Annotated in this window: 100 protein-coding genes and 1 pseudogene (1 of these 101 running past the window's edge); 52 read left to right on the top strand and 49 right to left on the bottom strand. The window is 56.0% G+C overall.

The features are described 5' to 3' along the window. The 21 genes from RTN40_RS00005 to RTN40_RS00105 form a co-directional block, all read left to right on the top strand. Window positions 1–699, top strand: a 699-nt coding sequence (locus RTN40_RS00005) for a glycosyl hydrolase 108 family protein (protein ID WP_312226626.1), incomplete at its 5' end; no start/stop codon positions are given. Further along, a complete protein-coding gene (locus RTN40_RS00010) occupies window positions 696–1,082 on the top strand; it encodes a hypothetical protein (RefSeq protein WP_312226627.1) in 387 nt (128 codons plus the stop codon). The genes RTN40_RS00005 and RTN40_RS00010, both read left to right, overlap by 4 nt. 220 nt (window positions 1,083–1,302) lie before the next feature. Then, a complete protein-coding gene (locus RTN40_RS00015; RefSeq protein ID WP_312226628.1) occupies window positions 1,303–1,773 on the top strand; it encodes a hypothetical protein in 471 nt (156 codons plus the stop codon). Window positions 1,774–1,837: 64 nt separating this feature from the next. Continuing rightward, entirely contained in the window at window positions 1,838–2,842 is a 1,005-nt protein-coding gene (locus RTN40_RS00020) for a hypothetical protein (protein ID WP_312226629.1), read from the top strand. Window positions 2,843–2,871: 29 nt separating this feature from the next. Further along, window positions 2,872–3,345, top strand: a complete 474-nt coding sequence (locus RTN40_RS00025; RefSeq protein ID WP_312226630.1) for a hypothetical protein — start codon at window positions 2,872–2,874, stop codon at window positions 3,343–3,345. Beyond that, window positions 3,335–3,808 carry a hypothetical protein gene (locus RTN40_RS00030; protein WP_312226631.1) on the top strand — a complete coding sequence of 158 codons (474 nt, stop codon included), beginning with the start codon at window positions 3,335–3,337 and terminating at the stop codon, window positions 3,806–3,808. Before RTN40_RS00025 ends, RTN40_RS00030 begins: the two co-directional genes overlap by 11 nt. A gap of 177 nt (window positions 3,809–3,985) precedes the next feature. Next, on the top strand, window positions 3,986–4,243 hold the full coding sequence (locus RTN40_RS00035; protein WP_312226632.1) for a PAAR domain-containing protein: 258 nt from the start codon (window positions 3,986–3,988) through the stop codon (window positions 4,241–4,243). 2 nt (window positions 4,244–4,245) lie between these two features. After that, window positions 4,246–5,406: a hypothetical protein gene (locus RTN40_RS00040; RefSeq protein ID WP_312226633.1), complete on the top strand. Its 1,161-nt coding sequence runs from the start codon at window positions 4,246–4,248 to the stop codon at window positions 5,404–5,406. A 25-nt stretch (window positions 5,407–5,431) separates the two neighbouring features. Then, the gene (locus RTN40_RS00045) at window positions 5,432–8,815 is read left to right on the top strand and encodes an ImcF-related family protein (protein WP_312226634.1); all 3,384 of its coding nucleotides are present in this window, start codon (window positions 5,432–5,434) and stop codon (window positions 8,813–8,815) included. Between the two features lies 1 nt (window position 8,816). After that, entirely contained in the window at window positions 8,817–10,427 is a 1,611-nt protein-coding gene (tssA, locus tag RTN40_RS00050) for a type VI secretion system protein TssA (RefSeq protein ID WP_312226635.1), read from the top strand. A 49-nt stretch (window positions 10,428–10,476) separates the two neighbouring features. Beyond that, entirely contained in the window at window positions 10,477–12,246 is a 1,770-nt protein-coding gene (gene tssF / locus RTN40_RS00055; RefSeq protein WP_312226636.1) for a type VI secretion system baseplate subunit TssF, read from the top strand. Further along, on the top strand, window positions 12,210–13,289 hold the full coding sequence (gene tssG, locus RTN40_RS00060; protein ID WP_312226637.1) for a type VI secretion system baseplate subunit TssG: 1,080 nt from the start codon (window positions 12,210–12,212) through the stop codon (window positions 13,287–13,289). The genes tssF and tssG overlap by 37 nt, the downstream gene beginning before the upstream one ends. A 20-nt stretch (window positions 13,290–13,309) precedes the next feature. Then, complete coding sequence (gene tssJ, locus RTN40_RS00065; protein WP_312226638.1) at window positions 13,310–13,834, top strand: type VI secretion system lipoprotein TssJ; 525 nt, start codon at window positions 13,310–13,312, stop codon at window positions 13,832–13,834. Window positions 13,835–13,844: 10 nt separating this feature from the next. Continuing rightward, window positions 13,845–16,166, top strand: coding sequence for a type VI secretion system tip protein VgrG (locus tag RTN40_RS00070; RefSeq protein ID WP_312227189.1), 2,322 nt, complete (start codon window positions 13,845–13,847; stop codon window positions 16,164–16,166). Next, window positions 16,163–16,663, top strand: coding sequence for a DUF4123 domain-containing protein (locus RTN40_RS00075; protein WP_312226639.1), 501 nt, complete (start codon window positions 16,163–16,165; stop codon window positions 16,661–16,663). The genes RTN40_RS00070 and RTN40_RS00075 overlap by 4 nt, the downstream gene beginning before the upstream one ends. After that, window positions 16,657–17,001, top strand: coding sequence for a hypothetical protein (locus tag RTN40_RS00080; protein WP_312226640.1), 345 nt, complete (start codon window positions 16,657–16,659; stop codon window positions 16,999–17,001). Before RTN40_RS00075 ends, RTN40_RS00080 begins: the two co-directional genes overlap by 7 nt. Next, complete coding sequence (locus tag RTN40_RS00085) at window positions 17,001–17,768, top strand: Tox-REase-5 domain-containing protein (RefSeq protein WP_312226641.1); 768 nt, start codon at window positions 17,001–17,003, stop codon at window positions 17,766–17,768. The genes RTN40_RS00080 and RTN40_RS00085 overlap by 1 nt, the downstream gene beginning before the upstream one ends. Window positions 17,769–17,770: 2 nt before the next feature. Then, window positions 17,771–18,493, top strand: coding sequence for an Imm52 family immunity protein (locus RTN40_RS00090; RefSeq protein ID WP_312226642.1), 723 nt, complete (start codon window positions 17,771–17,773; stop codon window positions 18,491–18,493). Window positions 18,494–18,584: 91 nt separating this feature from the next. Continuing rightward, entirely contained in the window at window positions 18,585–19,112 is a 528-nt protein-coding gene (locus RTN40_RS00095) for a hypothetical protein (protein WP_312226643.1), read from the top strand. Between the two features lie 69 nt (window positions 19,113–19,181). Next, window positions 19,182–19,613 (top strand): type VI secretion system baseplate subunit TssE, encoded by a 432-nt coding sequence (tssE, locus tag RTN40_RS00100; protein ID WP_312226644.1) that lies wholly within the window; start codon window positions 19,182–19,184, stop codon window positions 19,611–19,613. A 38-nt stretch (window positions 19,614–19,651) separates the two neighbouring features. After that, entirely contained in the window at window positions 19,652–21,004 is a 1,353-nt protein-coding gene (locus tag RTN40_RS00105; protein ID WP_312226645.1) for a VasL domain-containing protein, read from the top strand. On the opposite strand, the gene RTN40_RS00110 is transcribed toward RTN40_RS00105, so the two are convergent. Beyond that, window positions 20,973–22,199 carry an MFS transporter gene (locus RTN40_RS00110; RefSeq protein WP_312226646.1) on the bottom strand — a complete coding sequence of 409 codons (1,227 nt, stop codon included), beginning with the start codon at window positions 22,197–22,199 and terminating at the stop codon, window positions 20,973–20,975. The genes RTN40_RS00105 and RTN40_RS00110 overlap by 32 nt on opposite strands. A gap of 428 nt (window positions 22,200–22,627) precedes the next feature. Here RTN40_RS00110 and RTN40_RS00115 point away from each other — a divergent pair, with 428 nt between their 5' ends. Continuing rightward, window positions 22,628–23,386, top strand: a complete 759-nt coding sequence (locus tag RTN40_RS00115) for a carbon-nitrogen hydrolase family protein (protein WP_312226647.1) — start codon at window positions 22,628–22,630, stop codon at window positions 23,384–23,386. Here the strand turns inward: RTN40_RS00115 and RTN40_RS00120 are convergent. Next, window positions 23,339–23,536, bottom strand: coding sequence for a hypothetical protein (locus RTN40_RS00120; RefSeq protein WP_312226648.1), 198 nt, complete (start codon window positions 23,534–23,536; stop codon window positions 23,339–23,341). The two genes, RTN40_RS00115 and RTN40_RS00120, sit on opposite strands and share 48 nt — an antisense overlap. Window positions 23,537–23,837: 301 nt before the next feature. On the opposite strand from RTN40_RS00120, the gene RTN40_RS00125 reads away from it, so the two are divergent. After that, the gene (locus RTN40_RS00125; RefSeq protein ID WP_312226649.1) at window positions 23,838–24,461 is read left to right on the top strand and encodes an NUDIX hydrolase; all 624 of its coding nucleotides are present in this window, start codon (window positions 23,838–23,840) and stop codon (window positions 24,459–24,461) included. 7 nt (window positions 24,462–24,468) lie between these two features. Here the strand turns inward: RTN40_RS00125 and RTN40_RS00130 are convergent, their stop codons facing one another. From RTN40_RS00130 to RTN40_RS00160, 7 genes are all read right to left on the bottom strand, one after another. Continuing rightward, the gene (locus RTN40_RS00130; protein ID WP_312226650.1) at window positions 24,469–25,218 is read right to left on the bottom strand and encodes a YoaK family protein; all 750 of its coding nucleotides are present in this window, start codon (window positions 25,216–25,218) and stop codon (window positions 24,469–24,471) included. Between the two features lie 64 nt (window positions 25,219–25,282). Next, window positions 25,283–27,937 carry a nitrate reductase gene (locus tag RTN40_RS00135; RefSeq protein WP_312226651.1) on the bottom strand — a complete coding sequence of 885 codons (2,655 nt, stop codon included), beginning with the start codon at window positions 27,935–27,937 and terminating at the stop codon, window positions 25,283–25,285. Beyond that, complete coding sequence (gene nirB / locus RTN40_RS00140; protein ID WP_312226652.1) at window positions 27,934–32,010, bottom strand: nitrite reductase large subunit NirB; 4,077 nt, start codon at window positions 32,008–32,010, stop codon at window positions 27,934–27,936. The genes RTN40_RS00135 and nirB overlap by 4 nt, the downstream gene beginning before the upstream one ends. A gap of 22 nt (window positions 32,011–32,032) precedes the next feature. Continuing rightward, window positions 32,033–32,830, bottom strand: coding sequence for an ABC transporter ATP-binding protein (locus RTN40_RS00145; protein WP_312226653.1), 798 nt, complete (start codon window positions 32,828–32,830; stop codon window positions 32,033–32,035). 25 nt (window positions 32,831–32,855) lie between these two features. Next, on the bottom strand, window positions 32,856–33,776 hold the full coding sequence (ntrB, locus tag RTN40_RS00150) for a nitrate ABC transporter permease (protein WP_312226654.1): 921 nt from the start codon (window positions 33,774–33,776) through the stop codon (window positions 32,856–32,858). A gap of 14 nt (window positions 33,777–33,790) precedes the next feature. Continuing rightward, complete coding sequence (locus tag RTN40_RS00155; protein WP_312226655.1) at window positions 33,791–35,053, bottom strand: CmpA/NrtA family ABC transporter substrate-binding protein; 1,263 nt, start codon at window positions 35,051–35,053, stop codon at window positions 33,791–33,793. 270 nt (window positions 35,054–35,323) lie between these two features. Next, on the bottom strand, window positions 35,324–36,541 hold the full coding sequence (locus RTN40_RS00160) for a nitrate- and nitrite sensing domain-containing protein (RefSeq protein WP_312226656.1): 1,218 nt from the start codon (window positions 36,539–36,541) through the stop codon (window positions 35,324–35,326). Window positions 36,542–36,661: 120 nt separating this feature from the next. Here RTN40_RS00160 and RTN40_RS00165 point away from each other — a divergent pair, with 120 nt between their 5' ends. Together RTN40_RS00165 and RTN40_RS00170 are read left to right on the top strand one after the other, a co-directional pair. Then, window positions 36,662–36,964 carry a VF530 family protein gene (locus tag RTN40_RS00165; protein ID WP_312226657.1) on the top strand — a complete coding sequence of 101 codons (303 nt, stop codon included), beginning with the start codon at window positions 36,662–36,664 and terminating at the stop codon, window positions 36,962–36,964. A gap of 7 nt (window positions 36,965–36,971) precedes the next feature. Beyond that, entirely contained in the window at window positions 36,972–38,276 is a 1,305-nt protein-coding gene (locus RTN40_RS00170; RefSeq protein WP_312226658.1) for a glycoside hydrolase family 10 protein, read from the top strand. Between the two features lie 14 nt (window positions 38,277–38,290). On the opposite strand, the gene RTN40_RS00175 is transcribed toward RTN40_RS00170, so the two are convergent. From RTN40_RS00175 to RTN40_RS00185, 3 genes are all read right to left on the bottom strand, one after another. Beyond that, window positions 38,291–40,612 carry an FdhF/YdeP family oxidoreductase gene (locus RTN40_RS00175; RefSeq protein ID WP_312226659.1) on the bottom strand — a complete coding sequence of 774 codons (2,322 nt, stop codon included), beginning with the start codon at window positions 40,610–40,612 and terminating at the stop codon, window positions 38,291–38,293. Window positions 40,613–40,706: 94 nt separating this feature from the next. Next, window positions 40,707–41,438 (bottom strand): MerR family transcriptional regulator, encoded by a 732-nt coding sequence (locus RTN40_RS00180; protein WP_312226660.1) that lies wholly within the window; start codon window positions 41,436–41,438, stop codon window positions 40,707–40,709. 53 nt (window positions 41,439–41,491) lie between these two features. Next, window positions 41,492–42,712: a diguanylate phosphodiesterase gene (locus RTN40_RS00185; RefSeq protein ID WP_312226661.1), complete on the bottom strand. Its 1,221-nt coding sequence runs from the start codon at window positions 42,710–42,712 to the stop codon at window positions 41,492–41,494. Between the two features lie 323 nt (window positions 42,713–43,035). On the opposite strand from RTN40_RS00185, the gene ycgZ reads away from it, so the two are divergent. The 3 genes from ycgZ (at window position 43,036) to RTN40_RS00200 (ending at window position 44,049) form a co-directional block, all read left to right on the top strand. After that, window positions 43,036–43,275, top strand: coding sequence for a regulatory protein YcgZ (ycgZ, locus tag RTN40_RS00190; protein WP_312226662.1), 240 nt, complete (start codon window positions 43,036–43,038; stop codon window positions 43,273–43,275). A 261-nt stretch (window positions 43,276–43,536) separates the two neighbouring features. Beyond that, window positions 43,537–43,731, top strand: coding sequence for a hypothetical protein (locus RTN40_RS20965; protein ID WP_409418490.1), 195 nt, complete (start codon window positions 43,537–43,539; stop codon window positions 43,729–43,731). 36 nt (window positions 43,732–43,767) lie between these two features. After that, the gene (locus RTN40_RS00200; RefSeq protein ID WP_312226664.1) at window positions 43,768–44,049 is read left to right on the top strand and encodes a biofilm development regulator YmgB/AriR family protein; all 282 of its coding nucleotides are present in this window, start codon (window positions 43,768–43,770) and stop codon (window positions 44,047–44,049) included. A 55-nt stretch (window positions 44,050–44,104) separates the two neighbouring features. On the opposite strand, the gene RTN40_RS00205 is transcribed toward RTN40_RS00200, so the two are convergent. Continuing rightward, the gene (locus tag RTN40_RS00205; RefSeq protein WP_312226665.1) at window positions 44,105–44,236 is read right to left on the bottom strand and encodes a DUF29 family protein; all 132 of its coding nucleotides are present in this window, start codon (window positions 44,234–44,236) and stop codon (window positions 44,105–44,107) included. A 5-nt stretch (window positions 44,237–44,241) separates the two neighbouring features. Next, the gene (locus tag RTN40_RS00210; protein WP_312226666.1) at window positions 44,242–45,309 is read right to left on the bottom strand and encodes a hypothetical protein; all 1,068 of its coding nucleotides are present in this window, start codon (window positions 45,307–45,309) and stop codon (window positions 44,242–44,244) included. Window positions 45,310–45,539: 230 nt separating this feature from the next. Between RTN40_RS00210 and RTN40_RS00215 the strand changes: the two genes are divergently transcribed. Further along, window positions 45,540–47,429: a beta-glucoside-specific PTS transporter subunit IIABC gene (locus RTN40_RS00215; protein WP_312226667.1), complete on the top strand. Its 1,890-nt coding sequence runs from the start codon at window positions 45,540–45,542 to the stop codon at window positions 47,427–47,429. Window positions 47,430–47,456: 27 nt separating this feature from the next. Next, window positions 47,457–48,455 (top strand): LacI family DNA-binding transcriptional regulator, encoded by a 999-nt coding sequence (locus RTN40_RS00220; RefSeq protein WP_312226668.1) that lies wholly within the window; start codon window positions 47,457–47,459, stop codon window positions 48,453–48,455. Between the two features lie 35 nt (window positions 48,456–48,490). On the opposite strand, the gene RTN40_RS00225 is transcribed toward RTN40_RS00220, so the two are convergent. Both RTN40_RS00225 and RTN40_RS00230 read right to left on the bottom strand, forming a co-directional pair. Then, complete coding sequence (locus RTN40_RS00225) at window positions 48,491–49,792, bottom strand: sorbosone dehydrogenase family protein (protein ID WP_312226669.1); 1,302 nt, start codon at window positions 49,790–49,792, stop codon at window positions 48,491–48,493. Then, window positions 49,789–50,235, bottom strand: coding sequence for a DUF2231 domain-containing protein (locus RTN40_RS00230; RefSeq protein WP_409418491.1), 447 nt, complete (start codon window positions 50,233–50,235; stop codon window positions 49,789–49,791). Before RTN40_RS00230 ends, RTN40_RS00225 begins: the two co-directional genes overlap by 4 nt. A 295-nt stretch (window positions 50,236–50,530) precedes the next feature. Here RTN40_RS00230 and RTN40_RS00235 point away from each other — a divergent pair, with 295 nt between their 5' ends. The 6 genes from RTN40_RS00235 to RTN40_RS00260 all read left to right on the top strand — a co-directional run bounded on the left by RTN40_RS00235 (window position 50,531) and on the right by RTN40_RS00260 (window position 56,433). After that, window positions 50,531–52,072, top strand: a complete 1,542-nt coding sequence (locus tag RTN40_RS00235; RefSeq protein WP_312226671.1) for a PAS domain-containing methyl-accepting chemotaxis protein — start codon at window positions 50,531–50,533, stop codon at window positions 52,070–52,072. Window positions 52,073–52,202: 130 nt separating this feature from the next. Then, entirely contained in the window at window positions 52,203–52,340 is a 138-nt protein-coding gene (sra, locus tag RTN40_RS00240) for a stationary-phase-induced ribosome-associated protein (RefSeq protein WP_312226672.1), read from the top strand. A 192-nt stretch (window positions 52,341–52,532) separates the two neighbouring features. Next, window positions 52,533–54,230: an NAD-dependent malic enzyme gene (locus RTN40_RS00245; protein ID WP_312226673.1), complete on the top strand. Its 1,698-nt coding sequence runs from the start codon at window positions 52,533–52,535 to the stop codon at window positions 54,228–54,230. Window positions 54,231–54,426: 196 nt separating this feature from the next. Further along, window positions 54,427–55,437, top strand: coding sequence for an alcohol dehydrogenase AdhP (gene adhP / locus RTN40_RS00250; RefSeq protein WP_312226674.1), 1,011 nt, complete (start codon window positions 54,427–54,429; stop codon window positions 55,435–55,437). A 67-nt stretch (window positions 55,438–55,504) separates the two neighbouring features. Further along, entirely contained in the window at window positions 55,505–55,957 is a 453-nt protein-coding gene (locus RTN40_RS00255; RefSeq protein WP_312226675.1) for an antitoxin Xre/MbcA/ParS toxin-binding domain-containing protein, read from the top strand. After that, window positions 55,957–56,433, top strand: a complete 477-nt coding sequence (locus RTN40_RS00260) for an RES family NAD+ phosphorylase (protein ID WP_312226676.1) — start codon at window positions 55,957–55,959, stop codon at window positions 56,431–56,433. Before RTN40_RS00255 ends, RTN40_RS00260 begins: the two co-directional genes overlap by 1 nt. A 6-nt stretch (window positions 56,434–56,439) precedes the next feature. Here the strand turns inward: RTN40_RS00260 and glgX are convergent, their stop codons facing one another. From glgX to treZ, 3 genes are all read right to left on the bottom strand, one after another. Beyond that, window positions 56,440–58,515: a glycogen debranching protein GlgX gene (gene glgX, locus RTN40_RS00265; RefSeq protein WP_312226677.1), complete on the bottom strand. Its 2,076-nt coding sequence runs from the start codon at window positions 58,513–58,515 to the stop codon at window positions 56,440–56,442. 97 nt (window positions 58,516–58,612) lie between these two features. Continuing rightward, window positions 58,613–61,147 carry a malto-oligosyltrehalose synthase gene (gene treY / locus RTN40_RS00270; protein WP_312226678.1) on the bottom strand — a complete coding sequence of 845 codons (2,535 nt, stop codon included), beginning with the start codon at window positions 61,145–61,147 and terminating at the stop codon, window positions 58,613–58,615. Next, entirely contained in the window at window positions 61,144–62,931 is a 1,788-nt protein-coding gene (gene treZ / locus RTN40_RS00275) for a malto-oligosyltrehalose trehalohydrolase (RefSeq protein ID WP_312226679.1), read from the bottom strand. Before treZ ends, treY begins: the two co-directional genes overlap by 4 nt. Before the next feature lie 696 nt (window positions 62,932–63,627). On the opposite strand from treZ, the gene RTN40_RS00280 reads away from it, so the two are divergent. Then, window positions 63,628–63,915, top strand: coding sequence for a hypothetical protein (locus tag RTN40_RS00280; RefSeq protein ID WP_312226680.1), 288 nt, complete (start codon window positions 63,628–63,630; stop codon window positions 63,913–63,915). A gap of 425 nt (window positions 63,916–64,340) precedes the next feature. Here the strand turns inward: RTN40_RS00280 and RTN40_RS00285 are convergent, their stop codons facing one another. From RTN40_RS00285 to RTN40_RS00300, 4 genes are all read right to left on the bottom strand, one after another. Further along, complete coding sequence (locus RTN40_RS00285; protein ID WP_312226681.1) at window positions 64,341–64,589, bottom strand: biofilm development regulator YmgB/AriR family protein; 249 nt, start codon at window positions 64,587–64,589, stop codon at window positions 64,341–64,343. Between the two features lie 146 nt (window positions 64,590–64,735). Further along, window positions 64,736–66,391 carry an iron ABC transporter permease gene (locus RTN40_RS00290; protein WP_312226682.1) on the bottom strand — a complete coding sequence of 552 codons (1,656 nt, stop codon included), beginning with the start codon at window positions 66,389–66,391 and terminating at the stop codon, window positions 64,736–64,738. 39 nt (window positions 66,392–66,430) lie between these two features. Then, complete coding sequence (locus RTN40_RS00295) at window positions 66,431–67,399, bottom strand: ABC transporter substrate-binding protein (protein ID WP_312226683.1); 969 nt, start codon at window positions 67,397–67,399, stop codon at window positions 66,431–66,433. Continuing rightward, on the bottom strand, window positions 67,396–68,112 hold the full coding sequence (locus RTN40_RS00300) for an ABC transporter ATP-binding protein (protein WP_312226684.1): 717 nt from the start codon (window positions 68,110–68,112) through the stop codon (window positions 67,396–67,398). The genes RTN40_RS00295 and RTN40_RS00300 overlap by 4 nt, the downstream gene beginning before the upstream one ends. A 227-nt stretch (window positions 68,113–68,339) precedes the next feature. Between RTN40_RS00300 and RTN40_RS00305 the strand changes: the two genes are divergently transcribed. Then, window positions 68,340–68,915: a flavin reductase family protein gene (locus RTN40_RS00305; RefSeq protein WP_312226685.1), complete on the top strand. Its 576-nt coding sequence runs from the start codon at window positions 68,340–68,342 to the stop codon at window positions 68,913–68,915. A 38-nt stretch (window positions 68,916–68,953) separates the two neighbouring features. Here RTN40_RS00305 and pptA read toward each other — a convergent pair whose 3' ends face one another. The 8 genes and pseudogenes from pptA to RTN40_RS00345 form a co-directional block, all read right to left on the bottom strand. Further along, window positions 68,954–69,184: a tautomerase PptA gene (gene pptA, locus RTN40_RS00310; protein ID WP_312226686.1), complete on the bottom strand. Its 231-nt coding sequence runs from the start codon at window positions 69,182–69,184 to the stop codon at window positions 68,954–68,956. Between the two features lie 37 nt (window positions 69,185–69,221). Beyond that, the gene (locus tag RTN40_RS00315; protein WP_312226687.1) at window positions 69,222–69,701 is read right to left on the bottom strand and encodes a GNAT family N-acetyltransferase; all 480 of its coding nucleotides are present in this window, start codon (window positions 69,699–69,701) and stop codon (window positions 69,222–69,224) included. Between the two features lie 110 nt (window positions 69,702–69,811). Further along, complete coding sequence (locus tag RTN40_RS00320; RefSeq protein WP_312226688.1) at window positions 69,812–70,585, bottom strand: amino acid ABC transporter ATP-binding protein; 774 nt, start codon at window positions 70,583–70,585, stop codon at window positions 69,812–69,814. Beyond that, window positions 70,569–71,498, bottom strand: a complete 930-nt coding sequence (locus tag RTN40_RS00325; RefSeq protein WP_312226689.1) for an amino acid ABC transporter permease — start codon at window positions 71,496–71,498, stop codon at window positions 70,569–70,571. The genes RTN40_RS00320 and RTN40_RS00325 overlap by 17 nt, the downstream gene beginning before the upstream one ends. Window positions 71,499–71,507: 9 nt before the next feature. Next, window positions 71,508–72,014, bottom strand: coding sequence for a GNAT family N-acetyltransferase (locus RTN40_RS00330; protein ID WP_312226690.1), 507 nt, complete (start codon window positions 72,012–72,014; stop codon window positions 71,508–71,510). 10 nt (window positions 72,015–72,024) lie between these two features. Then, a pseudogene (locus tag RTN40_RS00335) lies at window positions 72,025–74,308 on the bottom strand (NtaA/DmoA family FMN-dependent monooxygenase). Window positions 74,309–74,319: 11 nt separating this feature from the next. Next, the gene (locus RTN40_RS00340; protein ID WP_312226691.1) at window positions 74,320–75,441 is read right to left on the bottom strand and encodes an amidohydrolase; all 1,122 of its coding nucleotides are present in this window, start codon (window positions 75,439–75,441) and stop codon (window positions 74,320–74,322) included. After that, window positions 75,420–76,454, bottom strand: a complete 1,035-nt coding sequence (locus RTN40_RS00345; protein ID WP_312226692.1) for an LLM class flavin-dependent oxidoreductase — start codon at window positions 76,452–76,454, stop codon at window positions 75,420–75,422. Before RTN40_RS00345 ends, RTN40_RS00340 begins: the two co-directional genes overlap by 22 nt. A gap of 386 nt (window positions 76,455–76,840) precedes the next feature. Between RTN40_RS00345 and ansP the strand changes: the two genes are divergently transcribed. After that, a complete protein-coding gene (gene ansP, locus RTN40_RS00350; RefSeq protein ID WP_312226693.1) occupies window positions 76,841–78,337 on the top strand; it encodes an L-asparagine permease in 1,497 nt (498 codons plus the stop codon). A gap of 62 nt (window positions 78,338–78,399) precedes the next feature. Here the strand turns inward: ansP and RTN40_RS00355 are convergent, their stop codons facing one another. Next, window positions 78,400–79,461, bottom strand: coding sequence for a YncE family protein (locus RTN40_RS00355; RefSeq protein WP_312226694.1), 1,062 nt, complete (start codon window positions 79,459–79,461; stop codon window positions 78,400–78,402). A 237-nt stretch (window positions 79,462–79,698) separates the two neighbouring features. Here RTN40_RS00355 and pqqU point away from each other — a divergent pair, with 237 nt between their 5' ends. After that, window positions 79,699–81,807 carry a TonB-dependent receptor PqqU gene (gene pqqU / locus RTN40_RS00360; protein WP_312226695.1) on the top strand — a complete coding sequence of 703 codons (2,109 nt, stop codon included), beginning with the start codon at window positions 79,699–79,701 and terminating at the stop codon, window positions 81,805–81,807. Window positions 81,808–81,860: 53 nt separating this feature from the next. On the opposite strand, the gene RTN40_RS00365 is transcribed toward pqqU, so the two are convergent. The 3 genes from RTN40_RS00365 to RTN40_RS00375 form a co-directional block, all read right to left on the bottom strand. Further along, window positions 81,861–83,411 (bottom strand): methyl-accepting chemotaxis protein, encoded by a 1,551-nt coding sequence (locus tag RTN40_RS00365; protein WP_312226696.1) that lies wholly within the window; start codon window positions 83,409–83,411, stop codon window positions 81,861–81,863. 173 nt (window positions 83,412–83,584) lie between these two features. Beyond that, window positions 83,585–84,250, bottom strand: a complete 666-nt coding sequence (locus RTN40_RS00370) for a GntR family transcriptional regulator (RefSeq protein WP_312226697.1) — start codon at window positions 84,248–84,250, stop codon at window positions 83,585–83,587. Between the two features lie 254 nt (window positions 84,251–84,504). Beyond that, window positions 84,505–85,542: an NADP-dependent oxidoreductase gene (locus RTN40_RS00375; RefSeq protein WP_312226698.1), complete on the bottom strand. Its 1,038-nt coding sequence runs from the start codon at window positions 85,540–85,542 to the stop codon at window positions 84,505–84,507. A gap of 129 nt (window positions 85,543–85,671) precedes the next feature. On the opposite strand from RTN40_RS00375, the gene RTN40_RS00380 reads away from it, so the two are divergent. Further along, on the top strand, window positions 85,672–86,190 hold the full coding sequence (locus RTN40_RS00380) for an N-acetyltransferase family protein (protein ID WP_312226699.1): 519 nt from the start codon (window positions 85,672–85,674) through the stop codon (window positions 86,188–86,190). Continuing rightward, entirely contained in the window at window positions 86,187–86,636 is a 450-nt protein-coding gene (locus RTN40_RS00385; RefSeq protein WP_312209881.1) for a DMT family transporter, read from the top strand. The genes RTN40_RS00380 and RTN40_RS00385 overlap by 4 nt, the downstream gene beginning before the upstream one ends. A 43-nt stretch (window positions 86,637–86,679) precedes the next feature. On the opposite strand, the gene RTN40_RS00390 is transcribed toward RTN40_RS00385, so the two are convergent. Together RTN40_RS00390 and RTN40_RS00395 are read right to left on the bottom strand one after the other, a co-directional pair. Next, window positions 86,680–86,913: a DUF2526 family protein gene (locus RTN40_RS00390; protein ID WP_312226700.1), complete on the bottom strand. Its 234-nt coding sequence runs from the start codon at window positions 86,911–86,913 to the stop codon at window positions 86,680–86,682. 17 nt (window positions 86,914–86,930) lie between these two features. After that, window positions 86,931–88,529, bottom strand: a complete 1,599-nt coding sequence (locus tag RTN40_RS00395; RefSeq protein WP_312227190.1) for an ABC transporter substrate-binding protein — start codon at window positions 88,527–88,529, stop codon at window positions 86,931–86,933. Window positions 88,530–88,821: 292 nt separating this feature from the next. On the opposite strand from RTN40_RS00395, the gene RTN40_RS00400 reads away from it, so the two are divergent. Genes RTN40_RS00400 through RTN40_RS00410 form a run of 3 tightly spaced genes read left to right on the top strand, consistent with a single transcriptional unit; the run spans window position 88,822 to window position 95,331 of the window. Beyond that, window positions 88,822–90,174 (top strand): SrfA family protein, encoded by a 1,353-nt coding sequence (locus RTN40_RS00400; RefSeq protein ID WP_312226701.1) that lies wholly within the window; start codon window positions 88,822–88,824, stop codon window positions 90,172–90,174. A gap of 4 nt (window positions 90,175–90,178) precedes the next feature. After that, entirely contained in the window at window positions 90,179–93,160 is a 2,982-nt protein-coding gene (locus tag RTN40_RS00405; protein WP_312226702.1) for a virulence factor SrfB, read from the top strand. Continuing rightward, window positions 93,157–95,331 (top strand): virulence factor SrfC family protein, encoded by a 2,175-nt coding sequence (locus RTN40_RS00410; RefSeq protein WP_312226703.1) that lies wholly within the window; start codon window positions 93,157–93,159, stop codon window positions 95,329–95,331. Before RTN40_RS00405 ends, RTN40_RS00410 begins: the two co-directional genes overlap by 4 nt. Before the next feature lie 57 nt (window positions 95,332–95,388). On the opposite strand, the gene RTN40_RS00415 is transcribed toward RTN40_RS00410, so the two are convergent. After that, window positions 95,389–95,562: a GhoT/OrtT family toxin gene (locus RTN40_RS00415; protein WP_072015224.1), complete on the bottom strand. Its 174-nt coding sequence runs from the start codon at window positions 95,560–95,562 to the stop codon at window positions 95,389–95,391. Window positions 95,563–95,945: 383 nt separating this feature from the next. Here RTN40_RS00415 and RTN40_RS00420 point away from each other — a divergent pair, with 383 nt between their 5' ends. Then, complete coding sequence (locus tag RTN40_RS00420; RefSeq protein WP_312226704.1) at window positions 95,946–96,836, top strand: SDH family Clp fold serine proteinase; 891 nt, start codon at window positions 95,946–95,948, stop codon at window positions 96,834–96,836. A gap of 255 nt (window positions 96,837–97,091) precedes the next feature. Here the strand turns inward: RTN40_RS00420 and patD are convergent, their stop codons facing one another. The 6 genes from patD to RTN40_RS00450 form a co-directional block, all read right to left on the bottom strand. After that, window positions 97,092–98,516: an aminobutyraldehyde dehydrogenase gene (patD, locus tag RTN40_RS00425; RefSeq protein WP_312226705.1), complete on the bottom strand. Its 1,425-nt coding sequence runs from the start codon at window positions 98,514–98,516 to the stop codon at window positions 97,092–97,094. A gap of 24 nt (window positions 98,517–98,540) precedes the next feature. Continuing rightward, window positions 98,541–99,347: an ABC transporter permease gene (locus tag RTN40_RS00430; protein ID WP_312226706.1), complete on the bottom strand. Its 807-nt coding sequence runs from the start codon at window positions 99,345–99,347 to the stop codon at window positions 98,541–98,543. Further along, window positions 99,337–100,272 carry an ABC transporter permease gene (locus RTN40_RS00435; RefSeq protein WP_409418492.1) on the bottom strand — a complete coding sequence of 312 codons (936 nt, stop codon included), beginning with the start codon at window positions 100,270–100,272 and terminating at the stop codon, window positions 99,337–99,339. The genes RTN40_RS00430 and RTN40_RS00435 overlap by 11 nt, the downstream gene beginning before the upstream one ends. A gap of 6 nt (window positions 100,273–100,278) precedes the next feature. Then, window positions 100,279–101,289, bottom strand: a complete 1,011-nt coding sequence (locus tag RTN40_RS00440) for an ABC transporter ATP-binding protein (protein WP_312226708.1) — start codon at window positions 101,287–101,289, stop codon at window positions 100,279–100,281. A gap of 16 nt (window positions 101,290–101,305) precedes the next feature. After that, window positions 101,306–102,448: a putative ABC transporter substrate-binding protein YdcS gene (gene ydcS / locus RTN40_RS00445; protein ID WP_312226709.1), complete on the bottom strand. Its 1,143-nt coding sequence runs from the start codon at window positions 102,446–102,448 to the stop codon at window positions 101,306–101,308. A 180-nt stretch (window positions 102,449–102,628) separates the two neighbouring features. Further along, entirely contained in the window at window positions 102,629–104,038 is a 1,410-nt protein-coding gene (locus RTN40_RS00450) for a PLP-dependent aminotransferase family protein (protein WP_312226710.1), read from the bottom strand. Window positions 104,039–104,215: 177 nt separating this feature from the next. On the opposite strand from RTN40_RS00450, the gene RTN40_RS00455 reads away from it, so the two are divergent. From RTN40_RS00455 to RTN40_RS00465, 3 genes are read left to right on the top strand one after another with little or no spacing between them, the layout of a single operon-like run. Next, window positions 104,216–105,616, top strand: coding sequence for a cytochrome ubiquinol oxidase subunit I (locus RTN40_RS00455; RefSeq protein WP_312226711.1), 1,401 nt, complete (start codon window positions 104,216–104,218; stop codon window positions 105,614–105,616). Continuing rightward, on the top strand, window positions 105,616–106,626 hold the full coding sequence (gene cydB / locus RTN40_RS00460; protein WP_312226712.1) for a cytochrome d ubiquinol oxidase subunit II: 1,011 nt from the start codon (window positions 105,616–105,618) through the stop codon (window positions 106,624–106,626). Before RTN40_RS00455 ends, cydB begins: the two co-directional genes overlap by 1 nt. Then, a complete protein-coding gene (locus tag RTN40_RS00465; protein ID WP_312226713.1) occupies window positions 106,626–106,757 on the top strand; it encodes a DUF2474 domain-containing protein in 132 nt (43 codons plus the stop codon). Before cydB ends, RTN40_RS00465 begins: the two co-directional genes overlap by 1 nt. A gap of 46 nt (window positions 106,758–106,803) precedes the next feature. Here RTN40_RS00465 and RTN40_RS00470 read toward each other — a convergent pair whose 3' ends face one another. Beyond that, on the bottom strand, window positions 106,804–108,765 hold the full coding sequence (locus tag RTN40_RS00470; RefSeq protein WP_312226714.1) for a U32 family peptidase: 1,962 nt from the start codon (window positions 108,763–108,765) through the stop codon (window positions 106,804–106,806). A 202-nt stretch (window positions 108,766–108,967) separates the two neighbouring features. Beyond that, a complete protein-coding gene (locus RTN40_RS00475; protein ID WP_312226715.1) occupies window positions 108,968–109,540 on the bottom strand; it encodes an XRE family transcriptional regulator in 573 nt (190 codons plus the stop codon). A 90-nt stretch (window positions 109,541–109,630) separates the two neighbouring features. Between RTN40_RS00475 and RTN40_RS00480 the strand changes: the two genes are divergently transcribed. Next, window positions 109,631–110,803 (top strand): benzoate/H(+) symporter BenE family transporter, encoded by a 1,173-nt coding sequence (locus RTN40_RS00480; protein ID WP_312226716.1) that lies wholly within the window; start codon window positions 109,631–109,633, stop codon window positions 110,801–110,803. On the opposite strand, the gene RTN40_RS00485 is transcribed toward RTN40_RS00480, so the two are convergent. After that, on the bottom strand, window positions 110,777–111,649 hold the full coding sequence (locus tag RTN40_RS00485) for an AraC family transcriptional regulator (RefSeq protein ID WP_312226717.1): 873 nt from the start codon (window positions 111,647–111,649) through the stop codon (window positions 110,777–110,779). The two genes, RTN40_RS00480 and RTN40_RS00485, sit on opposite strands and share 27 nt — an antisense overlap. 182 nt (window positions 111,650–111,831) lie before the next feature. Between RTN40_RS00485 and RTN40_RS00490 the strand changes: the two genes are divergently transcribed. Next, entirely contained in the window at window positions 111,832–112,740 is a 909-nt protein-coding gene (locus tag RTN40_RS00490; RefSeq protein WP_312226718.1) for a DMT family transporter, read from the top strand. A gap of 39 nt (window positions 112,741–112,779) precedes the next feature. Here the strand turns inward: RTN40_RS00490 and RTN40_RS00495 are convergent, their stop codons facing one another. Both RTN40_RS00495 and RTN40_RS00500 read right to left on the bottom strand, forming a co-directional pair. Further along, entirely contained in the window at window positions 112,780–113,448 is a 669-nt protein-coding gene (locus RTN40_RS00495; RefSeq protein ID WP_312226719.1) for a DUF3313 domain-containing protein, read from the bottom strand. A 134-nt stretch (window positions 113,449–113,582) separates the two neighbouring features. Beyond that, a complete protein-coding gene (locus RTN40_RS00500) occupies window positions 113,583–115,178 on the bottom strand; it encodes an ABC transporter substrate-binding protein (protein WP_312226720.1) in 1,596 nt (531 codons plus the stop codon). 115 nt (window positions 115,179–115,293) lie between these two features. Between RTN40_RS00500 and pepT the strand changes: the two genes are divergently transcribed. Next, a protein-coding gene (gene pepT, locus RTN40_RS00505) for a peptidase T (protein ID WP_312226721.1) crosses the window boundary here: on the top strand, window positions 115,294–115,343 show its beginning. It continues 1,180 nt past the right edge of the window; 50 of the gene's 1,230 nt are visible here — the first part of the coding sequence; the start codon lies at window positions 115,294–115,296; the stop codon falls past the right edge of the window.

A 115,343-nucleotide genomic window follows, 5' to 3' on the forward strand; every position in this document is an offset into this window, starting at 1 on the left:
GACACCCTGCGGATAGATTTTGCGAAGAAGTGGCTGGATGACATGGAGTGGATGACCCAGGTGGCACCGTTCACGGCGGGTCAGGCGGTGTGGCATATGCATCCGGTGGTGTTCTTAGAATCCCTTACGCAATCTGAAAGTGATCGTTGTAAAGCGCTGTTTTCTAAAGTAGCAGACATAATTCTTCGTCATGAGGGGGGATATGTAAATGATCCAGATGACAAGGGTGGTGAGACAAATATGGGAATAACTATGGATACATGGAAAAGATTCTCAATGGAAGATTTGGGGATAACGGCTTCATCTCTTACATTAAAAAATATGACAAAAGAACAAGCTGAGACAATTTACTACAATCATTTTTGGAAAACTCAAGGGTTCTGTAAACTAGAGAACACGAAAGTTGCTTTAATGATTTATGATTGGACAATCACTTCACGTTGGGCCATTAGAGAAGTAAGAGCCTTGGTAAATAAAGAGTTCGATAATAAATTATCTATCACTAACCTAATGGATGAGTCAATGATTCACTCTATTAATGCTATTGATGATCAAAATTCCTTTCTTCAAAGATTAGCTGAATCCAGAAAAAATTATTATAAATCCCTTGCCATTGCAAATGGCAAGGAAAATGACCAAATAAAATTTCTTAAAGGCTGGCAAAAAAGAGTCGATGATTGTATGAGGATTGTGTTATGAAGTATGTTGTTATTGTATTATCATTAATTGCATTCGATACTTTTGCAGTCGGTTTTACCGGGTGCTGGAGTTCATCTAACAATACATCTTCATACGTAATCAAGCTTGCTGAAAAGGGTAAGGACGTCAGGGGTTCTTATTGCTTCATTAACTCCAATGGGAATAAAACTGATTGTGATAAAAATCTCTCGATAATAGAAGGTGTTATTTCTAATAATAGATTATCTGTAACCTTTGGTGGGGCAGGTAAGGGATTGATTACAAAAAACAACAACGCCATTATGCTAAGCATGGTAGATAAAAAACCATTTGATGATTTCAACATGCATATACCGGATAAGTTGAACTTGAACCAAACTAAAAATTGCAACATTCCAAATTGATTAAAGTTATGATTAATGAAATTCTTACGCGATTATCATTGCGTGATGGTTATAACGAAATGAAAACATTAAGTGATCACATTTTGACTGGAATGAGTCATATCCACTTCTCGGTTGCAACGCCAGAATAATGGGTGATTATGAACGCTATAAGTAAGTCATTAATTCTGATGGGATTGGTTTCTTTGACTCCCTTATCACTATGTGAAAAGGTTTTCTTATGAAAAAATTTTTATTTCTTGCAATGATTTCAGCTTCTTTTTATTCATATGCTAATGAATGTAAACATGGTGAAACTCTCATAGCATCATGTGAAATTTCAGGCAAAGAAAGCCATATCGCTACTTTTTGTGCAAATGAAAAAAACGATACAATAAGGTATGATTTTATAAAAGGCACTACCTCTGAGTTAACTATAAGTTTTGACATCAAAAATAAACTTAAAAGATGGGTTGATCTTGGGACATATACTACTTACCTTGGATTTAGTCGAGGCAATTACTCTTATATCTTAAAAGTCCCAGAAGAAAAACCGGGAGCTGTTGCTCTTTTGGATGTCAAAAAAAATGATTCCGTAATTAGCTCAAAGCGATGTGATTCGAATTCTTTTGGAGAGGAAAATATAAAAATGAATAGTATTGAGGATGTCTCAGATAGTAGTGTTAGGAATAATGGGTTTAGTTTCCCTTAGATTTAACTTTTAAAAGATTTTATAAGCGAGAAGGTGTGAGCAGCATGCCCGGCTGCCGGTGTGGATGCAGCAGGCGGTGGCGACGGGTGTCCTGGATGCGGTGGTAAAACCGGATGCGCCCCTGACAATCAGTGCCGGAGATGCCATCGGTTTTTTGGGTGAGGACATTGCCCCGGCGGGGATGGCAAAAATCAGTCCCAGCGCGTATGCCCATCTTGAGGTGCTCAGCACGGACAGCCGGATGCCGGGTTTTCTGGCGAATCCCGGCGGGGTTAAAACCGGTCGGAAATATATCCGCATTCACCCGGACGCCGTGCTGTATATCGACAGTGGGGAGACGTTCATCAGAACAACCACCACGGTGAACAAGGACAAACATCTCATCCTGCCGGTGGATAAGTGCAACCCGCGGGAGTGGGAAGGCCGGACGTACTACCAGGCCGGGAAGAACTGCTGGCTGCGTCAGGACGGTGTGGACGTGCTTAACCAGTACGACCTGAACGGGCTGGGCTTCACGGCGCTTGTGGAAGAGAGTACGCCGGATATGTCTGCCTCGATTAAGGAGGGATGGGTGACCTCCACCTGCCGGTGGCTGGCAGAGCAGGTGATGCCGGAGCGCGGTGTCCGGGAGACGCTGACGTCGCACTTTTATAAGGGAGTAGCGGATAAGCTCGACAGCGACAGGAGCGGAGACCTGTCAGGCCGGGAGGTGTATGCCGCGCTGCACCATCCGGACATGGGCGTGCGGGACATCGTCTCCCGGATGGTGGTGAAACATGAGAGCGAGTGGTTTGGCGGCAGCGGCCACCAGAAATGGACGGCGTTTTTCCAGGACTATGACACCCTGCGGATTGATTTTGCGAAGAAGTGGCTGGATGACATGGAGTGGATGAGCCAGGTGGAGCCGTTCACGTCGGGCCAGGCGGTGTGGCATATGCATCCGGTGGTGTTTTTGGAGGCGTTACGGAAGAAAAAAATGGATGGGCTCATAGTACGTTTGCCAATCTGTTGGCCTCCGTTGAATCAAGGGATGATTATACAGCATATAATAAAACACATCCAAAATTAGCTGCATATTTTAAAACGAACTTAACGGAAATGACTATCTCCGAGGTTATAGATAAGCAAGAGGCACGAGATATGTTTGCTGTAGGCCGATACCAGTTAATTCCCGGCACTCTGAAAAACGCAGTGAATACGTTAAATTTAAATCCAAAGCTGAACTTTGACGAGGATGTTCAAGATAGGATTTTTAATGATTACTTAATAAAGGTAAAAAGGTCGGCATTTATAAACTATCTTGAGGGAAATGGCAGTGTAGAAGATGCAATTTATGATTGGGCAAAAGAATTTGCTTCAGCAGGGGTCAGAAAAGGAAAACGTATCAGCTCAACGATTAAGCGTGATGAATACGGCAATAAAATTAAAGATAGTAATGGGAAAACTATTAAAATTGATCGCATTGCTGCATTTGAAGGGGAATCTTATTATGCAGATGACGGACTTAATACGGCGCACCTGATGCCCTTGCAAATGATAAAAGCATTAGAGGAATCTAAAAATGAAAATTAAAATCATCTTTCTTGCTATTGTACTGCAATTTTCGGCGGCAGCTTTCGCTAATCAATATCTATTTGATAGCTACCATGTTGATAGTATCTATAAAGGTAAAAACCACAGTTTTAGCGAATCTCCAAGTGGTAATAATCTCGTTGATAGCATAAGAATCAAAATCTCTAAAATGCCCCCTAATTTTGCTGGTCATTATACAATATATACATTCGGTTGCGGCGGAGGTGCGAGATGTGGAGAGATATATGATGTTAATACAGGAAAGGTTATAAGTGGGTTGCCAAACGCTTATCTTGTTAATGATTTCGATTTATCTTTTAAAAAAGACAGTTCTTTGATAATTATTTCTGGTACTTCAGCCGATGCAGAGTATGACAAGGACAATAAAAAAACAAACCCCACCTATAGAGAAAGGTATTATAACTTTAAAGATGGGGTGTTGGTATTGCTATCTGAAAAATAAATAGTCATGCTATTTAAGCTCTGCTATCAGGCCTGCCGCAATCACTGTTTTTACAACCCACACAATCCTTGTCATTGAGATCGTATATTACAAAAATTTGAGCAAGAAAGATATTGCAGCCCCATTAAAAGCTTGACTTTTACATAACGACTATCAATTTAAAATTATGAGGAAAATATGAAAGGCATTATTCGAATCGGCGACAAAACCACGCATGGCGGGGCAGTCCAGTCAGGCTCTTCAACCATGATTTTCGCGGGCAAAGGTGTTGCCCGTAAAGGCGACAGCGTGTCCTGTCCGCAGCACGGGCCAACCACCATATCAGAAGGTAACCCGGACTACCTGGACAACGGGATCCCGGTGGCGTTTCAGGATCATAAATGCGGCTGCGGCTGCTTGCTCATCAGCTCACTGCCTGATGCTGTGGTGGGCTGATCATGCCTGTGGTTCTGGAAAGGATCCCGGAAAAGAGAGCCAGACCGCCGCGACCTGTGACCCGGCGCTGGCTTATCTCTGGCGCTGCCGCCTTAATCACGGGGATGGGGTTAACGCTGCTGTTCTGGCAGGGCGAGCGCGCCGGTCCCGTGTTCTGGCTGTTTGCGATCGTGCTTCCGGTGTGTCTCTGGGGAGCCATGTTCTCGGCGCGGCGGGCGGGCTATAAATTTCAGCGCGTGGGGCAGTACAGCGCCAACAGAACCATCGATACGCGTCATGCCTGCGCCAGGGGGCGTGGGCAGCGGTTTGCCTGGTTTGCTGGCGAATACCTGCTCAATGCCCTGGAGCAGCAGCATATGGCCACACAAAAAGCGGCCATTGATAAAAAACCCGTCCTTCAGCCGGTCAAACCTCGCGGAGTGCAAAAACCTGTGAGGCATTCCCGGCTGTCTGGCTGGGAAAATGCCGGGGATGTGCTGGCCTCCCTGCAGGAGGAGATAACAGGACACATCAACCAGCTGCTGGACTCACTGCCTCCGGCAATGACCTGCTACCTGGCACTGGACTTGGCAAAAGGCCTGCCGGACCTTTCCCTGAGCTGGTTGCCGGAGATCCGCCGTCCGTTTGTACGTATCCGAGATCTGTCAGGGCTGGCAATCCTCGATTACTGGCTTGATTACCATTATGAAAAACCCGCTGCGCTGTTGGTGATTAGCGTACAGCTGAATGATGTGCCCCAAAATGACACCGGAGAGGCCGTCTCGGTTGTGCTGATGACCAACTGTCGTCTTAAAGGCACACCAGCGGAGTCAACGCGTATCCACCGTCCGCAAATCGATAATACGGGTGATCCGGAGCATGCTCTGCGCCATGCGGTGTTATGGGCCGGACTTGAAAAGCACACACCGCTGCGCGGCTGGATAACCGGTGGCACCCTTGCTTCCGCTGGGGCAATGAACGTTGCCTGCGAAGTTCATGCCCCGGCACTGACTGCCGACCGCTTCATCAATATTGACACCGTAGCCGGTTTCGCCGGTGTGGCAGCGCCGTGGCAGGCCCTGATCCTCTCCACCCGCCAGTGCCTTGCAGACCGTGAAGCACAGATGGTGGTGACCGAATCGTCACCAGACTACCGGCAGCTCTGCGCTGTCACTTCAGAATAATCAGCAGGGATGGTTACCGCTCGTTATGAAAAGACCTTCAGCACTTGCATCTGTTTTTTTCTTTGCGCTCTGTATCACCGGCCTGGTCGGCTATTTTCTCTGGTTCTGCCCGGAAGAGACGGCCCGTGCGGTGCATATAGGACCCTTCAGCCACCCGGGCGTGCTCGTTTTTTGCCTGACGCTTGGCATTATCATCCTGATTGCAGGATGGTTTGCTGAGATATTAATGGCGGCGGCGGGTGAACGCGGTGGCAGTCAGGCCCTAGGGGCAGAAAACAGCGCCGTGCCTTCACTCCAGCCTGATGCCCCTTATACTGATGAAGACACCACGCGTTTTACCTCCGGCCCCCTTATCGATCACCTCCGCCTGCGTTATAACCGCCGCTGGAAATCGAGAGTACGCCTGCTTCTGGTCCAGGGTACGGATGAGCATATCGAAAAGGTCGTTCCGGGGCTGAAGCGCGACCACTGGCAGGAGAGCGATGGCATTGTCCTGATCCATGCCGGGCTTCCTCATGCCACACCGGAGCCGGAATTTATTGCGGTGCTGAACCAGGTGCGCCGGCAGCGCCCCGTGGACGGCATTGTACAGGTGCTGGACTGCGCCACGCTGCCGAATGCCGCCGCAGTGGATACGCTCGTGCGCAGCCGCCAGAAAGGAGACGTCATACTGGGCTGGAAGGCACCGGTCTGGCTGTGGTTCATTAATGAAGACACCTGGAGCCAGGAGGGCGAGGGCGTACCGCCAGCCGGTTTGTTATTCGGCCCGGGGGCAGCACCGGACGCAGCCATTGCATCGCTGGCTCCCCTCTCATCACGCCTGCGCCGGGCCGGTATGCCGCGCCTGCTGGGCGATACCCGCCACGGCTGGCTGATGCGCTTGTCCGGTGAGCTGCGTGGCCACCTTAAGCTGAAACTGATCCCGCTACTGACCAGCCTGATGACCGGACCCGCCCCGTATACGCTGCGCGGTGTAATGTTCAGTCCCGCGCTACCTGCACCTGCAACCGACACGCTGCCACATGCGCGCCTGAGCCATCCTGCATGGCAGGCGCTTGAGGAGGACTGTCTGCATGTGCATCCGCGTAAAATCGGCTTTCACTGGCAGTGCGTGCTGCGCCTAGTGCTGCTGACGCTAATTCTGCTGTGGGGCGCAGGTACACTCTTGTCGCTGGTAGTCAACCGCACCCAGATTTATCAGGCCCAGGCAACCGCCAGGCTGGCGGCCGATACCCGACAGCCCCTCACAGAGCGTCTGCGTAACCAGCTGGTATTGCAGCAGGCGATTGCCCGCCTGCAGGACCGCGAGGCACACGGTGCGCCGTGGTATACCCGCTTTGGCCTGAATCAGGACCACGATACCCTGAATGCTCTCTGGCCGCTGTATGTCCGCAGTAATCAGACGCTGATGCGTGATGCGCTGGCAGAGGAGCTTCACCGCCAGCTGACTGCCTTCGTGCAGCTGCCGCCGGCCAGCGAGGCGCGAACTGCGGCGACGCAGAAGACCTATAACCTGCTGAAAGGGTATCTGATGCTGGCCCGCCCGGCTAAAGCGGATGCGGCATGGTTTGCTGCCAGTATGCCGAAGGCCTGGCCGGAGCGTGCCGGTGTGCCTGCCAGCGCCTGGCAGACCCTGGCACCCAAACTGCTGGGCTTCTTTGCCGCCAATCTGCCTGCGCATCCGCAGTGGCAGATCACACCCGATGCGGAACTGGTCAGCACTGTTCGCCAGATATTGCTTAAACAGATCGGCCAGCGTAATGCCGAGTCGGGTCTCTACCAGGAGATGCTGCAGCGCATTGCCCGTAACTGGCCCGATTTGACGCTGGCAGATATCACCGGCGATACCGATGCCTCAACCCTGTTCAGCACCAGTGAGGTGGTGCCGGGTATGTTCACCCGCCAGGCATGGGACGAGCAGGTTAAGGACGCCATTGATGAGGTGGTGAAAACCCGGCGGGATGAAATTGACTGGGTACTGACCGACAAAACCCACCAGGCAGGCAGCGATATCTCACCGGACGCCCTCAGACAGCGCCTAACCGAACGTTATTTTACGGATTTTGGCAATGCCTGGCTGAACATGGCCAACAGCATCCAGTGGCATGAGGCCGGCTCGCTCTCGGAAGCGATCGCCCAGCTGAACCTGCTGGCAGACGTGCGCCAGTCGCCACTGGTGGCGCTGATGAATACCCTGGCCTGGCAGGGTCAGACCGGGGCCAAAGGCGAAGCCCTGGCCGATTCGCTGGTGGAGTCGGCGAAAAAACTGGTGGGACGTAACAAAAATGCGCAGCAGTTTGTGGCAGAGGCGCAGGGACCGAAAGGGCCGCTGGACGGGGTATTTGGGCCACTGAATGGCCTGATGGCAGGCAAAGACGGAGCGGGCAGTAACGGTAACCTGAGCTTCCAGTCCTGGCTGGCCCGCGTGACTCAGGTCCGGCTTAAGCTGCAACAGGTGACCAGCGCGCCCGATCCGCAGGCAATGGCGCAGAGGTTGGCGCAGACCGTTTTTCAGGGTAAAGCCATCGATCTGACTGACACCCGGGATTACGGCAGCCTTGTCGCCGCCAGCCTCGGGCAGGAGTGGAACGGATTTGGCCAGGCGCTGTTTGTTCAGCCGCTGGATCTGGCCTGGCGTCAGGTGTTGGCCCCTGCGGCGGGTAGCCTGAATGCGCGCTGGCAGAGCACCATCGTCTCGCAGTGGAACACGGCTTTTGCCGGGCGTTACCCGTTTAAAGCCACAGGCAGCGATGCCTCCCTCCCGCTGCTTGCGCAGTTCCTGCGCAGTGACTCAGGCCGTATTGCCACCTTCCTGAAAACGAATCTCGGCGGGATCCTGCACCAGGAGGGCAGCCACTGGATGGTGGATCCGGCCGCCAGCCAGGGCATGACGGTCAGCCCGGCTTTCCTGAAGGCCATCAACCAGCTGGCGGATATCTCAGACATTATCTTTGCACAGGGAGATGCCGGGGTTCGCTTCGAGCTGATGGCCCGGCCATCGCGGGATGTGGCGCGGGTGCAGCTGGCGGTGGACGGGCAGAGCCTGGATTACTTCAACCAGATGGCGGGCTGGCAAAGCTTCACCTGGCCGGGGAATACCTACTATCCCGGCGTGGATCTGAGCTGGCGCACGGTGAACACCGAAATGCGGCTGTATGAACACACGCAGGGGAACTGGGGCTTTATTCGCCTGCTGGATGAAGCGCTGATCACCCCGCTCGACAGCAGCCGCACCCAGCTGGTGTGGATCACCCCGGACGGCAACCCGCTGAAATTCATCATGCGCAGCGAGCTGGGGGACGGGCCGCTGGCGCTGCTGAAACTCCGGGGGTTCAGTCTGCCGGATGCTGTCTTCACCGTCGGCCCTGACGCCGCCCATAGCGCCCTGACACCTGCGGAGGGGCAATAAGATGGCTACTGCAAAAACCCTGCTGGCACTGTGTGTGCCTGACGAAGCGCAGCAGTCCGGGCTGCTTGCACAGCAACAGAATACGCTGCCTCAGTGGGATAACTGGCTGCAGCCGCTGGCTGATGGTGACGGGGCGGGAACAGAACCCACCTACGATGACGACTTCCAGCTGATGCGTGAGGAGATCAATAAACTCTCCGGTACCGATCCGGAAAAACTCAGCCAGCTGGCTGAGAAGATCCTCTGCCATACCGCCCGGGACGTGCGGGTCGTGACCTGGTATATCTTTGCCCGTCTGCAGCGGGAAGGTGAACCTGGATTATGTGAAGGGCTTCAGCTGCTGGCCGCGATGCTGACCCGCTACGGTGAGCGCTGCCATCCCCGCCGTCCGAATGCCCGCAAATCCGCGCTGGAGTGGCTGAACAGTACGAAGGTGCAGGACACGCTCTCCCTCTGGCCGGAGGCCAGCCGCGAACAGACCGCGCAAACTGCAGCAGTACTGTGCCTGCTGGATACGCTGCTGGAGAGCTGGCCGGAAAGCGATCGTCCTGCACTCGATGGATTATCCCGTGCGCTGGAGATCCGGCTGGCAGGATCCGGCGGCCTGGACGGGTTCGCGCCGCAGGGTACCGGCAATACTGAAACCAGCCCTGCCTCTGCTGTCAGAACATCAACCCCGAATGGGGTGGTGAAATCAGAAGGTGAGTTTGTGAGTCAGGCGAAAGTGCTGTCAGGCTGGCTCGCCGATCAGCCCGAGGGCTGGCTGGCAGCACATCGCCTGATGAAAGCCGTGCGCTGGGATACGGTAGGGCAGTTGCCTGCCCTGGATGCCAGCGCACGAACCCGTCTTTTGCCGCCGAAAGCGGAACAGCGCGCACAGCTTAAGCGTCTGTACATGCAACAGAGCTGGACAGAACTGGTGGAGCTGGCGGGTACCCTGTTCAGCGATGGCGGCAACCGCTTCTGGCTCGATCTGCAGTGGTATCTCTGGCAGGGCCTGATCCGTGCAGGTCAGCCCTGGGAGGGCTGGGCCGCTTACATCATAAGCGATCTGAAACTGCTGCTGGCGCGTCTGCCCGGCCTTGAGCAGCTCGCCTGGAGTGACGGCACGTCCTTTGCCGATGACGTCACGCTCAGCTGGATAGCAGAAAAGGTGAACAACGAGATGCCGGGGTTCGGTGATGACTTCGCGATCGTTGCCGGAAGCGGGCAAACGGATGACCTCCCTGCGCTGGAAGCGGAAGCGATGCTGAAAGGCGACAGTGAAGGACCGGAGGCCGCGCTGGGCTGGCTTCAGACCCGTCCGGGGATGGATTCTCCCCGCAGCCGCTGGCTGCAGCGGTTGGTAATGGCCAGAGTCGCCGAACAGTTCGGGCGCAATGAGATGGCACTCCACCTGCTTGGCGAGCTGACCACCAGCGCACCACAGCTGACGCTTGAACAGTGGGAGCCTGCGCTGCTGTTTGAAGTGCAGGCCCGCCGCCTGAAACTGCTTCGCCTCAGGGCAGGGCGCAGCGAAACGGATAAAGCCCGGTTTGCCCCGGAGATGGATGCACTGCTGGCTGGGCTGATTGCCATCGACCCTGCACGGGCGATGGTGCTCTGCGGTTGATCGGGCTGCACCTCTTTTTTGATTCCCATGACATTCAGGATCCCCGTACATGGATGATTTAACCTTACGTTACTACGAAGCAGAGATGCGCTATCTGCGCGAAGCCGGTAAAGAGTTTGCCCGCGCCCATCCCGACCGGGCCGCCATGCTTAATCTTGACCGCACCGGTGCCCGCGACCCGTATGTGGAGCGGCTGTTTGAAGGGTTTGCCTTCCTGATGGGCCGTCTGCGCGAAAAACTCGATGATGATCTGCCGGAGCTGACCGAAGGCCTGGTAAGCCTGCTGTGGCCGCATTACATGCGCACCATTCCATCCCTGGCGGTGGTGGCATTCTCCCCGGAGTGGCAACAGCTGAAGCAGGCCGAAGTCCTGCCCGGCGCGTTTCCGGTGCTCTCCAGCCCGGTCGGGCCGGATAAAACCGTCTGCCAGTACCGCACCACCCGGGATGTAACCCTGCAGCCCGTTCATCTGGCTGATGCGCGCCTTCAGACCGAGCCGGACGGCCGGGCTGCCATCCGCCTGCGTTTTGAGTGCGCCAGTAAGGTGGACTGGGCGAAAAGCGGCATTGATAAAGTCGCCATCTATCTGGACGCTGACAGCCCTGTCGCGTCGGCCCTGCATCTGGCGCTGACCCGCCGCGTACAGGCGATGTATGCCCGCCATGCCGCAACCCGTACCGAACGGGTGCGTTTTGACGGCTGGTGCAAGCCGATGGGCTTTGACGATTATGAGCGTCTGTGGCCAAAAGGTGATTCGGCGTTCAGCGGCTACCAGCTGCTGCTGGAGTACTTCAGCTTCCGCCCGAAGTTTATGTTCGTGGAGCTGCACGGACTGGAGCAGACGGGTCTCAACCAGGACACCACCTGGTTTGAAACCGATATTGTGCTTGATGGCGGCTGGCCAGCCGATATGCCGTTTGAAACCGAAAACTTCCGTCTGCACTGTGTCCCGGTGATCAACCTGTTCACTCTGGAAGCCGACCCGCTGACCATCGATCCGCTGGAAAATGAGTACCTGCTGCGACCGCTGCGCGTCCAGGACGGACACACGGAAATTTACAGCGTCGATAACATTCACGGTGCGGTCAAAAACGGTAAGCATCCCTACGTGCCGTTTACCAGCTTTCGGCACCGTGGCGGCATGATGCGCCACGATGCCCCTGAGCGTTACTTCCACACCCGCGTGAAGCGCGGGCCATCCGGCCTGTATGACACCTGGCTTATTCTTGGCGGCCGTTCGTTCGAGATAGCGCAGCTGGCGGAGAAACCGGAGTCCCTGTCGATGCGCATCACCGGCACTAACGGGCAGATCCCGCGCAAGGCGCTGGAAAGTACGCTGCTCGACCGGGTGGTGAAAGCCGGGAAAGTACCGGTAAAAGTTCTGAACCTGACTGCACCGACGCTGCCACTCTATCCGCCCGCCAGCGATCGCTTCCACTGGCGGGTAATGAGCCATCTCGGCTCCAGCTTCCTGAGCATGATGGATAACCCGGAGGTGCTGCGCGGCACGCTGGCGCTCTACGACTGGACCGACGATGAGATGAACCGCCGCCGTCTGGAGGCCATCGTCGCCGTAAAGCATACGCTGATACGCCGCTTTGAACGGGGCTTCATGCTGCGCGGCGTGGATATTGAAGTGACGCTCAATGCGGACAACTTCGCCGGTGAGGGGGATGTGAATCTGTTTGGTGAAATGCTGCACCGCTTCTTTGCGCTGTATGCCGATGTCCACCTCTTCAACCAGCTGACGCTGGTACTGCAACCGACAGGGAAACGACTGCGATGGAAAGAGAATCACAGCCAGCACGTACCGGGCTGACCGGCGCACTCGAAAAAGATATCTGGCGGGTTAATTTTTACCGTTTCTGCCAGCTGCTTGAACAGGAGAGTCCCGACCGGCCGCTGCTGGGCACCGGCGATAAGCCGTCTGCCGATCCTGTCCGTTTTCGCCCCTGGCCGGGGATGGGCTTTCCGGCAACTGAACTGCGGGCAGTGGAAACAGACGACGATCGCCCGGCACTGCCGCCGACCGTACGGACCACGTTTCTGGGGATGTACGGCGTGGATTCACCGCTGCCGACCGCCTATCTGGATGACATCGCCCAGCATCGGGAGGGGTATGAGGCCACCTCAGCCTTTCTCGATATCTTCAGCCACCGGATCACCACCCAGTACTACCGTATCTGGCGCAAATACGCCTATCCGGCCACGTTTGAACCCGGTGCGACGGATGCCACCTCGCAGTGTCTGCTGGGGCTGGTCGGGCTGGGCATTCCCGGCACGGCGGAAAACGTGGCCACCCCGGTCTCCCGATTTCTTGCCCTGCTGGGCACCATGCGCCTGCCGACCCGTAATGCCGAGGGTATTCGCCAGCTGGTGAGCCTGCTGGCACCGGAGACCAGCGCGACGGTTGTCAGCCCCGACCCGGTAAAGGTACAGGTGTCACAGCGCGCCGGGCTGGGAAAGGCCAGCCGCGTTGCCCTGGCACAGCGGGCGACGCTGGGCAAAACCGGGAAAGAGGCCTGCAGTCGCATTCTGCTGATGCTCTCCACCAGTAACCTGCAGGAAGCCGAAGGCTGGCTGCCAGGCGGTCAGCTGCACACGGATCTAATGGTGCTGCTGCGGGTCTACCTGGGCTATCGCTCGGACGTCCGGCTGCGGCTGACCGTTCCGGTAAGTGCGCTGCCTGAACCCAGGCTGGGAAAAAAACACCGCGTTCAGCTTGGCCGAACCGGCGTGCTGGGACTGAAAAAGGCCAGGCCCGGCAAACGTACCCATCTGACCGTTAGCCTCGGTTGCTACGCGGGGCTGGACTGCAAACCGCTTTCCCCGGCACGGGATGGCGGTTACCGCTTCGATTAATGCTGAAAAGGAACCTCTGAATGAGATCTGTTTCTCTGCGGCAGTTCGCGCTGCTCGCACTGTGTGGTCTGCTTGCCGGTTGCGGCCTGACCCAGACCGTCACTGATGACACTGCCAGCATCACTAAATCCATTTTTTATAAAAAGATAAAGGTGCTGCACCTCGACCTGGCGCCGCGCTCTGCGGCCAATGCGGATGAAGCCCAGACGCCGCTGGCCACCATGGTCCGGGTGTATCAGCTCAGGGATCGGCAGAAGGTGGATGCCGTCGACTATCAGGCGTTACTGCGCGATGCCGACATCGTGTTAAAGGAGGACATCGTCGCCAGCAAATCCCTGCTGGTGATGCCGGAGGGCAGCGTCACGCTCAACATGCCGATGGATGAGGGGGCGAAATATGTCGCGGTGGTCGGGCTGTTTAACCGCCCTGATTTGAAAAATAACACATGGCGGCTGGTGCTGAGCCGGGACGATCTCGACCCGGACACCCCCCGCACCATCGAGCTGGGTAACGGTTTTCTGACCCTGGTGCCCGTGAAGGAGTGAAATAATGGCAATGGACAACTGGCTTGCCCTGTTTGACGGGCAGACCCGCTACACCCTTGAGGTAAATGACAGCCGGGTAACACCGGACGTGCTGAACTTTCACGGATACGAGGCGTTGAGCGCACCGTCGCAGTGGCGGATTGAGTTCACCACCGCGCAGGACGATATCGCCGGTGAAGAGATACTGCTGAAGTACGCCACCCTCAGCATGCGCAGTGGCCGGGTGGTGCAGGGGATCATCACCGCCTTTGCCTGGCTGGGCGTAACGGCCGATCAGACGCACTACCGCGTGACGCTCTCGTCCCGTCTGGCGCTGCTGGGCCTGACCCGGCGCTGTGCGGTATACCAGAACCTCTCAGTGCCGGAGCTGGTGGAGCAGGTGCTGCGTGCACATGGTATGGAGGGGGCTGACTTTACGTTCAGCCTTGAACGCAGCTATCCGCAGCGCGAGCTGATAACCCAGTGGCGCGAAACCGACCTGGAATTCATTCAGCGCATCCTGGCGGAAACCGGGATCTGGTTTCGCACCGGGGTCAATGATGTGACCGGGCTGGATACGCTGACCTTTGCGGACAGCCAGCTGTTTTACCAGTTTGATGTCCATCTGCCGTACCAGGAGCCTTCCGCGCTGTATGATGGAGCAGCCGAGTCGGTATGGGGGCTGCGCACCTGGCACAACACGGTGACGGGTCTGGTGCGGACCCGGGACTATAACTACCGCACGGCCACCACGCCGATGGACTCCGCCGTCACCGCCAGAAACAGCGCCACAACCACCGGTGAGCACTACCGCTACGCTGAACCGTTTCTGGAGGCCGGGGACGACAGCACCTCAGAGCCGGAAACGGAGAGCGGGGCGTTTTACGCGAGACTTCATCATGAGCGTGAGCTGAATCAGTCCGCCCGCCTGCACCTGTTCAGCAACGCGGCGCATCTGACGCCGGGCATGGTGCTGGAAGCGGACGGCAGCACCCTGAACGACCTGAACGAGGGGATGCTGATCACGCTCACCACCTTCCGCGCCGCACGCGATACGCGCCTGCATGTATCCGTGTGGGGGATGCCCTACAGCGAACAGGTCTGCTTCCGCCCCGCGGAGCGCCTCCGTCCGAAGATCCACGGCACTCTGACGGCGCGCATCGAGAGCCGGGAGCTGCACGACATCTACGCGCATCTGGATAACCAGGGCCGCTACCGGGTGAAACTGGACTTCAGCCGTGAGGATGCGGAGCCGGGGTATCACTACCTGTGGATACGCCAGGCAAAGCCGTACTCCGGCGACACGTACGGCTGGCATATGCCGCTGACGGACGGCACGGAAGTGGGTATCGGGTATGACGACGGGGATATCGACCGGCCGTACATCGCCCACGCGTTTCACGATTCAGAACATCAGGACGTCGTTAACCGGGACAACCGCAGCCAGAACATCCTGCGCACCGCTGCGGATAACGAGCTGCGCATGGAGGACCAGCGCGGCGAAGAGCATATCGCGCTGACCACGCCTTACGGCGCAACGCAGCTGAACGAGGGGCATATTACCGACACGCAGAACAAACCGCGGGGCCACGGCTTTGAGCTGCGCACCGATGAGTATGGCGTTATCCGGGTAGCGAAGGGGCTGTTCATCACCGCTGACGGCCAGACCAAAGCCGAGGGGGAGGTGCTGGATATGGCGACCGCGCTGCGGGAGATCGAGATTTGCCAGCAGCAGATCAAGGCCCTGGCCGCAGCGGCAGAGGCGGCGCAGGCGCTGGAGGCGGATATCGCCAGCCAGCAGGCGATGTTCAGCCAACGCCTGAAGCCGCTGAACGCGCTGATCCACTTTCACGGCCCGGAGGGCGTGGCCTTTACCAGCGGGGAGCATACGCAGCTGACCGCCAGCCAGAACGTGGCGGTGAACGCGGGAGGGGACGTCAGCAGCGGGGCGACGGGTAATACAGCGATCCTGGCGGGGGAAAGCGTGGGGCTGTTTGCACGGACGGGGAGCCTGACGCTGAACGCCAGCGAAGGGCCGGTGCAGATCCAGGCGCAGACCGGGGCGATGCACATCAGTGCGGAGCAGAGGCTGAGCCTGCTGTCAGCCAGCGACATGCTGTTTGCGGGTAAAAAGCGGGTGACGCTGATCGGCGGCGGCAGCTACCTGATTATTGATGCCGGAAAGATCGAGTACGGCACGGACACGACCTATACGCGGAAGATCAGGCGGACGCATCTGACGGGGGCTGCCACGTTACCTTTTCAGGCTGTAGCGGGTGGCGGAATTTGCCTGAGCTGTCTGATGAAAGCTGCTATGAATGGCAATACATTTGTTATCCGGGGGGAAGCATGACAACGGCGTTTACTCTTGCTGCCGGGCAATTGCTGGTAACAACGACGATTTCCCTGTTTGCTCTGGTCGACGGTCTCCAGTTTGAGCGGTATTTCGGCAGGGAGCTTGAAATGAGAGAGGATATCGTTCTTCCTTTGTTTGATACATATCCGGATTCCCGAATTGCGTTTGCGGGACCCTGGCTGATTGATATGCACAAGGCTATGGCATTCAGGCAAAAAGTGGTGGAACTTGAACAACATCTCCCCGCCGTATCATGGCTTTTATCTGCATCAACGCTTTCTGAGTTATTGGCACATTTGCAACAGTGTATAAATGTGGAAATGCCGGATGGGCGGGTGGCTTTATTACGGCTGCAGGATCCCAGAGTTCAGGTGCGGCTTGGGGAGCAGCTGGATGAGGGGCAGCACTGGGTTATAACCCGGGAGATTGCTGAATGGTATTCCAGTGTAAGTGATCGAGTTTATTCCCTGAAGCGGAAGGAATTTATATGCTGAAGCTGACGAACGAGCAGTGTAGCGAAGTCAATAAAATGGAAGATAATGATTTTGTCCAGGATGCTGCTCAAAAGCTGAAAAACAAATATCCGTGGATTAACGAACCGGATGACATTTTCTTTGTTCGGTTGAAGAGCGCATTAAACTATGCAAATACATTGCCACTGAATGATATGAATGCAAGGCGGGACTTTTTGAGGCTGGAAATTTTTTATCCCGGTTTTTATCAGAAGCCGGAAGTGGATAAATGGCTGAGAACCCCAAACGGGTATTCGGCAGATCAGCGGCTTGAAGATTATAAACATGTCATGCTCAACAGGGAAAGGAGGAAGCACTGATGCTAATGATCTCATCAGCAGTAGCCGGAGGAATGGGCGGCGCAGCGGCAGGAAGCGTTGGTCTGGCTGGCGGGGCGACCGGGGTATCGATATTCCCCGGGGCGGGAAGTCATGAGAGCTGGGACGAGGATGACCTGTCTTATCCTGATTCAGGAAGTACGCAGTCTCAGCGTAACGGAGGTTTTACTTATCAGGGTAAACCTGATGATCCCATACTTAATGAACCGATGATAGTGAGTGCAGAAACGCATGGTGACTTCTGGGAAGATGATATGGATTACTCAGAAACGGTGAGCTATGAGGGCATCGATACCAGAGCGGGAGCACAGACCAGAACAGATGAAAAAAGCTGTGAGCATTGCCCACCAGAAGGGAAGGTTTTACCGATGCTGAGGCGTTGTTCGCGCTGGAGTGAGGTGACTATCGACTACCAGACACGGATTTGTGACACGCGCTATAATCCTGAAACCAAACAGATCCAGGAATACAAATACTGCGGTGTGTCATTTGATGGCTGGAAGGATAAGTTGTGTCAGTTCTGGGAGGCGAAGGCGCGGTATGACCAGTTTTTTAGGGCTGATGGTTCGAAGAAAGATTGGTGGCGGGGAGACTCCAGTGCAATCAATCAGGCCGGGCGTCATCAGGCCGTTGCTACGGTCAATCAGCCATTGAAAGTAGTTTGGATTTTCATGCAACCTATTAGTTATCACTATTTTTCTAAACTATTTTCTAGAATGAAAGATATCATCGTCAGATGGGAGCCATAAACATGGATACTCGGTTTTTAATGAATTTTGAATTTCGAAATGAGAGTGGTGACATTCAGTTCTCAGAAATAATTGAGCATTTTAATTTTATAATATCGACAATTGACACCTTCACGCAAACAAAAAAAACCTGGTATGAAACTGGCTATTCCAGAAAGCAGGCGCTAAGTCAAGTGGCATTTCAGTTCGGAGGCATTACAGATACCACCCGTATAAAATGGCAACGTCGATACAAAAAAAGCAAACCATTATTCGTTGATAGCATATGGGATGCTAATGATGACAATCATAGCTGTGGAATTTCATACAGGAAGATGTTTTATGATGAAAAAAATAGGGCATCTGTAGAGTTAAGTATAGTCCCGCAAAACTTGGAGAATGTATTGAATCAATTCACAGCATTAATCTCACAACTATCATCATATTTCAACTGCGCCTATGTGAATGTTGACTCAAAAGGATACAGTGTGCTGGGAAGGAATGTGTTCCCGGACAGACTGGCTGTTGGCTGGATGTTATATATCCCCCATGTAGTTTTGCCTGAATTAATACCCGAAGCTGCCCGATTTGTCCCTGTGATGGATGGCAAGATGCAAAAAGGAACAATCGTTGTTTCCACTGAGGAAATATTTGATGGGAGCAACAAAGAACACATTGGCAAAGCGAACGACATAGAAATAAGACTTCTGGATCTTGGATTGTTACCGTTGATGACTGAGATTTAATTCTGTCACCCACATAAGATTTATTACTATGAAAGGCTATACAAATCTCAAGGCTAATATGGGGCTTCATAATTAAACTTTAGGAGTGAATATGCCACGTGGTTTAGTATTAATGCTTTTATCTATTATTTTTCCTCCTGTCACTATGGCAAAGCCTTTAAGAATTTCTGATAACAAATTTTTCACTATAAGTGTGGATTGCAACGGCCAGAAAGAGTGTGCATATAATAATCAGGAAGAAATCCCCGTAGTTGTGAGGCTAGATAACATTTCTTCTAATGGTTTTTACATTCCATGGGTTTACATTAAAAAAACAGGCCCCAGCGTCAAATTAATGGATCAATACAGCAGGAAAAACATAATATTAAAACAAAGACTTGTCAGCTGGGATCTAAAGGAAAAAATGCTCTATATTCCTGCCGGAAGCTACGTTTCTTTTTCATGGGATCTATTGCACAGGGACATAGCTCCATTTGTAAAAAACGGAACTATTCATGTTAATGCCATTTTCAAAATAAGAACAAAGATATATGACGCTAAAAATAGCGATGGCGGGGAATTTATTTCAACATCAAAATTATTGATAACAAATAATAACTTAACATTAAATAAGCACTGAGCAACTTGCAAATACAGTTAATTGCCACACTAATCTTATTTAGCACTATCACCATTAAGAAATAATAAAATGTCACAACACCCCTCATTATACGAAACCCTCTTCAGCAATTTCACTGGTGATCTCGCTCTGAACCAGGCCACTGAAGAGAACCAGGTGATCCTGTCTGTGCTGGACAACATGCAGCGCATTTTAAACTGCCGCGCCGGGACACTGGCGCACCTGCCTGATTACGGTCTGCCGGATATGACCAAAATCCTGCAGGGCATGCCGGGCACCGCTCACGAATTGATGAGCACGCTGTCGGCCGTTTTGCTTAAGTATGAGCCGCGGTTGAAAAGCCTCAGTGTTGTTCTTCTTGACCAGACGATCCCCGGCGAGCTGCGCTATGCCATTGATGCCCAACTGAAGGGGGTGGGCCTGGTGCGCTACGGCACCGAATTTATGCCAGAGGGACGGGTGCTTATCCGTCACCTGAAGCAGCAAAATTACGTCGATTAAAACAAATTCCCGTCTGCACATTCACCAATGAGTTCATTATGAAACACACTGAATTTCGTCATATCCGCACGGGCGGCGATCCGCGTCCATTTCCTGACTTCGCTGCGCTTCGCGATGAAATGAGCAAGCAGACACATCCAGCCCGGCCTGACATTTACTGGGATCGGGTAGAGCAGCTGTCATTGGCACTTTTCGAAAAGAATGGCGTGGAGTTGCAGACAGGGGCATGGTATACCCTGGCGCGCAGCCATCTGGCGCGGGTAGGGGGCATGAGCGAAGGGCTGAACATCATTGCGGCGATGCTCAGCCATCAGTGGACACAGTTCTGGCCGCAGGCCAGCCACCCGCGGGCTGAGATCCTTTGCGGGCTGTTTCAGCGTTTACAGAAGGTGTTTCGCACTTTTACCTTGAGCCATGCGGATTACTCTCAGCTACAGCACCTGGAATCGACGCTTGAGTCGCTGAGCGGCATTCTGTTACGGCATGAATTAAAGCAGGTCAGTCAGATAGCGCCGCTGCTTCAACAGGTACGTAGTGCAATGACGCGCTTAGAGAATGCACCAGAACCAGAGGCTTCCACGGCTGCAATTACCCTTCCTGCGGAACCTCAGTTGCAGTATGTGATCGAGCAGGAGCAGGGTACAAATGTGGAAGTGATCTACGCAAAAGCACCTGCATCAAAGCGTATCAGTATCTTCTTGAGCGGGATGCTGGCCGCCTTTGCGCTCAATGCGTTCGGTTATGCAGGCTGGCACTATCTGACCCTGCCGGATGAAGGCCTGCAACTGCTTAATAGCAGCTTACAGCCGTTGCCGCGAATGCCAGATGCGACGGCAATCGAGGCGTTGAAACCCAACTATAAAAAAGATGCGCTGGCCACCGTCTGGCTGAAAGGGGCTTCAGAGAGGCTAAATGCGCTTTCAGCGCTGCCGCCGGACTGGAACCTTCGCTATGGCCAGCAACTGATAAATCAGGCGCAGACACTCTGGCCGGGACTTTCCGGCACTAAACAACTGAGCGATCGATGGCAACACAAACTGGCGCTGAACGCGGCGCAGGATGAGTCGCTGGCAGGCTGGCATCAGGGCATGATAAAGCTTCAGAACCTAAGCGAGCAGCTCAATGCGCTGGATGGGCAGAGGAGGAAATATCTTACCGTCAGTGAGCTGAAATCGCAGGTATTTACGGCGATTCAGACTTTTAACGCCTCGGTTCCGGTGGAAGAACAGCTCCGCCAGCTGGCTGAGCTGCAAGCAAGCGGAACCATCCCGGATGCGCAAAAGCTTCAGGCGACGCAGCATTTACAGCAGCTCATCATACGCTATTCAATGCTAACCAACAGAAACAAGCAGGTGGACGCTATTGGCGTGCGGGATGCCACCGTCTACTGAAGAGCCATACGATGGTCAAAGTCACTAAGGGTATTCCATGAAAAATAATAATAACAATGGCGGGAGCTAACCAGATATAGAAGGGCGCCACAATCAACATACCGATCCCAAAGCCTGTCATCTGTAGAAGAGTCATCAGACTAAATATAGGTAACCGTAAAGACGCATCCTCGCTTTGGATGCGTGATATTAGACTGACATCCGCCAGGCCATCGCCAATACCGGCAATGAAAATAAATACCAGTGCAAGAGGAACGGCTGTTTGCTGGAAGGTGAAAATAAACCCCAAGGACATTAACGACACCCCGTAAAAAAACAAACGCTCAGTACGTATACCACACTTAAGCAAAATGTAATTTGACGCTCTTGCCCCTGCGAATTTCCCACTTGCCCAGACAGCCAGAAGCAGCCCCATCGTTTTTCCTGGCGAGTCTGACGTCAAAAGCTCTGAAAGTATGGGAAAGCCCACGTTATGCGCGGCACTACCGAGTGTATCGGCCATGGTTACCAGCAACATTCCAGCCATTAACGGCGCAACGCGTAAGCCTTTTACAAGGCTACTCCATTCTTTAGGCTGATTCTTAACCTCATTAACAACTGGAATGGTCAGAAAACGTAAAGGCAGAATACATAAACCGGCCAGCAGATAGGTGAGAATATTTGTGACAAACACCAGTTCATAACCGCTTGCAGCCAGCAGGATACCTGACACCATGCTTCCCGTAACGGCGCCTGTCGCAGATGCAGACGTCAACCATGCATTAGTTGCAACCCGGCGGGATTCATCTACCCACTGGAGTAACTGGCTGTTAAGCCCAATTGCGAACATGGAGTTACCGATGCCAATCCCCAGAGCGATAAAAGGTAAGATATAAAGCTGTACCGTTGAAGGGAAAATCAGTAATAGTGCCAGCAGGGCGGCGCGAACAACATCAAAAAGGATCAGAGACAGACGTCCGTTAAAACGCCTGAAGAATGGAACACCAAACAAGCTGGCTAAAATACCTCCAGTAACACGACAGGCTAAAAAAACACTCACGTGCATCACACTTTGGCTAATGACATATACGTAGGTGGATAATGCCACCATGTTTAAAAAGGCACCAAAGTCAGAGATAAAACGGGCGGAAACGAGCAGCCAGCTATTTCTGACTGACCGGTTAAACATCGTTTCATCCTGATGTGCATCAGTCATACAGGTACCCCTTGCGGATAACAGCGACAGGTGACTAACTATTGTTCTCAAATACCGGAGTGAACATTTTATCCTTCAAGCCCAGCCAGAGTAACAGATGCCTTACAGCAAACAATATGATTTTGATTCGGTTAACATTATCCGAGGTAAAAAACTCCGCTGCGTGTGCCGTCATCAGAATCCCTTAATGGTGAACCTACGTGACGGACGTCTTATTAGCCCACAGCGGACACTACAACTTTGCTGCTACTACCTTTGTCAAAGCTCAGTAGAAATGTCTATCAGCTGGCTCGTTAGAAATGTCCTGATGTTGAAAAGTCTGCTTAGTGCCAGGAGCGGACGCTTAACCTTGATACGCTCTTAAGATGACGTATGATGCTTATTTTTGTATATTAACTCATGATTTTCAAAAAATTACGGAAATGACCATGGCCAGTATTCAGAAAAGGTTAAGGATCGCAGCAGGACAGTTTGCTCCGGTTCGCGGCTGTATTGAAGAGAATATGCACTATCACGAATTACTGATTACTTCAGCAGCATCCGCAGGCGTTAACCTCATCATTTTTCCGGAACTCTCCTTAACGGGTTATGAACCAGAAATGGCTGATAGATTGGCTCTCGCCGATGAGACCCGCCTCCTGCCGCTACAGACGTTAGCTGAGAGGTATGATATGACGATTGTTGCGGGTGCACCTTTGCATGTTAAGGATAGTAAACCAGCCATCGGCGCATGTGTCATCTCGTCGAAGCAACCTGTTTTCTTTTACCGAAAAATGTATCTTCATCCTGGAGAGTCTGATTATTTTTCATCCGGCGAAGCGGAGTGTGTTATTACAGCACGCACGTTTAATATTGGCGTGGCTATATGCGCAGATGCCGGGCATCCGATGCATGCAGAACGGACGGTGCAGCGGGGGGCTAAGATTTACATTAATTCAGTTCTGAGCGCAGGTGGCTATGATAAAGATGCAGGTCTGCTGCAAAGTTACGCCAAACGTTACGCAATGCCTACGCTGATGGCTAATTACTGTGGCCCGTCAGGCGGCTGGAAACCGGTCGGGAAAAGCGCTGCATGGAATGAAAAGGGTGAGCTTATTGCTCAGGCTCCAGAGGATCGTGCCGCCCTGGTCATCATGGATTTACAGGATGGTGAATGTTCCGGGCAAGTGATCTGCCTCAGTAAATAACAAGATAGTGAGAAATCTCATATGACGCGGCGTGATACCGAGCATTTCTGCAGCCTGGCCAGGCCGCAGATTGCGATCGATGACATCCTGAAGGATTTTCAGGCGGTTGATTTCTTTCACGGTGAACATTCCGGCGGCATGTACAGACATAGAAAACTCCTCATCAGGAAAAGTGAGTCGTTGTCTAGTCAAGCAGCTTTGAAACTATAACCGGGACATTCCTAATAATGAGCCACAAATAGACATTAGCATTGAGCCCCTACAACCTTAGTGCGCATAATGTATATTATGTTAAATTGCATACTGCATTCTCACATGCTCCTTATCCCATCCCAGTTAATTCTTTAGAATCAGCCTCTTTCCCCTTCTCTTCAGCAACCCAACATGACTATCATCTCCTTTCTGTGTCATTGCCCGGACGAACCATAACGACAACCTTGAGGAAAGATCTATGCCTAACGATTTGAAAGTTATTGATAGCATTGCCCTGGCAAAACAGCTCAATGCTATCGCCCAAACTGGACTCACCTATGCAAAAGATGTTTTCGATCGCGAGCGCTATGAAGCTCTTCAGCAGATGGCCGTCGAGCTGATTGGTTCACGCTTTGACATTAACGCTGAGACGTGGAATCACGTTTCTGAAGTTGGTTACGCAACGCCGAAAACGGATGTTCGTGCGTTCATCCTCCGCGAAGGCAAAGTTCTGATGGTTCGTGAGGCTGACGACGGTCTATGGAGTTTGCCCGGCGGTTGGGCGGACGTTGGCGATACGCCTTCGGTAGCTGTCAGTCGTGAAGTTAAAGAAGAGACCGGGCTCAACGTAAAAGTGACAAAACTGCTGGGCGTTTGGGATCGCAACCTTCATGGCCATCCACCCTACCCCTGGCATGTTTATAAGCTTATCTTCCTGTGTGAGGAAACCGGCGGTAGTCTGGCGTTAAGCCACGAATCTACCGACATCGGCTTTTTTGACATTCATGAGCTACCGGATTTATCGCTAACGCGAATCGTACCGGAACAAATTAAAATGAGTATGGACATCGCAACGTCAGATCGTCCGACGTGGTTCGATTAATTAACGCTTAAGGCATCCCGCGCATCGCCGTCCTGACTTTTCTGACCCGAACGGTAACGCTAACAATCGACAGTGCAGCAATGGCCATCAGTACCACGCCTACTGCTGACATGGCCGTAAAACCGAACCATCTGAACAGAAACAGGCCCGCGATGCCGCCGGTTAAAAAAGAGAAGATCGTCGTGAGATGGGTCTTAAGCTGACTCTTTTGCGCAGCACTGTCTTTTGAGAAATCCCGGCGCAGCATGGCCGCCAGCACCGACGCCAGCGAGATCCCCGCATCGGTTAAAGTACCTGTGATGTGTGTAGATCTCACCCGGCCACCGGACAGCTGCGTTGAGGTCGAGTTATGCAGGCCCATCAGGCCGCATAGAACAACGACGATTTCCCGGTTCGATGAGAACGCATGAAAGTAGATCTCATACAGCGAAATGCCGGTTAGCAAAATGCCCTCAACGAACAGGATCTGACAAAAAATCAGCCGGCAGTTATGCACAATCCCCCACAGCACAATGATGCGGGCCAAAACCGCCCCGCTGACAAAGGCAACGATGATGGCGCTAAAAAACAGCACATCCCGCAGATCCGTATTGGAGACTTCGCTGGAGAGCTGCGAAGTGTTACCGGTCATGTGGGAAGGAAAGAAGCCGAAGGCACCAAGAGCGATGGCATTCAGCAGACCTGCCGCTGTCGCCAACCACAATGCCAGCTTACGGTCCTCATTGTGCGAGCGTGTTCTTTTAAGTTTAATCAGCAAAGATAACCTCCGGTTACCAACATCAGCTAAATCATTAAGCTAGCAGAACAGCAGCGTCTCACTACTAAGACATACCTGAATTCAAAGAGATCTGTTCGTCGATAATCGTTTTCAGCTCTGGAATACAGGAGCCGCAGTTAGTCCCACACTTAAGTTTTGCACCGAGCTGCTGCACGCTGCTACATCCCTGGCGTACGGCGTCAGCTATGGTCAATTCTCCCACCCCGAAGCAGCTGCAGATGGTTGCTCCGGCGGGAGTTTTGCCGTTTTCAGCTCTACCGGCTAGCAGAGCCAGACGCTGCTGCGCAGTCTGCGGGGGCTGGCTGAACGCGGCCACTATCGCCTGGCGCTCCAGTTCGGGACGCTCACGGTGTACGTAAAACGCCAGCTGTAGCTCACCGTCCCTCCACGCCAGCAGGTTGAAACCACCCTCGCCCAGGCGCGCTGACTGGCAAACCCACTGCTCAGTTTTGATGTACTCGTTCAGCCATGTCAGCCACTCCTCCGGCACAGAGGAGTCGGCCAGCACGTAGTGCGTGATGTTCGTCTGTGCGATCCGGCTCCAGTACGCCGTGGCGGGCGGGACCAGATGGCTGCCGCGGATAAACAGTTCGCCCTGCCATGCCGCCTGCCAGCGACGCAGGCTGACCGGCATGTGTTTGCTCTCCGGCTGGCCGGAAAGCGGATCGGTATGCGCCTCAACCAGCGCATCCACCCTCGCCTGCTGGCTAAACTGGCTGTTCCAGTGCATCGGCACGAATACGTTACCGCGCGGTTGCAGGCTATCAGGCTGGGCACGCAGCAGCAGCCAGCCATGGGATGATGAGACGCGCACAAGATCCCCGACGCGAATGTGTGGCGCATCATCGGGATGAAACTGACAATACGGCTCGCTGATATGTTGCATCAGGCGTGCAGATTTGCCGGTGCGGGTCATCGTATGCCACTGATCGCGGATCCTGCCGGTGTTCATGACCAGGGGATAAACATCCGTCGGCTGATTGAGCGGCAGCCGCGGCGTAATAGCGATCAGCCGCGCTTTTCCATCAGCATGGAAGAACCGCCCGTCGGTAAATAGTCGCTCCCTGCCCTGTGGGTTTGCCGCGTTGACCGGCCACTGCACCGGGCACAGCTCATCCCACTGCCGATCGGAGATCTGCGCGAGGCCGCTGATATCAAATGCCCGCGTGCCGTCGTTTTCAAAGCCGGACAGTGCCGCATGCTCGCGAAATATCTCTGCCGGATGTTGATACGCAAACGCCTCGCCAAATCCTAGCCGCTGGGCGACCTGGCTGAGGATCCACCAGTCAGGTTTAGCCTCTCCCGGCGCGGGCAGGAATGCGCGCTGGCGTGATATGCAGCGCTCAGAGTTGGTAACGGTGCCATTTTTCTCTCCCCAGGCCAGCGCTGGCAGGCAGATATGCGCCATGCGCGTTGTATCGGTATCGCGCATGACGTCGGAGACAATGATGAGCGGGCAACGTGCCAGCCCGGCACGTACCCGATCTGCGTCCGGCAACGAGACCAGCGGATTAGTACCCATGATCCATACTGCCTTTATCTGCCCCTGTTCTATAGCATGGAACAGCTCAACGGCGTTTAAGCCAGCGTTTTTTGTGACGTTGTCACTCTTCCAGAAACGCCCTACGCGGTCTATCTCTTCGCAAGTGAAGCCCATATGCGATGCCAGCTGGTTCGCCAGCCCGCCTACCTCCCGACCGCCCATGGCATTTGGTTGACCGGTTATCGAAAATGGACCGCACCCCTCGCGCCCTATTTTACCCGTCGCTAAATGCAGGTTTATGATGGCGTTACACTTATCCACGCCCGAGCTGGATTGATTAATGCCCATCGAATAGAGCGTTACCAGGCGATCGCTATCGGCAACCGTTTGATAAAACGCCCGCAGCTGCGCCAGCGGCAGTCCACAGAACTCAGCGGTTTTCGCCTCCGTCCAGTCACCTGCCGCCGCCAAAGTTTTCTCGACACCCTGAGTGTGGTGCTCCAGAAAGTGACTATCCAGCTTGCCACGCTCTGCCATCGCATTCAGCGCCCCGCAAAACAGCGCCGCGTCGCTGCCTGGACGCAGCTGCAGATGCAAATCGGCGATGTCGCAGGTGGCGGTTTGACGGGGATCGATGACGATAATGCGCATCTCCGGTCGCGTTTTTTTTGCCTGAGCCAGTCGCTGATACACTACCGGGTGCGCCCAGGCGGTGTTCGATCCGGTGAGGATTACGCAGTCGGCCAGCTCCAGATCCCGATAGCTGCACGGCACGGCATCGGCCCCAAAGGCCCGTTTATAGCCCACCACCGCCGAGGCCATACAGAGCCGCGAATTGGTATCCATATTCCCCGCGCCGATAAAGCCCTTCATCAGCTTGTTAGCGACGTAATAGTCCTCCGTCAGCAGCTGGCCGGAGCCGTAAAATGCCACCGCCTGCGGGCCATACTCATGAATGATGTTCTGCAATCCCTGAGCCACTGCATCTAAAGCCTGCGGCCAGCTTACCGGTTGGCGATCGATCTCCGGATGCAGCAGACGCCCTGCCAGATCCAGCGTCTCCCCTAAAGCACTGCCTTTAACACACAGTCGCCCAATATTGGCAGGGTGCGAATCGTCGCCGCAGGCGGTAAAGCCCCCTTGCAGGGACTGCATCCTGACGCCACAGCCTACGCCGCAGTAGGCGCAGGTGGTTGAAACCGGCGCGCTGCTCATAGGCTGACCGTCTCGATTATCTCGGTGGGCCGGGCCGTGTGGCTCGCAGGCTGCTCCTGCACCCAGACGCGTCCGCCCTCCACTTTCACCGGCCAGACGCTGAGCGTGCTCTGCCCATCGTCCACGCTGCGACCATCCCGCAAACGGAACCGCTGCTTATACAGAGGAGAAATCACTACCGGCTCACCCTTCACGTCGCCCAGCATGCCGCGAGCCAGCACGTTGGCGTCGCTGTTCGGCTCATGGTTGCTGAGAGCAAACACCTGCTGAGGATGATCCGGCAGATGGAACAGCGCAATCTGCTGATTGCTTAGCCGGGCCGCCATGCCCGCATTTGGCGGGATCGCACTCAGGTCACAGATCTCCACCCAGCCCTGCGCCGTCCGTACTTGTTCATCACTGTTAACAAAGGCTTTAAACAGTGCGAGCCGATCGGGGGTCGCCAACGTGGTCTGCCATTCGCACTGGTAGGTCTCAACCACGGCATTCATCTCGCTTTCAAGTTCGGCGGCGATGTGCAGGCTATCTTCCAGCACCACCTGACGCAGGTACTCCATGCCGCCCTCAAGATTATCCATCCAGGTGCTGGTACGCTGCAGACGGTCGGCGGTGCGGATATAGAACATCAGGAACCGATCCACGGTGCGGATCAGCGCCTCCGTGCTCAGGTCCTGGGCCAGCAGATCCGCGTGTCGCGGCTTCATGCCGCCGTTGCCGCAGACGTAGAGGTTCCAGCCCTTATCAGTAGCAATCACGCCGACGTCTTTGCTCTGCGCTTCGGCGCACTCACGCGTACAACCCGAGACGGCCATTTTAATTTTGTGCGGCGAGCGCAGGCCCTTATAGCGGTTCTCCAGCCGCAGCGCCAATGTGGTAGAGTCCTGCACGCCGTAGCGGCACCAGTTGGATCCGACGCAGGACTTCACCGTTCTCAATGACTTGCCATAAGCATGCCCGGTTTCAAATCCGGCCTCCACAAGCTGCTGCCAGATCTCCGGCAGCTGCTCTACCCGTGCACCGAAGAGATCGACCCGCTGCCCACCGGTGATTTTGGTATAGAGGTTGTAGCGTTTGGCCACCTGGCCGATGGCGATCAGCCCGTCCGGGGTGATCTCCCCGGCCGGAATGCGTGGCACTATTGAGTAGGTGCCATCTTTCTGGATATTGGCAAAAAAGCGATCGTTGGTATCCTGCAGCGGCAGATGCTGCGGCTTGAGCAGGTAATCATTCCAGCACGACGCCAGCACCGAACCCACCAGCGGCTTACAGATCTCACACCCGTGGCCTTGCCCGTGTTTACTGATAAGTTCATCGAAGCTGCGGATATTACCTACGCGCACCAGGTGGTAGATCTCCTGACGGGAATAAGCAAAATGCTCGCAAATATCCTTTTTCACCTCGACACCCATTTCACTCAGCGCGAACTCCATCACCTGTTTAGTCAGCGCCGCGCAACCGCCGCAGCCGGTGGCCGCTTTGGTGCAGGACTTAATCCCGGCCATGTCATCGCAACCGCTCTTTACGGCATTGCAGATGTCGGCTTTGCTGACGTTATGGCAGGAGCAAATCTGCGCTGCGTCCGGCAGCGCCGCAACGCCAAGCGACTGGCTTGCACCGCCCGCGCTGGCGGGAAGGATCAGCCCTTCCGGACTGGCGGGCAGCGGCATATCGTTGAGCATCATCTGCAACAGGGTGCTGTATTCACTGCTGTCGCCCACCAGCACCGCGCCCAACAGACGCTTGCGATCCGACGACACGACAATCTTTTTGTAGATCTCTGCCGGGCCATCCACCCAGCTATAGCTTTCACTCCCCGGCGTACGGCCATGGGCATCGCCCACTGACGCGACCTCAACGCCGAGCAGCTTCAGCTTGGTACTCATGTCCGCGCCCTTAAAGGCCGCCTCGCTGCCGGCAAGCGTCTCTGCCAGAGTTCGCGCCATCTGGTAACCCGGTGCCACCAGGCCGAAAATCTGCCCACTCCACAGGGCGCACTCCCCGACGGCAAATATGGCGGGATCGGAGGTGCGACATTGGTCATCAATCACAATCCCGCCGCGCGGGCCAACTTCCAGGCCGCACTCCCTGGCGAGCTGGTCGCGCGGGCGGATCCCGGCGGAGAAGAGCACCAGATCGGTCTCAAGATGACTGCCGTCGGCGAAGACCATTCGGTAATGACTGCTCTCCCCTGGAACGATCTCCCGCGTCTCTTTACTGGTATGCACTTGCACGCCAAGGGCTTCAATCTTACGACGCAGCATTGCCGCCCCGCCTTCGTCGAGCTGAACGCCCATCAGCCGTGGCGCGAACTCTACCACATGCGTTTGCAGACCAAGATGCTTCAGCGCGTTAGCCGCTTCCAACCCGAGCAGGCCGCCCCCGACAACCACGCCGACGCGGCCCTTCTCCGCGCAGGCCTGAATCGCCTCAAGGTCGTCGATAGTGCGATAGACCAGGCAGCCCGGCATATCGTTACCAGGAATGGGCGGCACAAACGGATAAGAGCCGGTCGCCAGAATCAGCACGTCATAAGCGGTCTGCCGCCCCTGCTTATCGACCACAAAACGGCGGTTGCGATCGACATGTTCAATGCCGTGCCCGAGACGCAGTTCAATCCCCGTGGACACAAAGAAGTCGCTCTCTACCATCGACAGCGACTCAGCGCTGCGGCCGGAGAAGTATTCCGAGAGATGCACCCGGTCGTAGGCTGGCCTGGTCTCTTCGGCGAAGACAATGATTTGATAGTGAAGATGCAGCTCACGTTCGACCAACTGCTGCAGAAAATGGTGACCTACCATGCCGTGTCCGGCCATCACTAAAACGGGTTTTGACATAACGTTGCTCCTCGCTATCTCCAGGGATAACGGCTCTTTCAGAAAAATGGGGTTGGACGCTTCCGGGGTAAACAGGCTTGACTGCGGATGGCCAAGGCGGGCGAAATACGCCGGTCCATCGTTGATGTCTCCCCACAGCAACACGCCCCGCAGCTGGTTATTCTGGATAAGCAGGCGGCGATAGTGGCCGTCGAAGGGGTCGAAGGTGGTGTGGATCTCAGCGTCATGCGTAGCATGTAGCGTTCCGGCGCAGAAGAGATGAATACCTGTAACCTTAAGGCGCAGCGGTACGTCATGGACGAGCATTGCTGGTGCACTCATCCCTGCCAGCCTGGCCGCCAGGGTTTCTGCCTGCTGCCAGCACGGAGCCACCAGCCCAAACGTCTGCTCACCTAACTGACAGCATTCGCCAATAGCCGAGATATGCGGATCGGAGGTTTGCAGCTGGTCATTTACCAGAATGCCGCGGGCGCAATCCAGCCCGACGGCTTGGGCAAGAGCAATATTGGGGCGCACACCGGCGGCAACGATAACGCGTCGGGCAGGAATTGCATGCCCGTCGCAAAGCTTAACGCTCTGCACCCTTCCCGTTTCGTCCGCCTCATAGGCTACCGTCTCTGCCTCCAGTACCGTCTCTATCCCTCGTGCCATCAGCTCGCCACGCAGTAGCCCTGCTACATGGGGATCCAGATGCTGATCCATCAGATGCGAACCACGATGCAAAAGAGTGACCTGCATACCGCGCAGGGCCAGCGCCGCAGCGGTCTCAATGCCGAGCACCCCGCCACCAATCACTACCGCCGGTTGCCCTGCAACAAGTTCGTGAAGAATGCTCTCTACGTCTTGCTGATTGCGGAAGCCGTGAATGCCCGGTAATTCCCCCCCCGGCAGCGGCGGCATAAAGGGTAGCGATCCGGTTGCCATCACCAGATAATCGTAACTTAGCTGCCGTCCGTTAACGTCCAGGATACGGGCCTCGCGATCAATCATGGTCACCGGGTAGCCGACGATTAACGTGACGTTGTAACGCTCGTACCAGGTGCGGTCGTGGGTAATGATGTCAGTAAAGCCTTTCTCACCCGCCAGCACCGGCGTAAGCATGATGCGGTTATAGGCAGGTTGCGCTTCGTCGCTAATGACTACGATGCGATAACGCGCCGGGGCCAGCTCGCACAGCTTCTCCACCAGCCGTACGCCTGCCATACCATTGCCAATCACCACCAGGACAGGTTTATCCATTCTGCTTACCTCGCCCGCTGTCTCAGGCCACGGCCCGGTGTTTTTCATGCAGGAAATGCAGCACCTGCTGGCGGTAGTGATGGAATCGCGGATCGTTCGCCAGGCTCAGCCGCGAGCGTGGGCGTTCCAGCTCGACATGCAGCACCTCACCGACCTTTGCCGCAGGTCCATTGGTCATCATCATGACTCGATCAGAGAGCAGCACCGCCTCGTCAACGTCATGAGTAATGAGCAGAATGGTGGTATTCAGGCGCGACTGGATCTCCATCACCGCATCCTGCAAATGGGCGCGGGTTAAGGCGTCCAGCGCGCCAAAGGGTTCGTCCATCAGCAGCACCTTCGGCTTCATCGCCAGCGCCCGGGCAATACCTACTCGCTGCTTCATGCCGCCGGAGATCTCCCCGGGACGTTTATGCATCGCATGCCCCATATGCACCAGCTCGAGATTGTGTTCGATCCACGCCTGCATCTCGCTCTTGCTCATCTTGCCTTTGAAGACCTGCTCTACCGCCAGGGCAACGTTGTCAAATGCGGTCAGCCACGGCAGCAGGGAGTGGTTCTGAAACACCACGCCGCGATCCGGGCCGGGGCCGCTGATCTCCTGGTCATCACAGAGTAGAACGCCTTCGGTGGGATGGCTCAGCCCGGCGATCAGGTTCAACAGCGTAGATTTCCCGCAGCCGGAGTGGCCGATCAGGCTGACGGTTTCGCCGCGTGCAAGCTCAAAGCTGACGTTGTCCAGGGCCAGAAACGGCCCTGATGCGGTTTGAAAGCGCTGGGTGACGTTTTCTACGCGGATAATGGCTTTTTCATGTTTCATATCTGGCTCCTGACGGTATTCGTGATTAATTGCCATAGCTAAAACGGCGAGCAATGGCCATCAGCCCCTGCTCGAGCAGCATCCCCACCACGCCAATCAGCAGGATGGCGATGATGATGTTTTCCACGTTGAGGTTGTTCCACTCGTTCCAGATCCAGAAACCAATCCCGACGCCGCCGGTGAGCATCTCTGCTGCGACAATCACCAGCCACGCAATACCAATCGACAGGCGAACCCCGGTCAGAATGTGCGGCAGCACGGCGGGAAAGAGGATTTTGCGCATAACGGTGAACTCGCTCAGCTTGAGCACCCGCGCCACGTTGAGGTAGTCCTGCGGAATACGCATCACCCCCTCGGCGGTGTTGAGGATCATCGGCCAGATTGAACAGATGAAGATGGTCCACGCCGAGGCAGGCTCTGCCCGCTGGAACAGCAGCAGGCCAATCGGCAGCCAGGCCAGCGGGCTGACCGGACGCAGCAAGGCAATGACCGGGTTGAGCATGTTGGCGATAAAGCTGAAACGGCCGATGAGAAACCCGAGAGGAATGCCTACCAGCGCCGCCAGGCCGAAACCCAGCGCCACGCGTTGGAGCGAGGCCAGCACGTTCCAGCCGATGCCCATATCGTTAGGCCCGGCAATATAAAACGGCTCGGCGAAGATGATCTTTGCCGCTTCCCAGGTTTTCAGCGGCGTAGGGAAGCCGTTGCTGCTGAGGGCGGCAATCTGCCAGAGGACAATCAGCACAACTGCCCCCAGCATCCCAGGCACCGCTTTTTTTAATCCGCCGCGTAGCGCTTCGCGAAATTGATTAATAGGCGCAGTTTTAGTTACCTCCGGCTGCGGCGTCGGAGCCGCCGTCTTCAGGGGGAGGATCTCAGCACTCTCCGGCTCGGCGGCCAGCGCAACAATATTCGTGTTTATAACAACGTTAGTTTTTGTGTTCATAGTCTTGGCCTCACTTAGCGTTTCATGGCAAAACTGTTGGCGTATTCAGCGGGGTTGCTGCCGTCCCATACCTTGCCGTCGAACAGGGTGCTGCTACGCATATCGCTGGCGGGCAGGCTGATGCCCCCTGCTGCTGCTGCCTGCTTATAGATGTCGGTGCGGTTGATCTTCTTAGCGATGGCCAGATAGTCCGGGTCGCTATCGATAAGTCCCCAGCGTTTGTGCTGGGTCAGAAACCATATGCCGTCTGAGAGATACGGATAGTTCACTGCGCCCTCGTTGAAGAAGCGCATGCCGTGAGCGTCTTTCCACTTTTTGCCCAGCCCGTTGTCATAGTCGCCGAGCATCCGTCCCTGAATAGTTTCTGGGGAAGTGTTGACGTAGGCGCGCCCTGCTATGGCCTTCGCCGTTTCGATACGGTTAGCGTCTGAGGTATCAATCCAGCGAGACGCTTCCAGCACGGCAGCGGTCAGGGCGCGAGCCGTATTAGGATTGGCGGCAACCCATGCGGAGGTGGTGCCAAGAATTTTCTCCGGGTGATCGGGCCAGATCTCCTGGGTCGTGGCGGCGGTAAAGCCAATCCCGTCGAGGATGGCGCGCTGGTTCCAGGGTTCACCCACGCAGTAGCCGCTCATATTGCCGATCTTCATATTCATCACCATCTGCGGCGGCGGCACCACGACGTTGCGGACGTCGTTAAACGGATGGATCCCGGCGTTAGCCAGCCAGTAGTAGAGCCACATAGCATGGGTGCCGGTGGGAAACGTCTGGGCAAAGGTGTAGGTTCCCTTCGGACTGGCATCGATGGTTTTCTTTAGCGAAGCTGCATCGGTCACGCCCGCCTCTTTCAGCTGGTTCGAGAGGGTGATCGCCTGACCGTTATTGTTGAGGGTCATCAGCATCGCCATATCATGCTGCGGGCCAGAGACGCCGAGCTGCAGTCCGTATACCAACCCGTACAGTACATGAGCAGCATCTAGCTCACCGGAGACCAGCTTGTCGCGCACCGACGCCCAGCTGGACTCTTTGCTGAGGGTGATTTTGATCCCGTATTTCTCATCAAACTTCTTCACCGCCGCCATCACCACCGAGGCACAGTCCGTTAAGGGGATAAAGCCCACGCGGATCTCTTTTTTCTCTGGTGCATCAGAACCCGCCGCCCAGACGCTGTTCATAAAGCCCGGCAACATCATGCTGCCGCCCAGCAACGCACTGTTTGCCAGAAATCGGCGGCGGGAGAGACTCACCAGGGTGTTGTTGTTATCGTCTTGCTTCATTGCGGCTTCCTGTATGGTGAAAAATGCGCAAAAAAAAGCGTCCAGTTAGCGCTCAGTCTCCTGAACGCTAACGGACGCCTTTATCCGAAACGCTGACTAAACCGCCGTTGGCTTAGTCGCTATGTGCTTTGTTGATAATGCAGCTTGTGTGCCAACTTCTGGTCCCCTTTAAAATCAGGGCAATAGGTTAAAATCGACGGTGAGTAGAGATCGCCCTGCACCGCAACGGTTTGCCATTTGCACACCGTCGGTGCAGCTACTCCTTAAGTGTTATGATGCAGATCTGCTCATCACAGCCGCTACAGAGAGCATCGCTTGCGCAATTTCTGTCAGCTTCTTATTCTGCTTCATCGCCATATCGCGCAGCACCTTATGCGCCTGCGGCTCGCTCATCCCATGATGCTGCATCAAAAGGCTTTTGGCGCGCTCTACCAGCTTTCGGTCGGCAAGCGTGGCGCGCAGCGCAGCCAGCTCAGTATCCTGAGCCTGTAGCTGGCGAGACTGCTGCTCAATAAGCTCAAGCACGGAACGGCTGAGCTGGGGTGGGATCAGCGCCGCATAGTGGATATCCTGCTGCGGCAGCTCCGCAATCTCCTGCTGTTGTAGTGCACCAGAGCGTTGTGCCTCGCAGATCCGCTGTTCGCAGCAGACCATTAACCGCGCCTCCAGCCGATCCTCAATGAGTTTCATGCCGTCTATGCGTGCGGTGGTAATGTCAAACCAGCGCAGCGCGAGATCGATGGCTTCGCCGGAAGGGGTTGCGCAGGTGCAGGCGATACGGCGGAAACGCTCCAGCTCGCTGCTTTCCGTGCCCTGCTGCTCCTGCCACAGCGCCAGAGCGTGCTCATCAGCGAACTCCATAAAGGTGTGAAAGCAGCGCTCCTGCCCCTCAATCAGCGCCAGCAGCTGCTGATGGGCATGCTCATCAAAGTGCCGCGAGGTAAAGCCAGCCGCGGCCAGGGCGCGCTCCTGCCCGGCCAGCTCTTTACCCTGCATAAAGCTGAACATGGCCAGCAGCGCGCGTGACACCGTGGGATCCCCGGAGGTGTCGGCGGCTTCGAATACCAGCCCCAGATGGGTGCGGATCACTTCGCTATAGCGGCTCATAGCCTCGGGCTGTTGAATACTTAGCGCCGCAACCTGTTTTCGCAGCGAAGGCAAGCTGCTCAGGCTGTGTAGCGCGGTGGCGATGCGGCTGAACAGCCGCGATGCGTTAGCCATCGGCTGCCCGGCGAGATCAAGTGCCACCAGCTGTTTATCCACCGCCTCAGCGGCCTGCTGGACCTGACGCGCCCGCTCGCTAAGCCGGTCGCCCCAGGTATCACCCTGTGAACAGAGATAGATGTTTGCCGTGCCCCGCTCGCGCTGCAGGACATGGATTAGCTGGCTGACAGCCCCCACCAGTTTGCTCATTTGCAGCAGCTGTTGTAGGCCGATGATTTCACTTCGTCTGGCAGCCAGGACGAAATCGAGGGCAGAAAGAGGCATATCAGTACCTGCGCTGAAGAAACGTACCGGAATGAAGCAAAAAACATGCCGCATTTCCCCCTTTTCTTTTACTCCGCGCCCGCTATTCTAATCACCACATCCCAAACCATCGGACTGGTTATGACTGCACACGTATCTAAAGACCCTTTGCACGGCGTAACGCTTGAAATGCAGGTGAATGCCCTGGTGGCGCGCTATGGCTGGGGCGAACTAAGCAAACTTATTAATATAAACTGCTTTAAAAACGATCCCAGCGTAAAGTCGAGCCTAAAGTTTTTGCGCCGCACGCCCTGGGCGCGCGCGGAGGTGGAAGCACTCTACTTAGATTCACTGGACAGGGATCCACTGGATGATGCCGTCCCGGAGAAACAGGACGAGCCTGCTTTTAACCCATGGGCTAATAGCCGCCTGAATAAGAGCTGAAAAAGAGATGGCGCGACACATTACACGGTTAGGCGCACTGGTTGGCTGCGCGCTTTTACTTGCCAGCTGCTCTTCTAAACCACCGAAATCACTGATTACCCCGCTTCCGCCCGTAACGAAGCAGCCTCTGCCGGATAGCACTGCCCGGAGTAATGAGCCGGTGCGCGGCGTCTGGCTGACGACGGTCTCTCGTCTCGACTGGCCGCCGGCGTCATCGGTTACTGCCAGCCCCGCGCTGCGCATCAGCCAGCAGCAGAAGGCGTTAACGGATAAGCTGGACAATCTGAAACGCCTCGGGGTCAATACCGTCTTTTTCCAGGTGAAGCCTGACGGTACTGCTCTGTGGCCCTCTAAGATCCTGCCGTGGTCAGATATGCTCACCGGCTCTATCGGCACCGATCCCGGCTACGATCCGCTGCAGTTCATGCTGGATGAGGCCCACAAGCGTGGCATGAAGGTGCACGCCTGGTTTAACCCCTACCGCGTCTCCACCAATACCAAACCCGGTACCGTTGCCGAGCTGAACCGCACCCTACCGCTCAATCCCGCCAGCGTGTTTGTGCTGCACCGCGACTGGATCCGCACCTCCAGCGATCGCTACGTGCTTGACCCCGGCATTCCGGAGGCGCGGGACTGGATCACCAGCATCGTGGCGGAGGTGGTGGCTCACTATCCGGTGGACGGCGTGCAGTTTGATGACTACTTCTATACGGAAACGCCCGGCTCTACCCTTAACGATAATCAAACCTTTCAGAAATATGGCAGCGGCTTTGCCTCAAAGGCAGACTGGCGGCGCAACAACACGCAGCAGCTGATCGAGCAGGTGTCACGCACCATTAAGCAGCTGAACCCTAACGTAGAGTTTGGCGTGAGTCCCAGCGGCGTGTGGCGCAACCGCTCTCATGATCCTGCCGGGTCCGATACGCGTGGTGCGGCGGCCTATGATGAGTCCTATGCCGATACGCGTCTGTGGGTACAGAAAGGCCTTGTCGATTACATCGCCCCGCAGATCTACTGGCCCTTCTCACGGGATGCAGCGCGCTATGATGTGCTGGCGAAGTGGTGGGCAAACGTGGTGAAACCCACCCATACGCGGCTCTATATTGGCGTGGCGCTGTATAAGGTAGGTGAACCGTCGAAAACCGAGCCGGACTGGACGGTCAACGGCGGCGTACCAGAGCTGAAAAAGCAGCTCGATCTCAACGATGCCCTGCCAGAAATCGGCGGCACCATTCTGTTCCGCGAGAACAACCTCAATCAGCCCCAGGCCCAGCAGGCGGTAAACTACCTGCGGAGCCGCTGGGGCAGTTGATTAGCTAATGTTGATTAGCGAAGCGCGCCGGAGGTGGTGACCGCCTCCACGCGCTCCATCGCTATCGGGATGCTCTTATAGGCCGGGATACCGCTTTTGGTATCATGGCTGTCTAGCGGCACCATTACGTTAGCTTCCGGGTAATATGCGCCTACGGAACCCGGCGCCATGTCGATCACCACCACGGTCAGGTTGTGCATGCGCCGCTCGGTGGCGTTGCCTTCGCTATCAAGCGCAACGATGTTGACCTGATCCCCTACCCGCAGGTTGCGCTTCTCGGCCTCATCGGCATTAATAAACAGCACGTCCCGCCTGCCGGTCACGCCGCGATAGCGGTCATTCAGGCCATACAGCGTGGTGTTGTACTGATCGTGGCTGCGCAGCGTGGTCAACACCAGGTCGTGGCACTTCAGCGAGTGGGGATCTTCATTGATGCCCTGCATGATTTTAAATTCAGCTTTGCCGGAAGGCGTATTCCAGATCCGCTCCGATGCCGTATTACGCAGGCGGAAACCACCCGGCTTTTTCACCCGCTCATTGAAGTTGTCGAAGCCGGGGATCGTCGCCTCGATGGCATCGCGAATAAAGCTGTAGTCGCCTACCATTCTATCCCAGTTGACCACCGTGTTCGGCAGCGTTGCTTTTGCTAATGCGGCGACCAGCGCCGGTTCGGATTTCAGGTGCGGCGAGGCTGGTTCCAGCGAACCGTGAGAGGCATGCACCATCGACATAGAGTCCTCGACGGTAATGCTCTGCTCGCCGGAGACCTGAACATCCCGTTCTGTACGGCCCAGTACCGGAAGCAGATAGTTGTGTTTGCCCAGCAGCAGGTGGGAACGGTTGAGCTTGGTCGCCATGTGCACGACCAGGTCGAGCTTGCGCATCGCCGGGAAGGTGACCTGCGGATCGGAGATCGCTTCCGCGAGGTTACCTCCCAGACAGAGCAGCGCCTTAACGTGACCGTCGCGCATCGCCTGAATAGCCGCGACGGCACCATGGCCGTGTTTCTGCGGCGGCGTAAAGCCAAAGACCTTTTCGATGCTGTCCAGCAGCGACTGTGGCGGGATCTCGGTAATACCGACGGTACGATCGCCCTGCACGTTGGAGTGGCCGCGCAGCGGACAGATGCCGGCCCCTTTTTTGCCGATATTGCCGCGCATCAGCAGCAGATTGGCGATCTGCTGAACGTTCTGCGTACCGTACTGGTGCTGTGTGATGCCCATGCCGTAGCAGATGATTGTCCGCTCGGCGTTAGCATACAGGCGGGCAACATGCTGGATCTCTTTACGTTCCATGCCGGAGACCTTCAGGATATGCGCCCACTCGGTAGCATCAAGGTCGGCTTTTAGCGCCTCAAATCCCTGGGTATGCTCGCGAATAAACGCCTCGTCTATTACTCCCGGCTCGCCTTTGGCTTTCGCCTCTTCATGCATCGCCAGCAGGATTTTCATCACCCCTTTCAGCATTGCCGCGTCGCCGCCGACCCGCACTTTATAGTAGGTCGATGCAAGCTCAGTGGAGCTGAGAGAGAGCATCTCGATAGGGCTTTGCGGCGAGGTGAATCGCTCCAGACCTCGCTCGCGCAGCGGGTTAATGGCTACGATGGTTGCGCCACGTTTCGAGACCTCCCGCAGGGTGCCGAGCATCCGCGGATGATTAGTCCCTGGGTTATGGCCGATACAGAGCACCAGATCGCAGTGGTCAAAGTCCTCTAGCTCAACGGTTCCTTTGCCTACGCCGATGGATTCAGGCAGGCCGACGCTGGTAGGTTCATGGCACATGTTCGAGCAGTCAGGGAAGTTGTTGGTACCGTACTCGCGGGCGAAGAGCTGCCAGAGAAATGCCGCTTCGTTGGAGGCGCGGCCGGAAGTATAGAACTCAACGCTGTCAGGATCGTCATAGCTATGCAGATGCTCGCCAATCTCTCTGAAGGCGGTCTCCCACTCGATGGGCTGGTAGGTATCGCTGGCGGGATCGTATTTCATCGGATGGGTCAATCTGCCTTCGCCTTCCAATTCAAAGGCGTTACGCTCCCACAGTTCGCTGACGGTATGGGCGGCAAAAAATTCGGGGGTGGTACGTTTGCTGGTGGCTTCCCAGGAGACAGCTTTCGCGCCGTTTTCACAGAACTCAAACGAGGAGGCGTGCTGCGGATCGGGCCAGGCGCAGCCTGGGCAGTCGAAGCCTTGTGGCTGGTTAACCTTGAACAGGGCAATGACGTCCTGCTTTACCGACATCTGGCCGCGTATTGCGTCGGCAACGGCTTTTAATGCTCCCCAACCGCCTGCTGAACCGCCATAGGGTTTGATACCGATAGTACGATTTTGCTCTTTCATAATGCTCCACAATTGCTTTTACCTTTTCTGTAAGCCTGGTACAGGAATTGTGGGTAGGTGAACTAATCGGAACAAAAACTCATTAATGAATCAGTTATGGATCATGAGACGCAACGGCAAATCCTTGCTCTCGCCAGTGTTCAAGCTGCTCCTGCTGACGGCGTGTCAGCACTTTACCAGTCCATAAAAAGATATGCTGGCCAGGGAACAGTTCCGGACGAGGGACCTCCAGCGGCTCCGCAAGCAGGTCGATGTGCCACCCGCGCTGCGACAGACGCCACGCCTCCAGCCACAGCCGGGTGCGATCCTCACTGCCCCAGCCAATCAGCAGCGCTTCCCTGCCCGCTTTTTTACGTGCGTTGATGACGCATGAGACAGCATGCTCGGTAATGACGCCATCCAGCAGGCTGGACATCGCGCGAGCCGTGTATTGATCGAGGGTCAGACGCTGGCGTACTGGAACGAGTATATGGTCGATAAGATCGTCTACGGTATGGTCGCGTCCAAGGGTCGCAATGGCGGCACGTAGCCTGGCAGGACGCGCCTGGCGCAGCACGCCCATCATCTCTTCCTGCAAAGACGCCCAATCATCATGGGCAACCACTTTGTTGCCTTCCAGCAAGGCCTTAACCTTACCGACAGGCACGCCGCTCTCAATCCAGCGTTTAATCTCTTTAATGCGCTGGATATCTTCCTCATCGAACTGACGATGCCCGCCTTCGCTGCGCTGCGGTTTCAGCAAGCCATAACGCCGCTGCCAGGCACGAAGCGTGACCGGGTTGATACCGCATTTTTCAGCTACATCGCCAATACTGTAAAAGGCCATCAACTCCCCTAAACTCAACGCTGCTACGGTCATATTTAAACGCTATTAGTATCTCATATACCCGTTCGTTTTTCTGGCCAGGCCACAGCAGGAATACCAGCAAAATCGGGACGGGCAAACAGGTAGCCCTGGAACTGCGATATGCCTGCCGACTCCAGCCACATCCACTCCTCAGGCTGCTCAACGCCCACGGCAGAAACCAGGATCTCCAGCGAACTACAACACTTAATAATGGCCTGGATAATCGCCTGCCGTGGCCCACTTTTATGTACATCTTTGATCAGGTCGCGGTTAATTTTAATCCTGTCCGGCTGAAACTGCGCCAGCAGCAGCAGACCGGCAAAGCCCGCACCAAAGTGATCGATAGCAACGCGGATGCCCGCTGCCTTTAACTGTCTTACCGCGTCGGTAAACTCCTCAAGGCGAGAGATGACTTCGCTTTCGGTAAACTCGACGATGATCTGCTCCGGCACCAGTCCGTTAGCCTGAATCTCCTGCAGGAGGAAATCGACCGCGCCGGGTACTTTGACCAGCGTCATCGGCAGCAGGTTCACCGCCAGCGTCTGCTCACCAATGTTTAGCCCCGCCGCCATGGCAAAGGCCACTTTTTTGCTGCGCAGATCGGCCTCGTAGACATCGTCTCCCGTCAGCCCTGCAAACCAGGCATCAGGCAGATCCCCGCCCGGCGTACGCAGCAGCGCTTCAATAGAGACCACTTCCCGGGCAAAGGGATCGATCATCGGTTGAAAAGCGAAGCTGCACTCTGCGGTTTCAGCCGCTGCCTGCGACTCTGCGCGGGTAGCGTTGTTATCCGAGATGAAATCCCAGGCATCTGCGGGTGGGATTTCATAGTAATTCTCTTTCTCGCGCTCCTCGACGAAGGTACGGAAGAACTGCAGCGCACGGTCATCGTAGGTAAGCTGGTATTTAGAGGTTCCCTTATCCAGCACGCGCTGGAGGACATCGTCCCGGTCATACTCCCTTAAGTTAAAAAGCTCCATTCCCGATTTGCCAAACCGCCGAGAGGGAGCATAGTCACACAGCAATTCTACGAGGTTGTAGTGACGGGTATCCTTGCAAATATCGCGGTAAATTTTGAACACGCTCTCTTCCGGGCCCTCAAGCAGCTGGAAGAAATGGGTACCGTTAAAAAGCAGAATGCCTGTTACTTCGGCCTGGCCATTCTTTTGATTTGCTGCATCGACCATCTCTTCCAACATTTTAACCGGTACATCGTCGCAGAGATGGCTGCGGTAAATAATGGTTGTAAGCATAGTTATTCCGGGAAGATCAGTGTGTGGAAGGCCACCTTAACAAATGGCAGCACACAGATCTTGTAATGATTGTGCCTGATTTTAAAGGCAATCCTTCCCGTGTATAAGTATGCTGCTCAATACAGGGTACAGCTTTTTGCTATACCTGTACAAGTATTCTGAAATCCTGGTGAATCACCAGCATAACTCATTGAATATAAGCATATATTAAAAATATCTAAAATAAATTACGAAAATTTGTACAGTTTCTATGTACAAGTTTGCCGAGTTTGTATAACTTTGTACTCGTTATCACAACTTACTGAATTTTACAGGAGTGACATATGCAGCAGAACAACCTTGTTCCGAATACAGCTAATGCCATTACCCGGTACTTTAATAAAGCTGCACTGCCAAGCCAGCAGGAAACGCTGGGCCAGATTGTGGTCGAGATCCTAAGCAGTGGTCAGAGCCTGAACCGTAAGGCAATCTGCACCAAGCTGCTCAGCCGCCTTGAAACAGCGTCTGATGCCGACGAAGAGAGCCATTACCATACGCTGATTGGCCTGCTGTTTGACCGCTAAGGACATGCAAATGCACAGCAACGGATAGTTAAGTTTCAAGTCGCTTTTGGTGGGTAGGTTTTCATGGAAGATAACGCCTCCTCCACCGGGCGCAAACTCATGCCTCGTTTCCTGACGGAATAGTTTGGCAGCAGAGACGCAGTTATGAACAGAAGTGAAACTGATAAATTAACAGATGAGCTAATTGGAGAAGCCGTCTTATCCCTCCTCAGTGAAAACGGGCCTGTTAACACCAGGTCGCTCGTCACGAGGTTGCGGGCTATGGAAGCAAAAGAGGCCGACAGCAGACGACGTGAGATACTTGGACGCATTATTGCCGAAATCAATAATACTACACAGGTATCGATGCGCGGGCAGGCCGGACGTGAGCAGAAGGACTCTGGAAGCAAACAAAACGACAACGTGTTTCAACTGTTTGGCAGTAGCCAACAGCAGGGCACCAGTAAAAAACACTGACTGCACACATTTATCTAACTTTAACGGTACAACTTTATGCTTCAGGCCATGCTCCAGCAATCATCAGACCCTTTTGAAGCGCTGCCCGATTCGGCCCTTTCTGCCTATTTCCGTAATGCGGGCGATGTCCTGGCCGATGAATCAACGGTCCTGGGTGCAGTAGTCAGATCGATCCTTGCCTCAGGCGGCGATCTCACTAACAAAGCTATTATTCTGCATCTTATTCAGGCAATCGAGTCCACGCGCGACGTGGTGAAGAGCGATATTATTCGCAAGACGCTGGAGATTGTCGTCGATCATACGATGGATGATATCTGAGCTTAGGCTCAATCCATAGCATAGACCGGGCCAGCGAAGCGCTACCCGGCATTTGCTACTCCGGTAAATAATCAGACTCAAGAATTTCTTCTAGCGTCCACGGTGTTTTCTCAGGAAAATGCGTTTCATCCAACCCCGTTTCGCGCGCAGCAGATAATATTGCATCCCCGTAAGCTTCATTAGCCATGTCGGCTAGCCTATCCCAGCACTCGCCACAATCGCCTCGATTTCATCAGGTAGCGGCACTCTACCCAGCGTAGCGGTGAGTCTTGCAACGACCGCCGCAATCTTCTCTTCAGGTGTCAGGGTAACCTTTATCAACGTCAGGCTCTCCTGATCGAGGCCACTGGTATCCGCGATAAACGTGACGCTGTCACCATTAGCGATAGCCAGATAGAAGGATGCGTCCGCCACTGCATCGGATTTATTAGGTGCGTTACCATTGAGGCGCTCCTGTTGCCAGAGCGGATCCGCAGCGTAACACTGCTGGTTGAGCTGAATAGCCGAGGCCACATCCACCTGCTCTCTGAGCAAGCGCGCCAGGGTGTTTACATAATTTTTTCGGGCAACTTCATGATCGAAAATTGTGGCGAGAGAGGTCTCCGGGCCGCAGTTAACTCTCCTTAACGGCTGGCCCCTGAAGTTATAGATCCGCATCTCCTCACCCTGCCCATGGTAGTAAAAATTGAGAGAGTGATGGAACACGGCACCAGCAGGAAGAGGCAGCGCCTGTTGCCGGCTTTTCTTATCAATAATTAGCCAGCGGGTGCCGGTATGACGCTGGTGACGACGCTGATTTTCAAAATAGGTCAATGCGGTATGTGCCACAATGCCATTAACCTTCGCAACAAACTGGGCTGCCTGTCTGTTTTGCCCGCTGTAGTGCATCACCAGCGTCTCCTGGGGAATGATGTGCTCCCAGTTATTATCGCAATCGGCAAAATAGTCGTTGACGGTGGCGCGATACGCGGCGATCTCCAGGTTCTGCTGACGAGCTACCTGCCCCAGCTCTGGCCCGGTAAGCGGCTTTTCGCTTAGGGCTAACGCCTTAGCGTCATTGACCGAGATCGGCGGATGGTGGCCGGTTAAATACAGGTAGAGCGCCCTTTTCTTCTCTTCTTGATTTAACGCATCAGCGATGCCGCAAAACTGTTCAACCCTTTTGAGCTGTTCTGCGGTATCGGGATTGCCGGCAAGTGAAATTTCACAGGTTTGAATTTCACGACTGACCGGAAGAGCAGTTTCTGTTAACAGCGGCATAGCAGCGAACCCGAATGATCAATCTGTCTAACAATGTACGCGTAAAGGCTGCATTTTTACGAGCGCTAATGCTCTATAGCCCGCCCAAACCTGTTTCCTGTCGCATCCCTCTGTGATTTAGCCCACATTTTAGCCATGAAACCGGTTGCAAGGAAGTGGTTCACTGCTAGCATGAAACCGGTTTCAAACAAAAGTCACACACTCAAAACCCATAAAAAAGGTACATCAGAATGGCCATTATTAGGGATTACAATAAGTTAGCCAGTGACATTCTTCAGGAGGTGGGCGGCGAAGCGAACATCAATAGCTTTACACGCTGCGCCACCCGTTTACGCCTGGTTTTAAACGATACCCCTGCCGAGGCGAAAAGCCGGATCCAGAACCTGCCCGGCGTGATTGCCGTGGTAGAGAGCGGCGGTCAGTTCCAGGTCGTTATTGGTACTCACGTTGCCGACGTGTTCAACGCCCTCTCTGCGCTGCTGGGCGAAAACCACGCCGGGACGACCAGCAAGCCAAAAACCCGCTGGCTTGATGCGGTGATTGCCACCATGTCTGCGGTATTCGCCCCCATCGTTTACATCCTTGCCGCCGCCGGCATTCTTCAGGGGCTGCTGATTGTTGTCGGCCTGATTGATGCCGATATCAAAACCACCGGTACCTTCGCCATCCTCAACTTCATGTCGTGGACGCCGTTTGCCTTCCTGCCGGTGTTCATCGCTATTACCGCCGCGCGCCACTTTAAATGTAATCCGTTTATTGCCGTACTCTGCTGCTGCGCGCTGATCAATCCCGAGTGGTCAGCGATGGCGGGCCGCATTGCCAACGGAGAGACCATTACCTTCTTGTTTATTCCGCTGGCAAAGACGGTCTATACCTCTTCGGTACTGCCGCCGCTGTTCCTGGTCTGGGCGCTCTCCTGGCTTGAAAAGCGGGTAGAGAAGATCCTGCCGGATGTGGTGAGCGCCCTGTTCACCCCGCTGATCTGCTTTGTGATCATCGTTCCGCTGACCCTTATCGTCATCGGGCCTATTACCACCTGGGCCGCGATGGGCATCGCCAGCGGCTATAATGCGCTGTTCGCTGCCGCGCCTGCGGTCGCCGCTGCACTCATCGGTGGCGTATGGCAGATCATCGTTATTTTCGGCGTACACTGGGGTATTACCCCGGTGATCATGGCCAACTTCGATACCCAGGGATATGACTCCTTCCAGGCTTATCAGACCATCGCAGTAATCGGCCAGATGGCCGCCGTGTTTGGCGTTTTCCTGAAAAGCCGCAACCGCGAACTGAAAACCACCTCCCTGTCAGCGGGCGTAACCGCCATCTTCGGCATTACCGAACCGGCGATCTATGGCGTGACGCTGCGCTTTAAGAAGCCGTTTATCTGCGGCTGCATCGGCGGCGCAGTGGGTGCGGTGGTTGCCAGCCTGTTTGGCTCCCTTTACTACGCCTACGCGGCGCTGCCGGGCCTCTTTACTCTGGTAAACGCCATTAGTCCGGATGCACCGATGTCTTTCATCGGTGAACTTGCCGGTAGCGCAACGGCTATCGTCCTGACTATTATACTGGTGCAGTTTGTGGGCTTTGACGATCCGGTGGCAGAAGAGACGCTCACCGAGACGCCGGAGAGTGCCCCGCTCAGCACAACCTCAACCGCAGCGGCGAAAACCCGTCTTGCGCTGAATAGCCCGCTTAGCGGGGATGTGATTGCCCTGGAAGAGGTTGCAGACGAAGCGTTCTCGCAAAAGGTGCTGGGCGATGGCGTTGCTATTCGGCCCCATGAAGGTAAAGTGGTTGCGCCCTGCGACGCTCGGGTGGAAACGGTAATCGAATCACGTCACGCCATTGGCCTTTCCTGCGACAACGGCGCGGAGCTGTTGATTCACGTTGGCCTGAACACCGTGAATTTACAGGGTGAGCACTTCCGTCCGCTGGTGAAGGAAGGCGACGTGGTGAAAGCCGGTACGCCGCTGCTGGAATTTGATAAGGACGCCATCGAGCGTGCCGGATACGATCTCACCACGCCGGTGCTGGTGATCAACAGCGATGAGTTTCAGCTGACGAAGCTCCAGTCCGGGGGCGCCATTCGTCAGGAGATGCCGTTAATGACCGTCTCCTGATACGCTGATAAATAATTGGGGAAGGTTATGGTCACGATACTGGATGTCGCCAGGCGAGCGGGCGTCTCAAAAGCAACGGTCTCCCGCGCGCTAAACGGTAAGGTAGTGGTCAGCGAAGAGGTGAAAGCTCGCATCTTCAAGGCCATTGAGGAGACAGGCTATCGCCCTAACCTGCTGGCGCGTACGCTGGCGACAAGTCGTTCCAACTCGGTGGGACTGGTGATCACCAACGGCCTGTATAACGGGCCGTTCTTCTCCGCCATGATCTACCAGGCGGCGACCTGCAGTGAAGATCTCCAGCGTCAGCTGGTATTGGCCGACGGCAAGCATAGCCGGGAGGATGAGCGTAACGCTATCAACTTCCTGGTGCAGCTGCGCTGTGAGGCGATCATGATCTACCCCAAGTATCTCAGCGTTGATGAACTCGATGATATTATCGATGAGAGCAGCGTCCCTATTGTGGTGATCAACCGTGAGCTAAAGCGCAACCGCAGCAGCTCGGTGTTTGTCGATCATTACCAGGGCAGCATACGTATGGTGGAGTATCTCCTGTCCCAGGGGCACCGCAACATCGCTTTTGTTGCCGGCGGTGAAGGCTCGCCGACGGGTGACAGCCGGCTGGCTGGCTATCGCGATGCGTTTAACGCTGCGGGCCTGACGCCTGACGAAACGCTGATCGTGCGCGGCAGCTGGAGTACCGAAAGCGGCTACGAGGCGGGCTGCGCCCTGCTGAAAAAGGAACGGCCCATGAGCTGCATTCTCGCCGCTAACGATGACATGGCCATCGGCGTGACCAAGGCCATAATCGACCATGGCCTGCGGGTGCCGGGCGACATCTCCGTCGCCGGATTCGATGACTCCATCATTGGTCGCTACTTTACCCCCACTCTGACCACCGTGCACATTCCGATGGATGAGATGATCCGCGATGCGGTACGTATCTTGTTATCTCCGGACAGCGTCCCGCAGTCGCTGCATGAAGGCTCGCTGATCGTACGTGATTCAGTCGTTAAGCGAAACGCATAAAAAAGGCTGCCTTATGGCAGCCTTTTTCACGTTAATTACTGCGCGGCGCTGACCCGCCAGACGGCGTCGCCCGCATCGTCAGCGATAATCAGCCCGCCCTGGGCATCCATCCCCAGCCCCACGGGCAGGCCGCGAACCTGCTTCTGGTCGTCGGTTAAAAAGCCTGTGACCACCGGCTGCGGCAATCCTACCGGCTGGCCGTTCTCAAACTTCACCCACATCACCTGATAGCCGTTAAGCGGCTTGCGGTTCCAGCTGCCGTGCTCGCTCACAAACGCGCCGCCACGATACTGCGGCATATTGTCTCCGGTATAGAACAGCAGGCCGAGCGGGGCCACGTGCGAGCTAATGGCGTAGTCGGGCTTGATGGCCTTCTCTACCAGATCCGGCCGCTGGGGCTGAGCGCGTTCATCGACGTGCTGACCAAAGTAGCTGTAGGGCCAGCCGTAAAAGCCGTTCTCCTGCACCGAGGTCATATAGTCCGGCACTAAATCGGAACCGATCTCATCTCGTTCGTTGACGATAGCCCACAGTTTGCCGCTCTGCGGCTCCCATCCCAGACCGGTGGGGTTACGCAGGCCGCTGGCGTAGATGCGGCTCGCTCCGCTGGCGGCGTCCACCTCGAGGATGGCTGCCCGGCGGTACTCTGCCCCAATGCCGTTCTCAGTAATATTGCTGTTCGAACCGACGCCGACATACAGCTTGCTGCCGTCGGGGCTGGCCAGCAGCGATTTAGTCCAGTGATGGTTGATCGGCCCGCCGGGCAGCTCGGTCACCTCTTCGGCAGGCGTGCTGATAGAGGTCTGCCCCGTTTCATAGGGGAACTTCACTAAACTGTCGGCATTGGCAACCCACAGCGTATTGCCGATCAGCTGAATACCAAACGGCGAGTGCAGGTTCTCAATGAAGGTATGCTTCTCCCACTTGCCGTTGACGTTGCGCAGCAGGGTTATACTGTCACCGCCTTTTCCCGCCTTGCCGGAGGCGCTCTGCACGAGGCCCATAATCAGCTGCTTAGGCCGCGTGGTGGGTTTCGGCGTGCTATTTGATTCCGCCACCAATACGTCGTTATTGGGTAATACATAGATTTGGCGCGGATGCTTCAGGCCATCGGCAATTTTTTCGATCTGCAGCCCGGCAGGAACGGTAGGCTTTTCGCCCTCCTTCCACGGCACGCCTTCCGGCACCTGCATCGGTGGCAACAGGAAGTTTTGCGCCTGCGGCAGCTCCGGGTTTGGCCCCATCTGCTTCTGCGGATCGATACTGGCGCCATTATCACAGGCGCTTAGCAGGGCAACAATCGCCGCGCTGAGTAACGCTCGGTTATATTTTTTCATATGACTTCTCCTTGAGCGTTACGCTGGCGCAGCGCGAGTTGAACATTAGCCAGCAGTAGCAGGATCACGACTAACGAAGATAGCATCACGCCAAGCGGGACGACGGCATACGCATCGCGGCTATGGATAAAGGCATTGATTACCGCCAGCAGAATGGCGAGAAGGTTGAGCCAGAAGTGCAGCTTAACGGGTGAATTAAAGGCGTAGCGCCGCCCTATCCAGACCTGCACCAGATTTATCAGGCGCGGAATAATGGCAATGACCAGACCGATAACAATTAGCCAGCTGGCGGCGTCGGTCCACATAATCTGCATGCTTTTAATATAGAGAATGTCAAAGATCCAGGCGGCGGTAAAAAAGCCGAGTGGAATGGGATTGAGTAGCTCATACAGCGCTACGGCAAAGCGCGAACGTCCTGAAGCGTGAGGGGTATGCATATCCATCTCCTGAGCCTGTCCAGCGATTAAAGGTACCTGTAAAGGTTAGATTATTTTTGCGGCATAGCACGAACCCCTCTCTATTTGCGTTAGGTTTTTGCTGTTTGCTAAAACATTAACACTGCCTGCTTTATTTATTTTCATTTGTGCAACTAATGCTAAAGACAATATTTAGAGGAGCTAAAAATATTTCCTCGGGCTACTTCTCGTTATTCAAATCATAGTGGAAAATGCGCGGGCTATAAGAAGAATATGTATTCCTTTTTTATTTATTGCAAGACGCTTGATTATGGAGTTATTTATGAAGCGTAACACTCCTGTTACACAGCAAGAGTATTTTCTTAACGTCGGCACGACGCTCATGTCCACAACCAATACGCAAAGTCATATTTCTTACGCCAACTCGGCTTTTATTGAAGCCAGCGGGTTTGCAGAAGACGCGCTGGTCGGTGAGCCGCATAATATCATCCGCCATCCGGATATGCCTTCACTCGCCTTTGCCGATATGTGGTTTACTATCCAGCAGGGAGAGAGCTGGACGGGGCTGGTGAAGAATCGACGTCAGAATGGCGATCACTACTGGGTACGCGCTAACGTTACCCCGGTCTTTCACCAGGATAAACTGACCGGCTATATCTCAGTGAGAAATATTCCGCCACGGGAAGAGATTAACGCGAGTGAAAACCTCTATGCGCAAATAAACGCCAATAGATTAAAGGGATATCGTTTCTATAAGGGCGTAGTGGTGCGGCGGGGGCTGTTCTCTTTTTTATCGCTGTTTAAATGGTTAAGTCTCTCCCGGCGTATAAATCTGGCGCTGGGTATTGCTGCATTGATTACTGCTACCCTGCCGTTTATTCATCTGCCAGCCCCGGTTCAGTCAGGTGTCGCGATTACTCTCTTTTTATGTGCCACACTTTTTATACAGCTGCAGGTTTCGCATCCGTTAAAATTAATCTTAACGCAAATGCAAAAGATTGTTTCTGGAAGACGGGCTGATTATTTTCATTTTAACCGCGTCGATGAGATCGGCATGCTACTGCGCCTCGTCAATCAGTCCGGCCTAAACCTTAACTCTCTGGTTGGGGATGTCACTACCCAGCTGGATGGGATCCGCAACGTCAGCCAGCGCATCGCTGAAGAGGGGCGATCCCTGCAGCAGCGTACCGAAGAGACCTCGGCGGATCTGCATCAGACGGCGGCGGCAGTTGAGGAGATAGCCAGCGCGGTGAAGCAGACGGCGGAAACGGCATCAGAAGCGATGTCCCGGGCTGACGAAACCAGCAGCAGCGCGATGAATAGCGGGAGTATTATGCAGCAAACCATCTCTATGATGCAGTCCGTCTCCCGGGATAATAAGCAGATCGTCGATATTATTGGCGTTATTGACAGCATAGCCTTTCAGACCAATATTCTGGCCCTCAACGCTGCCGTTGAGGCCGCCCGCGCCGGTGAGGCCGGTCGAGGCTTTGCAGTCGTTGCTGCCGAGGTGCGTAAACTGGCGCAACACTCAGCATCCGCCGCGAAAGAGATCAAAACGTTGATCGAGCAGAACGTGGCCAACGTCAGCAGCGGCGTGAAGATGGTAGAGAACACCGAGACCCACCTGACGGCGATGATCGCTAACGTGATCCAGATGTCGAATATGATCAAAGAGATTGGCACCGCTACGTTGGAACAGACCCTGGCGCTGGAGCTTATTAACGCATCCGTTTCGCGTATCGGCATGATGACCCATAACAATACTGGCATGGTTGAGCGGGTCACCGACGCCGCCTGCGACCTCTCCTCCCGTGCCGCACGCCTGCAACGCGCCGTCCAGGTTTTTGGCGGAGGGAATTAACGTAATTCAACGGTGCAGCACATTTTTCACTCACCAAAACCAGTATGCTAATTTAGCTATGGGATACGCTTTGCCCGGTTCGCATCTGCGGACTGGTCCTTGAAACTATTAACAGAATTAAGGAGTTAGCATGAGAACGAATCGTCAGGCACGTCATATTTTAGGTCTGGACTACAAGCTGTCGAATCAGAGAAAGATCGTGCGTAGTGAAGACGGCAGCGAAAAAGTGGTTACGCAACGCCATGGTCGCCATCGTCGCGCCCAGTAATGCATTAACCACCGCGCATCATCGCTTTCCACGCCACCGCTCCGGTGGCGTTTCTCTTTATGAATATGTTTCAGCGAAGTAACAAGAAATTGCACTAAGCATGCTTTATACTCCCCCCGCTGTACTATCCACCCCGACCGCACGCAGGTAACCGTGCCATCGCCGGGATCCGTTTATCCAGGAGTTTTTGAGATGTTGCTGAAGTACAAGAAAAACCGTTCGCTGTACATCCCCTATGCTGGCCCCGTGCTGTTAGAGTTCCCCCTGCTTAATAAAGGCAGCGCCTTTAGCCTGGAAGAGCGACGTAACTTTAACCTGCTTGGCCTGCTTCCTGAAGTGGTGGAGACCATTGAAGAGCAAGCCGAACGCGCCTGGCTACAGTATCAGGGCTTCAAAACGGATATCGATAAGCACATCTATCTGCGTAACATCCAGGACACTAACGAAACCCTCTTCTACCGTCTGGTGGAAAACCATCTCGATGAGATGATGCCGGTGATCTATACCCCCACGGTCGGCTCTGCCTGCGAACGCTTCTCTGAGATCTACCGCCGCGCGCGCGGCGTGTTTATCTCCTACGAAAATCGCCACATGATGGATGACATCTTACAGAACGTCCCGGCGCACAATATCAAAGTGATTGTGGTCACCGACGGCGAACGTATTCTGGGACTTGGCGATCAGGGTATCGGCGGCATGGGCATTCCTATCGGTAAGCTGTCGCTCTACACCGCCTGCGGCGGTATCAGCCCGGCATACACGCTGCCGGTGGTGCTGGATGTCGGCACCAACAATCAGCAGCTGCTTAACGACCCGCTCTACATGGGCTGGCGTCATCCGCGTATTACCGGCGATGAATACTATGAGTTCGTGGATGAGTTTATTCAGGCCGTGAAGCAGCGCTGGCCGGACGTGCTGCTGCAATTTGAAGACTTTGCCCAGAAAAATGCCATGCCGCTGCTCAACCGTTACCGGAACGAGATCTGCTCGTTTAACGACGATATTCAGGGCACCGCAGCGGTAACGGTGGGCACGCTGATCGCGGCCAGCCGCGCCGCAGGCAGCCAGCTGAGCAACCAGAAGATTGTCTTCCTCGGCGCAGGCTCTGCCGGATGTGGCATCGCCGAGCAGATCGTCTCCCAAACCCAGCGCGAAGGGCTGAGCGAAGCGGCAGCACGGCAAAAAGTGTATATGGTCGATCGCTTCGGCCTGCTGACGGATCAGATGCCTAACCTGCTGCCGTTCCAGAGCAAGCTGGTGCAGAAGCAGGAGAATATTCAGAGCTGGGAGACCAGCGGCGATGCCATCTCCCTGCTGGACGTGGTGCGCAACGTCAAGCCGGACATTCTCATCGGCGTCTCGGGCCAGACCGGCCTGTTTACCGAAGAGATTATCCGCGAGATGCATAAGTACTGTCCGCGTCCGATCGTTATGCCGCTCTCTAACCCGACCTCCCGCGTAGAAGCAACGCCGCAGGATATCATCGCCTGGACCGACGGCAATGCGCTGGTGGCAACCGGCAGCCCCTTCCCACCGGTGCAGTGGAAAGATAAGCTCTACCCGATTGCCCAGTGCAATAATGCCTATATCTTCCCTGGCGTCGGGCTGGGCGTCATCGCCGCCGGCGCGTCGCGCATTACCGACGAAATGCTGATGGCCGCAAGCGAAACCCTGGCGGAGCACTCCCCGCTGCGGACCAACGACAACGGTATGGTGTTGCCGGGCCTCGATGAGATCCAGCACGTCTCCCGTGCTATCGCCTTTGCGGTGGGTAAAGTTGCCCAGAAAGAAGGTGTGGCGGTGAAAACTTCCGCCGAGGCGCTGCAGCAGGCTATCGACGATAACTTCTGGCGACCGGAGTACCGCAGCTACCGCCGAACGTCAATTTAATGAGTTGCCCGGCGGCGCTACGCTTGCCGGGCCTACACCTCTTACCCCATTTGCGAATGATTCTCACAAAGTATTGCAGAATATTTCCAGGTGGTTGCATCTTATACAGAAGTCATTAATCCTAAAGGGGTAATTGCGTCTCCCGAGGCGCATTACGTTATGCATCATCCAACTGCATACCCATAAGGAGATAAAAATGAAAGCTGCTGTAGTCACTCACGATCATCAAGTAGAAATCAAAGAAAAAACCTTACGCGCCCTTCGTCACGGTGAGGCGCGGTTAAAAATGGAGTGCTGTGGGGTTTGCCATACCGATCTTCACGTTAAAAACGGTGATTTCGGTGACAAAACCGGGGTTATCCTCGGCCATGAAGGCATTGGCGTGGTTGAAGAGGTCGGGCCGGGCGTCACCTCGCTGAAGCCGGGCGATCGCGCCAGCGTGGCCTGGTTCTATGAAGGGTGCGGGCACTGCGAATACTGTAACAGTGGTAACGAAACCCTCTGCCGTGAGGTAAAAAACGCGGGCTACAGCGTCGATGGCGGCATGGCCGAAGGGTGCATTGTGGTCGCGGACTACGCGGTTAAAGTCCCGGATGGGCTGGATCCTGCCGCAGCCAGCAGTATCACCTGCGCAGGCGTGACGACCTACAAATCGATCAAGATCTCCCATATCAAACCTGGGCAGTGGATTGCCATCTACGGCCTTGGCGGCCTTGGCAACCTCGCGATGCAATATGCGAAGAACGTCTTTAACGCCAAAGTGATCGCTATCGACGTCAACGATGAGCAGCTCAGCCTGGCGTCAGAGATGGGAGCCGATCTGACTATCAACTCCCGTAACGAGGACGCCGCGCAGATCATCCAGCAGAAAACCGGCGGCGCACATGCTGCGGTGGTCACTGCCGTCGCCAAAGCGGCGTTTAACTCCGCCGTGGATGCGGTGCGTGCCGGTGGTCGCGTGGTGGCCGTTGGCCTGCCGCCGGAGTCAATGAGCCTCGATATCCCCCGTCTGGTGCTGGACGGTATTCAGGTCGTCGGTTCGCTGGTGGGTACCCGTCAGGATCTGGCTGAAGCTTTCCAGTTTGCCGCCGAAGGTAAAGTGGTGCCAAAAGTCGCCTCCCGTCCTCTGGAAGATATCAACACTATTTTCCAGGAGATGGAGCAAGGCAAGATCCGTGGCCGCATGGTGATCGATTTCCGTCGCTAAGGCATAGTATGCATTGTGCCTCCTGTTCATTTGAACTAAAATAGATATCAAATGAACAGGAGGCGTGATGATCATGCAACTTTTTACTCCCAAGGCAGCGTCCCTTCCGCATGACTTGCTCAGCACGCTGGGCCTACCTGCCGCGGCAATTGCCGCCCACGACAGCATCAATATTGGGCTGAGCGCAACTATCTTACGTAGCATCACCGATGCGACCCAGCTTGACGAGGCGACGCTGCTACGAATGGCCGGGATAGATCGCAACACCTACAGCCGAAGGCTGAACAGTGCAGAGAAGCGTTTCTCTCCTGAGCAGAGCGCACGGGTTTATACCCTGGCTCGGGCCATCAGCGCGGCGCGCGAGCTGTTCAACGACGATAACGCCCGGCTGGCTCAGTGGCTTAACAAACCCGCGAAGGGCCTCGGGGGCAAAAAACCAGCAGAGTTGCTCTCTACCCCTGCCGGAGCTGAAGCGGTACTGACCCTCGTCGGCAGGCTTGAGCATGGCGTACTGAGCTAATGGAGACGCAGCTTTTCTGGCGACTGGTGAAGTCACGCTACGTCGCGACCGCATTTGATGGCTATGGCGCACGCACTTTCGGTGGCCGCTGGAACTCACGGGGTCGGGAGTGCGTCTATCTCGGTTCAACAAAAGCGCTTTGCGTGCTGGAAATGCTGGTGCATCTGGAAATCGAGGACATCGCTGAAGGCTACAGCTTTCTAACTATTGAGATCCCGACTGAGCTGATCGCTACGCTCGATCTCAATACGTTACCTGAGGACTGGCAGGCCGATCCGGTCCCGATTTCTACCCAGCAGATTGGCGATCAATGGCTGGCCGACGTAAACAATGGTTTGCTGCTGCGGGTACCGAGCACGATTACTGGCGAGTGGAACGCGCTATTTAACCCGGAGCATCCCGATGCAAAAACGGCTCTGCTGAGTGTTAAAGCAGAGCCGTTTATTATCGATCCGCGCCTGGGCAGGCGCTGTTAATAGGCGTTACGGCCTTCTGAACAGGGCAATACTGCGCCCTTCCAAAGTAAAGTCCGTTTCGCTATCAATCACGATGCCGCGCGTTTCCGTATCAAAGGTGGTCAGCTCCAGCACCCAGCCGCTTTGGCCGGGCTGCGGGATACGGAACTCCATGCTCTCCTCAAACGGGTTGAGCAGCATCAGCACGTCGTGCCAAATCCCCTCTTCCGTTTTCAGATCCGGCCGGCTGATATAGACCACCAGGGCCGATCCTTCATGCCAGTGCTCTGGCTGCTGAATGCCCCCTTCAGCGTTGAACCACTCGATAAGCAGACCATCGCGCCAGCTTTCCCGGCGCAGCAGCGGCTGCTCGGTACGCAACTTAATTATCTGTCGCGTAAACTCGCGCAGCGCCTCGCTGGAGGCGGGCAGATCGTCCCATTGCACCCAGGAGATTTCGCTGTCCTGGCAGTAGCCGTTGTTGTTGCCCATCTGGCTGCGACCAAACTCATCCCCGGCCAGCAGCATCGGCGTGCCGTGAGAGAAGAGCAGCGTAGCGAGGAAGTTACGTTTTTGCCGCTCGCGGATCGCGTTGATATTCTCGTCGTCAGTCGGACCTTCTGCACCGTAGTTATACGAACGGTTATCGTTGTGACCGTCGTTGTTATCCTCGCCGTTATCTTCATTGTGCTTTTCGTTGTACGACACCATGTCGTTAAGCGTAAAGCCATCATGGGCGGTGATAAAGTTAACGCTCGCCCACGGGCGGCGACCACGTATGTCGTAGAGATCGCCCGATCCAAGCAGGCGGGAGGCAAAATCGGATGCAACGTTATCGCCCTTCCAGTACTCGCGCACCGTATCACGGTATTTGTCGTTCCACTCTGCCCAGCCCGGCGGGAATCCACCTACCTGATAGCCACCAGGGCCAATGTCCCAGGGTTCACCGATAAGCTTCAGCTTCGACAGCACCGGATCCTGCGTCATGGCATCAAAGAAGCCGCCGCGCTGGTCGAAACCTTCCGGCTCACGGCCAAGGATTGTACCGAGATCGAAACGAAAACCGTCAATATGCATCGACTCCGCCCAGTAGCGCAGAGAGTCCATCACCATCTGCAGCACGCGCGGATGGGAGGTGTTAACGGTGTTCCCCGTGCCGGTATCGTTAATGTAGTAGCGGTGCTGGTCAGGCAGCGTGCGATAATAGGAGAAGTTATCGATCCCCTTAAACGACAGCGTTGGGCCAAGCTCGTTACCTTCCGCCGTGTGGTTATAGACCACGTCGAGGATAACCTCGATACCCGCGTCGTGGAATGCGCGCACCATATCGCGAAAGCCCTGAATACCCTTCGGCCCGAAGTAGCGCGACGCTGGCGCAAAGAAGCCAAGCGTATTGTAGCCCCAGAAGTTTTTCAGACCTTTGTCCAGCAGATGCTGGTCGTCCGGGAACCAGTGAACCGGCAGCAGCTCGACCGAGGTAATGCCCAGATTTTTGATGTAGTCCACAGTAGCCTTGTGGCCCATTCCCTCAAAGTTACCGCGCAGCTCTTGCGGCAGCGCAGAGTTGAGCTGGGTGAAGCCCTTCACATGGGTTTCATAGATAATCGCCTGCGACCATGGAATGTTCGGACGATTATTGTCCTGCCAGTCAAACTCGTGAGGATCGATCACCCGGCACTTCGGCATAAACGGTGCGCTGTCCCGTTTATCGAAGGTCAGATCCTTATCTTCATGCTGCATGTCGTAGGCGAAATGTGCTTTGTTCCACTCTACGTCGCCAACAAGCTCCCGGGCATAGGGATCAATAACCAGCTTATTGGGGTTGAAGCGATGACCGTTCTCCGGATCGAAAGGTCCGTGCACGCGGAAGCCGTAGAGCGCGCCCGGCTTCAGGCCCGGCACGTAGCCGTGCCACACTTCATGGGTATATTCCGGCAGTTCGAGGCGGGCAATTTCATTCTTGCCGCTTGGATCATAGAGGCAAAGCTCAACGCGCTCTGCATGCGCCGAGAAAAGGGCAAAATTGACACCCTCACCATCGTAGTTTGCGCCGAGAAGATGATAATCCCCCGGCAGGATTTTATAAGCGTTACTGTGTTTCATTCATTCTTCTCCATAGAATGTGGACTTCAGAGGGCACATTCCTTCAGGCAATAAGCAACCAGGCGCGTTTAAGCGCTGCAAATTTTCAGGATTCAAATCAATCAGCTATCAATATTTGTGGTACATCTCCAGTGATATTGGTCAAATCGAGTCGATCGCCCAGGGAGAGAACGTCTCCGCTGAGAATATTGCGGTAGCGACGGCCTGCCAGTGCTTCCGGCAACGCAATCGTGGTATCGGTAAACCATGCCGCTTCAGCATCGTCAGGCAGCCGCAGCGCAAGGCGCGGCGCGATGACGATCAGCGCATCACCGCCTCGAATCCGCGGCGTCACTCGGGCATAGGCGATAACGTGATCCGCCCGCTCCCCGGTTACCGTCAGCGGCAGATAGTCGCCATAACGGAACAGCGCGGGCTTCTGCTGACGCAGGCGCAGGCTTCGGGCAATAACCTGCTGCTTAAGCAGGCCGCTCTGCCAGCTCTCTTCGCTGGTCGGAACAGGTTGTTCGTCGCCGACGAGCTGTTGAGTCAGCGTGGCAAAATCTGGCTCGCGGCGGTTATCAGGATCGACCAGGCTAAAGTTAAGCGCCTCGCTGCCCTGATAGATATCCGGCACGCCCGGTGCGGTGAGCTTAATCACCGTCTGGGTCAGGCTGTTAACCAGCCCGGCGCGAATAAACGGCTGCAGCGAGCTAACGAAATCCTGCAGGAAGGCCTGGTTATCCGGAGAAAGCAGGTGCCGGGCATAGTCGAGCATCGCCTTTTCAAAAGGATCGTTGCTGTCAACCCAGTCGGTCCGCAGCTTCGCTTCCCGCAGGGCTTTTTCAACGAAGTCCAGGAAACGCGCCTCCAGCGCCTTCAGGCCTTCGGCGTCATCGGGCTGGAGCGTTACGGGCCACACACCTGCCAGCGCCTGATAGAGCATCCATGCTCCAGCGGGTTTCGGCGCCGGGCCATCCTCAAGCTGAACCACCTTATGCTGGTTGATCTCCTGCCAGCGGGCCACGCATACCGCCCAGCGTGCCGGAGCCTCCGTCAGGGTGTAGAGCCGTGCGCGCGTATCTTCCCCGCGTTTGGTGTCATGGGTCGAGGTACCAGACAGCGCATTAGGCTGTTTTTCTAACCGGATTTTCATCTCATCGTGAAAACGCTCAAGGGAGAAAGCACGCCGTAGCGGCTCAGCCCCTACTTCGTTAAGCGCCAGGCCCATGTTCTGACGGAAGAAGAGCGTATCCTCAACTGATTTAGCCATCAGCGGCCCGGTGAGCTGCTGAAAACGGGTGCGGAAAAGTGCCGCCTGGTCAGAGACGGAATCAGAGAGCAATCCGGCCAGAATACCGGTGATGAAATCGAGCGCGTCAGGATCCGGCGCTGTGGCGCTGGCCTTAACCTTCACCACGATTTTTTGCAGCAGCTCAGCATCGGCTGGTGGTAGCCCCTCTTTTGTGCCATAGGTGCGATAGACCGGGAAAGCAACCAAAAGTTCGCGTAAAGCGGCGCGGATCGTCGCCTCCTGAGCTGGGATCCCTTCTCGCTCTGCAATACCGAGCGCCAGCTTCAGCAAGGTGGTAAATTCGCCTTCAAAATTCCTGTCGGCCATCAGCAGCTTGGCTGCCCGCAGTTCGGCCTTCATATCAGCCTGCTTGCCCAGGGTTTTATCGTAGGCTTTGCGCAGCGCCTCGAGCCGGTCATCATCCACGAGCGCGTCAGAGAGCGCGGCAATGAACTCATACCCGGTAGTACCGGACACCGGCCAGTCGTCAGGTAAATGCTCCCCTTTACCCAGGATCTTCTCAACGGTAATGTAGCAGTCGGCCCCAGCCTCCTGACGCAGGCGCTGGAGATACCCTTTGGGATCTGCAAGGCCATCTACATGATCGACACGCAGACCGTCTACCGCCCCGCTGCGTACCAGCTCGAGGATCAGCCGATGGCTATCGTCAAAGACGGCATCGTCCTCAACCCGAACGCCCGCAAGGCCGGTAATTTCAAAGAAGCGGCGATAGGAGAGATCCCGTGCTGCATCCCGCCACGTCATCAGCCGCCAGGGCTGGCGCTCGTGAAGCGCGATAAGCTCTGCTTTATCGGTGAGCTTAAGCACCTCGTCTTCGCGCCCCTGATAGCTCTCCGGGCAAAGCGGATAGAAGCTTTCAAAATAGGCGAACGCGGGTTTTCCACTCTGCGGATCCGCCTGAATAGTGATATCGCCCTTATCCAGCTCGGCTTCAAAGGTATCGCCAAGGAACGGCAGGGTCAGGCGGCGCGACCAGTCAATATCAAAATAGCGGGCATAGCGGCTCTTTTCGCCGTTTTCGATTACGTCGCGCCACCAGGGGTTCTCCAGCGAGGCCGCCATATGGTTGGGAACGATATCCAGAATCAGGCCAAGCCCCGCCTCCTTCAATGCATTCACCATACGGTCGAAACCTTCCCGGCCACCGATGGCTGGCTCGATCTCGTTGGCATTAGTGACATCATAACCATGCGTCGAGCCAGACGTAGCGGTAAAAATCGGTGAGGCGTAGAGGTGGCTAATGCCAAGCTGCTGCATATAGGGCACAAGGCCAGCGGCGCGATCAAAGGTCATGCCGTTACGGAATTGGATTCGGTAGGTCGCGGTTGGGATCTTCACTTTGCTTCTCCTGATGCAAGGCGAACAACAATTGAGTTCTGCGACAGTTCATCTGTCGCATTCGGCCAGGCAAAAATGGTTTCGCCGGGCAAGTCCGGTAGAGTCTGCTTACGCTCACTAATATTTAGCGCCAGCGAGAGAGTGCCTTTCGGGAAGCTCCAGGTGACGGCGAGGAAGCCGTCGGCAGTGTTAACTACCTGGCCTGAATTGCCTTCGGCGGTTGCCAGCAGCGGCACGATATGCTGCTGACGCAGCCGCAGCAGCGCCCGGGTTAGCGCCAGCCAGGACTGCCCTTCGTGATTTTCAGGCTTTTTCCAGTCCAGTTTCGACTGCATAAAGGTGCTCTCAGCGTTAGGATCGGGCACGCTCTCCCCGTCGTAACCACTGTGGCCCTCAAACTCTCTGGCCCGCCCTTCGCGCACGGCTTTGGCGAGATCGCCATGGAAATCGGTAAAGAACAGGAAGGGATTACTTTCGCCATACTCTTCGCCCATAAACAGCAGCGGAATATGCGGAGACAGGAGCAGCGCAGCCTGCAGTACTTTCGTTCGATCGGCTCCTGCCAGGGCAATCAGCCGCTCACCCTGGGCGCGGTTGCCTGTTTGGTCGTGGTTCTGGATGAAATCAACAAAAGCTACGGGCGGCTGGCTGGCACTGTTTACGCCACGCGCCTCGCCAGAGTGGGCTGATACCTCTCCCTGGTAAGCAAATCCTTCGGCCAGCGCCCGGGCCACATATTTTTCCGGCTCGTGTGCAAAATCCTGGTAATAGGCGTGGGTTTCGCCGGTAGCAAATACGTGCACGGCATTGTGGAAATCGTCATTCCATTCGCCGCTGAACAGCGGCGTTACGCCCTCTTCGTCACGCGGGTGCAGGAAGATAACGTTGCGGCTATCTTCTGTGGTCAGGTGGATGGGCCGATCGGCGATCTCGGCCCGGATACGCTCGGCAATCTCAATCAGAACGTGCTTCTCAGCACTGTCTTCAATCTGATCGATAGCATCAAAGCGTAGCCCATCCAGACTGAACTCTTTCAGCCAGTAGAGTGGTGCTTCGACAATATAGCGGCGCACCGCATCGACGTCATAGGCAATGCCGGGACCCCAGGGCGTTGTTCGCTCCTTATGGAAAAAATCTGGCGAGAGCAGCGGGAGATAGTTACCTTCTGGGCCGAAATGATTCAGCACAATATCGAGCACAACCGATATGCCATGACCATGAGCGGCATCGACAAAGGCTTTAAAATCATCCGGCGTACCATAGGCAGAGTGCGGCGCATAGAGCAGCACGCCATCGTAGCCCCAGCCCCGGTTACCGCCAAATTGCGACACGGGCAGAATTTCAATAGCGGTAATACCGAGGTCTGCCAAATAAGGCAGTTTTTCAATTGCGGCTTTGAACGTTCCTTCAGGAGTAAAGGTACCTACGTGTAGTTCATAAAATACGGTCTCCTCCCAGGGGCGACCTTGCCACTGCGCGTTTTTCCAGCGATAACTTTGCGGATTAATAACCAGGGAGGGTCCATTAACATCGGCCTTTTGCCCTCGTGAAGCGGGATCAGGCAGAACGGTGCCCTCTGCCAGGATATAATTATATTCTGCGCCCGGCGTGATCCCGCTTGCAGTAAATTCAAACCAGCCATCACCGGCCGTGTTCATCTTAAATTCCTTGCCTGTGAGCCTGAGCATGACACTTTCCTGACCGCTCGCCCAAACACGAAAACGCACTGTGTCGGCGGCCACGAACTCGGCCCCCCAGCTTTTAAGAAAAGATCTGGACTCCATGCAGATACCTCAATAAACGCAGACGTGACGAAAGGGTGTTAAAACGGTGTTAGGGGTGTTTCCTCTCCTGACCGTATGTACATAAAATCATAGCCTATGATGCAGAGAGTGAAGTGCAGCTGTACTTAAGGAAGGTTTATGTACAAAAAACATAAGAATATATTCATTAGTAATTAATGAGTTAAAAAAAGTCGCAGTTAAGGTGTGGTTAAAAAAATATTGCGACTATTTTCTTTTGCCGTTTCTTATCGGTATTATTAGGCTACAAAATAATTAAGAGTTAACTGACTGTTACTGATGAGTAACCCTCAGCGAGGCGACGATCTTAACCCGGACGGAAACGCAGACATGTGTGAAACAGATGTAAATGTAATACGTGAAAAAGCGCTAAGTGCTAGTGCGCCAGAGACCGTAAGCGGTGTTCCTTCCCGTGAAGAGACATTAGGCGGCATAGTGATTGAGATTCTACGTGCCGGTGAATGCATCACCCGGCGTACAGTCTGCCTCAAGCTGGTAGCCAGGTTGAGCAAAACAGACGATCCGATCGTTGAAGCTCATTTAGGGGAGCTAATCGGTCTGCTGTTACCCAGTTGCCGCAATGATGAATAAATATCCTGAATGCATATCTATCCTCATCATTCGCAGGCATAATGGTTTTAGACGAGCGGTCCGTCGTAATAAATATTGAGAGGCTCAATGAGCAAAAATGATAAAGACAGGCTGGTTGATAAGGTTATGGGCGAAGCGGTCATGACGCTTCTTGAAGCTGATGACAATGTCTCTTTTGATGCCCTTATTGGTCAACTGCAGGATAACCTGCATGATGAAACCGACTATGGGCGACGTGAAGCTTTTCGTACCGCGATCAACGGGGTACATCATTTCAGAGCGCAGCCTGACGAAGCGGAAAGCTCTTCCCGCTCGCTGAAGTTAACAAGACGTGATCCTGCATCCTATCTCGTTAAAACAGACTATAAGCACTAATCATTCCGGCCTGTTCAATCCTTACGATTGACAGGTTCTTTGCCGTATGTAGCTTCGCCCTTCTAATCAGACTTGCCTTCAGCATGTTCCCTAAAATGCTCTCTGTGAATTTGATCTTGGCTAATAAGCCTGGAAGATAACCCCCTTTAGCATTGAGAGTGAAATTGAACGAAGATGACCAGGTACGACTTGAGAATATCCAAGAGGTAGTTGGCGAGGCCGCAGCATGGCTAATGAACTCGCGCCTCCCTGTAAATGCAGACAACCTAATGATGGTGCTTCGCGCCCGACGCATTATGGTCAAAGAACCGCAGCAAAAACGGGTTCTGGATGCCTGCGTGGCTTATCTGCGGGCGCGTATTATGAAGCCAGCATAGACCAGCGCCCTGCCCCTTATTAATCGGAACAGGGCGTGGTTATTATGGTTACAAATCGTCCGGTGTTTTCTGGACGATCAGCTCCAGAGCGTTGCGGTAAACATCAAGTTTGACGACGTCGTCTTCTGTTTCAAGCATCCTGATGAGAGCCAGAATCAGATTCTTATTATTTACTTCAATCCGGTTACTTTTTAAGTTTTGCGCGAGCTTCTTGATAAGCACGCGTTCGGCTTCAAAAGCCTGAATGCCCTGGTCGAAGTAGGTATTTACATCATCTTCAGTTGTTGCGCTGTGCATCGATATGCCTTCATTTTAAAGTTACTGACCTCTCTACATATCGAGAGAAAATTATTACCGGAATAAACGTAGACAGCAAATTACGCCTGCGCAATATCTCCCATTTCGATCGGTTAAAATTCAAACGCCCCCGGCGTAAATAACTCTCAACCACGCTCTTTGCGCTGCATTATCGCCAGTGCGGTAAGCATTAAAATAAGCCCGGCCAGAAGAGTTAAGGTTGCCATGGCCATTCCCTGCCCGACCGATCCCTGCTCAAACTGCCGCCAGATAAACACTGCCACGGTTTGTGTCCCTGCTGGTGAGAGCAGCAGGGACGTCACCAGCTCGCGAGAGGCGATAGCAAATACCATCAGCATTGCCGCCAGCATGGCCGGAAAGACCAGCGGCATCACTATAAAACGCAGCGCCTGTAGCGCGCTTGCGCCGTGGACGCGCGCTGCAGGCTCAAGATTCCCTCCCAGCTGGCGCAGCGCGCTGGTGATATAGCGTACCGGCCAGGGCATCAACAGGCAGCAGTAGGAGAGCAACAGGATCGCCCAGGTATTGTAAGGTGAGACAGGCCAGAAGGTGCGGTTCCACAGCAGAATTAACCCAACGCCGACCACAATACCCGGTAGCGCCGCTGGCAATAACGACAGCGCATCCAGTACGTTGCGGCCTTTAATCTGCCTGACCACAACCAGCCACGCGATCAGCAATCCGAGCAGCCCGGTAATGAGCGATGCGCCCAGCGCCAGCGACAGGCTGGTGCCCAGCGCCGACAGGGCATCTCCCTGCTGGGAGAAGAGCGCCTGGTAGTGCTGGGGCGTCAGGTTACTCCAGGCCAGCCCGCCCGAAAGCGTAGACATCACGCCACTGATCGCCATCGACAAACCCGGCATCCCTACCGCCAGAAAACCGGTTAGAGCCATCAGCATGACCACCGGCACAACAGCGATGCCCAGCGTAGCTCCCTGATTTTCTGTTGGCTTTCCGGTTACGCTGGTCACCTCTTTATCCCCCACCAGCCGACGCTGGAACCACCATCCCGCCAGGGCAATAATAATAAGCACCATTGAGAGCAGAGACGCACCGGGCAGATCGATCGGCCAGTCGGCGAGCTTCTTCTCGATGCCTACCGTCATCATCATGACGCCTGAACGTGAACCCAGCGCCGCCGGCACACCGTACTCCTCAATGGCCAGCGTAAAGGCCAGCAGCATACCTGCCGCCAGCGCGGGCGCGACCATCGGCAGCGTAATATGCCAGAACGCCCGCCAGGCCGTGGCACCATGCACCCGGGCAACCAGCGCTAGTCTTTGCCCGCTGGCGAGCAGGCTGCGCGAGACGGCAAAGTAGACCACCGGAAAGATATTCAGCGTCATGACCAGCATGATGCCGCTGCGGCTAAAGAGCAGATCGTTAAGATTGATACCCGTCAGCTGATCCAGATAGCCATTGGTTTGGAGAACCAGCATCCAGGAGAGCGCGGCAATGTAAGGCGGCGTCAAAAAGGGGATCAAAAAGATCAGGTCCCATAGTCTCGGAGCCGGTAGATTAAACAGCCCGCGCAGCACGCCAAGCGGCAGACCGATGACGGCGCTGAGCAGCGCGACGCCCGCGGCGATCCATAGCGTACCGCCCAGCATGGCAGGCAGCTGTGGATCCTGCATTTGCGGCGCGATGCCGCTAAACGCCCCGCTCAGCGAGCCAGCGCTAAACTGCGGGAAGATGGCCTGCAGAATAATAAACAGCAACGGCAGCGCGACGAGGATCGCCAGCAGCGTCACGGTAGTGAGCGTAATAAATTTCTGTTTCACAACGGCTATCCTGAAAGCGGGGTTGCCCCCGCCGGGTGATTACTGCGCGAAAAGCGTATTAAAGCGTTTCAGCACGTCGCTGCGCTCGCTGTTGCCGTCGTTGGTGGTCGGCAGAATTTTCAGCTCGTTAAGCAGCGGGCGCTTGGCGGCAACGTCGGTACGGGCCGGCATCAGCCAGGCATCGGCTACCAGCGCCTGTCCTTCAGGTGAGAGCACGTAGTCAACGAAGGCTTTTGCATCGTCGGCGTGCTGGGTGGTTTTCAGGATCATCATCGGACGCGGCGCGATAACCGTTCCGCTGGCCGGGAAGATCACCTTCAAAGATTCACCCTGGGCAATATTGCCGTAGGAGACATAGTCTACTGCACCAAACACGGCGGCTTTTGCCCCCTGCATCACCGGCGTTACCGCCTGCGCATTTGGTCCGCTGACTACCATGCCGTTCTGCTTCAGCTGTTCAAACAGCTTCCATGCCTCGTCATTCATACCGTTTTGCAGACCGATCAGCAGATCGAGCGATGCGCCGGAAAGTGCCGGGTCGGGCGTGGTGACTTTATCTTTGAAGTCGGCAGAGGTGAGATCCCGCCACTCTTTTGGTTCAGGCGTGCCGCTCTTGCTGTTCCAGACGATGCCCAGGGCTGAAATGCCCTGAGCAACATAGTCATCAGTTTTAAGATTAGCTGGCACCTTTTCTGCGTTCGCGCTTTGATAAGGCAGCAGCCAGCCTCGATTATGCAAGTCTTCTGCGGTATCCCAGGAGGCGGAGATGAGGATGTCTGCCTGCGGGTTGGCCTGTTCGGCTTCCAGACGCGCCATCACCTTCCCTGTTGTCGCCTGGAAGATGTTGACCTTAACGCCGGTTTTCTTTTCATAGCCTGCTGCCAGCCCTTTTGCCAGCGATCCCGGCCCTGCGGTATAGACGGTCAGCGCCTGTGCACTGGATACGCTTATTGCAGACAATGTCATAGTTAATGCAACTCCTTTAATTACAGACGTCACCAGTCTCATGATAAAGCTCCTTTGTATGTTGTAACTAATTTAGGCGTAGCTGAATCACATGCAGCCACGCGACCCGCTGAAAGGTGCACAATACGATCGGCAATTAGCTCGGCCTCTCGACGATCGTGGGTCACGTAGACCGCCGTCGTACCCGACTGACGCAGGATCCGCGACATCTCCAGGCACAATGATTCGCGAAGCTCGCTATCGAGATTGGAGAGTGGTTCATCAAACAGCAGCACCCGAGGCTGCGCGACAATGGCCCGTGCCAGAGCCACCCTCTGTTGCTGTCCGCCGGAGAGACCGGAAGGTTTGCGATCGGCAAAATCAGACAGCCCCACCCGCGCCAGCGCCTCGGCAACGCGAACTTCACGTTTGCTGTGCGGCAGGTTGCGCATTTTGAGCGGAAAAGCCACGTTCTGCGCCACAGACATATGCGGCCAGAGCGCGTAATCCTGAAAGACCATGCCAATGTCTCGCGCTTCAGGCGGCAGCGCCCACCCTGCCCTTGCCACTAAACGTTCGCCAAACCAGATCTCACCATCAGCGGGGAGCGTCAAACCAGCAAGCAGGCGCAGCAGCGTGCTCTTACCGCAGCCGGACGGTCCAAGCAGCGCCACAATAGTGCCGGGTTCGATATGTAGATCGATCTGATGAAGAACGGTATGGGTGGCAAAGGCGTACGAAACACCTTCGAGACGGATACGGGTAAGTGCGTGCATTATCGCCCTCCTGCTTCAGGAAGCCGACAACATCCCGTCGCCAGATAATGACGGGACGCACTCACCTGTACAAAAGACAGGAGAGCAAACATATTATTATCCTCTTTGGGATTTGGTTGCTGGCGACTATAGGCAGGCTTTGTTACGACGCGATGACGCTAATGTTGCGGCTTGATTTAATGGGCTGTGCAGCTTTTAATGCAGGAAGATCACCACAAGGAGCCACCATGAGCTATTTCCGCCCCGTCGCCCTGGAGCACGCCAGCCGCCTGCTTAACCACGGTCCCACCGTCCTGATAACCAGCCGGGATGAACAGATCGATCGCCGTAATATTATGGCGGCCGCGTGGTCAATGCCGGTAGAGTTCTCCCCACCGCGCATTGCCATCGTGATCGACAAGAGCGCCTGGTCGCGGGAGTTGATTGAGCGCAGCGGCATGTTTGGCATCGTGGTTCCCGGCGTTGCCGCTAAGAACTGGACCTACGCCGTGGGGAGCGTCACCGGGCGCGATGAGGATAAATTTAATTGCTACGGTATTCCGGTCATCTCTGGCCCGGTGTTAGGCCTGCCGGTAGTAGAGGAGCGCTGTCTGGCGTGGATGGAGTGCCGCCTGCTGCCGGCCACCGCCGCGCAGGAGAAGTACGATACCCTGTTTGGCGAGGTGGTTGCTGCTGCTGCCGACGAGCGGGCATTTTTCAATGGTCGCTGGCAGTTTGATGATGGCCAACTGAATACCCTGCACCACCTGGGCGGCGGAACCTTTGTCACCAGCGGCAAGCAGATGAGCGTTAACGATAAGTAGCTAATATGCTCCCTGCCTTTATGAGCAGGGAGAGCAAACTACATGCTGTAGCCCGGCTTTTTGATCAGCTCGTCCACCTGGGGGGCGATCTCCGTATCCCAAACCTGCGCCTTCCAGTCTTCAGGTTGAACCTGGCTCAGGGCTACGCTCACCGAACTCTCTTTGCTGTTAAGATGGCGAACAATCGCGGCGGTGATATCGTCCGCCAGGGCAGTTTTCTGCTCGTCGGTCAGGTCGCGGGGAAAACATTTAATATCAATATGCGGCATAGCACATTCCTCGTTTATTTAGCGTCTGGCTGGGCCGTTAACCCAGCACTTTATTCATATTGATGCCGGTTACGTTAAAACCGTTATTCTCATAAACCCGTCTGGCCTGCGGATTTCCAGCAGCCACCCGCAGTTTAATCTGCTTACAGCCCCCTTCCATCAGTCGCAGCTCAAGCTGCTTCATCGCTTCGCTGCCATAACCTTGCCCGCGGAACAAAGGGAAAAGGTAGAAGTCATTGATGTAAACGGAGTGCAGGTGCGGATCTGGCTTGTACCAGAGATAGCCGATGTGGTGTTCTTTCTCAGGCTCACTCAGAATAATGCAGAGGAGTACCTGCCCCGCACTCTTCTCGCCATCAGGGAAGCTGGCTTCCAGATCGCGACGCGCCTGCGCAAGAGCATCTTCTTCAGAGAGTCGATAGTTGCTGACAATCTCGGCAGCATAATCCGGAATAAAGTAGTCAACAAATGCCTGAAATTCTTGGTTAGTTGGGGATCTGAACGTTATCACTTTCACGTACGATTAACCTTTTCAAAAAGCATTTCTACCATTATTCATCATGTAGATATCTTAATCCACAGGGCAATCAGCAATAACGCCAATTGCCTCTGTTTCATACTGGCTCCTTAAAGCACTTTCGATAAGAACTGCTGGGTACGAGGATGCTGCGGACGGTTCAATACCGCCTCACTGCTGCCCTGCTCGACAATCTTCCCGTCCACCATAAACACCACCTTGTCTGCTACTTCCCGGGCAAAGCCAATCTCATGAGTGACCACCACCAGCGTGGTTCCGGAGCGAGCCAGGGTCTTAATCACGTCCAGCACCTCGCCCACCAGCTCGGGATCGAGTGCCGAGGTCGGCTCATCAAACAGCATAACCCGTGGACGCAGCGCCAACGCCCGGGCGATGGCGATCCGCTGCTGCTGCCCCCCGGAGAGATGGCGCGACCAGGCGTCGGCCTTGTTGCGCAGACCGACTACGTCCAGCAGCGCGTAGGCCCGCTCGACGGCGGCTTTGCGGCTGAGCTGCTTATGGGCGATGGGCGCTTCAATGAGATTTTCCAGCACCGTCAGATGCGGAAAGAGATTGAAGTTCTGAAAGACGTAGCCAACGTTGATGCGCTGGCGCAGGATCTCTTTCTCTTTCAACTCGTAGAGCCTGTCACCTTCCCGGCGGTAGCCGATGTAATCCCCGTCGATCTGGATAAAGCCCTCATCCACCCGTTCAAGATGATTAATAGCCCGCAGCAGCGTCGATTTTCCCGAGCCGGAGGGACCAAGGATCACCGTTACCGAACCGGGTGGCAGCTCCAGCGAGACGCCGTCCAGCGCCTTATGGCGACCAAAGTATTTGCTGACGCCGGTAATAGAGATATGGCCATTATGAGAGTTGGGCATGAACAGGCTCCTGAGCGTTAACGTGGGTTGCTGGAGAGGCCACACGGGAGGCGCGCGGCGCGGCGTTGATAGCCGAACGGCGCTCGCTGCGGGCCAGAGCGCGCTCTACGAGATGTTGAATAATCGACAGCACGCTGGTGATCGCCAGATACCATACCGCGCCGACCATCAGGAGGGGGATCACCTCCTGGGTACGGTTGTAGATCATCTGGATGGTGTAGAACAGCTCCGGCATCGCCAGCACGTAAACCATCGCCGTTCCCTTGGCGAGGCTGATGATCTCGTTAAAGCCCGACGGCAGAATGGTGCGCAGCGCCTGCGGCAAAATGATGCGCAGGGTGCGCCGCCACGCCGGTAAGCCAAGGGCAGCAGCGGCCTCGTACTGACCGTGATCGACGCCGAGGAACCCGCCGCGAATAATCTCCGCGGTATAGGCGCTCTGAACCAGCGTTAGCCCCACCACCGCCGTTGAGAACTGCCCCAGCACGTTGATGGTCTCGAACTGGCCCCAGCTAATGGCGGTAAAGGGAATGCCGATGGTCAGCGTGTCGTAGAGATAGGAGAAGTTATAGAGAATAATCAGCACGACAATCAGCGGCAGGGAGCGAAATAGCCAGATGTAGCCCCAGGCAAGGCTGCTCAGCAGCCAGGAGGACGAGAGGCGAGCCAACGCCAGCAGACCACCGATAATCACGCTGAGCACCGTTCCCAGCAGGGTCAGCAGCAGCGTCTGGCCGACGCCATAGAGGATCGCCGGATCGAAGAACCAGCGGGCAAACACGTGCCACTCCCAGCGCGGGTTAAAGGCAACGGACTGGACCACCCCCGCCAGTACGAACAGCGCCACGAACGCGCCCACGGTGCGCAGCGGATAGCGGGCGGGGATCACTTTAATGGTTTCAGGTGTGGTCATCTTTTATCCTCAGGCAGAGTGACGCAGGGCAACGTCCAACGTTTTGGTAAAGCGCAACCGTCCGTCATACGGCGGCAGGCTATACTCCTCGGGGTTGCGGTGGAGATCGAAGTGGGCCTCATACCCCAGGCTCAGGTAGAGTTTTACCGCCTCCGGCTGGCGAAAGCCTGTGGTAAGAAAGATCCGCCGATAGCCAGCGAGGGATGCCCGCTGCTCCAGGGCCTGCATCATGCGTCCGGCCAGCCCCTGTTGGCGCAGGTTGCGCTGGGTCCAGATACGCTTGATCTCCGCCGTCTGCTCATCGAACGGCTTGTAGGCCCCGGTAGCGATGATCTCCCCGTCGCGCTCAAGTACCAGAAATAGCCCCTGCGGCGGCAGATACCACTCGTTCAGCTCCACCTCTGCATCTTTGGAGAAGTAGTCTCCGTAGCGGGCGGCGTATTCGCCAAACAGCCCCTCGATGATAGGTTGCAGCTCGGGGGCATCCATGGGGAGATCACGAAAACGTTCGCGCATGGCTCTCTCCTTAGTCGCCCAGGCCAGCCGGATTGATCTCCGAGGTGGATATACGCTCCACCCCCTCGCCCCAGCGGGCCAGCACTTTGTCGTAGTCGCCGTTTTTAATCACGCCGTTAAGCGCAGTTTGTACCGGCTCTACCAGCCCGCTGCCTTTTTTCAGCGTTACCGCAATGTGTGCCGCCTTCGGCCAGCCGCCGTCAACGCTTCCCACCAGCTTCGTTTTGTTCGTCAGCGCCGCCTTCCATGCGCCAATCACGTTCGGTCCGAAAAAGGCATCGGCGCGGCCGGACTGGATCGCCAGCGTCTGGGCGGCATCATCCTTGGTATAGACCGGCGTAAACGGCTTAAGCCCATTCTGCTGGTTAGCCTTGTCCCAGGCCAGCAGGATCGCCTCCTGGTTGGTTCCCGATCCCACGATGATCCGCAGCCCAGCGATATCTTCGGCTTTCTCAATGGATTTGATCGGGCTGGTGGACTTCACGTAGAAGCCCAGTGAATCTTTGCGGTAGGTGGCAAAGTCGAACTTCTCTTTACGCTCTTTGGTAACGGTAATATTGCTGATGGCGGCGTCATACTTGCCGGACGAGACCCCCAGCGGCCAGTCCTCCCATGAGGTAGGCACCACGTTCAGCTCCAGGCCGAGGCTGTCAGCCACCAGCCGGGCAATATCCACCTCGCTACCCAGCAGCGTCTTGTTGTCATCGGAGAAGACCGTCAGCGGGGGTGAATTTAATGCTGCCACCGCCACGGTAAACTTGCCCGGCTGGGCGAAGCGGTAGCCCTGAGGCAGCTCCGCCACTGCCTGGGCATTTTTGGCGGTATTGATGGGCGCTTTGTTAGCTTCAAGGCTAACGCCAGTGCCGTTAATGTTGACGCTGTCAGCCCACGCCAGCGGGGCAAAGGCGAGCGAAATGGCCAAGAGTAGCGTTGATCTCTGCATAGCGTATTCCCTTATTAAATTATTATTTTATAAATTGATTATCAGGTATGGATAAACCCAGCGTTTCGCGCAGCGTGGTGCCGGGATAGTCGGTGCGGAATAATCCTCGCGTCTGAAGGATCGGCACCACGCGATCCACCACGTGGGCAAAGCTTTCCGGCGTACCGCCCTGGATAATAAATCCGTCGGCAGCCCGCGCCTCAAACCAGCTTTGAAGACCGTCGGCTACCTGCTCCGGCGTGCCGGCAAAACGCGGACGCGGCGAGGCACTCTCCAGCGCCACCTGTCGCAGAGTCAGATTCCGCTCACGGGCATTACGCTTAATCTCATCGGTGGTGCTGCGAAAGCTGTTCTGCCCTAAATTACCGATGTCCGGGAAAGGCTCGTCGAGGGGATACTGGCTAAAATCATGGTGCTCAAAGTAGCGGCCAAGGTAGTTCAGAGCATCGTTGATCGACACCAGCGCGGCAGTGGTCTGGTACTGCGCCTCGACGTCGGCGTCGTTATCACCAACAATAATGCTCACGCCCTGGAATATCTTGAGATCCTCAGACTGGCGATGGTTGGCTTCCAGCTGCTGCTTCACGTCACGATAGAAGGCTTTGGCCTCCTCCAGGGTGTCGTGGTGGGTAAAGATGGCGTCGGCATGACGGGCGGCGAGCTTCTTACCATCTTCTGAGGCTCCGGCCTGGAAAATAATGGGACGATGCTGCGGCGTGCGGCCAATATTGAGCGGCCCGGCCACCTGGAAAAACTCCCCGCTGTGGTTGAGGGTGTGAAGCTTGTGCGGCTCAAAAAACTGTCCGCTCTCTTTGTTACGCACAAAGGCGTCCTCTTCCCAGGAGTCCCATAGCCCTTTCACCACCTCCAGATACTCGTCGGCGATGCGGTAGCGCAGCGCGTGCTCGGGGTGCTTATCCCGGGAGAAGTTCTTGGCCGAGCCTTCCAGAGGTGAGGTTACGACGTTCCACCCTGCCCGGCCATTGCTCAGATGATCGAGGCTGGCAAACTGGCGTGCGACGGTAAAGGGTTCGCTGTAGGAGGTAGAGAGCGTCCCCACCAGTCCTAGATGGGTGGTCAGGCTGGCCAGCGCTGAGAGCACCGTTAGCGGCTCAAAACGGTTTAAGAAATGCGGAATTGATTTCTCATTGATGTACAACCCGTCGGCCACAAACAGGAAGTCCAGCTTCCCCTGCTCGGCCTTGCGGGCGGTCTCCTTCACAAACTCAAAGTTGATGCTGGCATCGGCCACGGCTGCTGGATGACGCCAGGCAGACATATTTCCCGATGCGCCCTGCAAAATCGTGCCCAGCCTTAACTGTCGTGTCGTCGCCTGTTTTTCAGTCGCCATAAATCATCCTTTTAGGGTTGCAGTAACGCTTCTTCAGCCAGCAGCGCAAAGTAGCGCGCCGCGCCTTCAATCGATGCTTCGTCAGGGTTAAACGCCGGGTGATGCAGGCCAAATTCGCTGGCGCTGCCGATGCTGACAAAGGCACCGGGAATATGTTGCAGGTAGACGGCAAAATCCTCCCCGCCCATATGCAGCCCGGCGTGTTGGGTCTCATAGCCATACCGGTCGGCAACGTCGTGCGCAAAGGTGGCCCAGCGCTCGTCGTTAACCAGTGCCGTCGGGCCGTCGTACCAGCTGACGGCGATCTCCGCGCCAAACGCCTGGCCCAGCCCGGCGGCTATCTCATTTACGCGGGACTTGACCTGCTGCTGAACCTCAATGTCGTGGGTGCGCAGGGTGCCTTCCAGCTCCACCGTCTCCGGCAGCACGTTCCAGGTATTTCCGCCAGCAATTCGCGTGACGCTGAGTACCACCGAGTCGAGGGTGTTAACGTTGCGGCTGGCGACGCTCTGCAGGGCGTTAACCAGCTGGCTTGCCAGCAGAATCGCGTCGTTGCCTTCATGCGGGCGGGCGGCATGCGCCCCCTTGCCCTTAACACGAATGACAAAGCGATCGACGTTGGCATAGAACGGGCCACCGCGAGTGGCAAAGACGCCCACCGGCAGGCCGGGTTCGTTATGCATGCCGAAGATGGCGCTGACACCATCCAGTACACCGGCGCTAATCAGCCGTTTCGCACCGCCAAAGTTCTCTTCTGCGGGCTGGAACAGAATGCGTACCCTGCCCGCCAGCCGACGTTCGTTCTCCTTGAGCAGCAGCGCCGCGCCAAGCATCACGGTGGTGTGCACGTCATGACCGCAGGCGTGCATGGCCCCGGCGTTTTTCGAGCTAAACGGCACGCCGCTGGCCTCGTCGATAGGCAGCGCATCGATGTCCCCGCGCAGGGCTATCACTTTTTCGCCAGAACCGATCTCCACGACCACCCCAGTGGGCAGATCGTAAGGCAGCAGCCGCAGCCCGGCATGTTCCAGCCACTGGCGGATCCGCCGGGTAGTTTCAAACTCCTGAAGCGACAGCTCCGGATACTGATGCAGCTCGCGTCGCCACTCAATTAGCTGTTGTGCAAAATGCATTCTGCCTCCTCCGCAACAGGCTTCTCCTGCGACCACGCCTCTGCCAGCAGGCGCAGGGAGTTGATCCGCGCCGCGCCTCCGGTAATCGGTGTGTCGATAATAAATTCGTCAATACCCCACGCATGGTGCAGCGCGTTCAGCCCGGCCAGCACCGTCTGCGCCGTGCCCACCAGCGCCGAAGAGTCCCGGCGCACAATCTGCTTCGCCGGGCTGCCTGCCTGACGGGCAAACGCCTGGGCCTGCTCCTGGCTGGCTACCGTGACGCGCTGACCGTTCTCCAGCTCCACGCCCCACAGCTCAACCTCCTGAGCCAGCGTCTGCGCTTCAGCCTCGCTGTCGGCCACAATCGCCTGTACCGCCACTATTGTGCTGCGCTGGCTATGGGCCTGCCAGGCCGTGAGCACGTCGCGCAGCAGGGCTTTGTCGCCATTCAGGTGGGCAGCAAAGACAAAGTTCCAGTCAAGGGAGGCAGCCAGACGCGCACTCTCTACGCTCGCCCCCAGCAGAAAACCGTCGGCGCGGTGCGACGGCACCGGCGTTGCCAGCAGGCTCTCCTGCTGCCGATCGTTAACCGAGAGAGAAAGCCAATTGTCGAGCTGGGCCAGCTTGTCGGCAAAGGTGCCCGCTCGCTCCGGATCCAACCCCTGCTGGAGTGCGCGAGTGGAGAGCGGTAGGCCGCCAGGCGCTTTGCCTACCCCGAGATCGATACGTCCCGGTGCCAGCGTGGCGAGAAGGTTAAAATTTTCCGCTACCTTGTAGGGGCTGTAGTGTTGCAGCATAACGCCGCCGGAGCCGACGCGGATACGTCGGGTCTGGCCGATAATCCACGCGATAACCAGTTCCGGTGACGGGCTGGCCAACTGGGAAGTGTTGTGATGTTCAGCGATCCAGAAACGATGATAGCCCCACTCTTCGGCCAGCTGCGCCAGCTGCAGGGTACGAGCCAGCGCCTCCGTTGCCGTTTCGCCATCGGCGATGGGGCTTTTATCCAGCAGACTAATTCGATATGACATGCGTACGCTCAGATGAGGAAATATGCCCCTATTAGTAAAAGGTCAGGAAACGTCTGTGAAACAATTAATTTACATTTAATTAGCTAAAAAGTGGCTAAGTCGCGGCCATCCTGCGTGCACTCTGGCACCGTTGATCCTGTAGCGCTGAATCGTATCGACAAGACTTCTCCTCCGACCACACATATTCACGCGACAGCGCTCATTTTTTCGCTGGGTATCTTTTGCGTCGTTAATCAATTGCGGGTAGGATGCTGCGCCATGTTTCGTCTTATCCATCCGCAAAATAGCGGGAAAGACAGCATATTTATTCGCCAGGGCAAACGTTTGTTTCGCCCTGGCCGGATGAAAACATCCTTGATGATTCAGACAGGTCAACAGGTAACGCAATGAAAAACAGCAACAACAGCGCAGCAGAGCATCAGGCTGCAAAACGCCGCTGGCTTAACTCGCATGAAGAGGGTTACAAGCAGGCGATGGGTAACCGTCAGGTGCAGATGATTGCTATCGGCGGTGCGATCGGTACAGGGTTATTTCTCGGTGCGGGTGCACGCCTGCAGATGGCAGGTCCCTCCCTCGCCATCGTCTATCTGGTGTGTGGCATCTTCTCTTTCTTTATTCTGCGCGCGCTAGGTGAACTGGTATTGCATCGCCCCTCCAGCGGCAGCTTCGTCTCCTACGCCCGTGAGTTCCTCGGTGAGAAAGCGGCATTCGTCGCAGGCTGGATGTACTTTATCAACTGGGCGATGACCGGCATCGTGGATATCACCGCCGTTGCGCTCTATATGCACTACTGGGGGGCGTTTGGCGACGTGCCGCAGTGGGTATTTGCCCTCGGCGCGCTGGCTATCGTCGGCACCATGAACATGATCGGCGTGAAGTGGTTCGCCGAGATGGAGTTCTGGTTTGCGCTGGTTAAGGTGCTGGCTATCGTGGTCTTCCTGGTGGTCGGGACCATTTTCCTCGGCACCGGCAAACCGCTGGATGGCGGCACAACCGGTTTCCACCTGATTACCGATAACGGCGGCTTCTTCCCGCACGGCCTGCTGCCTGCGCTGGTGCTGGTGCAGGGCGTAGTCTTCGCCTTCGCCTCTATCGAGCTGGTGGGTACGGCGGCGGGCGAGTGTAAAGATCCGCAGACCATGGTGCCAAAAGCCATCAACAGCGTCATCTGGCGTATCGGCCTGTTCTACGTTGGCTCTGTGGTTCTGCTGGTGCTGCTGCTGCCGTGGAACGCCTATCAGGCCGGGCAAAGCCCGTTCGTGACCTTCTTCAGCAAGCTGGGCGTGCCGTATATTGGCGACGTGATGAACATGGTGGTGCTGACCGCCGCGCTCTCCAGCCTGAACTCGGGTCTCTACTCTACGGGCCGTATTCTGCGCTCCATGTCGATGGGTGGCTCTGCGCCGAAGTTCATGTCCAAAATGAGCAAGCAGCATGTGCCCTACGCGGGCATCCTGGCGACGCTGGCGATCTACGTCTTTGGCGTAGTGCTGAACTATCTGGTTCCGGCCAGCGTGTTTGAGATCGTATTGAACGTCGCCGCGCTGGGCATTATCGCCTCGTGGGCCTTCATTGTGGTATGCCAGATGCGCCTGCGTAAAGCCATTAAAGAGGGCAAAGCCGCGGACGTGAGCTTCAAGCTGCCAGGTGCGCCGGTAACCTCCTGGCTGACGCTGCTGTTCCTGCTGAGCGTGCTGGTGCTGATGGCGTTCGACTACCCGAACGGGACCTACACCATTGCCTCGATTCCGGTACTGGCAGTCCTGCTGGTTGCAGGCTGGTATGGCGTGCGTAAGCGGGTGCATGAGATCCAAAGCACCGCGCCAGTGCATATTGAAGAGACGGCAGAAAACGCCGTGCTGGTTGAGAAAACGTCCAGCTAATCCTGGCAAAACTCTTTTTTAAACAATGCCCGGCAATCCTGTCGGGCATTTTTCATTAGACGTTACAGCGCAATACGGATCACATCATCCGGATCGGTAGCCTCTTTCTCGCGGGTGGACGCCTGCTTCACGCTGACGTACAGCGTTTTGCCATCGGCGGAGAGCGCGAGGCTGTTCGGGTAGGTCGGCGTATCAAAGCTCTTCACCACTTTATAGCTCTTCGCATCGATAACGCTCACCTTACCTGCCTGGCGGTGGGTAACGTAGGCTTCGTTGCGGGCCGGGTTAAACAGTACGGCCAGCGACTCCGGCGCGGCAACTTTCGCCAGCACCTTGCCGTCGCGCAGATTCACTACCAGCACCTCGGCCTGCTTCGAGTCGGTAATGAACGCACGCTGTCCGGCAGTGTCAAGGCTCAGGTTAAGATAGAAATGCTCTTTACCATCGTCAAGCACCTTCTGGCGGGAGAGGATCTTATTGCTGGCAGTATCGATGGTAATCAGCTCGCCATCGCCGTTAGTGGTATAGAGGCGTTTTGCTGCGGCATCAATGGCCAGCCCGGTGCTGAAAGTGCCCGTGCGGGTAATCGTATTTTTCAGCTTCAGCGTTTCGCCATCCACGGCCCAGATCACGCTCTCCTTGCCAATGCCGGTGATGTAAACGGTATTAGTGGTCTCATCCACTGCCAGCTCGCGCGGCTGCAGCGGACGCACCGTCTCAGAGCGCTTGCGCTCGTCCAGTACCAGACGCCCTTTTACCTCGCCAGTTTTCGCGTCAACGGCGGTTACCGCGCTGTTGGTCGTGTTGCCGAACCACAGCGTCTGGGTTTGATTATTGATGGTCGCGCCGAAGGGCTTCAGATCGTTATGGATGGCCTGAGTAATATTCAGGGTAGCGGGATCGAGACGGTAGATCACCCCACCCTTATCCATCTTACGGCTCTGAGTAGTAGCCACCCACAGCGCGTTTTCCTGCTGGCTGAAGGCCATTTCGTATGCGCCCTTGCCTACCGGCTTACGCAGCATCTCTTCCGCCGCGCTGGCGTTAAACGTACCTGCCAGCAGCAGTGAACCGAGGAACAGTGAACCACGCAGGCGCGGCGAGCTTAATTGACGTAAAAACATGACGACTCCCTTTGATTAACTAACCCATTCGTATGTTACAAATGCGAATAATAATCATTAATTGATGAAATGTAGAGTCTTTCTTGCGGGGTTGGCCATAATCTTCATAATTTCTCCATACACACCCTGATACATCACTTAACACTACGTGCCGTTATCGTTTTCATAATTTTTACAAAAACAGTAACATGTGCACACATGTTCCATTTGGTTCGTTTTATTTAACCGGTTCCTTTAATGAAAATCACTGCTATTACGCACGCTACACTCCCCTTACTGCTGCTGCCAGCCGCCTGCGGCTACGCCTCTGCCGCAGACGAACAAACCCTTATCGTCAGCGCCACGCCGCAAACTGTGTCCGAGCTGGATACGCCAGCCGCCGTCAGCGTGGTTAACGGAGAGGAGATGCGCCATGCCGCGCCACGCGTGAACCTCTCTGAGTCGCTGACCGGCGTGCCGGGACTGCAGATCCAAAACCGCCAGAACTATGCGCAGGATCTCCAGCTCTCTATGCGCGGCTTCGGCTCCCGCTCTACCTACGGCGTGCGCGGCATCCGCATGTACGTCGATGGCATCCCGGCAACCATGCCGGACGGCCAGGGGCAGACCTCCAATATCGATCTTAATAGCGTTGAGAGCGTTGAAGTCCTGCGTGGTCCCTTCTCTGCCCTGTACGGTAACGCCTCCGGCGGCGTGGTTAACGTCACCACTGAAACCGGTCAGCAGCCAACCACTATTGAAGCCAGCAGCTACTACGGCAGCTACGGTAGCTGGCGCTACGGTCTGAAGGCCACCGGTGCGACCGGAGACGGTACTCAGGCAGGCGACGTTGACTATACCGTCTCCTCTACGCGTTTCATCACCAGCGGCTACCGCGACCACAGCGGTGCACGTAAGAATCTGGCTAACGCTAAACTCGGCGTGCGTATCGATGACGTCAGCAAGCTGAGCCTGATCTTTAATAGCGTCGATATCAAAGCGGACGATCCGGGCGGCCTGACCGAGCAGGAGTGGAAGCAGGATCCGCACCAGGCCCCGCGTGCCGACCAATACAATACCCGCAAAACCATCAAGCAGACCCAGGCTGGACTGCGCTACGAGCGCCAGCTGAGCGAGCAAGATGACTTAAGCGTGATGATGTACGCTGGCGAGCGCGAAACCACCCAGTACCAGTCAATTCCGCGTGCGCCGCAGCTTAACCCGACTCATGCAGGCGGCGTGATCGACCTTAGCCGTCACTACCAGGGGATTGACACCCGCTGGACTCACCGTGGCGAGCTGCTGGTACCGGTGACCATTACGACCGGCATTAACTATGAAAACATGAGTGAAGATCGTAAGGGCTTCGAGAACTTCGTGATGGATAACGGCACGCCGTCGTACGGGCAGAAAGGTAACCTGCGCCGCAACGAGCGTAACCTGATGTGGAATGCCGATCCCTATATGCAATCCCGCTGGCAGCTGACCGATAAGCTCTCGCTGGATGCTGGGGTGCGCTACAGCTCGGTCTGGTTCGACTCCAACGACCACTACGTGACTGCCGCCAACGGTGACGACAGCGGGGAAGCGAGCTATCACGAGTGGCTCCCGGCGGGTGCGCTGAAGTATGCCGTAACCGATGCATGGAATGTCTACGCTGCCGCTGGCCGTGGCTTCGAAACGCCGACCATCAACGAGTTGTCGTACCGTGCCAACAATCAGAGCGGCCTGAACTTTAACCTTCAGCCGTCAACCAACGATACCTATGAGATCGGCAGTAAAACTCGCGTCGGCAACGGTCTGTTCACCGCTGCACTGTTCCAGACCATGACCGATAACGAAATTGTGACCGATACCAGCAGTGGCGGACGCACCACCTATAAAAACGCCGGGAAAACCCGTCGTCAGGGTGCTGAGCTATCTCTCGATCAGCAGTTTGCCGGCGACTGGCGGGTGAAGATGGCGTGGACATATCTTGATGCCACCTACCGCACCAACGTCTGCGGGGATGACAACTGCAACGGTAATCGGATGCCGGGTATCGCCCGCAATATGGGCTTTGCCTCCCTTGGCTACGTGCCGGAGAGCGGCTGGTACGCGGGGGCCGATATGCGCTATATGAGCGACATTGAAGCTAACGATGAGAACACGGCAAAAGCCCCTTCCTATACCACCGTGGGTCTGAACACCGGATATAAGTTCAACTACAACAACTGGATGCTGGATGTGTTTGGCCGCGTCGATAACCTGTTCGACAAAGAGTATGTCGGTTCGGTCATCGTTAACGAATCTAATGGCCGCTACTACGAGCCTGCTCCGGGTCGTAACTACGGCGTAGGTCTCTCCGTGGCATACCGCTTTGAATAAGGCACTATAGTCTCTGCTGATGCCCGGTAGCCTGAATGCTACCGGGCATTTTTTTAGGCTGCTACCGGCCGCTCCAGACGAAACGCCGCCACCAGCTGGGCCAGCAGCTGGGCCTGCTCCTCCAGCGATCCCGCCGCCAGCGACGAGGCGCTAACCAGGGTGGCGTTCTGCTGGGTGGTGCTGTCCAGCTCGCCTACCGCGCGGGCGATCTGCTCAATACCCCGGCTTTGCTCTTCCGACGCGGATGAGATCTCCCCCATGATATCGTTTACCCGGGTCACCGCATCCACTACCTGCTCCATGGTCTGCCCCGCTTTCGCCACCAGCTCGCTGCCGGTACTGATACGCGATACCGACTCGCCGATCAGCTGTTCAATGTCTTTGGCTGCCTGGGAGCTGCGCTGGGAGAGACTGCGTACCTCGCTGGCGACCACCGCAAAGCCCCGGCCTTGCTCGCCCGCCCGCGCGGCCTCGACCGCCGCGTTCAGCGCCAGGATATTGGTCTGGAAAGCAATGCTGTTGATCACCGCCGTAATATCAGCAATTTTTTGCGAGCTGGCATGAATATCGCCCATGGTATTAACCACGTCGCGCATAACGTTGCCGCCCTGGCTGGCGGTGCTGGAGGCTTCGGCCGCCAGTTTACTGGCGTGGCGGGCGTTATCGGCATTGTTTCTCACCGTCGCCGTCAGCTCCTCCATGCTGGCGGCGGTCTGCACGACCGCGGCAGCCTGCTGCTCGGTACGGGAGGAGAGATCGGTATTACCGTCGGCAATCTCACTGGCCGCGTGGGAGACCTGAGCGACGCTGCTGCGCACCTCGTGGATCATCTCCCGCAGGCGAAGGTTCATCTTCGCCATCGCCCCGGTGAGTTTTCCCAACTCGTCGCCGCCCTGTGCCTCTATCACCGAGCTGAGATCGCCGCTGGCAATGCGCTCCGCCAGTTTCAGGTTATGCTGCACCGGCCTGGTGATCTGGCGGATCACCCACCACGAAACCATAATGCCGATCAGAATGGCAACGCCACCAATTATGGCGGTGACGGTGCTGGAGCTGTAGGCCAGCTCATCGTTATGAGTTTTAACCGAGGCGATAATGAGCTTGATATCGGCGCTGCTGTTATCCCCGGCAACTTTGACGCGATCCTCAGCGGCCTGAAGCTGCTGCATCTCTGCGCTGCCAGCCTGGGTACCGGCGGCGCGCAGCGGATTGAGCGCGGTGGTGGCGCTCTGCATAGCACTTACGCTGGCCTGGAAGTCGGCAAGATGCGTCTCAAGGGTATGAAGAAGCGTTGTTTCAGCCTCGGTCCAGGCAAGATTTTTTGCTGAAGCGGTAAGCTCAGCGGCGTGGTTAACATAGTTCGCTAGCGCCTGACCCGATTTTTCATCGCCGCTGTAAAAATATTTCAGCCGATTTATCTTGGCCTGAAAGACTTCAATATTGATGTTGTATATCAGGTTGGTTTTATCATAAACGCTGCGGATCTCTTTAAAACGCATAACGCTAAGGATGGTAGCAACAGCCACCAGCAGCAGGACCAGACCAAACCCCACCGACAGTTTTTTGCTGATGGTAATATCGCGTAATCGCCGGTTGAAAAACATACCCTCTCCTTGCACAAACAAATGTTAGCGCCCAACTGCGCATAAAAGGGTTATCGGCAACAGAGAAAGGTAATTAACGCGATTGGCAGGAAGAATAGTAAAAGTGTGATGGTGATGCTTCCCTGATGCAAACTCCTCAGGGAAGCTGTTACAAAGCAATCTTACCAGAGGAGCTAAGGTGCGCCTTTAAATTGCGGCTGAACAATGTTCACGCCCATATCAATGACGCAGAGAATAGACTTCTGGCTGGCGTAGCTATCGCCCCTCTCCAGGGCATCTAATAGATCCACATAATCATGATGACCGTGAGCCAGCTCTTCAGAGACCGGATAGAGATGGTTAAAGCAAGGCCCAATGCGTACCCACAGCTGCTCGATCAGCGAGAGCAGGGTCGGCATCTCAGCATATTCGTAGAGGCGAAAGCGAAAGCTTCGGTTGGCCTGTAGTGCCTGCTCTACGTTCCCACCCAGCCTGGCTTCGTTAAAGGTATTAGCCAGTAGCCGCAGCTGCTGAAGCTTTTCATCAGTCATTTTATTACAGGCGGCGCTGACGGCCATGGATTCCAGCTGCTTGCGTATTTGGGTTATTTCATGGTGAGTCTGCTGGCTCACTTCCGGAACTAAAAAAGCCTGCGCAGGCGTAGCATGCAGCGCGCCCGCGGAGACCAGGCGTAATAACGCCTCGCGCACGGGTGTAATACTGGTTCCAAGCTGATCGGCAATCTCTTTTGTAATCAGGCGTGCGCCTGGTTTTAGTGCACCGACGATTAACGCATTTTTTAAACTTACTTCAACCTGCTGAGTGAGGCTTAGACGCTGCGCTTTTTCCAAATCAAGCATATTCATGTCCTGTCGAATACTTATTACTTTTCACCTATTCGTGTGATTATTCGCACACGAACCATAAGATATAGTAGGTAGAGAGTTGCCTGGTATTGGATTGACGCAAAACGTTAGAACTAAAAGTTATTAATTATGCTCATTATTATACACCAACGAAGCTTATGCTTCGCTGGTGTAGCTATGCTTAATTAAAGCCAGGGTTCAGTAAAATTGCACATTTTTTTTCAGGCGCTCTTTAGCGCCACTTAACTTTATTGATCCGCGGCTACACGAATAACAACTTTGCCAAAGTTCTTACCTTCCAGCAGGCCAATAAATGCCTCTGGCGCATTTTCCAGGCCATCGACAATTTGCTCACGATAGTGGATCTTTCCTTCCTGTACCCATTTACCCATCTCTTGCTGGAACTCGTCGATGCGGTGGCCGTAATCCTGGGTAATAATGAATCCCTGCATCCGAATACGTTTTTTCAAAATCGTACCCATCAGCAGCGGCAGACGATCCGGTCCCGGCGGCAGATCGGTGGCGTTATAGCCGCTAACCAGACCACAGACCGGCACCCGGGCGGCGGTATTCAGCAGCGGCAGCACGGCATCAAACACCTTGCCACCAACGTTTTCATAGTAGACGTCGATTCCCTGTGGGCAGGCGTTTTTCAGCTGCTCGGCGAAGTCATCGGCGTGATGATCGAGACAGGCATCAAAGCCCAGCGTCTCTACGGCATGACGGCACTTCTCTTCGCCGCCCGCGACGCCGACCACCCGGAGACCTTTGAGCTTACCAATCTGCCCGACCGTCGCCCCTACCGGACCGGTTGCCGCTGCGACGACCAGCGTCTCGCCTGACTTAGGCTGGCCAATGTCCAGCAGTCCCATATAGGCAGTAAAACCAGGCATCCCCAGTACTCCCAGCGCCCAGGAGGGGTGCTCCAGGCTTTTGTCCAGCTTGACCAGCCCCTCGCCGCTGGAGATGGCATACGCCTGCCAGCCGTCGTAGCCCAGCACCCAGTCTCCCTCGGCATAGTCCGGGTGTTCAGAACTTACCACCTGGCTTACCGTTCCACCGCACATCACATCACCGATATTGACCGGATCGGCATAGGATGGCTCATCACTCATGCGCCCGCGCATGTAGGGATCAAGGGAGAGGTAAACGGTGCGCAGCAGCAGCTGGCCGGATTTTGGGGTGGGGATGTCGCGCTCTTCAAGTCGAAAATTATCAGCAACCGGCGCGCCTTTTGGGCGGGAAGCCAGCAGCCACTGACGGTTACGCTGTTGTTCTTGACTCACGGTAGTCTCCTTCAACGGTTAAACATCCTTTCAGCGTAGCGCCTTACGCCTCTCTTTGCTTTGACATTCTGCGTCATGTAATAGTATTGATAACAGACTATCCAGTGCATATCCTCTGAGGTTTTAAGCATGACTATTCGCTACGCGGACAAAGACGACTGCGCCGCTATTGCCGCTATCTATAACCACGCCGTTTTACACACCGCCGCTATCTGGAACGACCAGACCGTTGACGCCGATAACCGCATCGCCTGGTTTGAGGCCCGTACCCTCATGGGCTACCCGGTGCTGGTCAGCGAAGAGAACGGTGAGATCGCCGGCTACGCGGCTTTTGGCGACTGGCGCGCCTTCGATGGCTTTCGCCACACGGTAGAGCACTCGGTCTATATTCATCCCGATCATCAGGGGAAAGGCCTGGGCCAGGCGCTGATGGTCCGCCTTATCGAGGAGGCAAAACGCATCGGCAAGCATGTGATGGTCGCCGGGATCGAGTCGCAGAACGCGGCCTCTCTTCATCTGCATGAGAAGTTAGGCTTTGTCACCACCGCCCAGATGCCGCAGGTCGGCACCAAGTTTGGCCGCTGGCTGGATCTCACCTTCATGCAGCTGCAGCTGGACGATCGCAGCGAACCGGATGCTATCGCATGAACCAGTCGTTGACCCTGCTGTTCCTGGCTGCGGCGGGTATCGGGCTGGTAGTACAAAATACGCTGATGGTGCGTATCACCCAGTCCTCTTCCACCGTGTTGATTGCGATGCTGCTCAACTCGCTGGTGGGTATCGTGCTGTTTGTCTCGATTCTGCTGATGAAATACGGGCTGGCTGGGTTTAGCGAGCTGGCAGCGACGGTGCGCTGGTGGACGCTGATCCCCGGTCTGCTCGGGTCGTTCTTTGTTTTTGCCAGCATCAGCGGCTATCAGTATGTCGGCGCGGCAACCACTATCGCGGTGCTGGTCGCCAGTCAGCTGATCGGCGGGCTGGTAATGGATCTGGTGAAAAGTCACGGCGTACCGCTGAGGGCGCTGATCGGCCCGGTATGCGGGGCGGTATTGCTGGTGATTGGCGCGTGGTTAGTGGCCAGACGCCAGTGGTAGCGGCGTAGGCCGGGCAAGCGTGAGCGCCGCCCGGCCTTTACGGTTAAAGGATGGTGCCATCTTTGGTCAGGCGATCATGGCGCGCTTCCATCTCTTCCTTGTGGTGCCGTCCGTGATGCGCGATGGCATTGCGCAGACGCTGCTGCTGGGCGTAGCGATCTTCCCGGCTTAGCTCTGCGTCATCGCTGAGCGCGACCAGCAGCTCATTCATATGCGTAATCACGCTCTCCTTGATAACGTCATCCACGCGCGCGATCACCTCTGCCAGATGCGACATATCCTCTCCTGTGTCTGTTAGTTGATTTTGGCTTTTGAAAAATCACTGCCCATCAGGCTAACACTATACCCGGTTACGTTGCTGCGGGTGGCATAGAAGGTTTTACCGTTAGCCAGGGCGATCCACGGTGCCTGCTGATAGAACACCTCTTGCGCCTGGGAATAGAGCTTCGCGCGCTCTTCTGGTACAGAGGTGAGCTTCGCTTTTTTCACCAGCCCGTCGTAGGTTTTATCACACCAGCGCGCGGCGTTCGAGCCGGTTTCAATGCTGTCGCAGCCCAGCAGCACGTCGGCAAAGTTGTCCGGATCGCCGTTGTCGGACATCCAGCCAAACAGGGCAGAGTCGTGCTCGCCTTTACGCATTCCGGAGAGGTATTCGCCCCACTCGTAAGAGACGATTTTGGCCTTCACGCCCACTTTTGCCCAGTCGCTCTGGATCATCTCTGCAATACGCTTCGAGTTCGGGTTATAGGGACGCTGGACCGGCATTGACCACAGCGTGACCTCTGCGCCCTGCTCCAGACCCGCCTGCTTCAGCAGCGCCTTCGCTTTTTCCACATCGTAGGGATAATCCTTCAGATCCTTATTAAAGCCCAACATGTTTGGCGGCAGCGGCGATTTTGCTACCGTACCAGAGCCTAAGAAGACGGCATTAACAATGGCATTTTTATCGGTGGCATAGTTCAGGGCCTGGCGCACCAGCACGTTATCGAACGGTTTTTTCTCGGTGTTAAATGCCAGATAGCCGACGTTCAACGCATCTACCGAGTGCAGGGCCAGATCCTTATTCTTTTTGATCACGTCGAACTGAACCGGAGACGGCGCGGGAATGATCTGGCACTCGTTGGTTTGCAGCTTCGCCAGCCGCGTCTCAACGTTTGGCGTGATAGAGAAGATCAGATGCTTGGTCGGCACCTCGCCGTCCCAGTAGTTCGGATTGGCGATATAGCGAATCAGTGCGTCACGATTGTACTGCTGCAGGGCATAAGGACCGGTACCAATTGGCCAAGTGTCAACGTTCTCCGGCGTGCCCTTTTTCAGCATGGCATCCGCATATTCCGCAGAGAGAATCGAGGCGAAGTCCATGCCCCAGTCGGCAAGAAACGCGGCGTTAGGTTCGTTCAGAACAAACTGGACGTGGTAATCATCAACTTTTTTCACCTCTTTAATCAGCTTGTCGAGGCCGACATCGTTGAAGTATTCGTAGTTGCCCTGAGAGACGTTGTGGTACGGGTGATTAGCATCTTTCTGCCGCAGTACCGAGAAGATCACGTCATCGGCGTTAAAGTCGCGGGTCGGCTTGAAGAATTTATTGCTGTTAAATTTAACACCCTGACGCAGCGTAAAGGTATAGGTCTTCCCGTCCGGGGAGATAGTCCAGCTGGTTGCCAGCGACGGCACCGGCGTATTCTTTACCGGATCGAAGTTGATTAGGCGGTTATAGAGCGTCTGCGAGCTGGCAACAAAGCTGGGACCGGAGCTGGCGATCTGCGGGTTGAAGGATTCCGGAGAGGCTTCGGAGCAGTAGATAAGGGTATCTTTTGCCGCCGCCCATGCCGCGCTTGTCGGTATAAGCGTGCTAAGTGCCAGCGCGAGCAGCGTTTTGCCGGTAGACAAATTTCCTGAAAACATAATTAAAACCTTATTATTTTATTAAAACGTGATCTCAGCATAGCAGCCGAAATGAGGCAAATAACGAATCACTATCAGGTTATGCCAAAGCAGCTGATTTTGCTGATTTCTTCACCTTTCCCCGCTGTTTAGTTTGCCTTAAGTTATTCCTGAAACGTCAAGTGAAAAGCGTCTGCGCAATGCCACGAGAATTCACCGCTTTTAGCCTCTCTTCCACCGTTTGCTTGCTATTACATCTCGTAAAGTAGAGGCGTGAAGAAGTCTATGGGATGAAAACGTGGCAAAAACTCTCTTGCGCAGCGGCGATCTGGATGATTTTCAGGCCGTTGGCGGCGGCGGCCAGGCCGTCTTTGATTCGGCATTGCAAATTCGTGAAGCGTTACGCCTGCGCAAGCAGCAGGCGATGGTGGACTGCCTCGCGATACCGCAGATTAATGACGACGGCGATCGCGTGGACTGGTACTCGCCGGTTGAAGGCCGGGCGGTAAGCTGGAAGGCGGCGGACGATGAGTCCCGCTTCCGCGCCCTGCGCTTTCTGGAGAGCACCCTCGACAGCGCATCGGCCCTGAGCCGAAAAAGCCTGCAGTCGCCGAAAACGGCCCAGCAACTGTTTGGCTCCCTGCTGGCAAAAGCATTGCAGTTTCCTGGCGTAAACCACGTCTTCCTGGTGGATGGCAAACCGGTCATTACCTTTTGGGGTTTTGTCGATCTCAACGAGAGCGCGCGCGAGGATGTTCTTGCCTGTCTGCGGGAAGAGGAGCCGCCTGCCCCGGCGATCGTTATGCCGGAAGAGCGCGACGAGGAAGAGGAAGCGCCTGCCGTCACGACCTTCAGCAGAGCCGATGAGCCGCTGCTGGTTGCCATGCCGGAGATGACCACCCAGCAGCCTCCCGAACCGCCGCAGCCTGAGCCGCAGCCTGTATCGGTTGCTCCCGCTGCTGCCGTTGAGGCAGCTTCGGCACCCAACAAGCGCCGCTATGGCCTTTGGGCGTTGCCGGTAGCCGCCGTGGTGGTCGCCGCCGTTGCCGCCCCGCTGCTCTGGCCGCATAAACCTGCAGTAAGTGAACCCACTACCGCGACGCCTCCCCCCGCTCCGCAGCCCCTCACGCCGCCATCCATCAGCGTGGAGCCTGCGCCTGTACTGGCTGCGTCTCTGCCGCTGCATCAGGCAGAGGTAGTGGCTGCCAAAGCGCCACCTGCCCCAGCAGAGGAGAAACCCAGCCAGCCAACGATTACCGCCATTCCCAAAGATGCGCTGGTGATGGATGCAGGCCAGGTAAAAGCGGGCAGCACCCGTTTTCTCAACGGCAGCTGGCGCGTGATGCTGGATATTAAAGACGAAGCGACCGGCAAGCCGCCTACGCTGCGCTTCCAGATCCAGAACAATAAGGGTACGGCTCGCCTGGTACAGGGCAAAAACATTGTCTGCCGCTCCGAGATCTTCTCGGGCCTGCACGACACTGGCGTATTGATGATCAAAAGCCGCGGCCACGCGCGCTGCAGCGACGGTACTCGCTACCCAATGCCGGAGATCTCCTGCACCGCAGGCACCAGCGACGTTGCCGAGTGCACCGCCCGGTATGATGCCAAAACCATTGTCCCGTTGACGTTCAGAAAAACAGGTTCCTGATCTTATGCTGGTTAATCTTTGCGATTACAAACAGAGCGTCACGCTGATTGCCAACAGCGGCGTGCAGTTCCTCGACTTTGGCCTGACGCCGCAGGCCTCGTTACAGAGCGGACGCTTTGTGCGAAAGACCGCTAACGGGCCGCTGCTGCGCCTCGATTACGATCTGATTAACAACCGCTATACGCTGCCTGGGCGCGATGGCGGCCAGCCTGAGGTGGTGAAACCGGAGAGTACCCTGCCGCTGCTTGAGTCGCTGGCAGTACTGGACGGCGTCTGGCTGCCCATACCTTTCTTGCGCTTTAACCCACCGCGTACCTTCGTCGAGGGACCGGACAACTGGGCCAGGGTACAGATCCGTAAGCTGGCCGAGCCGGACAGCGCAGGCAACACCCACCGCGTTACCCTTGCGCTGGACAGTCAGATTAACGATCTCTCGCCTGCGGCGCTGGCTCCGGCCACCAATGACATTCTTAACGGTACCCGCTTTGCGCTGGCGTGGCGCGACGACGAAGTATTTGATTTCCTCGATCAGACCTGGATTGATGGCTGGCTGCGCGAAGCGTTCCTGCACTATGCCAGCAGCGTCGAAAACCGCAGCGAGCGGGAGATTGCCCAGGCCTTGCGTGGCTTCGAATATCAGGCTCACTGGCTCAACCTGCTCACCTTGCTGGGCGAACAGCTGACCGTTCCAGAAGTTAAAATCGTCACCCATACGCTAAGCACCCCGGCTATTCCGGTGGATCTGATCCTCGACGTGGGCAATACCCACACCTGTGGCGTCATTATTGAAGATCAGGGTGATGCCAACGACGGCCTGCGTCAGACGGCGGAGTTACAGGTGCGCTCTCTGAGCGAGCCGCAATTTTTGAACGAGCCAATGTTCACCAGTCGGCTGGAGTTCTCCGAGGCCCGTTTCGGCAAGCAGCACTTCTCGGTAGAGAGCGGACGCGAGGATGCCTTCGTCTGGCCCTCGATCGTCCGCGTTGGCGACGAGGCCCGCAAGCTGGCGACACAGCGCCTGGGCACCGAGGGTAACAGCGGTATCTCCAGCCCTCGCCGCTACCTGTGGGATGAGACCCCGGTGCTGCAAGACTGGCGCTTTAGCCAGATGAACAGCAAGTCCCAGCGCGAGCCGTTAGCTACCGCTTTCCCGCTGATGAACCTGATGAACGACGACGGCCAGCCGCTCTACACCCTGCCGCTGGATGAGCGCCTGCCGGTCTTCTCTCCACAGTACAGCCGCAGCACTCTGATGACCCACATGCTGTGCGAACTGCTGGCCCAAGCCCTGGGACAGATCAACAGCGTGGCGACGCGCCTGCGCCTCGGCTTTCCGGCCTCGCCGCGCCAGCTGCGAACTATCATCCTGACCCTGCCTTCAGCAATGCCGAAACAGGAGCGGGAGATCTTCCGCCGCCGCATGTTTGAAGCCATCGCTCTGGTGTGGAAAGCGATGGGCTGGCATCCGCAGGATGACGATTTCTCCAGCAGCAAACAGCGTGAGAAGAGCGTGGTCCCCGTCCCGCAGATCCAGATGGAGTGGGACGAAGCCAGCTGCGGCCAACTGGTCTGGCTCTATAACGAAGCTATCTCCCACTACGCCGGACAGACGGAGACTTTTTTTGCCTCTCTCGCCCGCCCCGACCGCTCCGGTGCACCGGATGAAAAGCCAGGGCGCGCCCTGCGCGTAGCGTCGATCGATATCGGCGGCGGTACCACCGATATGGCTATCGTCCACTACCAGTTGGATGACGGTACCGGCAGCAACGTCAAGATCACCCCGCATCTGCTGTTCCGGGAAGGGTTTAAGGTTGCAGGCGACGATATTCTGCTGGATATTATCCAGCGCTGCGTGCTGCCCGCACTGCAAACCCAGCTGCAAAAGTCGGGCATTACCGACGCCGCCGCGCTGATGGCGACGCTGTTCGGCGACTCTGGCCGCATCGACACCCAGGCGGTACTGCGCCAGCAGACCACCCTGCAACTCTTTATGCCGATTGGTCATGCGATCCTGTCGGCTTGGGAGCGAAGCGATATCAATGATTCGCTTGCCGGTCTGCACGCCACCTTTGGTGAGCTACTTACCCAACAGCCAACGCGCAACGTCATGAACTACCTGAGGCAGGCGATCGATCATGCTCTGCCCGCCGGCTCTGCAGAGTTCGATCTCTTCGCCGTGCCGTTGCAGGTTAACTTTAGCGAACTTCAGACAGCGATGCTCGGCGGACAATTTACCCTGACCGCGCCGATCCATGCCGTTTGTGAAGCCATTTCCCACTACGGCTGCGACGTACTGCTGGTCACCGGGCGGCCGGGCTGCCTGCCAGGCGTGCAGGCGCTAATCCGCCACCTGCAGCCGGTGCCCGTCAACCGCATGGTATGGCTGGACAAGTATCGGGTGCACGAGTGGTATCCATTTAACCAGCAGGGGCGGATCGGCAATCCGAAATCTACCGCTGCCGTTGGGGCGATGCTGTGCAGCCTGGCGCTGGATCTGCGCCTGCCGCGCTTCAACTTCAAAGCGGCAGATATCGGGGCCTACTCCACCGTGCGCTATTTGGGCGTGCTGGATAACGTGGTTAATACCCTGCGCGAGGAGAACGTCTGGTACGAGGATATCGATCTGGACAAACCCGGCGTGAAGCTGGATGCCCGCCTGCACTTCCCGCTGCGTGGTAACGTGACGCTGGGCTTCCGTCAGCTGGCCAACGCCCGCTGGCCTGCGACGCCGCTCTATACTCTGAGCATTAACTCGCCGGAGCTGGCAAAAGCCATCGCCGGAGACGGAGTGCTTAACGTACGGCTGGCTCTCACCGGCGGAAGTAAAGCGTCAGGGCCGGAAGCCTTCACCCTGAGCGAAGCCTGGCTACAGGATGGTACGCCGGTTGCTGCCGATGCGTTGACGTTTAAACTGAATACTCTGGCCGATCGCCGCCACAGCGGCAGCCACTACTGGATTGACAGCGGGAGCGTGTACCTGAAATGAGAGATCTGAGCAAAACCTCCCAGGCATTAATGGCATGGATAGATGAGACCCGCCAGCACGCCCCGCTGCTTGACGATGACGCCGACGCTCTGCTGCTGCGCCTCACTGCCGCGGCCGCGCATGAGAGCGTGCTTGCGCGCGCGGCTAACCAGCCCCGCACCGTGGGCCTCTATGGTCACGCCCAGGCGGCAAAAGCCCACCTGCTTGCTGCCCTGTGCAGCAGCGGCAGCGGCCGGGTGAACGTCAAGGCCGGTGAAAAGAGCTTCGACTACCTGAGCCATATCAATCCTGGCCATGCCCTGACCGGCATGGCGCTGCGCTTCACGACCCAAGACTTGCGCGTTGACGATGCGTTTCCCCTGCGCCTTCGTCTGATGACTGAGGCTGAGCTGGTGCAGATGTTTATCGCCCATGCCGCTGGAGAGCAGGAGCGTCATCTTGTGGATCGGGCAATTATTGAGGATCGTCTTAACCGCTGGCGCGGGCTGCGTCAGCCGCATCCGGTGGCGGGCATCACTGCAGAAGAGGTGGCTTCGATCGCTGCTTTCTGGCGCACTACCGTACCCGCTGCGCAGCAGCAGATTGACGATGGCTTGTGGTACCAGTTTGCTACCCTGATCCCCTCTCTGGATCTGCGCGCCCGGGCCAGCGCCTGGTCGCTGCTGTGGGGCGAACAGCAGGAGCTGACCGAGCAGTGGCTGACTCTGGCGCACGTTCTGCACCAAACCGGCAACGCCGCCGAGCTGGCCGCGCCGTTAAGCCTGCTCGTAGATAACTTTGCCCTGCCGACGGAAGTCTTTTTAAACCCACTGGCGGCAGAGAGCATTGAGGCTCAGGCCGAAGTGGTGGTTCATCCTTTGTCAAAAGAGCAGCTGCAAAACGCGGTGAGCATTCCTCTTGCCACCCTGTCGCTGCTGGCCTGCGAGCTGGTGCTCTGCATCGAAAATGGCGTGCTGAACGGGGTGGATATTGTGGATATCCCCTGCCCGGCGGCACTGCCTGAGCGCCCCCTGTGGTACAGCAAATGCCGCTGGCTGCTGGAGCGCTATCGTCAGCAGCTGCAGCCGGACGTACTGATGATCTGCAACGCCACGCCGCAGCGCAGCGAAACCGCCGTCACGGCAAAAGCGCTTCTGAACTGGGTACAGGATACCCAGTCGGACCAGGAGACGGCGCTGCCGGGGCTGGTATGGGCAATTACGCCTCAGGACACACGGTTTACCACCGCGCTGAATCTGGACGAAACCGTCCAGCAGCTGCTGGGCAAGCCCGGCCAGCGCTGGGGAACTTTGCAGGCGCTGGACGCCAGCAGCCTGCAACGTCTGATTGAGTGGCTCTCTCAGGCTACCGCGCCATCTGTACGCGTTGGCCGGTTAAACGCCTTACGCGAGCGACATTACCAGACGCTGCGCGATTTGATGCAGCCCCTGCTCTCGCCGCTGACGGAAGATGCTGATGCCCGCCGCGCCCGCGCTGAGGCGACTATTCGTGAGTTACAGGTTCAGGCCGGACGTCACGGGGAGCTGTTAGAGGGCTTGCTGCCAGAGATGAAGCAGTTTGACGCCTTGTGGAAGGTGCAGCTGCCGCGCGAGGAGAAGGTGAGCGGCCTGTTCAACGAGGCGATCGATCTTTTTGCCGATGCGCAGGAGACGCCGGAGCGCGCCAGCGCTGCGCGGGATGCGGGTCAGCAGGCGCACGCCATGTGGCTAAACCATCTGCGGCAGTGGAGCCGCAGCGCGGAGAGCGCAACCCGGCTGGGCATTACCCCTACTGCGCTGCGCCAGGTGGCGGACACTATCATTACCACCAGCTACCGCCTCGACCTGGCCGGTCAGCTGCAAACGCTGATGCAGCGGGATAACGCCTGCGCAGCACAGCTGCATGCGGCCATTGGCAACCTGATTGCCTGGCTTGGCTATGCCGACGTTACGGTAAGCCAGCGCCCGGCCAGCCGCATCCAGAAAGGCAGCGCGATCTTCAGCACCGACGCGCCAGCCCACACCGAAGGCAGACTGACCAGATTGGGCGATCAGCCGGTTCATGCTGCAACCCGCTACGTCTATGACTGGCTGGTAGCGCTCTATACCCGCAGCAACGAGAATATTGGTTATCAGCACCCGGCTGACGTGACGGATGCCCAGCGCAAAACGCTGCGGGCGCTTCTGCCCTGACAGCCTGTCCCCCGGTGGCGCAGCGCGCGCCGGGGAAACCTCTTTAAATCCGTTCGCTTAGAACAGTGAAATCAGCAGCGCCACCGGAAAGCTCATCGGCCAGGTGGAGCCGATCAGAAATGCGCACAGGAAGCGGATGCGCTTGCGATCCTTTGACAAGAACCAGGTGATGAGTGCACAGATAGTCGCCATCACGGCGTAGAAGACCAGCATTTTTTGGTATAGGGTCATAGCCGACATTTGCTCAAAATAGAATAAAACGCGCGCAATATGCATTTTTTATTGATGTAAATCAAGCTTTATCCCTGCGAAAGTGAGGGAAACCGGACCTGTCGATTATGTCGAGAGCCAAGGGTGAAAAGAAGAGCAAAGCAGGAAGGCGGCGGTGCATTTTTGTACCGCCAGCAAGTAATTCGACTCTCTTTAACTAAAATCTCGAGCAACGCCCTTGTTTACACAGATCAGCTTGCGCTAATTTAAATAAACCCTATCATCGGCACAGTGATGACGGTGAGGCTCTAAAATATATAACCCCCCTTAATAGCAGCAACCTCAGCCTGCCAATTACATTCATTTAAATAATATTTATATTCATATTATTTGCGGAGAGTATTTTGAGCAATATAGATGACACAATTGAAGGCTTTATCGCTTTTAAAATTGATGAATTAAAAAACGTTCACTTTCCAGACTCAGATGTCATTGTATACTATGGAGGAATCACAGAGTGGGCTAAACAGATCTATCAACCGGTACTTGAAGGCATTGGTCGGGCAGCAAAAAGGAAACAGAGAAGCTCTCTTGTCATAATACTTTCTACCGGAGGTGGCTCTGTCGAGTCTGTAGAAAAAATGGTTGAAATAACCAGGCATTTTTATCAGGAGGTCTATTTTATTGTCCCTAACTATGCCATGTCTGCCGGTACGATTTGGTGCATGTCTGGTGATAAAATTTATATGGATTATGCTTCTTCGCTGGGTCCGATTGATCCACAGGTCCAGTCACCTGACGGCAAGTGGGTACCTGCTCTTGGATATCTGGATAAAGTCGAGGAAGTTATTAACAAATCGCATACCGGACAGGTTACGCAGGCTGAATTAATGATGCTTAATAACTTAGATTTAGCCCAGCTCAGACGCTATGAGCAAGCCAGGGAGCTGTCTAAAGATCTGTTAAAGAAATGGCTTGTTGAATACAAATTTCGTAACTGGAACGTACGAGAAACCACTCAAGCACCTGTAACCCCGGAAGATAAAATCGCCAGGGCCGAAGATATCGCAGTGGCTCTTAGCGATAACAGACGTTGGCATTCACATGGGCGATTTATAGGTATTAATACGCTTAGAAACGATCTCAATCTTCAAATAGAGGACTTTACGGATAACGTACAACTAACAGAAGATCTTAGAGAAATAGATAAGATGTTGACGGAATTTAGATTCAAGGTACAAAAAGAGATAATCGTAATGTCATCTTTGGCTGATGACATTGCCGCACAAGAGTGATAGCGTGGAGCTACTCTTACAGGGGGAATAACAACATGCCCAATTCAAGATTGATTGAACAGGTTATATCGTTGTCGACTATGGTTTGCTCACCACGGCAAAAATCCATGATTAACGACCTAAAAAGCAAGAACTTATTGAATCCTCCGAAGTTTAATCTTGCCTATGGCCCAGTGTCGTCCGTTAGCGGCCAGAATAAAAGATAAACTATGGCTGGAACGGCATCCCTTGCTGTTTCAGCCACCTGAAGCTACCTTAGTGCTTAATCATTACATGCCGAATCACGGTGTAGTCCTCAATGCCGTAGACTGACATATCCTTGCCGTAGCCAGACATCTTCTGCCCGCCGTGCGGCATCTCGCTCACCAGCATAAAGTGTGTGTTGACCCAGGTGCAGCCATATTGCAGGCGAGCGCTTAGCCGGTGCGCCCGGCCCACGTCGCGGGTCCAGACCGATGAAGCCAGCCCATATCGGGAGTCGTTGGCCCACCCCAGCACCTGCTCTTCATCATCAAACGCGGTCACGCTGACTACCGGGCCGAACACTTCGTGCTGGACGATGTCATCCTCCTGCTTAGCTCCTGCCAGCAGCGTCGGCTGAAAATAGTAGCCCGCGCCGTCGCGTTTCGCGCCGCCGGTTACTACGCTGATATGCCCCAGTGCTTTCGCCGCTTCGACGGCATTGGTTACCCGCTCCAGGTGTGCTGCGGAGCTGAGTGGTCCCAGCTCGGTGCTCTCATCATCCGGCGCACCCATCTTCAGGCTTGCTACTGCCGCGCCCAGCTTCTCTACCAGCGCATCGTAGATGCCCTTCTGAGCATAGATCCGGCAGGCGGCAGTACAGTCCTGGCCCGCGTTGTAGTAGCCAAAGGTGCGCACTCCCTCCACCACCGCATCGAGGTCAGCATCGTCAAAGACAATCACCGGCGCTTTGCCCCCCAGCTCCATATGGGTGCGCTTCACCGAGGCGGCGGTGTGGCCAATGATATGTTCTCCGGTGGCAATCGAGCCGGTCAGGGAGACCATCCGTACCTTCTCGTGGCCGGTAAGCGGATCGCCCACGGTTTTTCCCCGGCCAAACAGCACGTTGAGCACCCCGGCCGGGAAGATATCTTTCGCCAGCTCTGCCAGCTTCAGCGCAGTAAGCGGCGTAATTTCCGACGGCTTAATCACCACACAGTTACCTGCCGCCAGGGCGGGGGCCAGCTTCCAGGCGGCCATCATCAGCGGATAGTTCCAGGGCGCAATCGACGCCACTACGCCCACCGGATCGCGGCGGATCATTGAAGTGTGCCCCTCCAGATACTCACCCGCCGCCAGGCCGTTGAGGGTACGGGCCGCCCCGGCAAAGAAGCGGAACACGTCAACCACGGCGGGGATCTCGTCGCCAATCACGCAATGCAGCGGCTTGCCGCAGTTGAGGGATTCCAGCTGGGCCAGCGCCTCGGCGTTATCTTCAATCGCCTGGGCGAGATCGAGCAGTGCCTGGGCGCGAACTTTTGGCGTCGCATAGCCCCACTCGGCAAAGGCGCGATCCGCGGCCTGCACGGCGGCGTCTACCTGGCCGGCAGAGGCTTCGGCAATCTCCAGCAGCACCTCACCGGTGGCGGGATTATAGACCGCCTGTTTTTCACCTTCGCCGCTTACCAGTTCGCCATTAATTAACAGTTGATCTTGCATAATCATATCCTGGTTGAGGGTCAATTATTTCTCATTGCCAAAAGCGTTCTCACCCCTGCGGGTCAGCCACCACGCACCCAAAATCGGCAGCGTCGTTACCAGCATTACCAGCAGCGCTACTACGTTGGTAACCGGCACCTCACGCGGCCTTCCAAGCTGGTTAAGCAGCCATAGCGGCAGGGTGCGCTCGTGCCCGGCGGTAAAGGTAGTCACGATGATCTCGTCGAAGGAGAGAGCAAAAGCCAGCATTCCGCCTGCCAGCAGCGCCGAGCCAAGGTTTGGCAGCACCACATAGCGAAAGGTCTGCCAGCCGTTGGCCCCGAGATCCATCGACGCCTCCACCATGCTCCAGGCGGTACGCCTGAAACGGGCAATAACGTTGTTAAAGACAACCACCACACAGAAGGTCGCATGGCCAATCACGATGGTCAGAAACCCCGGCTCCAGCCCCACCGTTTTAAACGCCGTCAGCAACGCCAGACCTGTTACGATGCCCGGCAGCGCAATGGGCAGGAGCAGCAGCAGCGAGACAGCACTCTTGCCAAAAAATTGGCTGCGCCAGAGAGCACAAGCAGCAAGCGTGCCAAGTATCAGCGCTACGAAGGTGGCCAGCGCGGCCACTTTAAGTGACAGTGTCACCGCATCAAGGATATCGCTCCGTGACGCGGCTACCGTAAACCAGCGCAGCGTCAGGCCCTGCGGGGGGAAGCTAAAGGCGGCTTCTTCGGTGTTGAAAGCATAGATGGCGATAATCGCCAGCGGGAAGTGCAGAAAAACCACCCCGCCCCAGGCAGCCAGTTTTAACAGCAGCGGTGCGCGATCAGAGTGCATCGAACGCTCCCAGGCGCTTCACGAACGCCAGATAGAGGGCAATCAAAACAATGGGAACCAGAGTAAAGGCCGCCGCCATCGGCATGTTGCCAATCGCCCCCTGCTGGGAGTAGACCATGTTGCCGATGAAAAAGCCGGGCGGACCCACCAGCTGCGGAACGATAAAGTCCCCAAGGGTTAGGGAGAAGGTAAAGATCGACCCTGCCGCTATCCCGGGGATCGCCAGAGGAAGTACCACGTGGCGGAATGTCTGCACCGGACGCGCGCCCAGATCCGCCGAAGCCTGCAAAAGCGATGGAGGTAGCCGCTCCAGCGCCGCCTGCACCGGCAGGATCATAAACGGCAGCCAGATGTAGACAAAGACCAGGAAGCGCCCGAGGCCGGAAGTCGAGAGCGTGCTTCCACCTACCGCAGGCAGGGTTAGCACGCTCTCCAGCAGCGGCTGCAAACCCAGATGGAGTAAAAACCACTGCGCCACGCCGTCTCGTGCCAGCAGTAAAGTCCAGGCGTAGGCCTTGACGATATAGCTCGCCCACATCGGCAGCATTACCGCAATGTAGAAAAAGGCCTTCAGCTTGCCCTGGGTATAGCGAGCCATAAACCAGGCCAGCGGAAAAGCGAGGATCGCGCTGGCAATAGTCACCGCAATCGCCATCGTTAACGTACGCAGGATAATGTCATAGTTAGCGGGCTGAAACAGCGCCTGCAGGTTTGCCAGGGTTAAATCTGGCGTCACCGTCATAGTGAAGTCATCGAAGGTGTAGAGACCCTGCCACAGCAGGGTCAGCAGCGACCCAAGATAGACAATGCCGAACCACATCAGCGGAGCAATCAGCAGCAGAAAGAGGCCCAGCGTCGGCCTGCGCCAGAACAGCCCGCTCAGGCGACCATGCGCCGACGGGCGCGGGGCTGGAACAACGCTCATCACCATCTACTCCTCCTGCAGCGGGACCATTGCCGCTCGCGACCACGAGAGCTGCACGGTCTGCCCTGGCTGGAGCGCGGCAGGCTGACGGGCATCAAGCAAATTGGCCTGGCTAACCAGCAGCCGTTCTCCATCTGCCAGCATCAGCTCAAGGCGGGTCGCCGCCCCCTGATACTGCACCGTCTGCACAATGCCCTCGGTTTGCACCTCATCCGCCCAATCGAGGCGGATGTGCTCCGGCCGCAGGGAGTAGTTACCGGCCATGCCGCACAGCGCCTGCGTCCTCGCGGCGCTAAAGACGTTGGAAGTACCCACAAAGCCTGCCACGAAGGGCGTTCGCGGACGCAAATAGAGATCGCGCGGCGCGTCAACCTGCTCGATCTTCCCGTTGTTAAACACCGCCACCCGATCGGACATCGACAGCGCCTCGCCCTGATCGTGGGTTACGAAAATAAAGGTGATGCCCAGATCCTGCTGGAGCTTTTTCAACTCGAACTGCATCTGCTCCCGCAGCTTGAGATCCAGTGCGCCAAGCGGCTCGTCCAGCAGCAGTACCCTCGGCTGATTAACCAGCGCCCGGGCGATGGCTACCCGCTGCCGCTGGCCCCCGGAGAGCTGGGAAGGTTTTCGTGCATGGGCAAAGCCCAGCGCCACTCGCTCCAGCGCCTCGTGGGCCTGGGCGTGACGCGCTTTTTTACCGATGCCTTTCACCATCAGTCCGTAGGCGACGTTATCCAGAATCGACATATGCGGAAAGAGCGCGTAGTCCTGAAAGACAGTATTGACGTCACGCTCCCACGGCGGCAGCGTGCTGGCCTCTTTGCCAAAGATACGAACGGCCCCGCCGGAGAGCTGTTCAAACCCGGCGATTAGCCGCAGGCAGGTGGTTTTGCCGGAGCCGGACGGCCCCAGCATAGAGAAAAATTCTCCGTCGTTAACGGCCAGGCTCACACGGTCCACCGCCCGAACGTCACCGTAGATCCGGGATACATCATCAAACTCAACGGCATAGGTCATGCGTCACTCCTGACGATCAGCGGCCGCCCATAATAGCAATATAATCCTGGGTCCAGCGGCTGTAGGGCACGAATTTGCCCCCTTCAGCAACTGGCGTTTTCCAGAAGGCGATCTTGTCAAAGAAGCCGTAGCCGTTGGTTTCGCAGCCCTTCTCGCCCAGCAGAGTGCTGGCCTTACAACCCTCCGCCACTACCGGCAAGGATCCAAACCAGGCCGCCACATCGCCCTGCACCTTCGGCGTCAGGGACCAGTCCATCCATTTGTAGGCGCAGTTCGGGTGTTTAGCCTCGGTGTGAAGCATGGTGGTATCTGCCCAGCCGGTCACCCCCTCCTTCGGAAAGACCGTAGCGACAGGCTGTCCCTCGGCTTTCAGGGCGTTAGCCTGATAGGGCCAGGCGCTGGAGGCCACCACCCCCTCATTTTTGAAATCGCTCATCTGCACGGTGGTGTCATGCCAGTAGCGATGGATCAGCCCATGCTGATCGCGCAGCACTTTCAATACCGCCTGATACTGCTCCTCGCTAAGCTGATAGGGATCGCTAATGCCCAACTGCGGCTGGGTGGCTTTTACGAATAGCGCGGCGTCGGCAATGTAGATCGGACCGTCATAGGCCTGAACGCGGCCCTGGTTGCTCTTACCGTCCGGCAGAGTCTGTTTAGTAAAGATAACGGCCCAGCTGTCCGGCGGCGCAGGGAAGGTTTTGGTGTTATACATTAGCAGGTTAGGTCCCCATTGATAGGGCATGCCGTAGACTTTGCCGCCGACGTTGAACCAGTCTCCCTTCGCCACGCGCGGATCGACGTTTTTCCAGTTGGGGATCAGGTCGGTATTGATGGGCTGGACGCGTTTGCCCATGATCAGCCGCAGGGAGGCGTCGCCGGAGGCGGTAACCAGGTCATAGCCGCCTTTCGCCATCAGGCTGACCATCTCGTCCGAAGTGGCGGCGGTCTTCACGTTCACCTGGCAGCCAGATGCTTTTTCGAACTCGCTCACCCAGTCATATTGTTTATCGGTCTGGCCACGTTCGATGTATCCCGGCCAGGCGATGATATCGAGACGCCCCTCTCCTTTACCGATTTCCGTTGGCTCGGCTGCCTGCGCGGTGACGATTGTCATACCGAGCGCGTACAGCGTGCTGCGGGCAAATGTTTTACTCATAAGCCATTACTCCTGTCGCAATCAAATGTGCGGCAGCCGTGCCGTAAAAATATCTCCCACAGTAAAGGTAGACGGCGCGTTGCAGCCCCACATTGGGCGCAAAAGAAATTTGCTTAGGTTGTGACAGATGACGCACTCCGCCATCTTCTGGTGCAGAGACAACGAGTTAATGCCGGTGCGTTACGCCATGGCCTGGCGGATTAGCATCCCCAGCGTTTTAGCTGCCTGCTCCTCCCGCTCGCCCCACGCCCATGAGGTGTTAAAGCGGAAGAATGGCGTCCAGGCGTCTGAGGTTGAGAACATTTTTCCCGGCGCAATACTGATATGGTGCGCCAGCGCCTGCTCGCTCAACTGCCCGGCATCCAGCGGTGTGGGCAGCTCAAGCCAAAGAAAGTAGCCGCTGTCGCTGGGATGGATCTTCACCTCTGTTGGGAGATGGCGCAGCAGCGCCTGTCTGGCCTGCTGTTTACGCTCCGCCAGGGTACGACGCAGCCGACGCAGATGGGCGTCGTAGCGTTTGGTGGAGAGATAGTCCACCAGCGCCAGCTGCATCGGGGAGCTGGTAGAGAGGGTGCTCATCAGCTGCAGCTGCTGGATGCGCCGGGCATGTTTCCCGGCGGCTACCCAGCCGATGCGAAATCCGGCCACCAGACATTTGGAGAAGGACGAACAGTGTAACGTCATCTCCTGGCTATCCCATGCTTTGGCAGGGAGCGGTTTTTCACGACCAAAGTAAAGCTCGCTGTAGACATCGTCCTCAATCAGGGTGACGTTGTGCTCGGCCAGCAGCGCCACCAGCCGCGCCTTTTTCTCATTACTCAGGGTGAAGCCGAGCGGATTCTGGCTGTTGGTCATCAGCCAGCAGGCTTTTACTGGATAGTCATTCAGCGCCTGGGCCAGGGCATTGAGATCGATCCCCTCCTCAACGTCGGTGGCCACCGCCAGCGCCTTCAGCTTCAATCGCTCCAGCGCCTGTAGGGCACCATAAAAGCAGGGGTTCTCAACGATTACCCAGTCGCCAGGCTCGGTCACCGCCTGCAGGCTGAGATTGAGCGCCTCCAGCGCACCAGCGGTGATCACCACCTCATCGGGTGAAACGTTCATCCCCTGCTGGGCATAGCGGCGGGCAATGGCATGGCGCAGATCGGCGTTGCCCGGCGGCAGGTTCTCAATCACGCTCATGGCGTTGGCGGTTTTACTGACGTTGGCCAGGGAGCGGTTAAGCTGCTGAAGCGGGAAGAGGCGTGGGTCAGGAAAGGCCGAGCCAAAGGGCAGCACCGAGGCGTCGCAGCTCGCCTGCAATACCTCAAAAATATAGGTATTGATATCTACGGACTCGTCCTGCATCACCTGCGCGGGGGGCATCGGCGGCTTATGGGCGGGAGGCGACGCGACATAGTAGCCGGACTGCGGCCTGGCAATAATGCGTCCCTGGCTCTCCAGCATCTGATAGGCGTGGCTGACGGTCATAAAGCTAACGTGGCTGATGGTGACCTGCTCGCGCAGTGACGGCAGCCGATCGCCGGGTTGCCAGACGCCAAGGTTGATCTGATCAATAATCTGCTGCGCCAGTCGCTGATACTTCTTCATAACTCGGTTCCGTTAGCCTCTCTCTACGCTATTGTATAACAGACACCGCTATATGCCGTTAATGGTTTATCACAGCGCAACTGTTATGCTTTTAAGTTCGGGTGCTGTTTCTGCCCGCATTCATTGACATCACCTATACTTTCGCTGACATAACTTAAATTATGCGCGGAGTCCTGCATGTTTGATCTAGACGCGTTTCATCTGGCGCGAATCCAGTTCGCCTTTACTGTCTCATTCCATATTTTATTTCCTGCTATCACAATCGGGCTGGCCAGCTATTTGGCCGTGCTTGAGGCTCTCTGGCTCAAGACGCAAAATCAGGTCTGGCGCACGCTCTACCTCTTTTGGGTGAAAATTTTCGCCGTAAACTTTGGGATGGGCGTCGTCTCGGGGCTGGTAATGGCCTATCAGTTCGGTACCAACTGGAGCGGCTTCTCCGAGTTTGCCGGGAGTATTACCGGGCCGCTGCTCACCTATGAGGTGCTGACGGCCTTCTTCCTTGAGGCTGGCTTCCTTGGCGTGATGCTTTTCGGCTGGAACAAGGTCGGCCCCGGCCTGCACTTTTTCTCAACCTGCATGGTGGCCCTCGGTACGTTGATGTCCACCTTCTGGATCCTCGCCTCCAACAGCTGGATGCACACCCCGCAGGGGCATGAGATTGTCAATGGCCAGGTGATCCCGGTTGACTGGTTTAAGGTCATCTTTAATCCGTCTTTCCCCTATCGCCTGATTCATATGTCCATCGCGGCCTTCCTGAGCAGCGCGCTGTTTGTTGGTGCCTCGGGTGCCTGGCATCTTCTTAAAGGCAACAATACCCCCGCCATCCGTAGAATGTTCTCTATGGCATTGTGGATGGCGCTGGTGGTGGCTCCGATCCAGGCCGTAGTGGGCGATATGCATGGCCTGAATACTCTGGAGCATCAGCCAGCAAAAATTGCGGCGATTGAGGGGCACTGGGAGAACCCTCCCGGCGAGCCGACCCCGCTACTGCTGTTTGGCTGGCCAGATATGGAGCAGGAGCGCACCCGCTACGGGCTGGAGATCCCGGCGCTGGGCAGTCTGATCCTCACTCATAGTCTGGATAAGCAGGTTCCGGCGCTTAAGTCGTTCCCGAAAGAAGATCGCCCTAACTCCACTATCGTTTTCTGGTCGTTCCGCCTGATGGTGGCGATGGGCCTGCTGATGATCCTGCTGGGGGTGGTCGGGCTATGGCTGCGTTATAAAGGGCGTCTCTACACGTCACGCCCGTTTCATCACTTTGCCTTGTGGATGGGACCTGCCGGGCTTATTGCTCTGCTGGCGGGCTGGGTAACGACGGAGGTAGGACGCCAGCCGTGGGTGGTCTACGGCCAGCTGCGCACCATTGACGCCGTCTCGCAACACAGCACGCTGCAGATGAGCCTCACCCTGCTGGGATTCTTTGTCGTCTACTCCGCCGTCTTTGGCGTGGGATATGTCTATATTGGCCGGCTGATCAAGCACGGTCCGCAGCCTGAAGATCGTCACCCGACAGAGGGCCGTCCGGCGCGTCCGCTCTCTGCGGCCGGTGAGTCGTTAGAGACAGAGGAGAACAAGTAATGGGTATCGATCTGTCAGTTATCTGGTTTGTGATAATCGTCTTCGCCACGCTGATGTATATCGTGATGGACGGCTTCGATCTTGGGATCGGTATTCTGTTTCCCCTCATTCGCAACGGTGAGGATCGTGACGTGATGGTAAACAGCGTCGCGCCGGTCTGGGATGGTAACGAAACCTGGCTGGTGATGGGGGGCGCGGGGCTGTTTGGTGCCTTCCCGTTGGCCTACGCGGTGATTGCCGATGCGCTGACCATTCCGCTCACTATCATGCTGGCCGGATTGATCTTCCGCGGCGTGGCGTTTGAGTTTCGCTTCAAAGCGACGCCCGCCCACCGTCCTTTCTGGGATAAGTCGTTTATCTTCGGATCGATTGTCGCCACCTTTGCCCAGGGCGTGGTAGTCGGCGCGGTGCTAAACGGTTTTGAGGTGACCGGTCGTCGCTTTAGCGGCGGTGCGCTGGACTGGCTGACGGCGTTTAACCTCTTCTGCGGCTTAGGGCTGACCATCGCCTACGCCCTGCTCGGTGCGACCTGGATGGTGATGAAGAGCGGCGGTCCGCTACAGGAGAAAATGCGACATAGCGCTAGACAGCTGCTGCTAGCGCTGCTGGTGACCATTGGTGTGATTAGCCTCTGGACGCCGCTAACGCATCAGGGAATTGCCGATCGCTGGTTCAGTATACCGAACCTCTTCTTCTTCCTGCCGGTGCCGCTGCTGGTGGTTCTGTTTAGCATCTGGCAGTGGCGCAGCCTGAGCAACGTGCATCATCACACGCTGCCGTTTATCCTCACCCTCGGGCTGGTGTTCCTTGGCTTTAGCGGACTGGGGATCAGCATCTGGCCGAATATCATTCCGCCCAGTATCTCGCTGTGGGATGCAGCCTCCCCGCCGCAAAGCCAGGGCTTTATGCTGGTCGGCGCGCTGCTGATTATTCCGCTGATCCTGGTCTATACCGCGTGGAGTTACTACGTGTTCCGGGGCAAAGTTCAGCCCGGGGAGGGATATCACTGATGGCAGCCCCCCGTTTTGTAAAACGTCTTTTCTGGCTGATTGCTATCTGGATCGCCAGCGTGCTGGCCCTCACTGCCGTCAGCATGGCGTTTCGCCTGCTGATGTCGGCGGCGGGCTTTAAATCGCACTAACCGAGCTGCCCGGCGGCGCTAAGACTTGCCGGGCCTACGGTAGTGATTACCCTTTACGTTTTGGCATGGTCTTCATCAGCTCATCCGGACTGATGGAGGCCACAACGCTGCCAGGCTGGGGCATCTTGAGGATGTGGTTTTTCATTTTGCCAATCACGTGCATCTCGCAGGGGCGGCAATCAAACTTCAGGGTCAGCACCTCGTCGCCGTGTACCAGCTGCATCGGCGTCGCCTTCCAGCTCTTGATCGAGCCTTTGGCCTGCTTCGGACAGAGGTTAAAGGCAAAGCGCAGGCAGTGTTTGGTGATCATCACCGGAACGTCGCCCTTCTCCTCATGCGCCTCGTAGGCGGCATCAATCAGCTGCACACCATAGCGGTGATAGAAGGTACGCGCCTTTTCGTTGTAAACGTTAGCCAGGAACGAGAGATGAGTCTCCGGGTAGACCGGGGCTGGCGTCGCCACGGCCTTGCGGCTGCCGCGCGGGTAGTTTGCCAGACGGGCGCTATCAAGCATCTCCACGGCCTCACGGCGCAGCTGGTTCAGCTGACTGGCGGGGACAAACAGCGCTCCCGGCAGATTGACGCGGATATCCTGAGCGTAGTAGATGGTCTGGCCCAGTTTCGCCAGTCCGTCATGCAGCTGGCTGAGCGCTTTTTCGGCGTTGGTGGCTTCAGCAAACTCACCCTCCAGCGTATGGGTAATGCTTACGCCCTCCTCGCTGGTCAGGGTGAGGATCAGCTGCTCCTGCCAGCCGCCCAGCTCAATATCTACGCCGACGCGGCGCTCGCTGGAGGTTTTGGTCAGCGCCTGCTGCCAGTTGTGGTCAAGGTTACGATTCAAGGGATGATTCGGACGCACCTTATAGAGATCGGCTGGCATCTCGTTCGGCCAGACGCGGTAGCGGTTTTCCCCGGTTTTCTCAACCGTGTTGGCGCGGAAGCCAACGATTTCACGCTTAATCAGCACGTTTAAGCCATCGCCGTTGGCTAACGTCTCGCTGGCGTCAACGTCGAGATAATCTTTGCCCACCTTCAGCACTTCCCCCACCGGCAGACCGATAAATTTCGGTGAATCAAACGCGCCGATATCGATTTTACGGGCGTTAACGAAGTAGTCGGTGCTGCCGCGATGGAACGTTTTGTCCGTTGAAGGAATAAAGAAGTGCTCGGTGCGCCCCGCCGACGAGCGCGCCAGATCGCCCCGCTCTTCAATGATGGCGTCCAGCATCTGCCGATAGTGAGCGGTGATGTTCTTCACGTAGCTCATATCCTTGTAGCGCCCCTCAATCTTAAAGGAGCGCACCCCGGCATCGATCAGCGCTCCGAGATTAGCGGTCTGATCGTTGTCCTTCATCGACAGGAGATGCTTCTCAAACGATACCACCCGGCCCTGATCGTCCTTCAGCGTATAAGGAAGACGGCACGCCTGGGAGCAGTCGCCCCGGTTAGCGCTGCGTCCGGTCTGGGCGTGAGAGATGTTGCACTGCCCGGAGTAGGCCACGCACAGCGCGCCGTGAATAAAGAACTCAATGGTGGCGTCGGTGCTCTCATGGATAGCGCGGATCTGCTGTAAATTCAGCTCGCGAGCCAGCACGATCTGCGAGAAGCCAACGTCGGAGAGAAACTTCGCCTTCTCCACGCTGCGGATATCGCACTGGGTACTGGCGTGCAGCTCGATGGGTGGGATATCCAGCTCCAGCACGCCCATATCCTGCACGATCAGCGCATCCACGCCGGTCTCATAGAGGTCAGTGATCAGGCGCTGGGCTGGCTCCAGCTCATCATCATGCAGAATAGTGTTCAGAGTAATAAAGATTTTTGCCCCGTAGCGATGGGCAAACGGCACCAGCTCGGCGATATCGCGCAGGCTGTTGCTGGCATTATGGCGTGCACCAAAGCCAGGGCCGCCAATATAGACCGCATCGGCCCCGTGCAGGATAGCTTCGCGGGCGATGGCGGTGTCGCGGGCCGGGCTTAACAGTTCAAGATGATGAGTGGGCAGGCGCATACGGTTGTTATTATCCAGAATCAACAAAATGGCCGCTATTGTAGTGAGAAGCTGGCCCGGACGAAAACATTTTCGCTATGCGTAAGGCACTCTTAATACATTAATTAGCAATGCATTGAAATAAACCGCATTTCTCCCGGCACGCCGAACGGGATACAGTAGCTGCGTATTCCGGACATTCCTCGTCATGTGTGCGTTATTGTTATTCGTCGTCGTGTTTAGCCGCAGGCTCGCCTGCGGCTTTTTCTTTTGGATAGTGGATCAGAGAGTGAAAATGGGTCGTCTGACCGCTGCTGTTGCGGTAGGCATGGGTTTTGTCCCCGGCAAATCTGACTCCGCTTCCCGCCTGTAGCCTCTGCCACTCACCGTCGATCTGCATCTCCAGCGTGCCGGCAATCACCACTACGTGCTCAATGACGCCGCGCTCGTGGGGGGTAGACTCGCTGAATGCACCGGGGGCGAGCGTCACCGAGAAGTGATCAAAACGCAGTTCGTTATCCCAGGGAAAAATTGGCGTAATGGTCATCGCCTGCTGGTCGGGATCGTAGGCTTGCGGCGCGCTGGCATCCGTCACGGTGATAAAGGTGGAGAGCGGCACATTAAGGCCGGTGGCAATTTTCCACAGCGTGGCTACCGTGGGACTGGACTCATTGCGCTCAATTTGCCCGAGCATGGCTTTAGAAACACCCGTCTCCGTGGCGAGGCGCGAAAGGCTCCAGCCCCGCGTCTGGCGCAGCGTTTTTAGTGTCGCAGACAAATACTGTGGCAGATCCATACTTCCCTCCCTTATAGCGTGAATGGCCTGTTGTGCGTTATAACGCACAATGCTATTTTTATCTACCGAGATAACGTACATGGAGTCGTTATGCCCCTGCGTCCCTTTCCCTTTTCAACCCTGCTGGCGGGCTTCGTGGCGGTGCTGGTGGGCTATGCCAGTTCGGCCGCCATCATCTGGCAGGCCGCCCACGTCGCCGGAGCCAGCAATGCGCAAATCGCCGGCTGGATGACGGCGCTGGGGCTGGCGATGGGTATCAGTACCCTCGCATTGACTCTGCGCTACCGCGTACCGGTGCTGACCGCCTGGTCAACCCCCGGCGCGGCCCTGCTTGCAACTAGCCTGGAGGGCGCTACCCTCAACGAGGCCGTGGGCGTATTCATCTTCGCCAATGCCTTGATCCTGCTCTGCGGCCTCACTGGCCTATTTGCCCGCCTGATGAAAGTTATACCGCACGCGCTGGCGGCGGCGATGCTGGCAGGTATCTTACTGCGTTTTGGGCTACAGGCCTTCACTAATTTGAAAAGTGATTTCATTTTATGTTTCAGCATGTTGCTGGCATGGTTAATCTGCAAAGTTCTGGCTCCGCGCTATGCCATTATTGCTACGCTGATGACAGGAGGGATCGCAGCATGGCTAAAAGGTGACGTTGTCACGTCATCAATACATTTCTCCGTGGTAATACCCGAGATGATCGCCCCACACTTCACTCTGACTACCCTTATCAGCGTCGGGCTGCCCTTCTTCCTGGCGACGATGGCCTCACAAAATGCGCCAGGCTTCGCCACCATGCAAGCCGCAGGGTATCGCGTTCCCGCCTCGCCGATGATGATCTTTACCGGCGGACTGGCGCTGCTCGGCAGCGTGTTTGGCGTCTATTCCGTCTGCATCGCCGCGATTACCGCCGCCATCTGTCAAAGCCCGGAGGCACACCCGGATCCGGACAGACGCTGGCAGGCCGCCGCCGCCGCAGGCTTTTTCTATCTGCTGGCCGGCGTGTTTGGTGGATCTATTACCGGGATACTGGCCGCCCTGCCGCTGAGCTGGATCCAGACTCTGGCAGGCCTGGCGCTGCTGGGCACCATCGGCGGTAGCCTTCATCAGGCGCTGGTGAACGAGCGCGAGCGCGATGCGGCGGTAGTGACCTTTCTGATTACCGCCAGCGGCCTGACGCTGTGGGGCATTGGTTCGGCATTCTGGGGACTGCTGGTGGGAGGTGTCTGCTTTGCCGTGCTCTCAGGCACGCGCCGCGCGCATCTGTGACGGCGTAATGCCAAACACGCTTTTGAAACGGTTGCTGAAGTGGCTGGGGGAGTTGAACCCGCAGCCGAGCGCAATCTCGGTCAGGGGCAGCGCGGTGTGGCATACCCTGTCCCGAGCCTGATGCATCCGGCGCTGCATCACGTACTGATGCGGCGCCAGGCCCGATGAGTGGCGAAACATGCGGGCAAAATGATATTCGCTCAGCGCCGCCTGGCTGGCAAGATCGGCCAGCGTCAGCGGCTGGGCAAGGTTAGCATCAATATACTCCAGCACGTTGCGCAGCACCGAGGGGGCCAGCCCACCGGTAACGTTCGGCACCCGCCATTGCACGCTGCTGTAGCGCTGGATGATGTGGGTCAACAGCAGCGTTGACGCCGTGCTTAGGGTGAGCTGGTTAGCCTGCTGCTGCCAGTCGCAGTCGAGCAAGAACTGGCGATAGAGGGCGGTGATCTGCGCATCCTGACCAAAGGTCTTCTCATCCAGAGTCAGGGAGGCCGGGCTGCGATCCCAGATCTGCTCCCCCACGCTGCGCAGGTGCGCATCGGTGCAGTAGAGATGCACGAAGGAGAGATCGTCACGAATATCCCAGCTCGATTCGCTCTCTTTCGGCAGGAGACAAAACCGATCCGGCCCGCCGCCGTTTTGCCAGCCGCTGCGGGTTTTATGGTAGCTCTCATAGCCATCGGCAACGTAGAGGCTCAGGGTATGGTGATCGCAGTACTGGGTGATGCGATCGCGCTTGTTGGACCAGGCGGCCAGCTGCATGCCGTTATTCAGCGCAACGGAATTATGCAGAACTGCACTATGCCTGCGCAGGTTTTCAAAAGCACCGTAGGTATCCGCCATAGCCACATTAACAAGTGATTAACCAGACCCTTAGTGTATGAAGAGTGCCGGGCGGATGAAAGCGTTACGACATCCGCCTGCAAAAAAACCGCAAGATTTTGCAAGTCCGTCGCAATTTGCTGCAAGCGGCGCTGCCCGTCACGATAAACAATAGCCTTTTCAGTAACGGAGAGTAGCGCACAATGAATGCATTAATGTACGGCCTGGTGGTAGTGATATGGGGTACAACATGGATTGCGATCCATCTGCAACAGGGACCCGTCTCCGCGCCAGTCTCCATTTTCTGGCGCTTCGCGCTGGCCTCGGCAATTATGATGCTGCTCCTGCTGGCGTTTAAGCGCCTGCGCGCGCTGACGCTCAAAGATCACCTGATGTGTATGGTGCAGGGCGGCTGTGTGTTTGGCTTCAACTTCCTCTGCTTTTACACCGCCGCAGCGTGGATCAATACCGGCCTGGAGTCGGTTATTTTCTCTATGGCAGTGCTGTTTAATGCGGTAAACAGCTTTATCTTCTTTGGTCAGCGCCCTCCTGCCCGCTTCTTCCTTGCCGCCGCGCTGGGCCTGACCGGTATTGTCGCCCTCTTCTGGCAGGATCTGCTGGCGAAAGAGCTTAATCTTAACCTGCTGCTGGGCATCGGCCTCTCCGCGTTGGGCACGTTGGGCTTCTCGCTGGGCAATATGATCAGCCTGCGCCACCAGCGTAAAGGCCTGGAGACAATGACCACCAACGGCTGGGCGATGCTCTACGGCACGCTGATTATGGGTTTTATCGCGCTGGTACGTGGAGACAGCTTTATCCCTGAGTGGACGGTAAGCTACCTGGGGGCGCTGGTCTACCTTGCTCTGTTTGGCTCAGTCATTGGCTTTGGCGTCTATTTTTCACTGGTGGGTCGTATCGGGGCGAGCAATGCCGCTTACAGCACGCTGCTCTTTCCGCTGGTGGCGTTGACCCTTTCTACCCTGTTTGAAGGGTATCGCTGGGAGAGCAATGCCGTGGTTGGGTTGGTGCTGATTTTGGTAGGCAACATGGTGATGTTTACCCGTCCTGAGAATTTGCTGCGGGTATGGCTGTGGCGACAGCGCTCTGCCTGAGAAGAGTGAAGCGCCATCGTCATGATGGCGCTTCGCTGACTACTGTTTTTTCACCTGGAACAGCGCCGCGTCGCTGGCCATATCGTCAACCACCTGTTTAAGGGTATCGACGGTGAGCGGCGTATTCTGGTTGTTGAGATCTTTACCCTCGCCTTTACGTACCACTTTGACTACCGGTTTGTTGGTAGCGGAGTCAATTAGCTCGCCTTCAAAAAAGAGCGCCGTATCCATGGTCCGGTGACCGGTGGCGGCCTGGGTACCGGCAACCACCATCGCAATCGGGATCACCTCATAGAACTGCAGCCCCTGCTTGCTGGAATCGACGCCGGTGATCGCTCCGCGGAAGATCAGGCTGCGCGGTCCAGGCGTGGCCACCAGCGGCTTACGCTGGGCAGCAGCGGCTTTCAGCTTGGTATTGGTGTAGGTCAGCAGGCCGTTGAGGGTATCCTGACCGATCTGGGTAGTGGGTCGGGGGGTGGGGTAATAGACGACGGGATTGTAGACAATGCTGTCATACTTACTGTCGTCAAAAGAGGGATCAACCCAGCGCAGCACGGGTTTACCCGAGGCAGAGGTCGCCTGCTGGAGATTTGAATAGTCTTTTAAAAAACCTGAATACTTGTCCGGCTGTGTAACTTTTGACGCACAACCTGTCAACGCTAGCAGCCCCGACAGTACCGCTACCTGAATCAATGAGTGAGTACGCATGTATTTATTCCTGGAATTATGACTATGCATACGCAGTTATAGCAAAACTCAATTACAGTTGTTGTGACTAAAAGAGGGCTGGATCACCCTTTTACTAAAAATCATGCCTGCGTAGTAGCGCAGGCATGGAATGATTATTTTTTCAAATCGACCTGATAAAAAATGTGTTTGCCGAAGGGATCGATCTCATATCCCTGCACCTCTTTACGCACCGGCTCGAAAATTGTCGAGTGGGCAATCATCACGGCGGGCATCTGGTCATGCATCATCTGCTGCGCCTGCTGATAGAGCGCAGTACGCTGGGATTGATCGGTAATGCCTTTCGCCTCGGCAATGAGCTTATCAAAAGGCTGATAGCACCATTTCGCTGAGTTGGAGCCGCCGTCTGCCGACTGGCAGGTAAAGAGCGGGCCGAAGAAGTTATCCGGATCGCCGGTGGCGGTGGTCCAGCCCATCAGCGCCGCCTGGTGCTCGCCGCCCTTCACGCGCTTGAGGTACTCGCCCCACTCATAGGTGACTACCTTCGCCTGTACGCCAATCTTCGCCCAGTCGGCCTGAATCATCTCGGCCATACGCTTCGCGTTCGGGTTATAGGGACGCTGTACCGGCATCGCCCACAGGTCAATGCTAAAACCGTTGGCAAAGCCCGCCTCGGCCAGCAGCGCTTTGGCCTGCTCCGGATTGTAGTCATAATCCTTCAGATCACCGTCGGCGCTCCAGACCCCCGGCGGCAAGAGATTTTTCGCCGCCGTGCCGGTGCCCTGGAAGACCGCATCGATAATTGCTGGCTTGTTGATGGCCATCGCCAGCGCCTGACGCACCTTAACGTTATCCGTCGGCGCTTTCTGCGTGTTAAGGGCGAGGAACCCGGTATTCAGCCCGGCTTTGCTCATCAGATTGATGTTGGGATTCTCACGCATACGCGGCAGATCCGCCGGGTTCGGGAAGGCCATTACCTGGCACTCGTTCTTCTCCAGCTTGGCGTAGCGCACCGAGGCGTCGGGCGTAATGCTGAACACCAGCCGATCCAGCTTCGCCTTACCTTGCCAATACGCCGGGAAGGCGGTGAAGAGAATGCGTGAATCTTTCTGATACTGCGCCAGCCGGAACGGTCCGGTGCCGATCGGGTCCATATCAACGCGCGTTGGCGTGCCCGCCTTCAGCATGGCGTCGCCATACTCTGCCGAGAGGATAGAGGCGAAGTACCAGGCGAGATCGGCCACGAAAGGCGCTTCCGGATGCGCAAGGTTGAAGCGCACGGTGTAGTCATCCACTCTATCAATGCTGGTGATCAGCTTGCCAAACTCCAGGCTCTCAAAGTTGGAGTAGTTGCCGTTGGAGACGTTGTGATAGGGATGATTCGGATCCTTCTGTCGCATAAACGAGAAGATTACGTCGTCAGCGTTGAAGTCCCGCGTCGGGGTAAAATATTTATTACTCTGAAATTTTACCCCTTTACGCAGATGGAAGGTATAGGTTTTGCCATCTTCGCTGATGTCCCAGCTCTCGGCCAGGCTTGGCTCCAGCTCCGTAGTGCCAACCTTAAACTCTACCAGTCGGTTGTAGACCGGTACGGCGCTGGCATCGACGCTGGTCCCTGAGGTATAGAGCTGAGGGTTAAAGTTTTCAGGCGATCCTTCTGAACAGTAAACCAATGTCTTCGCTGCCACGGTAGAACTGACCGTGAGCGCGGCTAACGCCAGTGCAAGTGTTGTGGGTTTGCTTATCATCTTTATCCTGTCTTTTATTTGGCTATCACTACGTGCTATCAATAGGTGTCTATTAATACATAACATTAAAATCACACCGTAAGCACCTGATAAAACAAATAAAGAAGGAATCACTATGTCATCGCCACTCGCCAGTCAATTAACCCAGCGCTTCTTTCGCTACCT

It is taken from the genome of Pseudescherichia sp., assembly GCF_031987975.1.
In the GTDB taxonomy this organism is placed as follows: Bacteria; Pseudomonadota; Gammaproteobacteria; order Enterobacterales; family Enterobacteriaceae; genus Pseudescherichia.

Excerpts from the sequence above, each read along its gene's own strand:
- RTN40_RS00255 (WP_312226675.1), top strand. The coding sequence starts at position 55,505 with ATGATCATGCAACTTTTTACTCCCAAGGCAGCGTCCCTTCCGCATGAC.
- RTN40_RS00180 (WP_312226660.1), bottom strand. The coding sequence starts at position 41,438 with ATGGCCTTTTACAGTATTGGCGATGTAGCTGAAAAATGCGGTATCAAC.
- RTN40_RS00095 (WP_312226643.1), top strand. The coding sequence starts at position 18,585 with ATGCCACGTGGTTTAGTATTAATGCTTTTATCTATTATTTTTCCTCCT.
- RTN40_RS00435 (WP_409418492.1), bottom strand. The coding sequence starts at position 100,272 with ATGAGCGTTGTTCCAGCCCCGCGCCCGTCGGCGCATGGTCGCCTGAGC.
- RTN40_RS00115 (WP_312226647.1), top strand. The coding sequence starts at position 22,628 with ATGGCCAGTATTCAGAAAAGGTTAAGGATCGCAGCAGGACAGTTTGCT.
- RTN40_RS00210 (WP_312226666.1), bottom strand. The coding sequence starts at position 45,309 with ATGCCGCTGTTAACAGAAACTGCTCTTCCGGTCAGTCGTGAAATTCAA.
- ntrB (WP_312226654.1), bottom strand. The coding sequence starts at position 33,776 with ATGAACACAAAAACTAACGTTGTTATAAACACGAATATTGTTGCGCTG.
- ydcS (WP_312226709.1), bottom strand. The coding sequence starts at position 102,448 with ATGAGTAAAACATTTGCCCGCAGCACGCTGTACGCGCTCGGTATGACA.
- RTN40_RS00225 (WP_312226669.1), bottom strand. The coding sequence starts at position 49,792 with ATGAAAAAATATAACCGAGCGTTACTCAGCGCGGCGATTGTTGCCCTG.
- RTN40_RS00370 (WP_312226697.1), bottom strand. The coding sequence starts at position 84,250 with ATGCTTGATTTGGAAAAAGCGCAGCGTCTAAGCCTCACTCAGCAGGTT.
- RTN40_RS00205 (WP_312226665.1), bottom strand. The coding sequence starts at position 44,236 with ATGGCTAATGAAGCTTACGGGGATGCAATATTATCTGCTGCGCGCGAA.
- RTN40_RS00105 (WP_312226645.1), top strand. The coding sequence starts at position 19,652 with ATGAAACACACTGAATTTCGTCATATCCGCACGGGCGGCGATCCGCGT.
- RTN40_RS00450 (WP_312226710.1), bottom strand. The coding sequence starts at position 104,038 with ATGAAGAAGTATCAGCGACTGGCGCAGCAGATTATTGATCAGATCAAC.
- RTN40_RS00245 (WP_312226673.1), top strand. The coding sequence starts at position 52,533 with ATGTTGCTGAAGTACAAGAAAAACCGTTCGCTGTACATCCCCTATGCT.
- RTN40_RS00440 (WP_312226708.1), bottom strand. The coding sequence starts at position 101,289 with ATGACCTATGCCGTTGAGTTTGATGATGTATCCCGGATCTACGGTGAC.
- RTN40_RS00145 (WP_312226653.1), bottom strand. The coding sequence starts at position 32,830 with ATGAAACATGAAAAAGCCATTATCCGCGTAGAAAACGTCACCCAGCGC.
- RTN40_RS00025 (WP_312226630.1), top strand. The coding sequence starts at position 2,872 with ATGACTATCTCCGAGGTTATAGATAAGCAAGAGGCACGAGATATGTTT.
- RTN40_RS00020 (WP_312226629.1), top strand. The coding sequence starts at position 1,838 with ATGCAGCAGGCGGTGGCGACGGGTGTCCTGGATGCGGTGGTAAAACCG.
- RTN40_RS00330 (WP_312226690.1), bottom strand. The coding sequence starts at position 72,014 with ATGCGCGAACGTTTTCGTGATCTCCCCATGGATGCCCCCGAGCTGCAA.
- RTN40_RS00280 (WP_312226680.1), top strand. The coding sequence starts at position 63,628 with ATGAGCAAAAATGATAAAGACAGGCTGGTTGATAAGGTTATGGGCGAA.
- nirB (WP_312226652.1), bottom strand. The coding sequence starts at position 32,010 with ATGGATAAACCTGTCCTGGTGGTGATTGGCAATGGTATGGCAGGCGTA.
- RTN40_RS00085 (WP_312226641.1), top strand. The coding sequence starts at position 17,001 with ATGCTAATGATCTCATCAGCAGTAGCCGGAGGAATGGGCGGCGCAGCG.
- RTN40_RS00235 (WP_312226671.1), top strand. The coding sequence starts at position 50,531 with ATGAAGCGTAACACTCCTGTTACACAGCAAGAGTATTTTCTTAACGTC.
- RTN40_RS00430 (WP_312226706.1), bottom strand. The coding sequence starts at position 99,347 with ATGCACTCTGATCGCGCACCGCTGCTGTTAAAACTGGCTGCCTGGGGC.
- RTN40_RS00110 (WP_312226646.1), bottom strand. The coding sequence starts at position 22,199 with ATGACTGATGCACATCAGGATGAAACGATGTTTAACCGGTCAGTCAGA.
- RTN40_RS00410 (WP_312226703.1), top strand. The coding sequence starts at position 93,157 with ATGAGAGATCTGAGCAAAACCTCCCAGGCATTAATGGCATGGATAGAT.
- RTN40_RS00185 (WP_312226661.1), bottom strand. The coding sequence starts at position 42,712 with ATGCTTACAACCATTATTTACCGCAGCCATCTCTGCGACGATGTACCG.
- RTN40_RS00160 (WP_312226656.1), bottom strand. The coding sequence starts at position 36,541 with ATGCCTCTTTCTGCCCTCGATTTCGTCCTGGCTGCCAGACGAAGTGAA.
- sra (WP_312226672.1), top strand. The coding sequence starts at position 52,203 with ATGAGAACGAATCGTCAGGCACGTCATATTTTAGGTCTGGACTACAAG.
- RTN40_RS00015 (WP_312226628.1), top strand. The coding sequence starts at position 1,303 with ATGAAAAAATTTTTATTTCTTGCAATGATTTCAGCTTCTTTTTATTCA.
- RTN40_RS00485 (WP_312226717.1), bottom strand. The coding sequence starts at position 111,649 with ATGGCGGATACCTACGGTGCTTTTGAAAACCTGCGCAGGCATAGTGCA.
- RTN40_RS00215 (WP_312226667.1), top strand. The coding sequence starts at position 45,540 with ATGGCCATTATTAGGGATTACAATAAGTTAGCCAGTGACATTCTTCAG.
- RTN40_RS00320 (WP_312226688.1), bottom strand. The coding sequence starts at position 70,585 with ATGCCCAACTCTCATAATGGCCATATCTCTATTACCGGCGTCAGCAAA.
- RTN40_RS00080 (WP_312226640.1), top strand. The coding sequence starts at position 16,657 with ATGCTGAAGCTGACGAACGAGCAGTGTAGCGAAGTCAATAAAATGGAA.
- adhP (WP_312226674.1), top strand. The coding sequence starts at position 54,427 with ATGAAAGCTGCTGTAGTCACTCACGATCATCAAGTAGAAATCAAAGAA.
- RTN40_RS00355 (WP_312226694.1), bottom strand. The coding sequence starts at position 79,461 with ATGTTTTTACGTCAATTAAGCTCGCCGCGCCTGCGTGGTTCACTGTTC.
- RTN40_RS00070 (WP_312227189.1), top strand. The coding sequence starts at position 13,845 with ATGGACAACTGGCTTGCCCTGTTTGACGGGCAGACCCGCTACACCCTT.
- RTN40_RS00035 (WP_312226632.1), top strand. The coding sequence starts at position 3,986 with ATGAAAGGCATTATTCGAATCGGCGACAAAACCACGCATGGCGGGGCA.
- RTN40_RS00230 (WP_409418491.1), bottom strand. The coding sequence starts at position 50,235 with ATGGATATGCATACCCCTCACGCTTCAGGACGTTCGCGCTTTGCCGTA.
- treZ (WP_312226679.1), bottom strand. The coding sequence starts at position 62,931 with ATGGAGTCCAGATCTTTTCTTAAAAGCTGGGGGGCCGAGTTCGTGGCC.
- pptA (WP_312226686.1), bottom strand. The coding sequence starts at position 69,184 with ATGCCGCATATTGATATTAAATGTTTTCCCCGCGACCTGACCGACGAG.
- tssA (WP_312226635.1), top strand. The coding sequence starts at position 8,817 with ATGGCTACTGCAAAAACCCTGCTGGCACTGTGTGTGCCTGACGAAGCG.
- RTN40_RS00295 (WP_312226683.1), bottom strand. The coding sequence starts at position 67,399 with ATGAGACTGGTGACGTCTGTAATTAAAGGAGTTGCATTAACTATGACA.
- RTN40_RS00470 (WP_312226714.1), bottom strand. The coding sequence starts at position 108,765 with ATGCGCCTGCCCACTCATCATCTTGAACTGTTAAGCCCGGCCCGCGAC.
- cydB (WP_312226712.1), top strand. The coding sequence starts at position 105,616 with ATGGGTATCGATCTGTCAGTTATCTGGTTTGTGATAATCGTCTTCGCC.
- glgX (WP_312226677.1), bottom strand. The coding sequence starts at position 58,515 with ATGAAACACAGTAACGCTTATAAAATCCTGCCGGGGGATTATCATCTT.
- RTN40_RS00305 (WP_312226685.1), top strand. The coding sequence starts at position 68,340 with ATGAGCTATTTCCGCCCCGTCGCCCTGGAGCACGCCAGCCGCCTGCTT.
- RTN40_RS00390 (WP_312226700.1), bottom strand. The coding sequence starts at position 86,913 with ATGTCGCATCTGGCAGAGGTGATCGCGCGCGTGGATGACGTTATCAAG.
- RTN40_RS00030 (WP_312226631.1), top strand. The coding sequence starts at position 3,335 with ATGAAAATTAAAATCATCTTTCTTGCTATTGTACTGCAATTTTCGGCG.
- RTN40_RS00475 (WP_312226715.1), bottom strand. The coding sequence starts at position 109,540 with ATGGATCTGCCACAGTATTTGTCTGCGACACTAAAAACGCTGCGCCAG.
- RTN40_RS00175 (WP_312226659.1), bottom strand. The coding sequence starts at position 40,612 with ATGAAAGAGCAAAATCGTACTATCGGTATCAAACCCTATGGCGGTTCA.
- RTN40_RS00075 (WP_312226639.1), top strand. The coding sequence starts at position 16,163 with ATGACAACGGCGTTTACTCTTGCTGCCGGGCAATTGCTGGTAACAACG.
- RTN40_RS00340 (WP_312226691.1), bottom strand. The coding sequence starts at position 75,441 with ATGCATTTTGCACAACAGCTAATTGAGTGGCGACGCGAGCTGCATCAG.
- RTN40_RS00120 (WP_312226648.1), bottom strand. The coding sequence starts at position 23,536 with ATGTCTGTACATGCCGCCGGAATGTTCACCGTGAAAGAAATCAACCGC.
- patD (WP_312226705.1), bottom strand. The coding sequence starts at position 98,516 with ATGCAAGATCAACTGTTAATTAATGGCGAACTGGTAAGCGGCGAAGGT.
- tssF (WP_312226636.1), top strand. The coding sequence starts at position 10,477 with ATGGATGATTTAACCTTACGTTACTACGAAGCAGAGATGCGCTATCTG.
- RTN40_RS00385 (WP_312209881.1), top strand. The coding sequence starts at position 86,187 with ATGAACCAGTCGTTGACCCTGCTGTTCCTGGCTGCGGCGGGTATCGGG.
- tssG (WP_312226637.1), top strand. The coding sequence starts at position 12,210 with ATGGAAAGAGAATCACAGCCAGCACGTACCGGGCTGACCGGCGCACTC.
- RTN40_RS00415 (WP_072015224.1), bottom strand. The coding sequence starts at position 95,562 with ATGACCCTATACCAAAAAATGCTGGTCTTCTACGCCGTGATGGCGACT.
- ansP (WP_312226693.1), top strand. The coding sequence starts at position 76,841 with ATGAAAAACAGCAACAACAGCGCAGCAGAGCATCAGGCTGCAAAACGC.
- RTN40_RS00045 (WP_312226634.1), top strand. The coding sequence starts at position 5,432 with ATGAAAAGACCTTCAGCACTTGCATCTGTTTTTTTCTTTGCGCTCTGT.
- RTN40_RS00155 (WP_312226655.1), bottom strand. The coding sequence starts at position 35,053 with ATGAAGCAAGACGATAACAACAACACCCTGGTGAGTCTCTCCCGCCGC.
- ycgZ (WP_312226662.1), top strand. The coding sequence starts at position 43,036 with ATGCAGCAGAACAACCTTGTTCCGAATACAGCTAATGCCATTACCCGG.
- RTN40_RS00490 (WP_312226718.1), top strand. The coding sequence starts at position 111,832 with ATGAATGCATTAATGTACGGCCTGGTGGTAGTGATATGGGGTACAACA.
- RTN40_RS00090 (WP_312226642.1), top strand. The coding sequence starts at position 17,771 with ATGGATACTCGGTTTTTAATGAATTTTGAATTTCGAAATGAGAGTGGT.
- RTN40_RS00135 (WP_312226651.1), bottom strand. The coding sequence starts at position 27,937 with ATGAGCAGCGCGCCGGTTTCAACCACCTGCGCCTACTGCGGCGTAGGC.
- RTN40_RS20965 (WP_409418490.1), top strand. The coding sequence starts at position 43,537 with ATGGAAGCAAAAGAGGCCGACAGCAGACGACGTGAGATACTTGGACGC.
- RTN40_RS00040 (WP_312226633.1), top strand. The coding sequence starts at position 4,246 with ATGCCTGTGGTTCTGGAAAGGATCCCGGAAAAGAGAGCCAGACCGCCG.
- RTN40_RS00500 (WP_312226720.1), bottom strand. The coding sequence starts at position 115,178 with ATGATAAGCAAACCCACAACACTTGCACTGGCGTTAGCCGCGCTCACG.
- RTN40_RS00260 (WP_312226676.1), top strand. The coding sequence starts at position 55,957 with ATGGAGACGCAGCTTTTCTGGCGACTGGTGAAGTCACGCTACGTCGCG.
- RTN40_RS00455 (WP_312226711.1), top strand. The coding sequence starts at position 104,216 with ATGTTTGATCTAGACGCGTTTCATCTGGCGCGAATCCAGTTCGCCTTT.
- RTN40_RS00220 (WP_312226668.1), top strand. The coding sequence starts at position 47,457 with ATGGTCACGATACTGGATGTCGCCAGGCGAGCGGGCGTCTCAAAAGCA.
- RTN40_RS00495 (WP_312226719.1), bottom strand. The coding sequence starts at position 113,448 with ATGCGTACTCACTCATTGATTCAGGTAGCGGTACTGTCGGGGCTGCTA.
- RTN40_RS00170 (WP_312226658.1), top strand. The coding sequence starts at position 36,972 with ATGGCGCGACACATTACACGGTTAGGCGCACTGGTTGGCTGCGCGCTT.
- RTN40_RS00405 (WP_312226702.1), top strand. The coding sequence starts at position 90,179 with ATGCTGGTTAATCTTTGCGATTACAAACAGAGCGTCACGCTGATTGCC.
- RTN40_RS00285 (WP_312226681.1), bottom strand. The coding sequence starts at position 64,589 with ATGCACAGCGCAACAACTGAAGATGATGTAAATACCTACTTCGACCAG.
- RTN40_RS00125 (WP_312226649.1), top strand. The coding sequence starts at position 23,838 with ATGCCTAACGATTTGAAAGTTATTGATAGCATTGCCCTGGCAAAACAG.
- RTN40_RS00165 (WP_312226657.1), top strand. The coding sequence starts at position 36,662 with ATGACTGCACACGTATCTAAAGACCCTTTGCACGGCGTAACGCTTGAA.
- RTN40_RS00465 (WP_312226713.1), top strand. The coding sequence starts at position 106,626 with ATGGCAGCCCCCCGTTTTGTAAAACGTCTTTTCTGGCTGATTGCTATC.
- pqqU (WP_312226695.1), top strand. The coding sequence starts at position 79,699 with ATGAAAATCACTGCTATTACGCACGCTACACTCCCCTTACTGCTGCTG.
- tssE (WP_312226644.1), top strand. The coding sequence starts at position 19,182 with ATGTCACAACACCCCTCATTATACGAAACCCTCTTCAGCAATTTCACT.
- RTN40_RS00300 (WP_312226684.1), bottom strand. The coding sequence starts at position 68,112 with ATGCACGCACTTACCCGTATCCGTCTCGAAGGTGTTTCGTACGCCTTT.
- tssJ (WP_312226638.1), top strand. The coding sequence starts at position 13,310 with ATGAGATCTGTTTCTCTGCGGCAGTTCGCGCTGCTCGCACTGTGTGGT.
- RTN40_RS00345 (WP_312226692.1), bottom strand. The coding sequence starts at position 76,454 with ATGTCATATCGAATTAGTCTGCTGGATAAAAGCCCCATCGCCGATGGC.
- RTN40_RS00365 (WP_312226696.1), bottom strand. The coding sequence starts at position 83,411 with ATGTTTTTCAACCGGCGATTACGCGATATTACCATCAGCAAAAAACTG.
- RTN40_RS00200 (WP_312226664.1), top strand. The coding sequence starts at position 43,768 with ATGCTTCAGGCCATGCTCCAGCAATCATCAGACCCTTTTGAAGCGCTG.
- RTN40_RS00380 (WP_312226699.1), top strand. The coding sequence starts at position 85,672 with ATGACTATTCGCTACGCGGACAAAGACGACTGCGCCGCTATTGCCGCT.
- RTN40_RS00480 (WP_312226716.1), top strand. The coding sequence starts at position 109,631 with ATGCCCCTGCGTCCCTTTCCCTTTTCAACCCTGCTGGCGGGCTTCGTG.
- RTN40_RS00325 (WP_312226689.1), bottom strand. The coding sequence starts at position 71,498 with ATGACCACACCTGAAACCATTAAAGTGATCCCCGCCCGCTATCCGCTG.
- RTN40_RS00010 (WP_312226627.1), top strand. The coding sequence starts at position 696 with ATGAAGTATGTTGTTATTGTATTATCATTAATTGCATTCGATACTTTT.